This window comes from Salinispora oceanensis (assembly GCF_000383575.1).
GTDB classification, from domain to species: Bacteria; Actinomycetota; Actinomycetes; order Mycobacteriales; family Micromonosporaceae; genus Micromonospora; species Micromonospora oceanensis.
Map to the genome: position 1 here is coordinate 3263408 of NZ_KB911579.1, position 114580 is coordinate 3377987.

At 71.0% G+C, this 114580-nt stretch carries 99 protein-coding genes and 3 tRNA genes (2 of these 102 cut by a window edge); 66 read left to right on the top strand and 36 right to left on the bottom strand.

The window, feature by feature from the left end; genetic code table 11:
- The 4 genes from SALPAC4_RS0115295 to SALPAC4_RS0115310 all read left to right on the top strand — a co-directional run.
- A protein-coding gene (locus SALPAC4_RS0115295; protein WP_027644458.1) for an RCC1 domain-containing protein crosses the window boundary here: on the top strand, window positions 1-195 show its 3' portion. The gene continues 1506 nt to the left of window position 1, outside the view; the window shows 195 of its 1701 coding nt (coding positions 1507-1701); the start codon falls outside the window, past its left edge; the stop codon is at window positions 193-195.
- Window positions 196-455: 260 nt separating this feature from the next.
- On the top strand, window positions 456-3557 hold the full coding sequence (locus SALPAC4_RS0115300; protein WP_188116871.1) for an FAD-binding and (Fe-S)-binding domain-containing protein: 3102 nt from the start codon (window positions 456-458) through the stop codon (window positions 3555-3557).
- Window positions 3558-3588: 31 nt separating this feature from the next.
- Complete coding sequence (locus tag SALPAC4_RS0115305) at window positions 3589-3993, top strand: hypothetical protein (protein WP_019871070.1); 405 nt, start codon at window positions 3589-3591, stop codon at window positions 3991-3993.
- Window positions 3994-4092: 99 nt separating this feature from the next.
- Window positions 4093-4416: a nitroreductase/quinone reductase family protein gene (locus SALPAC4_RS0115310; protein WP_204149419.1), complete on the top strand. Its 324-nt coding sequence runs from the start codon at window positions 4093-4095 to the stop codon at window positions 4414-4416.
- 65 nt (window positions 4417-4481) lie between these two features.
- Here the strand turns inward: SALPAC4_RS0115310 and SALPAC4_RS0115315 are convergent, their stop codons facing one another.
- Window positions 4482-6269 (bottom strand): glycoside hydrolase family 15 protein, encoded by a 1788-nt coding sequence (locus SALPAC4_RS0115315; RefSeq protein ID WP_019871072.1) that lies wholly within the window; start codon window positions 6267-6269, stop codon window positions 4482-4484.
- Between the two features lie 152 nt (window positions 6270-6421).
- Here SALPAC4_RS0115315 and SALPAC4_RS0115320 point away from each other — a divergent pair, with 152 nt between their 5' ends.
- On the top strand, window positions 6422-7435 hold the full coding sequence (locus tag SALPAC4_RS0115320; RefSeq protein WP_027644457.1) for an SDR family oxidoreductase: 1014 nt from the start codon (window positions 6422-6424) through the stop codon (window positions 7433-7435).
- Between the two features lie 71 nt (window positions 7436-7506).
- On the opposite strand, the gene SALPAC4_RS0115325 is transcribed toward SALPAC4_RS0115320, so the two are convergent.
- Together SALPAC4_RS0115325 and SALPAC4_RS0115330 are read right to left on the bottom strand one after the other, a co-directional pair.
- Window positions 7507-8739: a glycoside hydrolase 5 family protein gene (locus SALPAC4_RS0115325; RefSeq protein ID WP_027644456.1), complete on the bottom strand. Its 1233-nt coding sequence runs from the start codon at window positions 8737-8739 to the stop codon at window positions 7507-7509.
- Between the two features lie 99 nt (window positions 8740-8838).
- Entirely contained in the window at window positions 8839-9858 is a 1020-nt protein-coding gene (locus SALPAC4_RS0115330; RefSeq protein ID WP_019871075.1) for a LacI family DNA-binding transcriptional regulator, read from the bottom strand.
- Window positions 9859-10051: 193 nt separating this feature from the next.
- Between SALPAC4_RS0115330 and SALPAC4_RS0115335 the strand changes: the two genes are divergently transcribed.
- From SALPAC4_RS0115335 to SALPAC4_RS0115360, 6 genes are all read left to right on the top strand, one after another.
- Window positions 10052-11332, top strand: a complete 1281-nt coding sequence (locus tag SALPAC4_RS0115335; protein ID WP_019871076.1) for an ABC transporter substrate-binding protein — start codon at window positions 10052-10054, stop codon at window positions 11330-11332.
- 171 nt (window positions 11333-11503) lie between these two features.
- A complete protein-coding gene (locus SALPAC4_RS0115340; protein WP_019871077.1) occupies window positions 11504-12376 on the top strand; it encodes a carbohydrate ABC transporter permease in 873 nt (290 codons plus the stop codon).
- Window positions 12377-12378: 2 nt separating this feature from the next.
- Complete coding sequence (locus SALPAC4_RS0115345; protein ID WP_027644455.1) at window positions 12379-13293, top strand: carbohydrate ABC transporter permease; 915 nt, start codon at window positions 12379-12381, stop codon at window positions 13291-13293.
- 47 nt (window positions 13294-13340) lie between these two features.
- Window positions 13341-15764: an endo-beta-N-acetylglucosaminidase gene (locus SALPAC4_RS0115350; protein WP_019871079.1), complete on the top strand. Its 2424-nt coding sequence runs from the start codon at window positions 13341-13343 to the stop codon at window positions 15762-15764.
- A gap of 69 nt (window positions 15765-15833) precedes the next feature.
- The gene (locus tag SALPAC4_RS0115355) at window positions 15834-20030 is read left to right on the top strand and encodes a glycoside hydrolase family 38 N-terminal domain-containing protein (protein ID WP_020113513.1); all 4197 of its coding nucleotides are present in this window, start codon (window positions 15834-15836) and stop codon (window positions 20028-20030) included.
- Window positions 20027-20752 carry a DUF7158 domain-containing protein gene (locus SALPAC4_RS0115360; RefSeq protein WP_018729814.1) on the top strand — a complete coding sequence of 242 codons (726 nt, stop codon included), beginning with the start codon at window positions 20027-20029 and terminating at the stop codon, window positions 20750-20752. The genes SALPAC4_RS0115355 and SALPAC4_RS0115360 overlap by 4 nt, the downstream gene beginning before the upstream one ends.
- Before the next feature lie 66 nt (window positions 20753-20818).
- Here SALPAC4_RS0115360 and SALPAC4_RS0115365 read toward each other — a convergent pair whose 3' ends face one another.
- From SALPAC4_RS0115365 to SALPAC4_RS0115390, 6 genes are all read right to left on the bottom strand, one after another.
- On the bottom strand, window positions 20819-22561 hold the full coding sequence (locus tag SALPAC4_RS0115365) for an RCC1 domain-containing protein (protein WP_019871081.1): 1743 nt from the start codon (window positions 22559-22561) through the stop codon (window positions 20819-20821).
- Window positions 22562-22745: 184 nt separating this feature from the next.
- On the bottom strand, window positions 22746-23573 hold the full coding sequence (locus SALPAC4_RS0115370) for a DUF72 domain-containing protein (RefSeq protein ID WP_019871082.1): 828 nt from the start codon (window positions 23571-23573) through the stop codon (window positions 22746-22748).
- A gap of 182 nt (window positions 23574-23755) precedes the next feature.
- Entirely contained in the window at window positions 23756-24274 is a 519-nt protein-coding gene (locus tag SALPAC4_RS0115375; RefSeq protein ID WP_018729817.1) for a hypothetical protein, read from the bottom strand.
- Between the two features lie 133 nt (window positions 24275-24407).
- Window positions 24408-24584 carry a hypothetical protein gene (locus SALPAC4_RS27980; protein ID WP_018729818.1) on the bottom strand — a complete coding sequence of 59 codons (177 nt, stop codon included), beginning with the start codon at window positions 24582-24584 and terminating at the stop codon, window positions 24408-24410.
- A 62-nt stretch (window positions 24585-24646) separates the two neighbouring features.
- Window positions 24647-25696: a sensor histidine kinase gene (locus SALPAC4_RS0115385; RefSeq protein ID WP_019871084.1), complete on the bottom strand. Its 1050-nt coding sequence runs from the start codon at window positions 25694-25696 to the stop codon at window positions 24647-24649.
- Complete coding sequence (locus tag SALPAC4_RS0115390) at window positions 25689-26381, bottom strand: response regulator transcription factor (RefSeq protein WP_019871085.1); 693 nt, start codon at window positions 26379-26381, stop codon at window positions 25689-25691. The genes SALPAC4_RS0115385 and SALPAC4_RS0115390 overlap by 8 nt, the downstream gene beginning before the upstream one ends.
- Window positions 26382-26535: 154 nt before the next feature.
- Here SALPAC4_RS0115390 and SALPAC4_RS0115395 point away from each other — a divergent pair, with 154 nt between their 5' ends.
- Complete coding sequence (locus SALPAC4_RS0115395) at window positions 26536-27198, top strand: GNAT family N-acetyltransferase (protein WP_019871086.1); 663 nt, start codon at window positions 26536-26538, stop codon at window positions 27196-27198.
- Between the two features lie 286 nt (window positions 27199-27484).
- Here the strand turns inward: SALPAC4_RS0115395 and SALPAC4_RS0115400 are convergent, their stop codons facing one another.
- A complete protein-coding gene (locus SALPAC4_RS0115400; protein WP_019871087.1) occupies window positions 27485-28945 on the bottom strand; it encodes a glycoside hydrolase family 3 N-terminal domain-containing protein in 1461 nt (486 codons plus the stop codon).
- 118 nt (window positions 28946-29063) lie between these two features.
- Here SALPAC4_RS0115400 and SALPAC4_RS0115405 point away from each other — a divergent pair, with 118 nt between their 5' ends.
- The 3 genes from SALPAC4_RS0115405 to SALPAC4_RS0115415 all read left to right on the top strand — a co-directional run bounded on the left by SALPAC4_RS0115405 (window position 29064) and on the right by SALPAC4_RS0115415 (window position 32159).
- Window positions 29064-30239 (top strand): ROK family transcriptional regulator, encoded by a 1176-nt coding sequence (locus SALPAC4_RS0115405; protein WP_027644454.1) that lies wholly within the window; start codon window positions 29064-29066, stop codon window positions 30237-30239.
- A gap of 71 nt (window positions 30240-30310) precedes the next feature.
- Window positions 30311-31186, top strand: coding sequence for an ABC transporter ATP-binding protein (locus SALPAC4_RS0115410; RefSeq protein ID WP_019871089.1), 876 nt, complete (start codon window positions 30311-30313; stop codon window positions 31184-31186).
- 76 nt (window positions 31187-31262) lie between these two features.
- Complete coding sequence (locus SALPAC4_RS0115415) at window positions 31263-32159, top strand: ribokinase (protein WP_018729825.1); 897 nt, start codon at window positions 31263-31265, stop codon at window positions 32157-32159.
- 62 nt (window positions 32160-32221) lie between these two features.
- Here the strand turns inward: SALPAC4_RS0115415 and SALPAC4_RS0115420 are convergent, their stop codons facing one another.
- Both SALPAC4_RS0115420 and SALPAC4_RS0115425 read right to left on the bottom strand, forming a co-directional pair.
- Window positions 32222-32701 carry a DUF6232 family protein gene (locus tag SALPAC4_RS0115420; RefSeq protein ID WP_027644453.1) on the bottom strand — a complete coding sequence of 160 codons (480 nt, stop codon included), beginning with the start codon at window positions 32699-32701 and terminating at the stop codon, window positions 32222-32224.
- Between the two features lie 78 nt (window positions 32702-32779).
- Window positions 32780-33295, bottom strand: a complete 516-nt coding sequence (locus tag SALPAC4_RS0115425; protein WP_027644452.1) for a DUF6232 family protein — start codon at window positions 33293-33295, stop codon at window positions 32780-32782.
- A 97-nt stretch (window positions 33296-33392) separates the two neighbouring features.
- Here SALPAC4_RS0115425 and SALPAC4_RS0115430 point away from each other — a divergent pair, with 97 nt between their 5' ends.
- Together SALPAC4_RS0115430 and SALPAC4_RS0115435 are read left to right on the top strand one after the other, a co-directional pair.
- The gene (locus tag SALPAC4_RS0115430; RefSeq protein ID WP_018729828.1) at window positions 33393-34166 is read left to right on the top strand and encodes an enoyl-CoA hydratase/isomerase family protein; all 774 of its coding nucleotides are present in this window, start codon (window positions 33393-33395) and stop codon (window positions 34164-34166) included.
- A gap of 72 nt (window positions 34167-34238) precedes the next feature.
- Window positions 34239-35861: an acetolactate synthase gene (locus SALPAC4_RS0115435; protein ID WP_019871093.1), complete on the top strand. Its 1623-nt coding sequence runs from the start codon at window positions 34239-34241 to the stop codon at window positions 35859-35861.
- 6 nt (window positions 35862-35867) lie between these two features.
- Here SALPAC4_RS0115435 and SALPAC4_RS0115440 read toward each other — a convergent pair whose 3' ends face one another.
- Window positions 35868-36275 carry a PLD nuclease N-terminal domain-containing protein gene (locus SALPAC4_RS0115440; RefSeq protein ID WP_019871094.1) on the bottom strand — a complete coding sequence of 136 codons (408 nt, stop codon included), beginning with the start codon at window positions 36273-36275 and terminating at the stop codon, window positions 35868-35870.
- Window positions 36276-36339: 64 nt separating this feature from the next.
- Between SALPAC4_RS0115440 and SALPAC4_RS0115445 the strand changes: the two genes are divergently transcribed.
- The 13 genes from SALPAC4_RS0115445 (at window position 36340) to SALPAC4_RS0115505 (ending at window position 55894) form a co-directional block, all read left to right on the top strand.
- Window positions 36340-36753, top strand: coding sequence for a hypothetical protein (locus SALPAC4_RS0115445; protein ID WP_019871095.1), 414 nt, complete (start codon window positions 36340-36342; stop codon window positions 36751-36753).
- Between the two features lie 181 nt (window positions 36754-36934).
- Complete coding sequence (locus SALPAC4_RS0115450; RefSeq protein WP_019871096.1) at window positions 36935-37714, top strand: electron transfer flavoprotein subunit beta/FixA family protein; 780 nt, start codon at window positions 36935-36937, stop codon at window positions 37712-37714.
- A 14-nt stretch (window positions 37715-37728) separates the two neighbouring features.
- Window positions 37729-38688 (top strand): electron transfer flavoprotein subunit alpha/FixB family protein, encoded by a 960-nt coding sequence (locus tag SALPAC4_RS0115455; protein WP_018729833.1) that lies wholly within the window; start codon window positions 37729-37731, stop codon window positions 38686-38688.
- A 158-nt stretch (window positions 38689-38846) separates the two neighbouring features.
- Entirely contained in the window at window positions 38847-41546 is a 2700-nt protein-coding gene (locus tag SALPAC4_RS0115460; RefSeq protein ID WP_027644451.1) for a cation-translocating P-type ATPase, read from the top strand.
- A 93-nt stretch (window positions 41547-41639) separates the two neighbouring features.
- A complete protein-coding gene (locus tag SALPAC4_RS0115465; protein WP_019871098.1) occupies window positions 41640-42815 on the top strand; it encodes a cysteine desulfurase family protein in 1176 nt (391 codons plus the stop codon).
- A 145-nt stretch (window positions 42816-42960) separates the two neighbouring features.
- Window positions 42961-44034, top strand: coding sequence for a tRNA 2-thiouridine(34) synthase MnmA (gene mnmA / locus SALPAC4_RS0115470; RefSeq protein ID WP_188116872.1), 1074 nt, complete (start codon window positions 42961-42963; stop codon window positions 44032-44034).
- A gap of 51 nt (window positions 44035-44085) precedes the next feature.
- Window positions 44086-45093 carry a uroporphyrinogen decarboxylase/cobalamine-independent methonine synthase family protein gene (locus tag SALPAC4_RS0115475; protein WP_019871100.1) on the top strand — a complete coding sequence of 336 codons (1008 nt, stop codon included), beginning with the start codon at window positions 44086-44088 and terminating at the stop codon, window positions 45091-45093.
- Window positions 45094-45276: 183 nt separating this feature from the next.
- Window positions 45277-47412 carry an NAD-dependent DNA ligase LigA gene (gene ligA / locus SALPAC4_RS0115480; protein ID WP_019871101.1) on the top strand — a complete coding sequence of 712 codons (2136 nt, stop codon included), beginning with the start codon at window positions 45277-45279 and terminating at the stop codon, window positions 47410-47412.
- 144 nt (window positions 47413-47556) lie between these two features.
- Window positions 47557-49974, top strand: a complete 2418-nt coding sequence (locus tag SALPAC4_RS0115485; RefSeq protein WP_019871102.1) for a putative bifunctional diguanylate cyclase/phosphodiesterase — start codon at window positions 47557-47559, stop codon at window positions 49972-49974.
- A gap of 154 nt (window positions 49975-50128) precedes the next feature.
- Window positions 50129-50434, top strand: a complete 306-nt coding sequence (gatC, locus tag SALPAC4_RS0115490) for an Asp-tRNA(Asn)/Glu-tRNA(Gln) amidotransferase subunit GatC (RefSeq protein ID WP_018220804.1) — start codon at window positions 50129-50131, stop codon at window positions 50432-50434.
- Window positions 50431-51906, top strand: coding sequence for an Asp-tRNA(Asn)/Glu-tRNA(Gln) amidotransferase subunit GatA (gene gatA, locus SALPAC4_RS0115495; protein ID WP_018743028.1), 1476 nt, complete (start codon window positions 50431-50433; stop codon window positions 51904-51906). Before gatC ends, gatA begins: the two co-directional genes overlap by 4 nt.
- Window positions 51907-51919: 13 nt before the next feature.
- Window positions 51920-53419 (top strand): Asp-tRNA(Asn)/Glu-tRNA(Gln) amidotransferase subunit GatB, encoded by a 1500-nt coding sequence (gene gatB, locus SALPAC4_RS0115500; RefSeq protein ID WP_019871103.1) that lies wholly within the window; start codon window positions 51920-51922, stop codon window positions 53417-53419.
- A gap of 117 nt (window positions 53420-53536) precedes the next feature.
- A complete protein-coding gene (locus tag SALPAC4_RS0115505; RefSeq protein ID WP_027644449.1) occupies window positions 53537-55894 on the top strand; it encodes a transketolase-like TK C-terminal-containing protein in 2358 nt (785 codons plus the stop codon).
- Between the two features lie 35 nt (window positions 55895-55929).
- Here SALPAC4_RS0115505 and SALPAC4_RS0115510 read toward each other — a convergent pair whose 3' ends face one another.
- Both SALPAC4_RS0115510 and SALPAC4_RS0115515 read right to left on the bottom strand, forming a co-directional pair.
- The gene (locus tag SALPAC4_RS0115510) at window positions 55930-57510 is read right to left on the bottom strand and encodes a metallophosphoesterase (RefSeq protein WP_019871105.1); all 1581 of its coding nucleotides are present in this window, start codon (window positions 57508-57510) and stop codon (window positions 55930-55932) included.
- 173 nt (window positions 57511-57683) lie between these two features.
- Window positions 57684-58853, bottom strand: a complete 1170-nt coding sequence (locus tag SALPAC4_RS0115515; RefSeq protein ID WP_019871106.1) for a PQQ-dependent sugar dehydrogenase — start codon at window positions 58851-58853, stop codon at window positions 57684-57686.
- 80 nt (window positions 58854-58933) lie between these two features.
- Here SALPAC4_RS0115515 and SALPAC4_RS0115520 point away from each other — a divergent pair, with 80 nt between their 5' ends.
- Window positions 58934-59851: a 2-hydroxyacid dehydrogenase gene (locus SALPAC4_RS0115520; RefSeq protein WP_019871107.1), complete on the top strand. Its 918-nt coding sequence runs from the start codon at window positions 58934-58936 to the stop codon at window positions 59849-59851.
- Here the strand turns inward: SALPAC4_RS0115520 and SALPAC4_RS0115525 are convergent.
- The 3 genes from SALPAC4_RS0115525 to ilvD all read right to left on the bottom strand — a co-directional run bounded on the left by SALPAC4_RS0115525 (window position 59845) and on the right by ilvD (window position 64505).
- Window positions 59845-60234, bottom strand: a complete 390-nt coding sequence (locus SALPAC4_RS0115525; RefSeq protein WP_018736002.1) for a PH domain-containing protein — start codon at window positions 60232-60234, stop codon at window positions 59845-59847. The genes SALPAC4_RS0115520 and SALPAC4_RS0115525 overlap by 7 nt on opposite strands.
- Window positions 60235-60380: 146 nt before the next feature.
- Window positions 60381-61781 (bottom strand): right-handed parallel beta-helix repeat-containing protein, encoded by a 1401-nt coding sequence (locus SALPAC4_RS0115530; protein ID WP_019871108.1) that lies wholly within the window; start codon window positions 61779-61781, stop codon window positions 60381-60383.
- Between the two features lie 876 nt (window positions 61782-62657).
- A complete protein-coding gene (gene ilvD / locus SALPAC4_RS0115535; RefSeq protein ID WP_027644448.1) occupies window positions 62658-64505 on the bottom strand; it encodes a dihydroxy-acid dehydratase in 1848 nt (615 codons plus the stop codon).
- Window positions 64506-64614: 109 nt separating this feature from the next.
- Between ilvD and SALPAC4_RS0115540 the strand changes: the two genes are divergently transcribed.
- The 5 genes from SALPAC4_RS0115540 (at window position 64615) to serA (ending at window position 72622) form a co-directional block, all read left to right on the top strand.
- Window positions 64615-66834 (top strand): putative bifunctional diguanylate cyclase/phosphodiesterase, encoded by a 2220-nt coding sequence (locus tag SALPAC4_RS0115540; RefSeq protein ID WP_020113515.1) that lies wholly within the window; start codon window positions 64615-64617, stop codon window positions 66832-66834.
- Between the two features lie 343 nt (window positions 66835-67177).
- The gene (locus SALPAC4_RS0115545; RefSeq protein WP_019871111.1) at window positions 67178-69061 is read left to right on the top strand and encodes an acetolactate synthase large subunit; all 1884 of its coding nucleotides are present in this window, start codon (window positions 67178-67180) and stop codon (window positions 69059-69061) included.
- Between the two features lie 61 nt (window positions 69062-69122).
- A complete protein-coding gene (gene ilvN, locus SALPAC4_RS0115550) occupies window positions 69123-69638 on the top strand; it encodes an acetolactate synthase small subunit (RefSeq protein WP_018218878.1) in 516 nt (171 codons plus the stop codon).
- Window positions 69639-69697: 59 nt separating this feature from the next.
- Window positions 69698-70711 carry a ketol-acid reductoisomerase gene (ilvC, locus tag SALPAC4_RS0115555; RefSeq protein ID WP_018729852.1) on the top strand — a complete coding sequence of 338 codons (1014 nt, stop codon included), beginning with the start codon at window positions 69698-69700 and terminating at the stop codon, window positions 70709-70711.
- Window positions 70712-71026: 315 nt separating this feature from the next.
- Window positions 71027-72622, top strand: a complete 1596-nt coding sequence (gene serA / locus SALPAC4_RS0115560; RefSeq protein WP_019871113.1) for a phosphoglycerate dehydrogenase — start codon at window positions 71027-71029, stop codon at window positions 72620-72622.
- 57 nt (window positions 72623-72679) lie between these two features.
- On the opposite strand, the gene SALPAC4_RS0115565 is transcribed toward serA, so the two are convergent.
- Together SALPAC4_RS0115565 and SALPAC4_RS0115570 are read right to left on the bottom strand one after the other, a co-directional pair.
- On the bottom strand, window positions 72680-73036 hold the full coding sequence (locus SALPAC4_RS0115565) for a hypothetical protein (protein ID WP_018736007.1): 357 nt from the start codon (window positions 73034-73036) through the stop codon (window positions 72680-72682).
- A gap of 320 nt (window positions 73037-73356) precedes the next feature.
- On the bottom strand, window positions 73357-74211 hold the full coding sequence (locus SALPAC4_RS0115570) for an FAD:protein FMN transferase (protein ID WP_027644447.1): 855 nt from the start codon (window positions 74209-74211) through the stop codon (window positions 73357-73359).
- 226 nt (window positions 74212-74437) lie between these two features.
- Here SALPAC4_RS0115570 and SALPAC4_RS0115575 point away from each other — a divergent pair, with 226 nt between their 5' ends.
- A complete protein-coding gene (locus SALPAC4_RS0115575) occupies window positions 74438-75469 on the top strand; it encodes a 3-isopropylmalate dehydrogenase (protein WP_027644446.1) in 1032 nt (343 codons plus the stop codon).
- A gap of 243 nt (window positions 75470-75712) precedes the next feature.
- Entirely contained in the window at window positions 75713-76810 is a 1098-nt protein-coding gene (locus tag SALPAC4_RS0115580) for a branched-chain amino acid aminotransferase (RefSeq protein ID WP_019871116.1), read from the top strand.
- A 9-nt stretch (window positions 76811-76819) separates the two neighbouring features.
- On the opposite strand, the gene SALPAC4_RS0115585 is transcribed toward SALPAC4_RS0115580, so the two are convergent.
- Both SALPAC4_RS0115585 and SALPAC4_RS0115590 read right to left on the bottom strand, forming a co-directional pair.
- Complete coding sequence (locus SALPAC4_RS0115585; protein WP_019871117.1) at window positions 76820-77596, bottom strand: tyrosine-protein phosphatase; 777 nt, start codon at window positions 77594-77596, stop codon at window positions 76820-76822.
- The gene (locus tag SALPAC4_RS0115590; RefSeq protein WP_019871118.1) at window positions 77593-78054 is read right to left on the bottom strand and encodes a hypothetical protein; all 462 of its coding nucleotides are present in this window, start codon (window positions 78052-78054) and stop codon (window positions 77593-77595) included. Before SALPAC4_RS0115590 ends, SALPAC4_RS0115585 begins: the two co-directional genes overlap by 4 nt.
- Window positions 78055-78434: 380 nt before the next feature.
- Between SALPAC4_RS0115590 and cimA the strand changes: the two genes are divergently transcribed.
- Entirely contained in the window at window positions 78435-80060 is a 1626-nt protein-coding gene (cimA, locus tag SALPAC4_RS0115595; RefSeq protein WP_019871119.1) for a citramalate synthase, read from the top strand.
- Here cimA and SALPAC4_RS0115600 read toward each other — a convergent pair.
- Entirely contained in the window at window positions 80029-80970 is a 942-nt protein-coding gene (locus SALPAC4_RS0115600; protein ID WP_019871120.1) for an endonuclease/exonuclease/phosphatase family protein, read from the bottom strand. The two genes, cimA and SALPAC4_RS0115600, sit on opposite strands and share 32 nt — an antisense overlap.
- Window positions 80971-81181: 211 nt before the next feature.
- On the opposite strand from SALPAC4_RS0115600, the gene SALPAC4_RS0115605 reads away from it, so the two are divergent.
- The 5 genes from SALPAC4_RS0115605 (at window position 81182) to arfB (ending at window position 85631) form a co-directional block, all read left to right on the top strand.
- The gene (locus SALPAC4_RS0115605; RefSeq protein WP_019871121.1) at window positions 81182-82228 is read left to right on the top strand and encodes an AAA family ATPase; all 1047 of its coding nucleotides are present in this window, start codon (window positions 81182-81184) and stop codon (window positions 82226-82228) included.
- 26 nt (window positions 82229-82254) lie between these two features.
- Window positions 82255-83241, top strand: a complete 987-nt coding sequence (locus SALPAC4_RS0115610; protein WP_019871122.1) for a DUF58 domain-containing protein — start codon at window positions 82255-82257, stop codon at window positions 83239-83241.
- The gene (locus tag SALPAC4_RS0115615; protein WP_018218894.1) at window positions 83238-84197 is read left to right on the top strand and encodes a VWA domain-containing protein; all 960 of its coding nucleotides are present in this window, start codon (window positions 83238-83240) and stop codon (window positions 84195-84197) included. The genes SALPAC4_RS0115610 and SALPAC4_RS0115615 overlap by 4 nt, the downstream gene beginning before the upstream one ends.
- Before the next feature lie 51 nt (window positions 84198-84248).
- Window positions 84249-85112 (top strand): S1C family serine protease, encoded by an 864-nt coding sequence (locus SALPAC4_RS0115620; RefSeq protein ID WP_018729866.1) that lies wholly within the window; start codon window positions 84249-84251, stop codon window positions 85110-85112.
- Between the two features lie 93 nt (window positions 85113-85205).
- Window positions 85206-85631 carry an alternative ribosome rescue aminoacyl-tRNA hydrolase ArfB gene (gene arfB, locus SALPAC4_RS0115625; RefSeq protein ID WP_018220777.1) on the top strand — a complete coding sequence of 142 codons (426 nt, stop codon included), beginning with the start codon at window positions 85206-85208 and terminating at the stop codon, window positions 85629-85631.
- 5 nt (window positions 85632-85636) lie between these two features.
- On the opposite strand, the gene SALPAC4_RS0115630 is transcribed toward arfB, so the two are convergent.
- Both SALPAC4_RS0115630 and SALPAC4_RS0115635 read right to left on the bottom strand, forming a co-directional pair.
- The gene (locus SALPAC4_RS0115630) at window positions 85637-86386 is read right to left on the bottom strand and encodes an alpha/beta hydrolase family protein (RefSeq protein WP_019871123.1); all 750 of its coding nucleotides are present in this window, start codon (window positions 86384-86386) and stop codon (window positions 85637-85639) included.
- A gap of 146 nt (window positions 86387-86532) precedes the next feature.
- Complete coding sequence (locus SALPAC4_RS0115635) at window positions 86533-87414, bottom strand: hypothetical protein (protein WP_019871124.1); 882 nt, start codon at window positions 87412-87414, stop codon at window positions 86533-86535.
- 191 nt (window positions 87415-87605) lie between these two features.
- Here SALPAC4_RS0115635 and SALPAC4_RS0115640 point away from each other — a divergent pair, with 191 nt between their 5' ends.
- The 5 genes from SALPAC4_RS0115640 (at window position 87606) to trpS (ending at window position 91374) form a co-directional block, all read left to right on the top strand.
- On the top strand, window positions 87606-88190 hold the full coding sequence (locus SALPAC4_RS0115640; protein ID WP_019871125.1) for a TetR/AcrR family transcriptional regulator: 585 nt from the start codon (window positions 87606-87608) through the stop codon (window positions 88188-88190).
- Window positions 88187-89353, top strand: a complete 1167-nt coding sequence (locus SALPAC4_RS0115645; protein ID WP_019871126.1) for an FAD-dependent monooxygenase — start codon at window positions 88187-88189, stop codon at window positions 89351-89353. Before SALPAC4_RS0115640 ends, SALPAC4_RS0115645 begins: the two co-directional genes overlap by 4 nt.
- A 95-nt stretch (window positions 89354-89448) precedes the next feature.
- On the top strand, window positions 89449-89952 hold the full coding sequence (locus tag SALPAC4_RS0115650) for a hypothetical protein (RefSeq protein ID WP_080640906.1): 504 nt from the start codon (window positions 89449-89451) through the stop codon (window positions 89950-89952).
- Window positions 89953-90029: 77 nt separating this feature from the next.
- The gene (locus SALPAC4_RS0115655) at window positions 90030-90266 is read left to right on the top strand and encodes a hypothetical protein (RefSeq protein WP_019871128.1); all 237 of its coding nucleotides are present in this window, start codon (window positions 90030-90032) and stop codon (window positions 90264-90266) included.
- A 49-nt stretch (window positions 90267-90315) separates the two neighbouring features.
- Window positions 90316-91374 (top strand): tryptophan--tRNA ligase, encoded by a 1059-nt coding sequence (trpS, locus tag SALPAC4_RS0115660; protein WP_019871129.1) that lies wholly within the window; start codon window positions 90316-90318, stop codon window positions 91372-91374.
- A gap of 4 nt (window positions 91375-91378) precedes the next feature.
- Here trpS and SALPAC4_RS0115665 read toward each other — a convergent pair whose 3' ends face one another.
- On the bottom strand, window positions 91379-92716 hold the full coding sequence (locus SALPAC4_RS0115665; RefSeq protein WP_027644443.1) for a hypothetical protein: 1338 nt from the start codon (window positions 92714-92716) through the stop codon (window positions 91379-91381).
- Between the two features lie 164 nt (window positions 92717-92880).
- Here SALPAC4_RS0115665 and SALPAC4_RS0115670 point away from each other — a divergent pair, with 164 nt between their 5' ends.
- From SALPAC4_RS0115670 to SALPAC4_RS0115685, 4 genes are all read left to right on the top strand, one after another.
- Window positions 92881-93684 carry a fumarylacetoacetate hydrolase family protein gene (locus SALPAC4_RS0115670; protein ID WP_080638620.1) on the top strand — a complete coding sequence of 268 codons (804 nt, stop codon included), beginning with the start codon at window positions 92881-92883 and terminating at the stop codon, window positions 93682-93684.
- A 102-nt stretch (window positions 93685-93786) separates the two neighbouring features.
- Window positions 93787-93858, top strand: a tRNA-Gln gene (locus SALPAC4_RS0115675).
- A gap of 100 nt (window positions 93859-93958) precedes the next feature.
- A tRNA-Glu gene (locus SALPAC4_RS0115680) sits at window positions 93959-94031 on the top strand.
- Between the two features lie 244 nt (window positions 94032-94275).
- A tRNA-Glu gene (locus SALPAC4_RS0115685) sits at window positions 94276-94348 on the top strand.
- Between the two features lie 69 nt (window positions 94349-94417).
- Here SALPAC4_RS0115685 and SALPAC4_RS0115690 read toward each other — a convergent pair.
- Window positions 94418-95104, bottom strand: coding sequence for an IclR family transcriptional regulator (locus SALPAC4_RS0115690; RefSeq protein ID WP_018729874.1), 687 nt, complete (start codon window positions 95102-95104; stop codon window positions 94418-94420).
- 49 nt (window positions 95105-95153) lie between these two features.
- Between SALPAC4_RS0115690 and leuC the strand changes: the two genes are divergently transcribed.
- The 3 genes from leuC (at window position 95154) to SALPAC4_RS26640 (ending at window position 98062) form a co-directional block, all read left to right on the top strand.
- Complete coding sequence (gene leuC / locus SALPAC4_RS0115695; protein ID WP_019871130.1) at window positions 95154-96599, top strand: 3-isopropylmalate dehydratase large subunit; 1446 nt, start codon at window positions 95154-95156, stop codon at window positions 96597-96599.
- A 15-nt stretch (window positions 96600-96614) separates the two neighbouring features.
- Window positions 96615-97202, top strand: coding sequence for a 3-isopropylmalate dehydratase small subunit (gene leuD, locus SALPAC4_RS0115700; protein ID WP_019871131.1), 588 nt, complete (start codon window positions 96615-96617; stop codon window positions 97200-97202).
- A gap of 173 nt (window positions 97203-97375) precedes the next feature.
- Window positions 97376-98062, top strand: a complete 687-nt coding sequence (locus tag SALPAC4_RS26640) for an HU family DNA-binding protein (RefSeq protein ID WP_019871132.1) — start codon at window positions 97376-97378, stop codon at window positions 98060-98062.
- Window positions 98063-98111: 49 nt separating this feature from the next.
- On the opposite strand, the gene SALPAC4_RS0115710 is transcribed toward SALPAC4_RS26640, so the two are convergent.
- From SALPAC4_RS0115710 to cofC, 4 genes are read right to left on the bottom strand one after another with little or no spacing between them, the layout of a single operon-like run.
- Window positions 98112-98981, bottom strand: coding sequence for an NUDIX hydrolase (locus SALPAC4_RS0115710; protein ID WP_019871133.1), 870 nt, complete (start codon window positions 98979-98981; stop codon window positions 98112-98114).
- 4 nt (window positions 98982-98985) lie between these two features.
- Window positions 98986-101319 carry an RNA degradosome polyphosphate kinase gene (locus SALPAC4_RS0115715; protein WP_019871134.1) on the bottom strand — a complete coding sequence of 778 codons (2334 nt, stop codon included), beginning with the start codon at window positions 101317-101319 and terminating at the stop codon, window positions 98986-98988.
- 53 nt (window positions 101320-101372) lie between these two features.
- Window positions 101373-101570 carry a hypothetical protein gene (locus tag SALPAC4_RS27985; RefSeq protein WP_018740399.1) on the bottom strand — a complete coding sequence of 66 codons (198 nt, stop codon included), beginning with the start codon at window positions 101568-101570 and terminating at the stop codon, window positions 101373-101375.
- 10 nt (window positions 101571-101580) lie between these two features.
- Window positions 101581-102216 carry a 2-phospho-L-lactate guanylyltransferase gene (gene cofC, locus SALPAC4_RS0115725; RefSeq protein WP_019871135.1) on the bottom strand — a complete coding sequence of 212 codons (636 nt, stop codon included), beginning with the start codon at window positions 102214-102216 and terminating at the stop codon, window positions 101581-101583.
- Between the two features lie 136 nt (window positions 102217-102352).
- Here cofC and SALPAC4_RS0115730 point away from each other — a divergent pair, with 136 nt between their 5' ends.
- The 4 genes from SALPAC4_RS0115730 to SALPAC4_RS0115745 all read left to right on the top strand — a co-directional run bounded on the left by SALPAC4_RS0115730 (window position 102353) and on the right by SALPAC4_RS0115745 (window position 106319).
- Window positions 102353-103078, top strand: a complete 726-nt coding sequence (locus tag SALPAC4_RS0115730; RefSeq protein ID WP_019871136.1) for a lysophospholipid acyltransferase family protein — start codon at window positions 102353-102355, stop codon at window positions 103076-103078.
- Window positions 103075-104073, top strand: coding sequence for an NAD(P)H-dependent glycerol-3-phosphate dehydrogenase (locus SALPAC4_RS0115735; protein WP_019871137.1), 999 nt, complete (start codon window positions 103075-103077; stop codon window positions 104071-104073). The genes SALPAC4_RS0115730 and SALPAC4_RS0115735 overlap by 4 nt, the downstream gene beginning before the upstream one ends.
- 4 nt (window positions 104074-104077) lie before the next feature.
- Window positions 104078-105193, top strand: a complete 1116-nt coding sequence (locus SALPAC4_RS0115740) for a cystathionine gamma-lyase (protein ID WP_019871138.1) — start codon at window positions 104078-104080, stop codon at window positions 105191-105193.
- A gap of 94 nt (window positions 105194-105287) precedes the next feature.
- A complete protein-coding gene (locus SALPAC4_RS0115745) occupies window positions 105288-106319 on the top strand; it encodes an ROK family protein (protein ID WP_033664197.1) in 1032 nt (343 codons plus the stop codon).
- Window positions 106320-106386: 67 nt separating this feature from the next.
- Here SALPAC4_RS0115745 and SALPAC4_RS0115750 read toward each other — a convergent pair whose 3' ends face one another.
- A complete protein-coding gene (locus SALPAC4_RS0115750; RefSeq protein WP_019871140.1) occupies window positions 106387-106587 on the bottom strand; it encodes a DUF397 domain-containing protein in 201 nt (66 codons plus the stop codon).
- Window positions 106588-106591: 4 nt separating this feature from the next.
- Window positions 106592-107437: a helix-turn-helix domain-containing protein gene (locus tag SALPAC4_RS0115755; RefSeq protein WP_019871141.1), complete on the bottom strand. Its 846-nt coding sequence runs from the start codon at window positions 107435-107437 to the stop codon at window positions 106592-106594.
- A gap of 229 nt (window positions 107438-107666) precedes the next feature.
- On the opposite strand from SALPAC4_RS0115755, the gene SALPAC4_RS0115760 reads away from it, so the two are divergent.
- Complete coding sequence (locus tag SALPAC4_RS0115760; protein WP_019871142.1) at window positions 107667-107942, top strand: hypothetical protein; 276 nt, start codon at window positions 107667-107669, stop codon at window positions 107940-107942.
- Window positions 107943-108166: 224 nt separating this feature from the next.
- Entirely contained in the window at window positions 108167-109273 is a 1107-nt protein-coding gene (locus SALPAC4_RS0115765; RefSeq protein WP_033664888.1) for a D-alanine--D-alanine ligase family protein, read from the top strand.
- A 74-nt stretch (window positions 109274-109347) separates the two neighbouring features.
- Here SALPAC4_RS0115765 and SALPAC4_RS0115770 read toward each other — a convergent pair whose 3' ends face one another.
- Entirely contained in the window at window positions 109348-110019 is a 672-nt protein-coding gene (locus tag SALPAC4_RS0115770; protein ID WP_020113517.1) for a DUF3515 family protein, read from the bottom strand.
- The gene (locus SALPAC4_RS0115775; protein ID WP_018218919.1) at window positions 110020-110253 is read right to left on the bottom strand and encodes an Lrp/AsnC ligand binding domain-containing protein; all 234 of its coding nucleotides are present in this window, start codon (window positions 110251-110253) and stop codon (window positions 110020-110022) included.
- Between the two features lie 96 nt (window positions 110254-110349).
- On the opposite strand from SALPAC4_RS0115775, the gene SALPAC4_RS0115780 reads away from it, so the two are divergent.
- Window positions 110350-111303, top strand: coding sequence for a thiamine-phosphate kinase (locus tag SALPAC4_RS0115780; protein ID WP_019871145.1), 954 nt, complete (start codon window positions 110350-110352; stop codon window positions 111301-111303).
- A gap of 28 nt (window positions 111304-111331) precedes the next feature.
- A complete protein-coding gene (locus tag SALPAC4_RS0115785; protein WP_019871146.1) occupies window positions 111332-111799 on the top strand; it encodes a GNAT family N-acetyltransferase in 468 nt (155 codons plus the stop codon).
- 135 nt (window positions 111800-111934) lie between these two features.
- On the opposite strand, the gene rpmB is transcribed toward SALPAC4_RS0115785, so the two are convergent.
- A complete protein-coding gene (gene rpmB, locus SALPAC4_RS0115790) occupies window positions 111935-112126 on the bottom strand; it encodes a 50S ribosomal protein L28 (protein ID WP_011905179.1) in 192 nt (63 codons plus the stop codon).
- Window positions 112127-112353: 227 nt separating this feature from the next.
- Between rpmB and SALPAC4_RS0115795 the strand changes: the two genes are divergently transcribed.
- Window positions 112354-113961 (top strand): DAK2 domain-containing protein, encoded by a 1608-nt coding sequence (locus SALPAC4_RS0115795; RefSeq protein WP_019871147.1) that lies wholly within the window; start codon window positions 112354-112356, stop codon window positions 113959-113961.
- On the top strand, window positions 113958-114580 hold the beginning of the coding sequence (gene recG / locus SALPAC4_RS0115800; RefSeq protein ID WP_019871148.1) for an ATP-dependent DNA helicase RecG. It continues 1582 nt past the right edge of the window; 623 of the gene's 2205 nt are visible here — the first part of the coding sequence; the start codon lies at window positions 113958-113960; its stop codon lies beyond the right edge, outside the window. Before SALPAC4_RS0115795 ends, recG begins: the two co-directional genes overlap by 4 nt.

Sequence of the window (114580 nt, forward strand, 5' to 3'; positions counted from 1 at the left end):
GCCTACACCAGCACCACCAGCGCCTGCCCCAACAGTCAGTCCGAGGCCACCACCATCACGGTCGCCGAGCCCTCCGAACTGCCCACCACCGGTCCCAACCTGCCCACCCTGCTCGCCGCGGCAGCCCTGCTGATCGTCGGTGGCGCCGCCCTCATCCACCTCACCCGTCAGCGCCGGCCAGGTCATCCGTACTGAGGCCCTGGCCCTTCGCTGTTGGCCGGACCAGCAGCGGCGCCCCAACTCCCGGTTGACCTTGGGTCCTCGCGGGGCTCCCCGGCTGATCGGAGAACGCCCGGGGAGGGGGTTTATCGGCGTGCGGCGCGGGTACCCGGCCCGAGATTTACGTCAAGTCGGTAGCACGGGGACTAGTGGGATGAAACGGGCGGGAGCGCGGCGTGGGGGGTAGGGGAGCGGCGAGTTCACGTGCGGCGGGAGCGGCGGCCGTGAGTGAGGTCATGCTGCCCCAACCGGTCGTGCGCGCACCCGGACCGGCGCTGGAGGTCGACCTGGCCGCCCTCGCCGCCGACCTCCGGGCGGAGGTGGACGGCGAGGTCCGGTTCGATGCCGGTTCCCGGGCCGCCTACTCCACCGACTCCTCCAACTACCGGCAGGTGCCGCTCGGGGTGGTGCTGCCCCGGACGATCGAGGCGGGGGTGGCGGCGGTCGCGGTGTGCCGTCGGCACCGGGCGCCGCTGGTCTCCCGAGGCGGTGGCACCAGCCTGGCCGGACAGTGCACCAACACCGCCGTCGTGCTGGACTGGTCGAAGTACTGCAACCTCCTGCTGGAGGTGGATCCGCAGGCGCGGACCTGCCTGGTGGAGCCCGGCATCGTCCTGGACTCACTCAACGCCCAACTCGCGTCGACCGGGCTGGAGTACGGCCCCCGCCCGTCCACCCACAGCCGCTGCACCCTGGGCGGCATGCTCGGCAACAACTCCTGCGGCGCCACCGCCCAGCGGACCGGCAAGGTGGTCGACAACATCGTCGAGTTGGAGGTACTGCTCTACGACGGCACCCGGCTCTGGGTCGGGGAGACCAGCGACGAGCAGTACGCCGAGATCCAGCTCCGGGGTGGCCGACCGGCCGAGATCTATCGGCAGTTGCGGGCGCTGCGCGAGGAGTACCTCGCCGACATCCGTACCCGCTACCCACACATTCCGCGCCGGGTCTCCGGGTACAACCTCGACAGCCTCCTGCCGGAGAAGGGCTTCCACGTCGCGCAGACCCTGGTCGGCTCCGAGGGCACGCTGGTCACCATTCTCCGGGCGCGGTTGCGGCTGGTGCCCGTGGTCAAGGCGTCCGCCCTCGTCTTTGTCAACTATCCGGACATCGCCGCGGCGGGTGACGACGTCATGCGGGTGCTGGCCCACAAACCGGTCACCCTGGAGGGGATCGACCATCGGCTGGTCGCGGACGAGCGGCGCAGACGCGAGCGGCCCGCCGGGCTTCGGGAGATCCCCGAGGGCGGCGCCTGGTTGATGATCCAGATGGGCGGGGACACGCCAGGGCAGGCCCGTGCCGCCGCCAGTCGACTGATCGCCGCCGTCCGTGGCGGCGGTGCGGGGACCGTGCACGAATTCAACGACCCGGCCCACGAGCGGCAGATGTGGCAGGTCCGGGAGTCATCCCTGGGAGCGACCGCACAGGTACGGGGCTCCGAGCGCACCTGGCCGGGCTGGGAGGACTCGGCCGTCGCCCCGGAGAAGCTCGGCGACTACCTGCGGGACCTGCGACAGCTCCTTGAGGAGTACGGCCTGGACCAGGCGTCGCTGTACGGCCACTTCGGGCAGGGGTGCGTGCACACGCGCATCCCGTTCGAGCTGAACACCCCCGACGGGGTGGGGCGGTTCCGCTCGTTCCTGGAACGGGCGGCTGACCTGGTCACCTCCTACGGCGGATCCTGCTCCGGTGAGCACGGGGACGGCCAGGCCCGGGGCGAGCTGCTGCCGAAGATGTACGGTGGCCGGCTGATGCGGGCGTTCGGCCAGCTTAAGGCGATCTTCGACCCGGACGACCGGATGAATCCGGGCAAGACCGTGTCGCCCTACCCGCTCGACAGCCACCTGCGGTTGGGCGTCGACTATGACCACGGCCCGGTGCGGACCACCTTCGCCTACCCCAACGACGAGGGTAGTTTCGCCAACGCCGTGCTTCGCTGCGTCGGGGTGGGCCAGTGCCGCCGGCACGACGGTGCGGTGATGTGCCCCTCCTACATGGTCACGCGGGAGGAGGAGCACTCCACGCGAGGCCGCTCCCGGTTGCTCTTCGAGATGCTCGACGGCGGCGCCCGGGGCGGCAGCATCGACGACGGGTGGCGCTCCACCGCTGTCCGGGACGCTCTCGATCTCTGCCTGGCGTGCAAGGGCTGCAAGGCCGACTGTCCGGTGAATGTGGACATGGCGACCTACAAGGCGGAGTTCCTGTCGCACCACTACGCCGGGCGCCTCCGTCCCCGCGCGCACTATTCGATGGGGTGGCTGCCGGCGCTGGCGGCGGTGGCCGGAATCGTGCCGAGCGTGGTGAACGCCCTCACCCACGCGCCCGGTCTGGGCCGGCTGGCGAAGGCGGCGGGCGGCATCGACCAGCGGCGCGACATCCCGACCTTCGCCGAGGAGAGTTTCCAGCGGTGGTTCGCCCACCGGACCCCGACCGGGGACGGCCACCGCGGCGAGGTGCTGCTCTGGCCGGACACCTTCACCAACCGGCTCCATCCCGGGGTGGCCCAGGCCGCGGTGGAGGTGCTGGAGTCCGCCGGATGGCGGGTCCGGGTACCGGAGGGGCCGGTGTGCTGCGGGCTGACCTGGCTCTCCACCGGTCAACTCGGCGTCGCCAAGCGGGTGTTGCGGCGTACGGTCGCGGCCCTTCGGCCCCACCTGCGGGCGGGTACCCGGGTGGTTGGTCTGGAACCGAGCTGTACGGCCGTCTTCCGTAGCGACGCCTACGAGCTCTTCCCGGACGACGAGGATGTCATCCGGCTCCGCCAGCAGACGGTCACCCTGGCGGAGCTCCTGCAGGAGCACAGCCCCGGCTGGCAGCCGCCGCGGCTGGCGGCACACGCGCTGATCCAGACCCACTGCCACCAGCACGCCGTCCTGGGGACCGCCGCTGACCAGGCGGTGCTCACCAACGCTGGGGTGCGAGCCGACTTTCTCGATTCGGGCTGCTGTGGCCTCGCCGGAAACTTCGGCTTCGAGCAGGGGCACTACGAGGTCTCTGAGGCCTGCGCCGAACGGGTGCTCCTGCCGGCCGTTCGGGACGCCAGCGACACCGATGTGATTCTCGCCGACGGGTTCAGCTGCCGCACCCAGGTCGAGCAGAGCGCCTCCGGCGGCCGCACGGCGATTCACCTGGCCGAGTTACTGCGGGCGGGGTTGCACGGTGAGTCGGTGGTGTCTCACCCGGAACGGCGCTGGGGAGGCCGGCCGCAACCGCCGTCCCGGCGGGCGCGGCTGGCCGCGGTCGGGCTGGTCGGCCTGGCCGTACTCGCGCCGGTGCTCGCCCTGGTCGAGTCGAAGGCGCGGCGGTGGGGGAGCTCGAGGCCGCGGCGGCTGTGGTGAGGCGGGTTGGCATCGGATGGGGGCGGTAGCGATGGTGGCGAAACAGGCGCCTGCCCGGATCATGGGCCGGGGGGAGCTGACCCCGACCGCGGCGGTGGGGGAGCTGACCCGGTTGGTCTGGGGCGGGCTGCTCCTGGCCGCGCCCGACCAGGTGTTGCGGGTGATGGGCGGCGATCCGGGTTCGACCCCGTCGACGATCCTGCGGGTGCTCGGAGTCCGGCACCTGGTGCAGGCCGCGGTGCTGCTCCGATGGCCGACGCCGGAGGCGTTCCGGCTCGGTGCGGTCGCCGACGGGCTGCACGCGCTGACCGCGGTGGCGCTCATCGCCGATCGGCGACGGCGTCGGGTCGCCTTGACTGACGCCGCCGTCGCCACCGGCTGGACCATCCACGACGGTGTCGCCGCGAGCCGGGCGGGCGCCCGCGGCCGACGGTGACGGGCGCCTGGTGGCGCCGAAGAGGGCCGTCCGGCGGGCGGCCCGGTTATGACCACGGAGGACAGTGCCGTCCACCTGCGGAGATCTATGGTTGGCCGGATGCGAATCAAACCAGCTGTGGACCGGTTTAACGCCTGGTTCGCGTCGTTCCAGTCCTCGCCCTGGTGGCGACGTCGCTTTACGGTCATCACCTACACCGGTCGGCGCTCCGGCCGGACGTTCAGCACGCCGGTGGCGTACCAGCGGGCCGGGAACACCGTAACGATCGGGGTGCGGATGGCCGACGCCAAGAACTGGTGGCGCAACTTCCTCAACGGCGGTCCGATCACCTTGCAGCTCGACGGCGTCCCCCGCACCGGTCACGCGGCTTCCACCCGCGACGATCGGGGCCGGGCCTGGGTCACCGTGCGGCTGGACAACTGAGCTCGTCCAGCGGTGCACTCCGGTGACCTCCGTGGGGCGCACCGCGAACGTCGGCGGTCACGGCATCAGTCGGCGCAGGGAGCGGCGTGGCCGAGGCGTACGGCGGTCTCGAGCATCAGCGCGTGCACGAAGGCCTGCGGGAGGTTGCCCCGTAGCTGCCGCTGCGCCACGTCGAGTTCCTCGGTGAAGAGTCCCGGTGGGCCGCACCCCGCCCGGTTGCGTTCGAACCACCGGTTCGCGGCGACGGCGTCGCCGGCCTGCCACTCGGCGATCGCCGCGGCGAAACCGCAGAGCAGGAAGGCCCCTTCGGCGTCTCCAAGCGGGCGGCGGTCGGGTCGAAACCGGTACAGGTAGCCGTCCTGCTGGAGTTCGTTCAGCACCGCTCGACGGGTCGCCTCGGTCCGGGGGTCGCCTTCGGGGAGCGCACCGCGGATTCCCGGCAGCAGCAACGCCGAGTCGACGCGGGGGTCGTCGTAGGCGCGCTGCCAGCGCCCGGAGGGGTGGAGGGCGTGCGCCGTGGTGTCGGCGAGAATCGTGTCGGCGAGGGAGGCCCATCGGCCGGCCAGGCCGCCCGGCGCGATTCGGGCCGCCGCGCGCAGCCCGGCCACACAGGTCAGCTTCGAGTGGGTCCACTGCCGGGCCGGGAGCTCCCAGATGCCCGAGTCGGGCGACCGCCAGCATTTCTCGATGGCCTTGGCGGCGACGGTCAGTGCATGCCAGGAGGTGGCCTCCAGCCGTCCCCGTTCGGCGGCGGCTGCCAGGACCAGCAGCACGTCACCGTAGGCGTCCAGTTGGAACTGCCCACCAACCCAGTTACCGGTCCGGGCCTTGGCCCCCGGATAGCCGGGTAGAAAGTCCAGCTCCTCTTCCGACGGTACGGGGCCACCATCGATGGTGTAGGCGGGAGCGAGCCGATCACCGTCGGCGAGGACCCGGTCGGTGAGGAACCGCACCGCGTCGTCGAGGAGGTCGTGCCGACCGATCAGGGCGGCGGCCTGTCCGGCGAACGACTGGTCGCGGATCCAGGCGTACCGGTAGTCGTAGTTGCGTCCGGCGAGCGCTCGCTCCGGCAGCCCCGTGGTTACCGCGGCGACCATGCCGCCGCCGGGCTGGGTCAGCCCGCGCAGCACCGTGTAGGCGAAGATCGCGTCCCGTCCCGCGGTGCCGCGGGACAGCGGGCGCAGCACGTCCTGCCAGGACTTCTCGGTGATCCGCCACAGCTCTGAGGCATTGGGTGGCTTCCCCTCCAGGGGCTGGGTGGCGATCTCCAGCACCAGGTCAACCTGCCCACCGGCGGGCACCCGCAGCTCGCCGTCGAGTGGCCCCTCGGCGGTGGGTTCGAGGGGGTGGCCGCAGGTGTGGCGGAGGTGCAGGTCACCGGAGCGAGCGTGCCACAGCCCCCCGTCCTGCCGTACCTGGCGGAGCGGCTCTCGACCGAAGTTCGCCCGGGGGGCGAGCCGGACCCGGACCTTCGCGTCCTGGTCCACCGCGCGTATCTGGCGGAGCAGGACCACCCGTTGGGCGTCGCCGGGGAAGGCCAGGGCCTCCCGGGTTTCGATGATTCCGTCGGTGGTCACCCATCTGTTGATCCAGATCAGCGAGTCGGGCTCATACTGGCCGCCCCAGACGAAGCGCCGGGCCGTCGGGCTCACCAGGTAGCTGCCCCGGCCACCGAGGAGGCCGCTGAACAGCGGCGGGTCGGCCCACCGGGGGGCGCAGAGCCACACGATGTTCCCGTCCGGGCCGACCAACGCCGCCCGCTGCCCGTCGGCGAGTAGCGCGTACTCCCGGAGCACGTTCGGTGAGTCCAGGTGGCGCGCTTTGGGGCTGTTCGTCCGTTCGTTGCGGGCCACGGCAGCACCTCCCCGCCCCCCGTACCCGATCGGTGGTCCCCGACACCCGTGGCGGCCGGCCAGCCGGCCCGACTAACTCGAAACGCCCCGGGTAGACAGCGTGCCGAGGCGTGGAACCGGAGCAAGTCAACCCGGTACGGGAGGTGGCGCGGATGGGGCACGGGCTACGGGATATCCAGGTGGCGGTGGTCACGGGTGCCAGTGGCGGGGTCGGGCGGGCCACCGTGCGGCAGCTGGCACGGCCGGGGGTCACGATCGCCCTGTTGGCCCGCGGCCGTGCCGGTCTCGACGCCGCGGCCGACGATGTCCGCGCCGCTGGCGGCCACGCCGTGCCGATCGAGGTCGACATGGCCGACTACCATCAGGTCGCCGCCGCCGGCCAGCGGGTTGAGGACGAGCTGGGGCCGATCGACGTGTGGATCAACGTGGCGTTCAGCTCGGTCTTCGCGCCCTTCCAACAGATCCGGCCCGAGGAGTTCCGCCGGACCACCGAGGTCGCCTACCTCGGCTACGTCTACGGCACCCGGGTGGCCCTGGATCACATGGTCCCGCGGGACCGGGGGGCCATCGTGCAGGTCGGATCGGCGCTGGCGTACCGGGGAATTCCCCTGCAGGCCGCCTACTGTGGGGCCAAGCACGCCATCGTCGGGTTCACCGAGTCGCTCCGTTGTGAGTTGCTGCACGACAAGAGCAACGTCAAGGTCACCATGGTGCACCTACCGGCGATGAACACCCCGCAGTTCTCGTGGCTGCTGTCCCGGCTGCCGCGGCACGCCCAGCCGGTGCCGCCGATCTACGAGCCGGAGGTCGCCGCCCGCACCATCGTCGCCGCTGCCGCCCGGCCGGGGCGGCGGGCGTACTGGGTGGGCACGCCCACCGTCCTGACCATCCTGGCTAACCGGCTGGTGCCGGGGCTGCTGGATCGCTACCTGGGCCGGACGGGCTACGACTCGCAGCAGACCGACCAGCCGGTCGGGCCGGACCAGCCGGTGAACCTGTGGCAGCCGGCCGATGGGCCCGGCGGCCACGACTTCGGTGCGCACGGCGCGTTCACCGATCGATCGCTGCGGCACAGCCCGCAGGCGTGGCTGTCCCGGCACCGCATGGTGTCGGTGGCGGGGGCGGCGGGGTTGCTCTTCGGCCTGCTTGCCTGGCGTCGTACCTGAGCGGCCGGCCGGGTCAGCGCCGAGCTGCGACAGCCCTGGCGCTGACCAGACCCTGCGGTGATCGGACCCGGTTAGCGGATCGCGCCGATGCCGCGGGCGGCGAGGTAGCCCTCGTCGGTCGCCCGGTCCGGGGTGACGATCGCGGTGGGCTCGCTCTGCCGGGCCTTCACCCAGTCCTGGTGGAACGTGCTTCCCGGGGCGACCTCCGCCCGCCGTGCGGGCTCCTGGAGCGGGTTGATCGGCGCCACCAGCGCTGGCCGAGCCGGGGCAGCCGCGTGGGCCGCGGTGTCGCGGGCGAACTCGGCCAGGGCGAGCGCGGCCGGCTTCGGTCGGTGGTCAACGGTGAACAGGCCCAGATCGTATTCCCGGTCCGGGAAGTCGGTGAGGCGACGATCGATGTCGTGCGAGGACCACCAGGTGACGCCCCACAGTGCCGGGTTGCCGCCCACCGTCGCCAGGGTGCGCGCGACGAACTCGCCGGCCTGCTCCGCCGGTACGTCCGGCCGGGGCACCCCGACCTCCTGCAGCCACACCGGGCGGGTCGGTTCCGGGGAGCTGGAGGCGGCGAGCTCCAGCAGGTAGTCGGCGTGTGAGGTGGTGGCCGGCCCGAGCGGTCCATCGATGCGCGAGGTCCCGTTGAACACCCAGGAGTGCACCGTGGTCAGGTCGCCCAGCTCGACCGCCTCGGCGGGGTGGAAGGGGTGATCAGGGGCGTACCACGCGTCGTCGAAGACGGAGTGCAGGCGAAGTACGTCGGGCGCCGCGGTGCGGACCACCTCGAGTAGCTCCGCCGCCCACTGGTGGGAGGCGTCCGGGGTGGTGGGGTTGGCCGGCCAGAGGTTGTTGACCTCGTTGCCGAGGGTGATGGCGAAGACGTTGGGGCGCGTCGCGACCTCGGTGCTGAGTCGACGGACGTACTCGTTGATGCCGTCGCGTGCCGCCCGGTCGGTGAAGATGCTGCTCTGGTGCCAGGTGAGCACCCAGGAGGGCAGGAAGTCGAAGCTGGACAGATGCCCCTGGAGCAGGTCGACCGAGACCCCGAGGTCGAACTCCGCCGCTACGTCGATCAACGAGAGCAGGTCGTCGATCGGCTGTTGGCGGAGGAGCGCGCGGTTGGGTTGGATCCACGGCCAGATCGGGAAGACGCGTACGTGGTCCAGGCCGATGCTCGCCAGGTCTTCGAGGTCGCGGCGGGCCGCGTCCGCCGAGAAGTCGAGCCAGCTGTAGAACCAGCCGTCGGACGGTACGTAGTTGGCGCCGAGGCGGAACCTTCGGGTGCTCTGCGTACGGGCATTGGTGTTCAAAAGGTCCTCCATGTGGATAGCCAGGCACAGATGGGGCGCTAAACCGATTTATTTCCCACCTAGAGTATTGCTCGACACGCGAGCATCGACCCGGGAGTGCTAGTTGCGGGTTGGTGAGGTGCTCTCCCGCGTGATCAGCCGGGGCGTCTCGGTCTTGTGGTTCTTCGTCTTCGTGGGGTTGGCCAGGACCGCCATCATGGTCTGGGCCGCCTGCACGCCGAAGCGGTAGGTGTCGCGGGACAGCGCGGTGAGGGAGGGGTGGGTGAGCTGGGCCAACACCGAGTCATCGAAGGAGACGATCGACAACTCGTGTGGGACGGCGACCCCCATCTCCAGCGCGACGCCCAAGCCGGCGACGGCCATCAGGTCACTGTCGTAGATGATCGCTGTTGGGCGGCCGGCCCCGGCGAGCAGCTTGCGGGTGGCTGCTGCGCCCTGGGCGTCGCTGAAGTCGGTGTGCAGTGACCGGGCGCGGGGGAGCGTCAGCCGGGTGGCGGCGTCCCGCAGTGCTCGGGAACGGCGCTGGGTGTGCTGAAACTCGGGTAGCCCCGACACGTGGGCGATCCGGGTGTGGCCGAGCACCGCGAGGTACTCCACCGCCGAGAGCATCGCCGCTCGGTCGTCGGCCCAGACCGAGGAGACGCGCCCGTGCCGGCCCGGCCCGCCGACCACGACGGCCGGGATCTCGAGCTGCTCCACCACGGCGATGCGTGGGTCGCGAACCTTCAGGTCGATCAATACCAGGCCGTCCACCCGGCGTTCGGAGACCCAGCTCCGGTAGATCTCGATCTCCGCTTGGGTGTCCTCGACGATCATCAGGTGCAGCGCGATCGACTGACTGGAGAACTCCGCCTGTAGGCCGGAGAGGAGGCGAGCGAAGAAGGGCTCCACCCCGAGGGTGCGCGCGGGGCGCGCGATCACCAGCCCGACGGCGTCGGCGCGGGCTCCGCCGAGGGCCCGCGCCGCACTGTGCGGGCGCCAGTTGATCTCTTCGGCCACGCGGAGGATGCGCGCCCGGGTGGCCTCGCTGACGCCGGGCCGGCCGTTGAGCGCGAACGAGACGGCACCCTTGGAGACCCCGGCCCGTAGGGCGATGTCGGCGATTGTCGGTCGCTGCATCTGGCGACGCTCTCCCTCCACGCGGCTACCGAAGAAGCGACGGTCGGTAGGCCGCTCTTGACACGTGATTCTAACCGGGGGGATAGTCCGTTCACTAGACCGGTTTATCATTGCCGGCGGATCGCCTGTGAGCACCGGACACGCCCGATCCGACGGGGGTAGCCGGCTGACTAATAGTTAGGGGCGGAGAGAGATGCGAACACGCTTGGCCGGGCTTGCCCTGTCGTCGGCCGTGCTGACGGCCGTCGCGGGATGCGGGCTGTCCGGCACGGACACCAGTGATGACCAGGTAGACATCACCGGTGAAGTCAAAGGCACGGTGACCCTGCAGACCTGGGCCCTGAAGCCCAAGTTCACCGACTACATGCAGGGTGTTATCGACGGGTTCGAGGAGAAGTACCCGGGAACGACCGTAAAGTGGCTGGACCAGCCCGGTGACGGCTACTCGGAGAAGGTGCTCAGCCAGGCGGCCAGCAATGAGCTGCCCGACGTGACGAATCTCCCACCGGACTTCGCCCTGCCGCTCGCCGAGCAGGGGTTGCTGCTCGACGTCGACCAGGCCGACGACAAGCTCCGCGAGGAGTACGTCGCGGGCGCCGTCGCCTCCTACGAGTACGCCGGCCAGACCGGGGTCTACGGCTACCCGTGGTACCTCAACACCGACGTGAACTACTGGAACACGGAGCTGCTGTCCCAGTACGGGTTGGACGCGACCAAGCTCCCGACCACGATCGAGGAACTGGTCGACCAGGCCCGGATCGTCAAGGAGAAGTCCGACGGCAAGGTCCACCTGCTGAGCCGGATGCCCAGCGTCGAGGATCTGACCCAGGCCGGAGTCGACATCCTTTCCTCGGACGGCAAGGAGTTCGTCTTCAACACCCCCGAGGCCGTGGCGGTCCTCGACACCTACCGGGACGCGTTCGCCGAAGGGCTCCTGCCCAGCAACGTGCTGACCGACGCCTACCTCGGCAACATGGAGCTGTTCAAGAAGCAGCAGGTCGCCTGGACCACCGGTGGCGGTAACTCGATCAACACCATCAAGGTCGACAACCCGTCGCTGGCCGAGAAGATCATCGCGTCACCGGCGATCGGCACCCCGCCGCTGTACACTCAGGGGCTGTCGGTGGCCAAGGGCAGCGACAACCTGCCCGCGGCCGTCGCCCTCGCCCGGTGGGTGACCAACGCGGAGAACCAGGCGGCCTTCGCTGAGGTCGTGCCCGGCATCTTCCCGAGCACGGTTGCCTCCGCTGAGGATCCCCAGTTCAGCGAGAGCGACGGCACCAACGCCGGGGACGCGAAGAAGATCGCCTTCACCTCGCTGGCTGAGGCGGAGCTGTTGAAGCCAGTCATCGTCGACCAGGCGATGGCCGACTTCATCAACCAGCAGTTCTCCCTCGCGATCAGCGGAGATATCACCTCGCAGCAGGCGCTGGACAAGGCAGTCGAAAAGTGCAACCAACTGCTCAACAACTGATCGGCCGAGCCGGGCCGGTCCCACGTTGACCAGCGGTGCTCGGCCGGACCGGAACCCGGCCGGCCGAGCACCGGCGCCGCCCGCGCCGCGGCGCCACCACTGCTATCACCTCTCGTTGCGCGACTTACCGCATTGCCGCGCCACCCAACCGGAAAAGCAGAGCGGGACGTAATGAAAACTCAGCGTTGGTTCACCCCCTGGCTGTTGCTCGGGCCTGCCCTCGTCTGGCTGCTGGTGTTCAACCTCTGGCCAGCGATCAACACCGTGGTCCTCGCGTTCACCAACGCCAAGCCACTCGGCGGTGGAAGCTTCACTGGAGTGGCCAACTTCGAGCGCATGCTCAATGACGATCAACTCGTCTATGCGCTGGTGAACAGCATTGTCTATATGCTGATCTGCTTACCCCTGTTGCTTTTCCTGCCGCTGCTGCTCGCGGTGCTGCTGGAGAAGAAGCTGCCGGGCATCACGTTCTTCCGCACGGCCTTCTACACCCCGGTGATCGCCTCCGCGGTGGTCGTGGCGCTGATCTGGACCTGGTTGCTGGAGGATCGCGGCCTGGTCAACGGGCTGGCCCAACAGCTCGGCTTCCTCACCGAACCGCTGCCCTTCCTCAGCGGGCGCTGGCTGCTGCTGTTCAGTGCGATCAGCCTCACCGTGTGGAAGGGGCTGGGTTACTACATGATCATCTACTTGTCGGCGTTGGGGAACGTCTCGCGCCAGCTACACGAGGCGGCCGCAGTTGACGGCGCCGGTCCGATCCGCCGGTTCTGGTCGGTCACGGTGCCCGGCGTGCGCACCACGATGTTGCTGGTCAGCGTCCTGGTCACCGTCTCCGCACTGCGGGTCTTCACCGAGCTGTTCGTCCTCACCAACGGCACCGGTGGGCCCGGCGGCCGGACTATGTCCCTGGTCATGCTCATCCAGATGTACAGCCGGGGCTTCACCGGGCACCTGGGCTACGCCTCGGCGCTCAGCCTGGTGTTGTTCGTGATCACTATTGGCCCCATGCTTCTCCTCCTGCGCCTGAACCGGAAGGCGGCCTAGCCATGACCCAGCTCAGCACCCCTCCCGCCGGCGCTCCGGCGAAGACGCCGGCCTCGTCGCCGAAGCGACGGCGTCGGGGCTCGGGTTTCGGCACCATGCGGCGGCGCGAGAAGCTGCTCCGGTACGTATTGCTGCTGTTTGCGCTGGTGGTGACCGTCGGGCCGTTCGTGTGGCAGCTGTCCACCTCCTTGAAGGGCGCCGGCGAGAACATCTACACCGCGACCCCGCAGTTCATTCCCTCCAATCCGACGTTCGACAACTACCTGCGGGTGGCCGAGACGATCCCCGTCCTGTCGTACGCGAAGAACTCGCTGATCGTGGCGGCGATGGCGGTCGTCGGTAACGCCGTGGGCGCCACCCTGGCCGGGTTCGCCCTCGCCAAGCTGCACTTCCGAGGCCGGACGCTGTTTCTCGCCCTGGTGCTCGGCACCCTGGTGCTGCCCGGCGAGGTGACGATCATCTCGCAGTACGTGACGGTTCGCAGCCTCGGTCTGGCCGACACGTTGGTCGGTGTGGCGCTGCCCACCGCTGTCGCCATGTTGAACGTGCTGTTGATGCGCGCGGCGTTCATGGCGATCCCCGACGAGATGGACGAGGCAGCGGTGATCGACGGCGCGTCGGCCTGGCAACGGCTGATCCATGTCGGGCTCCCCAACGTGCGGGGCATGCTCAGCGTCATCACGATCTTCGCCTTTATCGGTGCCTGGGATGACTTCCTGTGGCCGCTGATCGTGTTGACCGACCCGCAGAACTACACCCTCACCGTCGGCCTGCAATACCTCAGCGGGGCGTTCACCGCGAACCCGCGGGTCATCGCGGCCGGCACGATGATCGCGTTCATTCCGATCGTCATTGTCTTCGCGACGCTGCAGCGGTTCTTCTTCCGCGGCGTCGAGGAGGGGGCGATCAAGGGGTAACCCTCGCCCCACCCCCACCCCCCCACCCCCAATGGAGGTGATCCTGGATGCGACGCCTGCTCTTGTCCCTGCTGGTTGGTGCCACAGTCGTGGCTGGCAGCACCCTCAACGCGGCCCCCACCGCGGCAGCCAACACCAACCCGCAGGACGGCAGTCAGCCGTACGCCTCGTACTGGTTCCCGAACGAGATCCTCGACTGGGACCCGGAGACCGACCCCGACGCCCGCTTCAACCGAGCGACTGTTCCGCTCCAGAATCGGGTCTCCGACCCCGCGCTGAAGGCCAACCCGAACGCGCGGGCCGGCGAGGGCGGTGTGGCGTCACTGGTGTCGTTCGCCCCGACGTCGGACAACCCGTCCCAGGGCTCGCTCGACGAGGACTACTACGCGTTCGGTCATTGGCAGTACATCGACACCCTGGTCTTCTGGGGTGGATCGTCCGTCGAGGGCCTGATCCTGGCGCCGAACCCGACGGTGATCGACGCCGCGCACCGCAACGGCGTCAAGGTGTACGGCACCGTCTTCTTCCCGCCGGTCGCCTACGGCGGCAAGCTCGAATGGGTGCAGGACTTCGTGCGTAAGTCGGGCTCGACGTATCCCGTCGCCGACAAGCTCGCGGAGGTCGCCGAGTACTACGGCTTCGAGGGCTGGTTCATCAACCAGGAGACGACCGGTGGCGACGCCGCCCTCGCCACCGAACTTCGCAATCTGATGACCTACGGCCGGAACAAGGGCGTGGAGTTCATGTGGTACGACGCGATGACCGAATCCGGCGCCATCTCCTGGCAGAACGCGCTCACCACCGCCAACGACTCGTTCCTGGGCGGCCCGACGCCGGTGTCGGACTCGATGTTCCTCAACTTCTGGTGGTCCACCGCCGGCCTGGCCTCGTCCCGGGACCGCGCCGAGTCCCTCGGGCGGAGCGGGTACGACCTGTACACCGGCATCGACACCGAAGCCAACGGCTATCAGACCAACGTCAACTGGAACGCCCTGTTCCCCCCTGGTGAGTCGCACGTCACCTCCCTGGGCATCTACCGCCCAGAGTGGACCTGGACGTCGTCGAGTGGCCCGGCCGACTTCCGGGCGCGGGACTCCCGCTACTGGGTCGGTGCGAACGGCGACCCGTCGAACACCACGACCTCCTCGCCCTGGAAGGGGCTCGCCAACTACGTCGCCGAGTCCACGCCGGTGACCCAGAAGCCCTTCGTGACCAGCTTCAACACCGGAAACGGTGATGCTTACCACGTCCTGGGTGAGCGGGTACACACCGGCGGCTGGAACAACCTGTCGCTGCAGGACGTGCCGCCGACCTACCAGTGGCTGGTCTCCTCGACCGGCACGAAGCTGACGCCGTCGCTCGACTTCACCGATGCCTACGAGGGCGGCTCGACGCTGCGGCTCGACGGCAGGCTGGACGCCACGAACACCGTGCGCCTCTACCAGACCGACCTACCGGTCGCCGCGGACACCAAGCTGTCGACGGTCGTCAAGACCCCGGCCGCCGGTGCGACCCACCTGAGTGTGGCGGTGGCCTTCACCGACGCCCCGAACACCTTCACCACTCTCGACCTCGGGTCGACCGCCGGTACCGGTTGGGAGCGTCGCGTTCTCGACCTGTCCGCGTACGCCGGTAAGACCATCGCCCAGATCGGGCTGCAGGCGTCGGCGCCGGCCGTTGTCCCGTCCTACGACATCAAGGTCGGCCAGCTCGCCGTGTACGACGGGGCCGTGGACACCGCTGCCGCGCCGACCGATCTGACCGTGCTGGGCAGCACCGACGTCTCGGCGACCCGCAAGTCGCTGCGGCTGGGCTGGACCCCGTCGGACAGCGGATCGGTGCACCACTACGACGTGTTCCGCCGCAACCCGGACGGCAGCCGTACCCACCTGGGCGCGACGCCGAACGACGTGTACTTTGTGCCGCAGCTCGACCGGGTGGGCGCCGAGGACAGTGCGGTCATCGAGGTGGAGGCGGTGTCGACCGAGTACGGCCGTTCCACCGCGGCGACCACGACCGTCACCTGGTCCGGTACGGGGCCGATCACGACGAACCTGGCTCTCGACCGGCCGGCGACGGCGTCCGGGCAGTGCACCGCTGCCGAAGGACCGGCCAAAGCCGTCAACGGCAGTGTCTCCGGCGGGAACAGCGACAAGTGGTGCACGACGACCGCCGACCAGTGGCTCGAAGTTGACCTGGGCTCGGTCCGTTCCCTCGACCGGTTCGTCGTCGCACACGCCGCCGCGGGCGGTGAGTCGGCGTCGTGGAACACCCGCGACTTCACCATCGACGTACGGTCCACGGCTTCGGAGCCGTGGACCACGGCCGTCACCGTCACCGACAACACCGCCGAGCTGACGACACATCCGGTGGGTGTCAGCGCACGGTACGTGCGGTTGGTGGTCGACACCCCGACCCAGGGCGGCGACCCCGCCACCCGTATCTACGAGTTCGAGGCCTGGGGCGAGTAGCCTTCCCCTCCTGCCCCCAACGCGAGCCTGTTTGCGCTGGTGGGCGTACCAACAAGAAAGGATGACCCCGTGTCGGTCATGATTACCGCCGTCGAGTCCACCGACCTGTTCGTCGGTACCGAGGACAACCCGCGTCAGGTGCTCCGCGTGACACTTGACGGCCCGCCCGGTCCGGTTACCGTCACCGGGCCCGGTGTCTCCGGTAACGCGACCGGCACGGGCGTCGTCGAGGTCCCCCTGGACATTGACGACCGAACCCCCGGCACGCAGGTGCCGGTAACCGTCACGGCCGGCGACGCGACCGCGGAAGCAACGGTCGTGGTCGCCGAGCCGGGCTGGACGATGTTCCTCGTCTCACACTTCCACTACGACCCGGTGTGGTGGAACACCCAGGCCGCGTACACCTCGCCGTGGGAGCTGCTCTCCGGCGACGCCACCACCCGGCCGCTCTGGGAGCGCAATGGCTTCGCGCTGGTGGACGCGCACATGGACCTCGCCCTGCGCGACCCGGTGTACACCTTCGTCCTCGCCGAGATCGACTACCTGAAGCCGTACTTCGATCTGCACCCCGAGCGTCGGGCGGACCTGCGCCTGCTGATCGAGCGCGGCCAGGTCGAGCTGATCGGTGGCACCTACAACGAGCCCAACACCAACCTCACCGGCGCCGAGACCACCATCCGGAACATCATCTACGGTGTCGGCTACCAGCGGGACATCCTCGGCGGGGACCCGCAGACGGCCTGGCAGCTGGACGTGTTCGGGCACGACCCGCAGTTCCCCGGCTACCTCGCCGACGCCGGGCTGACCGGTTCGGCCTGGGCTCGCGGCCCGTTCCACCAGTGGGGGCCGATCCAGAAGAACTTCCGCGAGGCCAAGAACGACGCGACGGTGATGCAGTTCCCGAGCGAGTTCGAGTGGATCTCGCCGTCGGGGCTCGGTGTTCTCACCCACTTCATGCCGCACCACTACTCGGCCGGCTGGTGGATGGACTCCTCGCCGGACCTGGAGAGCGCCGAGAAGGCCGTCTACGAGCTGTACCAGCGCCTCAAGCCGGTCGGCGCGACGAAGAACCTGCTGCTGCCGGTGGGTACCGACTACACCCCGCCGAACAAGTGGGTCACCGAGATTCACCGCTCGTGGGCCGAGAAGTACGTCTGGCCCCGGTTCGTCTGCGGTAACCCCCGGGACTTCCTCGCGGCCGTCCGCGCGGAGCTGGCGGAAGCCGGACGTCGCCCCAGCCCACAGACGCGGGACATGAACCCGGTCTACACGGGCAAGGATGTCTCCTACATCGACACCAAGCAGGCCCAGCGGGCCGGCGAGGTCGCCGCCGTGGACGCGGAGAAGCTGGCGACGCTGGCCGCGCTGGAAGGGCTCGGTCGGTACCCCGACGCCGCGCTGGACAAGGTCTGGCGGCAGCTCGCCTACGGAGCCCACCACGACGCCATCACCGGATCGGAGTCCGACCAGGTCTACATCGACCTGCTCTCCGGCTGGCGGGAGGCGTACGACCTGGCGGCCGCCGTCCGGGACCGGTCGTTGGAGGCGCTCGTCGGGACGGTCGACACCACCGGTGACGGAACCCCGATCGTCGTCACGAACACCCTCTCCTTCGTCCGCTCCGACCTGGTGTCGGTCCGGCTTCCCGAGGGCCACGACGGTGGCCGGGTGATCGACGACACCGGCGTCGAGGTGCCGGCCGTCGTTGACCGGGGAACGCTGCGCTTCCACGCCGCCGACGTCCCCGCCCTGGGCTGGCGGACCTGGCGGTTGCTGCCGGGCGTCTCCAGCGCCGAGCCGGCCTGGACGCCCGCCGAGGGTGCCGCGATCGAAAACGCCTACTACCGGGTCACCGCCGACGCCGAGCGCGGTGGCGGGCTCGACAGCATCTACGACAAGATCTCGGACCGCGAACTGATCCGCACCGACCACCTCGGCAACGAGCTGCGGATCTATGAGGAGTACCCGACCCACCCCGACTTCGGCGAGGGCCCGTGGCACCTGCTCCCGAAGGGCCCGGTCGTGGGTAGCGCGGCGGCTGGGGCGACGGTCCGCGTAGAGACCAGCCCGATCGGCACCCGCCTGGTGGTCACCGGCGTCGTGGAGGAGATCGGCTACGAGCAGACGATCACGCTCTGGCACGGTGTGCGGCGGGTGGACTGCCGTACCCGCATCGTCGACTTCGCCGGCGCCGACCGGCTGGTTCGGGTGCGGTTCCCGGTCGACCTGCCCGGTGCCCTGCCCGTCTCCGAGGTTGCCGCCGCGGTGGTCGGCCGCGGGTTCGCGCTACCGGACGTGGACGCCGCAACGGCGCCCTGGACGCTGGACAACCCGGCCAACACCTGGTTCGGGCTCGGCTCCACCGCGCGGGTCTCGCTCTCCGACGCCGCCGGTGCCCCGCTGGGGGACCGTGCCCTCGGCGTCGCCGAGGTGGTCACGCCCACGCTCGACGAGGCGGCCGACGCCCGCGACCTGGTCGTCGCGCTTGCCGCAGTCGGTGTCACGGTGACGACCGCCAGCGCCGACTGGGCGCGGTACGGCTGGCTCGACGTCGACTCGAACCTGCCGGACTTCCGCATTCTCATCGGTGGGGCGCAGGAGAACGACGCCACCCGGGAGCTGTTGGAGCGGGCGGGCCCGGAGTACGTCGAGGCGCTGGAGCAGCACGGCCGGGTCTGGATTCCCGCGGAGAAGCCGCTGCACGAGGTGTGGCAGCCCAACGCCGACCTGCGGGACCTGCGGGCGCTGCCGGCGCTCGTGGTCACCGACGTCGCCGCGCTCACCGAGGATGTCGCGGACGCCCAGATCCAGGCGCCCTGCCCGGGTTCGGTGCCGGCCTCGGAGCTGCTGGTCAACCACACCGTCGCGATGCTCACCTACGGGCTGCCCGGCTTCGCCGTCGACCCGACCGGAGCGCTGCACCTGTCGCTGATGCGTTCCTGCACCGGCTGGCCGTCCGGGGTCTGGATCGACCCGCCGAAGCGGACCCTTCCCGACGGCGCTTCGTTCCAGCTGCAGCACTGGACCCACGAGTTCAACTACGCGGTGACCAGTGGCGACGGCGACTGGCGGGCGCTCACCCTGCCCGCACAGGGCCAGGAGTTCAACCACCCGCTCTACGGCCGGGTGGTGGAGAACCACTCGGGAACGAAGCCGGCGACGCACTCGTACCTGGGGGTGGAGCCCGCCCGGGAGGTGCTGATCGGCACGCTCAAGCCCACCGGTAACCCGATCGCGCACGGCGCTGCCGCGGCTTCGGACCCGGCGGACGCGGTCAGCCTGCGGCTGCTGGAGTCGACCGGGCTTGGTCGCTCCGCGACCCTGACCGGTGCGCTGGCCCTGTCCGACACGCATCAGGCCGACCTGTTGGAACGTCGTGGTGCGCCGCTCGCGGACTCGATCGAGTTGGCGGGTTCGCAGGTCACCACGGTCGTCGGTGTGCCGGCTGCGGCCCCGCGCAGCGAGGAGCCGCTCGGACCCGAGGTCGAGATCGCCCAGCCGGTGCACTCCCGGTACTGGTTGCACAACCGGGGTCCGGCGCCGATGGGCTACCTACCGGTCTCCGTGGGCGTTTCACCGGGGCTGCTGCGGACCGTCAGCGAGCCGGTCGAGGTCTCCGTGGTGCTCGCCTCGCACCTGCGGGACGCGGCCGTTGAGGGGACCGTCAGCGTCCTCGTACCGGAGGGGTGGACGGCTTCCCTGGGTAGCCGGCCGTACCGGCTCGACCCCGATGGGCAGCTTCGCTTCGACGTCACCGTGACGCCTCCGGCCGGGGTGGAGTCCGGGTTGTACTTCATCACCGCCCGGACCGAGCACCTCGGGCAGACGATCGAGGATGTCGCCACGGTCGCGGTCGGTGAGCTGCCCGCGCTGCTGCCGGTGCCCGGAGACATTCCGGAGGACGCGGACGCGATGCAGGGCACGACGGCCGAGACGGGACGCGACACCGGGCTCACGGTGGATGTCACCACCACCTCGGTCACCGTCGCTCCCGGTGGGCGGGCGACCATCGGGGTGTCGATGCACAACCGCACCCGGGGGGAGATCCGGGCTGAGCTCCAGCTCGTCTCGCCCTGGGGCACCTGGGACGCCATCGCCGAGCCGATCCGCGGCGTCGCGTTGGCCGCCGGCGAGTCCGACACGATCACCTTCGACGTCGTTCCCCCGCGGGACGCCGACCCGGGCCGCTTCTGGGCGCTGGTGAAGGTGATGTGGTTCGGTCGCTGCCAGTACGCCCCGACGGTTGAACTGGTGCTGGAGCCATGACCACCGCGCAGCTCGACGAGTCGGTGCTGGGCTGGCTCGACGGACGGCCACTGGACCGTACGGAACTCGACCGCCGGCTCGCCGCCCTGCGCGGCGGGCTGCGGTCCTCCGCACTGCCGGTGCCCGGTAGCGCGGAGGACCGGCAGCTGACCCGCTGGGTGGCGCAGGTGATCCTGACCGAACAGCTCTGCATCGCGGAGGCCGAGGCCCGTGGCCTCGACGTGACGGATGCGCCACTGGTTCGGTTGGACCAGCTGGCCGCCGTCGAGTTCGGATCCATCACCGCGGCGGCGTTCGAGGGCTGCGCCGCGGTCCGAGCCCTGTATGCGGAGCTGACCGCGGAGGTCACCGCGCCAGCGGAGCAGGTGGCTGCCTATCGTGCGGCGACGGCTGCGCGGTCGGCCGGAGTCGTGTGGCAGCTGTCCGCTGCGGATGGCGACTTCGAGGCGACCCCGGACTCGTTGCCGGCGGCGTTGGCGGCGGCCCTGCGCTCGGCCACACCGGGGGAGACGGTCACCGTCGACTCGTGGACGGTGGTGCTTCGGGGACGCCGGGAGTCGGTCGATCCAGCTCTTGATCCGACCGATCGGATCAACGACTCCGCGCGTCGGGTCGCCTTTGTCCGGTGGCTCGACCACGCTCGCGCGCACCGGCTTCGGCTGGTGCCGGGGTTGGAGCACCCGGGCGACCCGAACCAGCCCGACAACTACCACCGGCACTGACGCTCCGGCCGGGGTTGCTCGTCGCCGACGGCGACGAGCAACCCCGGCCGGGCTTTGTGCTACTCGCTACTTCTGGTGGTGGCTGGACCGGTGTCGGCGGGTGAGGTAGATGAAGCTGGCGCCGGCGAGGATGAGCAGGGTGGCGGTGGCGAGCAGGCTGGGCAGGCTGGCCCCGGTGATGGGTAGGCCGGGATCGGTCGGGTCCGTGGGGTCGGTCGGGTCCGTGGGGTCAGTGGGGTCGGTGACGGTGACGGTGACGGACTCGGACTGACTGTTGGGGCAGAGGCTGGTGGTGCTGGTGTAGTGGGCGGTGATGGTGTGGGTGCCGGCGGGGAGCCGGGTGGTGTAGGTGGCGGTGCTGTTGCTGTCCAGGCGGACGGTGGCGAGGTCGGTGTTGTTGTTGCGGAAGGTGATGCTGCCGGTCGCGGGCCCGGGGTCGCAGGTGACGGTGGCGGTGAGGGTGACGTCCTGATCCGTGGTCGGGTCCGGCGGCGAGACCCGTAGGCCCGTGGTAGAGGTCGCTTGGAGCGTGGGCAGGGCCAGGCTGTGGTTGCTGCCGACGGCGGCGGTGGTCAGGGTGGTACCGGTGGGCAGATTGACCGCGATGGGGGTGTTGCTGCTGCTGGCGATGGCGGGGTCGGGGGTGTCGTCGGTCTCGGCGCCGAGCTGACCGAAGGAGTTGTCGCCCCAGGCGAGGGCGGTTTCGGTGTTGGTTATCGCCACGGTGTGGTTGCTGTTGTTGGCGGCGATGGCGGTGAGTGTGGTGTCGGCGGGCAGGATGACCTCGACCGGGGTGCCGCTGCTGGTGTTGTTCCCGTTACCCAGCTGCCCCTGGGAGTTGTTACCCCAGGCGGCGGCGGTGCCGTTGCCGAGCAACGCCACACTGTGGCGGTTGCCGGCGGCGACGGCGGTGACCTCGGTGCCCGGTGCCAGGGCGACGTTGACCGGCGCCAGGGCGTCGTCGTTGGTCCCGTCACCGAGCTGGCCCTGGGAGTTGTCCCCCCAGGCGAGGGCGGCGTTTTCGGAGGTTAATGCAAGGCTGTGGGCGGCGCCGCCGGCGATCGCGATGAGCGTGGTGCCCGATGTAAGCGCGACGTTGCTCGGTTTGCTGGTGCTGTTGGTGCTCTCGTCACCGAGCTGGCCTTGGGAGTTGTCCCCCCAGGCGAAGGCGCTGCCAGTGGCCGTCAGCGACAGGCTGTGGCTGTCGCCGGCGGCGATGGCGGTGGCCGTGGTGTTCGTGGGCAGGCCGACGGTGACGGGTGTGCTGGTGCTGTCGGTGCTGCCGTCGCCGAGTTGGCCGGAGGAGTTGCCGCCCCAGGCGAAGACGGTGCCACTGGAGGTCAACGCCAGACTGTGGACGTTGCCGGCGGCGATGGCGGTAACCTCGGTTCCGGCGGGTAGGTCTACCGCGACGGGGGTGTTGCTGCTGTTCGTGCTGCCGTCGCCGAGTTGGCCGGAGGAGTTCTCGCCCCACGCGAGCAGGGTGCCGGTGTTGGTCAACGCCAGGCTGTGGGCGCCGCCGCCGGCGATGGCGGTGACCAGGGTGCCCGAGGGGAGGCTGACTTCGACCGGGACGTTGCTGTTGTCGTTGGTCCCGTTACCCAACTGTCCCTTGTCGCCCTCTCCCCAGGACAGGGCGGTGTCTGTCACGGCAGCGGCCGTCGGTGGCTTGTTCTGCGCGAACGCGGGTGACACGACGACCGCCTGGGTGACCGTCACGGCCAGCGCGAGGGAGAGCCAGCCGGCGGCGGTACGTCCCGTCTGTTGCCCTTCAACGCCTCGGGCGAGCCGTTGACCGATTCCTTGCATCGTGCATACCTCCAGCCGACGAATGACTGCTAATAGGGCAGAAGCTGCCATTAGCCACCCGTAGCCTGCGCGGGTAGAAATGCCTCTACCGCCAGGATCAACGCGTACCGGGCGTTAAGGGTGTCGGTCTGGGCAAAAGGACGATTGACGCGGCTTCCGCAACGTGGGTCAGCGCCGGCGGCGCTCAGAAGAGCGTCAGCGGCTGCGCCGGAGCCGGACGGGGTAGCGGCTCGAGCGCGGGGACGCGGGTGCGCACCTCGTCGTGGAAGCGGCGGGCGAGCACCGGGGCGTCGGCGTTGTCGGGAGTGTGGACGAAGAAGGTGGGCGAGCGGCCCTCGTGAAGCCAGTCGGCGACGGTGTCGACCCAGTGCTGCCAGCCCGCACCGGTCTGGTCGGGATCGTCCCGGCCGAGGTAACGGACGATCGGCCGGTCGGTCAGCGCCGCCGAGCGGAGTGGCATCCGTGGCTTCTTCGTCCAGGCATCCCGTTCCGCGTCGCTGGTCGGTGGGGAGGCGAAGAAAGTGGTGGTGTCGAAGGGGATCCACTCGGTGTCGGTGGTGGCCAGCGTTCGCACCAACCTCTGGGCCGCGTTGGAGTCGGCGAAGAACGCGGGATGGCGTACCTCGACCGCGTACCGGTGGGTCGGGGGAAGACGCTGCAGGAAACGGGCGAGGACAGCCACGTCGCCAGGGGCGAAAGAACCCGGCAGCTGGATCCAGAGGGCCTGCGCCCGGGGGCCCAGGGGTTCGATCGCGTCGAGGAAGGCATGCAGCGGTTCGTCGACATCATCGAGACGGCGCTCGTGCGTGACAACCCGGGGCAGCTTGAGCACGAACCCGAAACTCAGGTCGGTCTGCTGTGCCCAGGAGGACACCGTCTCCCGGGCGGGGGTCGCGTAGAAGGTGGTGTTCCCCTCCACCGCCGTGCACCATCCGGCGTAGTGCCGCAGGCGCTCGGGTGCGGGTAGGGGGTGGGCCACCAGGCGCCCCTGCCACGCCTTGTGCGTCCACATCGCGCATCCCACCTGGAGTCGCACGTGGTATCCCTTTCGCCGAAACGCCGACAGCTGAGCTCGGCCCGCTGGGCCCACGAGGTCGGCGTACCGGCACCGGTCGTTGCGTCAAGCGGGGCGGGCGGGGCGGTGGGGTCGGGCGACGCTCGCCGCCGCGACCCCACCGGCCGGAAGCCAGCTGGTCAGTCCGGGGTGGGGAAGCCGTACCGGGTGGCGTGCTCCGGATCGGCCGGGTCGATCTGACGTACGCCGGAGTCGGCGAGGCGTTTGTTGACCTCGTCCAGCCGTTCCCGCACGAGCCGGGCCTCCTCCTCGGTGACCCGACCCCGGTGCGGCCGGCCCGCGTGCTCGATCGTGCTGTAATCGATCTTCTCGGCGGTGCGGCGTGTCTTCGGCGGGCGAACCCGCTCGGCGGTCCGCAGTAGCTGCGCCATCGGTGTGTCGGTGGCCATCGCGTCGAACTCGCTGGCGGTCAGGACGACCCGGCGTGGCTCGCCCCCACCGTGGCTGTCGTGGATCTCAACGACCGCGACATCCAGGGCTGCGTCGTCAATGTTCTCCACCTCGGCGGGGGTGGCGTCCAACTGTACGGGCCCGGCAACCAGGTCCGGGTGCTCCAGGATGACCACCCGGGTGGCCTCGTCGTCGGGTTGGAGCACCCGGCCGCTGAAGTCAGAGACGCGGATCGTCTTCTTGCCCATGCGCGGAACTTCTCCTGTCGTAGGCCGTCTGGAGGACCAGCAGACGTTACCCGACAGGTGTGCGAATGCCCGCGTCGGCTCGCCGGTGGTGGCGTTGCTCCCCCGTGCCGCCCTGGGCGGACCCGAGGGCTGGTCAGTGGGGGTTGGAGTAGCGGGTGGGTCGGTGGTTGAGCTCAACCCAGGTGAGCAGCGGCGAGGCGCGGTTGCCGCGGTGCGGTGGCTGGGCCGGAAGATGCTCCGCGGCAACCCAGGCGGTCGGCCAGAGTGCGCTGGAGTCATGGCGGCGGCGGTTCTGCGGCTGGTTCGGCATGACCCCCACCATTTCAGGGAATGGTGTACGTCTATTGAATAAAGTGGTAACAATCGATGGGCTCAGGCGGTTCCCGGAAGGGGCAGCCGGACCTCGAACCGACACCCACCAGTGGTGTTGCGGACCTGCACCCGGCCGCCGTGCGCCTCGACCAATCCACGTACGATCGCCAGTCCCAGCCCCCCGGAGCTGGTTGGTTCCCCAGCGCTGGCCGGTCCCCCGGTGCTGGGGCAGGGGGTGCGGGCCCGCTCGCCGCGGAAGGCGACCTCGAAGACGCGGGGCAGGTCCTCCTCCGGGATGCCACCGCAGGTGTCCGCGACCGCCAGCCAGGCGCAGTCGGTATCCGCCCCGGCCTCGACCCGGACGGTCCCCTCCGACGGCGTGTAGCGGACGGCATTGAGCAGGAGGTTCCCCACCACCCGGGCCAGCTCGGGCTCACTGGCCAGTACGGTGGGCCAGCCCGAGTCGGGTGCCAGCAGGCGCACCCGGCAGGCGGCCGCCAGCGGTGCGGCGCTGGCGACGGCGTCCGATACGACATCGCCCAGGGGTACCGCCGACAGGGTTAGGCGCAGGGCACCGGCGTTGATCCGGGAGAGCTCGAAGAGATCGTCCACCAGCCGGGTCATCCGATCGGTCTCCACCCGGATCCGGCGGTGGTACTCGCTCACCGACGCGGGATCGTTGACCACCCGGTCCTCCAGCGCCTCCGCCATCGCCCGTAGCCCGGCCAGCGGGGTTCGCAGGTCGTGCGAAACCCAGGCGACGAGGTCCCGCCGACCCTGTTCGATCTGGCGTTCACGCTGCCGGGCCTGGTCCGCCCAGACCGCGGCGGCGGCCAGGCGGCGCCCGAAGAGCCAGCCGACCGTGAGGCTCACCAGAGCCGCCGCCGCCACCGTGATCAGCACCACGTTCCGGTCATGCGGGGAGAGGAACATCTGGTCGGCGACCATGGCCACCGCGGCCACCATCGCGGTCACCGTGACGACCAGCAGGGTGACGATGTGTACCGTCACCGAGCGTTCGCGCAGCAGGCGCAGGGTGAGCGCGCCGGCTGCGCCGACGCAGAGCGCCGGACCGAGCGCGAACGCGAAGATCAGCGCCAGGTCACCCATCGGTCCGCTCATATCGGTAGCCGACGCCCCAGACCGTTACGATTCGGCGGGGGTTGGCCGGGTCGGCCTCCACCTTCTCCCGTAGCCGGCGAACATGGACGGTCACCGTCGACTGGTCGCCGAAGTTCCAGCCCCACACCCGCTCCAGCAGCTCGGCCCGGCCCAACGCCCGGGCGGGGTGTCGCATCAGGTACGCCAGCAGGTCGAACTCGCGTACGGTGAGGGTGAGTTCGTGGCCGTGCAGCCGGGCCACGCGGGGGCCGGTCTCGACCACGAGCGCGTCGTCGCGGAGCACGGTGGCCGGTGCTGTCCGCGGCGCATCGCTGCGCCGCAGCACCGACCCGACGCGTAGCACCAACTCCCGGGGCGAGAACGGCTTGCCGAGGTAGTCATCCGCACCAAGCTGCAGGCCGAGGACGCGGTCAGCCTCGTCGCCGCGCGCGGTGAGCATGATGATCGGCACCCCGCCCGGCTTGGCCCGCAGCCGCCGGCACACCTCCAAGCCGTCGAGCCCGGGCAGCATCAGATCCAGCACAACCAGGTCCGGCGGTTCGGCGGCGACCGCGGCAAGCGCCGAGTCGCCGTCCCCGACGTGCCGCACCTGGTAGCCGGCGTGTACCAGGTAGCGACAGACCACGTCACTGACTGTTCGGTCGTCGTCAACGACCAGTACCCGTTGTGTCACCGGGCCTCCCTCGTCCTTGCCCAGCGTAGCCGCGACGATCAGCTTAAGATCTTGCGAGGCGGTTACAGTCGTCGCCAGCGGCGGTGGCCCGCGATCCCGTGGGCACCCTGGATGCTGCGTACGGCGGGCGACGCGCAGACCTCGGAGGAGGGTGATGGGCAGCCGGCGGCTTCACCTGCACCTGAGCACCTGGCTGGGGCAGTGGCCGGCTGGTCCGGGTCGGCATGTGGTCGCCGCCCGGCGTCGGGCCCAGCCCGCGTGGGACGGTCGGCTCCGGCCGGCGATCGCCGTCTCCGCCGGAGAGCACCAGGTGCTCTCCGTGGCGCCGGAGCGGGTCGCCGCCGTCCGGGAACTGGCCCGGGGCTCGTCCCGGCGGCTCCTTGCCGGCCTGCCGGCGGCTGTCGGTCACCCCGACTGGGTGGTGCACGACGACGTGTTTCGGTGGACCGAGGACCCCGCGCCGCTGCCGGAGGTCGGGGAGTGGATCCCGCCGACCTCGCCCGGCCTGCCGCCCTGGCTCCGACTGTTCGACCGGCGGGTGCTGGTGGTGCGCGACGACCGCGGCCGGTACCAGGCCGGGGTCGGCGTCAAGTGGCATGACGCGTACGGCGGGGAGCTGGCGGTGGGCACCGTCCCGGCAGCCCGGGGGCGGGGGCTGGCCCGTCGGCTCGTCGCCCAGGCGGCGCGGAGTGTCCTCGCCGAGGGGGCGGTACCGACGTACCTGCACAGCCGGCGGAACACGGCGTCGGCCCGGGTGGCCGAGGCGGCCGGGTTCCCCGACCGCGGCTGGCGGTCGTTTGGGGTCTACCCAGGCTGAATTTCGAGCGAGACCCGCACCAGGGCAGGGGCGAAGCGGCGGCCGGCTCGTGCCGCCGGGGAGTGGGTAGGGCGCGGACCGGAGCTCCCGGGCCGGAACCCCGGTCCGCGTCCTTCCCCCAGGCCCCCGCTGGCCGCCCGGGGGCGGATCGCCGGATGCAGCTGTGACGCTACGTATTCGGCGGCGGGTAGGCAAGGGTGATCCGAGGTGTTGGTGTGTCGAAAACTGGACTCTGACCTGCGGTAAGAGGTGTGCGACCAGCTGTAGCGAGCGGTGACGGAGCGTACTAGGTGTGTCCGGCCGTCAGCCCGAGGAGTTCGGCGGCGGCGCGGCCGTTGGCGTGGCTGGCGCCGTAGGTGGTGACGAAGGCGCGTACCCCCGGTGGTCGCCACGACCCGGGCCAGCCCATCTCGACCACCACCACCTGGTGCTGCGCGGCGAGCGCCGTCACCAGGTCGGCGGCGCCGGGCAGCAGGTGTAGCCGCCGGCCGACCAGGACGATCGTCCGCTCGCCGGCGATTCGGCGCAGCTCCCCCGGGTCCGTGCCGGTAGCGACGACCCGCAGCTGCTCGACGCCGCTGAGGTGCGGGCCGAGTCCCCACGGCACCCGTGCCTCGGCGACCGTCGAGCGGGAGTGCAGCTGCACCACCAGGGGACGGCCGAGCCCGGTCAGGGCGCCCTCCACCCGGACCGCCCGGCGGGCAGCGGCGTACCCGAGCTGGGCGGGCAGGGCATCGGCGGCGCCCGTGGTCCGGGTCCAGGCGGCGAGTTCGGCGGTACGGCCAGCCGCCTCCTCGACCCGTGCCCGCTCCAGCCGGCCGTCGGTGAGCGCCGTCCCGATCTCGTTGGCGACCTGCTCGACCAGGCCCGCATCGACCCGGGCGCCGATGCAGAGCAGGTCCGCCCCGGCGGCAAGCGCCGCGACGGCGGCCGGGCCCACCCCGCCCGCGACGCCCGCCGCGCCCCTCATCTCGAGGGCGTCGGTAACGACGGCCCCGGCGAAGCCGTACTCGTGGCGCAGTAGCCCAACCAGGGCTGCCCGGCTGAAGGTGGCCGGTCCCTCCCCAGTCAGCGTCGGGATCCGGATGTGCGCCGTCATCACCGCCCGGGCGCCGGCGGCGACCACCGCCGCGAACGGCGGTAGGTCCCGCTGCCGGAGGAGCGTCAGCGGGGCATCGATCGTGGGTAGTTCGTGGTGGGAGTCGACGACCGTGGCACCGTGGCCGGGGAAGTGCTTGGCGCAGGCGGCCACTCCGCCGTGTTGCAGGCCGGCCACCGCGGCGGCGGCGTGGGCGGCCACCCGGTCCGGGTCGCGACCGAAGGAGCGGGTGCCGATCACCGGGTTCTCGTCGGCGCTGTTGACATCAACGGCCGGGGCCAGGTTGACGGTGATGCCGAGGGTGGCCAACTCCGCCCCGATGGCCTCGTGGACCCGCCGGGTCAGCGCCACGTCGTCGATCGCCCCGAGTGCGGCGTTGCCGGGGTACGGGCTTCCGGTTGTGTGCGCGAGGCGGGTGATGTCTCCGCCCTCCTCGTCGATCGCAACCAGTACGTCGGACCGGGCGGCACGGAGAGCGGCGGTGCTGGCCGCCACCTGTTCGGGGCCGTGCACGTTGGTGCCGAAGAGCGTGTGTCCGGCGAGGCCCTCGCCAACGAGGTCAACGGCCCACTGTGGTGGGACCGGGCCCGGGTAGGCGGCGAGCAGGGTGCCCAGCGCGAGGCGGCGGACACCTGGATCCGACCCCATATGCTCTCCTGTCTCCCTGTCGATACGGTCGATTACCCGTTCCGTTGGTGGTCGTTACGCTACGGTTACCTCTTTCGTCGTTGCGTGTGTGGCTGGTTATGAAATCTCGAGGACTGGCATGACTATGACCCGGCTCCCCGGCACCCCCCGCCTGTTACGAGCGCTCAATGACCGCGCGGCGCTGGAGCTGCTGCTGGAGCAGGGCCCCCTGACCCGAGCGCGGCTGGGCGAACTGACCGGTCTGTCCAAGGTGACCGCATCCCAGTTGGTCGAGCGGCTCGAGGAGCGGGGGCTGGTCGCCCGGGTCGGTGAGCAGGCGGGCGGGCGGGGTCCGAACGCCCAGCTGTACGCCGTCCGGCCGGGCAGCGCCCACGTAGTGGGGGTGGACTTCGGGGCCGCGCGGGTGGTCGCCGCCTGTGCGGACATCACCGGGACGGTGGTCGGCCGCTCCGTGCAGTCGACCGTCGATACCGACGACCCGGTCGGCGTGGTGCACAACGCGGTCGTGACGGCCGCGAACAGCGCCGAGGCACCGCTGTCGACCGTACGCCGGGTCGTCCTGGGCGCCCCCGGTCTCGTCGACCCGACCAGTGGTGACATCACCTTCGCGTTCAACCTGCCGCGGTGGCACGCCGGCGTGCTCGGCGCGCTTCGGGACGACCTGCGCACCCCCGTGGTCTTCGAGAACGACGTCAACCTGGTGGCGATGGCCGAGGCGCGGTCGGGAGCGGCGCAGGGCGTGGCGGACTTCGTCCTGGCCTGGGTGGATGCCGGCATCGGTCTGGCGATCGTCATCGGTGGGCGGCTGCACCACGGCAGCACCGGTGCCGCCGGGGAGATCGGCTGGCTGCCGGTGCCCGGGGTGCCGATCCCGCGTGCCGCTGCCCTTCGTACGAAGCCCGCATTCCAGCAGCTCGTCGGCGGGGAGGCGGTTCGCGCGCTCGCCCGGCAGCACGGGTACCCCGACGATACGGCGGCGGGTGGGGTCTCCGCCGCGGTCGCTGCCGGCGCGCCCGGTGCCCCGATGCTGGACGAGCTGGCCCGCCGGCTCGCGCTCGGCGTAACGAGTACCTGTGTGGTGTTGGATCCACCGCTGGTGGTCCTGGCTGGTGCGGTCGGCCGGGCCGGCGGGGCGGCGTTGGCCGAAAGAGTGCAGCGAGAGGTGGCGGCGATCGCTCTGGTTCGGCCGCGGGTGGTGTCGACCGGGCTGACCGAGGAGCCGATTCTGCGCGGCGCGCTGCACACCGCCCTGAAGGCGGCCCGGGACGAGGTGTTCGGTTCCACGACGAGCTGAGCGGCGGGTTGGTTGGCCGACGCTTCGGCGGTTGACCGCGTTTCGCTCCGGTAGCTCCTTCGGGGGCCCGGGTGTGGCTCACCGGTGCGTGGTTGGATGGAGCCGTGACTGGTGCCCTGATCCCCGGCCCCTCCGGTGCCGCCGCCGCCCCCGCCTCCGTGGACGCGGATCTGGTGGTCAGCCTCGACGGCGTGACCGTGCGCCGCGCCGGTGCGGCCCTGCTGCACGACCTTGACTGGCAGGTCGAGTTGGACGAGCGCTGGGTGGTGCTCGGTCCCAACGGTGCCGGTAAGACCACGTTGCTCAACCTGGCCGGCGGTCGACTGCACCCGACCGCCGGGCTGGCTCATGTGTTGGGCGAGCAGCTCGGTCGCACCGACCTGACCGAGCTGCGGACGCGGATCGGGCTCTCCACCGCAGCCCTTGCTGAGCGGATCCCCACCGAGGAACGGGTCGTGGACGTGGTGGTGACCGCGTCCTGGTCCGTGGTGGGTCGCTGGCGGGAGGAGTACGACAGCGGCGACGAGATCCGGGCCCGGGCCCTGCTCGGCCAGCTCGGCGTCGGAGACCTCGCCGACCGCCGGTACGGCACCCTCTCCGAGGGGGAACGTAAGCGGGTACAGATCGCTCGGGCGCTGATGACCGACCCGGAGCTGTTGCTGCTCGACGAGCCCGCCGCCGGGCTTGACCTGGGGGGCCGCGAAGAGTTGGTGGCTCGGCTCGCGGAGCTGGCGTCGGACCCGGATGCCCCGGCGTTGGTGCTGGTCACCCACCATGTGGAGGAGATCCCGCCCGGCTTCACCCACGCGCTGCTGCTACGCGACGGGGACGTGGTGGCGCAGGGCCTGCTGACTGATGTCCTCACCGGGGACAATCTCAGCAAGACGTTCGGGCTGCCGCTGGTGGTGGAGCGACACGGCGACCGCTTCACCGCCCGGGCCGGTTGAGGCGCGGCGTGGCTCGCGTCAGGCCGTGACCGGGTAGGGAACCCGCAGCCCCAACCCGCCAAACCGGAGGTGCTCAATGCCACAGACCCGGGTGGTCGTCCTGGGTAGCGCCAACATGGACCTCGTGGCGACCGCTGCGGCGCTGCCTCGACCGGGGGAGACGCTGCTCGGCGCGGACTTCGTCATGGTTCCCGGTGGCAAGGGCGCCAACCAGGCCATCGCGGCAGCGCGGGCCGGCGCGGCCTGCACGTTCCTCGGTGCCATCGGCTCCGACGCTTTCGGCGTTACCCTGCGTGCCCGTATCACCGCGGCCGGAGTGGACACCAGTCAGCTACGGGTCATGTACGGCGCCTCCGGGGTCGCCCTGGTGATGGTGAACGCCGAGGGGGAGAACGCCATCGTGGTCAGTCCCGGCGCCAACGCCACGATGACCGGGCTGACCGAGCCGGAGCTGACCGCCGTACGGGAAGCGGATGTGCTGGTCGCCCAGTTGGAGATCCCGGTGGAGACCGTTACCGAGGCGGCGGTGGCGGCGCGTGCGGCCGGCACTCGGGTGGTGCTCAACGCCGCGCCCGCCCGGACCGTGCCGCCGGAGCTCTTCGCCGCCACCGACGTGTTGGTGGTCAACGAGAGCGAGGCGCAGACGTTCACCGGCCACGGTCGGGACAAGCCAGAGGCCCTGCTGGAGCTGACGCCCCGGGCGGTGCTCACCCTCGGCGTCTCCGGCGCCTGGTACGGCGACCGGGATGGCGGCCGGGCGTGCGTCCCGGCGGTGCCGGTCGAGACCGTTGACTCGACGGCGGCCGGGGACGCGTTCTCGGCCGCGCTCGCGGTTGGCTGGGGGGAGGGGCGCGACCTGGTGGACGCGGCGCGGTGGGCGACGGGCGCCGGCGCCGCGTGTGTTCGGCGGCTCGGCGCTTCGGTGGCGTTGCCTCGCCGGGACGAGATCGACGAGCTGTACCGGCCGGGCTGACTCTTCAGGCCCAGGGCGGGTGGTGGCCGTGGCACCCGGGGAGGGATGTTCTGGCCGCCAGGTCACCGGTCGTAGGTCTGCTGTTCGACCGCGCGCTGCACGGCGCGGTAGATCTGGCCGAACCGGAGGGCGTCCGGCGTGCGCAGGAGCAGTAGCTCGCGGCCCTGTGCCTGCACCCACAGCTCGTGTACGCGGTTTCCCCGCTCGTAGGAGCGGTCCAGCCAGCCGAGCGGGATCTCCAGGAAGGGCACCGCGGCCAGCGCGAGTAGCAGGCACCCGGCGAGGGTGAGCAGCACCGGCAGCCAGCCTCGCTCCGGCGCCGACCAGACCAGCGAGAGTGCGCAGACCACTGCCGCCAGGGGCGGCAACGACAACAGCAGCACCAGGACACCGCGGCTGAGTAGCCGCCCGCGGACGGCGAGGGTGGTTCGCCCCTTCGTGTGCCAGACGTACCTGATCTCGGCTATCGGCACCCGGAGCCCGCCCGACCGGATCGCCTCGGAGGTCACCTGCACCGCGTCGTCCCGGTAATAGAGGGTCATCATTAACCCTAACCGGGGTCGGTGGTGCGGGTCGGTCCGATCGGGCCGGCGTCCGGTGCTACTCCGGCACCGGGGCCGCTATGGGCTGGTGGCGCGGGAGCGGTCCGATCTCGCCGCTGGGTGCGGGGGTCGGGGAGCCGGCTGGCTGGCTTCGATGGCGCGCTGCAGGGCTCGGTAGATCTGCCCGAACCGCAGCGCGTCCGCGGTCGCCAGCAGCAGCATCGGCCGGCCCTGCCAGCGGATCCAGATCTCCAGCCGGCGGCTGCCCCGGGCGTACGAGCGGTCCAGGTGTTCGAAGAGGAAGTCGGCGACCGGCCCGGCCGCGAGCCCGACCAGGACCGAGGCGCCGATGATGGCGATGGTGATGGTGGGGGAGCTGCTGAGCCAGAGCGCCAGCACGATGCCCGCCACCGCCGCTACCAGCGGAACGGCCAGGGCCGCGCCGATCGCGCCGCGGCCGGCCAGCACGCGCCAGGAGCGGCTGCCGCGGTGGTGCCACGCGGCGCTGATCTCGGCCAGCGGGAAGGTCCGGTCCATCACCTGCACAGTTGTGGAGGTGATCCGGATCGATTTGTCGTCGTAATGCGTGACCATCTCGGAACTCCCGGTGCCAGGGCTGGCGCCAGACTACGGCCCCAACGGCGGGGTCGTAAGGTTGGCACGCTACTTCGACGAGGAAGTGAGGGACAGCGTGGGCGAGTTCGTGCGGCTGGAGATCAAGGACGGGATCGGCACCATTCGACTGGAGCGGCCGCCGATGAATGCGCTGAACACCCAGGTGCAGGAGGAGTTGCGCGCCGCGGCGACCGAGGCGGGTGGCGATCCGGCCGTCCGGGCGGTCATCGTGTACGGCGGGGATCGGGTCTTCGCCGCCGGCGCGGACATCAAGGAGATGGCCGATATGTCCTACGTGGACATGGCCGAGCGGGCGGTCGCGCTCTCCAGCGCACTGGGGGCGATCGCCCAGATCCCCAAGCCGGTGGTCGCCGCGATCACCGGGTACGCCCTCGGCGGCGGCTGCGAGCTGGCCCTCGCCTGTGACTGGCGGGTGGTGGCCGAGGACGCCAAGCTGGGCCAGCCGGAGATCAAGCTCGGCGTCATTCCCGGCGCCGGTGGCACCCAGCGGCTGGCCCGCCTGGTCGGCCCGGCCCGTGCCAAGGATCTGATCATGTCGGGCCGGATGGTGGACGCGGCGGAGGCGCTCCGGATCGGGCTGGCCGACCGGGTGGCCCCCGCCGCCGAGGTCTACGCCGCTGCGGTGGCCCTGGTGCAGCCGTACCTGACCGGGCCGGTGCAGGCCCTGCGCGCGGCGAAGCTGGCGGTCGACGGTGGCCTGGAGATGGATCTGACCTCCGGTCTGGCCTGGGAGAGCCAGCTCTTCGCGGCGCTGTTCGCCACCGACGACCGGCGGGAGGGCATGGCGGCCTTCGTGGCGAAGCGCAAGCCGGACTTCACCGGACGTTGATCCGGGGCGTTCCCATTCCGGCTACCGCTGGGTAGCGTAAGCCCGGACCTTCCGCGGGCAGGGGAGCTGGTCATGTCGGAGCGGATCGAGGGGCACGGCGGGGCACTCGCGCTGGCGGCGCTGCGGGCACACGGGGTGCGGGAGATGTTCACCCTCTCCGGTGGGCACGTCTTCCCGCTCTACGACGCCGCACACCAGCTCGGGTTTCCGATCTATGACGTCCGGCACGAGCAGTCGGCGGTCTTCGCCGCCGAGGCGGTGGCGAAGCTGCAGCGCCGCCCCGGCCTCGCGGTACTGACCGCCGGACCGGGCGTCACCAACGGCATCTCCGGGCTGACCAGCTCCCTCTTCAACGCATCACCGATCCTGGTGCTCGGTGGGCGAGCACCACAGTTTCGGTGGGGGGCGGGCAGTCTTCAGGAGCTGGATCACCTGCCGTTGGTCACCCCGGTGACGAAGCACGCCGAGACGGTGTTCCGCCCCGAGGACATCCCGCACGTGGTGAGCGGCGCGTTGACCACGGCGCTCACCCCGCATCGTGGCCCGGTCTTTGTGGACCTCCCCCTGGAGGTGGCCTTCGCGGTGGCCGACGCCGAGCTGCCCGCCATCGCTCCGATCGCCCCGGTCGAGGCGGACCCGGCGGAGGTGGCGAAGGCCGCTGACCTGATCGCCCACGGTCAGCGCCCCGTGCTGATCGCCGGCTCGGACGTCTACGCCGGCGCTGCTGTCGACGCCCTGCGCGCGGCGGCCGAGGCCCTCGCGGTGCCGGTCTTCGCCAACGGCATGGGCCGGGGTGCGCTGCCGCCGGAGCACCCGCTCGCCTTCGCCAAGTCTCGCCGGGTGGCGTTGCGGCAGGCCGACGTGGTGGTGGTCGTCGGCACGCCGCTGGACTTCCGGCTCAACTTCGGCGACTTCGGCGCCGCGGCGGTGGTGCACGTCGTGGACGCGCCGGGTCAGCGTGCCGGGCACCGCCAGCCGGCCGCCGCACCCGCCGGCGACCTGCGACTGATCCTGTCCGCCTTCGCCGACCACCCCGGCGACCGCACCGACCACACGGAGTGGGTCGCCGAGTTGCGCGCCGCCGAGGATGCTGCCCGTACCCGTGACGCCGCGGAGATGGCCGCGGAGACCGACCCGATCCGGCCCGCCCGGGTCTACGGCGAGCTGCGCCGGGTACTGGCCCGGGACGCGATCACCATTGGCGACGGCGGCGACTTCGTCTCGTACGCGGGTCGGTACCTGGAGCCCGCCCAGCCCGGTACCTGGCTCGACCCCGGTCCGTACGGCTGCCTCGGCACCGGGATGGGCTACGCCATGGGTGCTCGGGTTACCCACCCCGACCGGCAGATCTGCGTACTGATGGGGGACGGTGCGGCCGGTTTCTCCCTGCTGGACGTGGAGTCGTTGGTTCGGCAGCGGTTGCCGGTGGTGATAGTCGTCGGTAACAACGGCATCTGGGGGCTGGAGAAGCATCCGATGCGGGCACTGTACGGCTACGACGTGGCCGCCGACCTCCAGCCGGAGCTCCGTTACGACCGGGTGGTCCAGGCGTTGGGTGGTGCGGGCGAGACCGTGACGAAGGCCGCCGACCTGGGGGCGGCGCTGCGGCGGGCCTTCGCGGCCGGGGTGCCGTATCTGGTCAACGTGGTGACCGACCCGGGGGACGCGTATCCCCGGTCGTCGAGTCTCGCCTGAGGCGGGTCAGGCCTCGGGTCGCTTCTGCTCGCCGTCCCCGCGGCGCAGATCGTCCTCGCGACGGCGCAGGTCCTCCTCCCAACGGCGGAAGAGCTCCCGGTCGGCCTGGCTCTGGGTGCGTTCCTCGACCGAACGGAGAAACTCCGGGTCGTCGTCCGGGGCGATCGGGCGGTGCCGGCGCCCGGTGAGACCGAAGCCGGTCGGCCGGCCGCCCCCGGGCTGACCGGCTCTGGTCTCGCGGCCGGCGACGAACCAGGCGATCGAGCCGACCAACGGGAAGAAGAGGATGATCAGCACCCAGGCGATCCGGGGCAGGGCGCGGATGTCGCCCTCCTCGGCCGAGAGGCAGCTGATCAACGCGATGACGGCGAGGACGACCTGAGCGAGGAAGAGGAGAACGTACAGCCGAGCCATGACACCATCATGACGTACCCGTGGTTGTTGCCACACCCCACGGCGGGCGCGACATTTACACTCCGTGATCATGGAGCAGCGGTTGACGGCCGAGGAGCGGCTGACCCTCAAGACGGGCGCCTTCGGCGCGGTCGTCCTCGTATCAAATGTGGAGCCCGGTGTGCTGGCGCTGGTCCGGGAGAGCTTCGCCGCCTCCGCCGCGCTGGCTGACTCCAGTGGGGTGGTCAAGGCGGTGCTGACCAGTGGTCCCCTGCCCCGGCTGCCGCGTGATTCGGAGCTCGAGATCGAGTCTGTGGTGCTTCCGGCGTTGACCCGGGCGGTGGCGATCCTGCGGGAGAAGTCTCCGCAGGACGTGCCGACCTACCGGGAGGTGGTGTTGGCCGCCGCCGACCAGGCGGCCGGGGCGCACCGGGGGGTCACCCCGCAGGAGACAGCGATGATCGAGCGCATCCGGGGTGCGTTGGTGGAGCCGGCCTGAGCCGCGCTCGGTGAGCTGTGTCACCATACGGGCCCCGGAGCTGGAAGCTACTTGTGGGTAACATGGCGTCGTGGGCAACCGCACAGCGTCCGTGGTTGACCGCGCGTTGAGTTACGCGGGAGGCTGCGCCCCAGACCGGGCGAGCGAATCGCACCAAATACAGGAGGGTCGTCGAAGCGCGATGAATATCGTCGTACTCGTCAAGCAGGTGCCCGATTCGGGCGCGGACCGCAACCTGCGTACTGACGACAACACCGTCGACCGCGGTTCGGCGAACAACGTCATCAACGAGATGGACGAGTACGCCATCGAAGAGGCGTTGAAGATCAAGGAGGCGCACGGCGGCGAGGTCACCATCCTGACCATGGGGCCCGACCAGGCGACCGAGTCGATCCGTAAGGCGCTCTCCATGGGGCCGGACAAGGCCGTACACGTCCTGGACGACGCCCTGGCCGGGTCCTGCGCGGTGGCCACCTCCAAGGTGCTCAGCGCCGCGCTCGGGCAGTTGAACGCCGATCTGGTGCTCTGCGGTGCCGAGTCCACCGACGGTCGGGTCCAGGTCCTGCCGCACATGATCGCTGAGCGGCTCGGCATCGCCGCGCTGACCGGCGCTCGGAAGCTCACTGTTGACGGCGGCACGCTCACCATCGAGCGGCAGACCGAGGAGGGCTACGAGGTGGTCACCGCCGAGACCCCCGCGGTGGTCTCCGTCTGGGACACCATCAACGAGCCGCGCTACCCCTCCTTCAAGGGCATCATGGCCGCCAAGAAGAAGCCGGTGCAGACCCTGCCCCTGGTTGACCTCGGTGTCGCCCCGGCAGAGGTGGGTCACGCCGGCGCGACCAGCGCCGTGCTGGAGCACAGCAAGCGACCGCCGCGCTCCAGCGGCACGAAGGTCACCGACGAGGGCGCCGGCGGCACGCAGCTGGTCGAGTTCCTCGCCACCGAGAAGTTCGTGTGAGAGCAGGTCTGGACATGTCTGAGGTTCTCGTCGTCGTCGAAGCCACCCGGGAGTTCGGCGTCAAGAAGGTCACCCTGGAGATGCTCACCCTCGCCCGTGGCCTGGGTACGCCGAGCGCGGTCGTGCTCGGCGGCCCCGGCGCAGCCGAGGCCCTGAGCGCGAAGCTGGGTGAGTACGGGGCAGCGAAGATCTACGCCGCCGAGAGTGCGGAGATCGACGGCCACCTGGTCTCGCCCAAGGCCACCGTCCTGGCCGAGTTGGTTACGCGGGTACAGCCCGCCGCGGTGCTGCTCGCCTCCGCCCAGGAGGGCAAGGAGATCGCCGCTCGCCTCGCGGTGAAGCTCGACAACGGCATCCTGACCGACGTGGTCGGGCTGGACGCCGACGGTACCGCCACGCAGGTTGTCTTCGCCGGTTCCACCATTGTGAAGTCCAAGGTCACCCGTGGCCTGCCGCTGGTTACCGTTCGGCCGAACTCGATCACCCCGGAACCGGCCGCAGCCACCCCGGCCGTCGAGCAGCTCACCGTCTCGGTCTCGGCCGCCGACAAGCTGGCCCGGGTCGTCAACCGGGTCGCCGAGCAGAAGGGCAGCCGTCCGGAGCTGACCGAGGCGTCGGTCGTCGTCTCCGGTGGCCGTGGGGTCGGCACCGCCGACAACTTCAAGCTCGTTGAGGAGTTGGCGGACCTGCTCGGTGGCGCCGTCGGCGCGTCCCGCGCCGCCGTTGACTCGGGCTACTACCCGCACCAGTTCCAGGTGGGTCAGACCGGCAAGACGGTCTCCCCGCAGCTCTACATCGCGCTCGGAATCTCCGGCGCGATCCAGCACCGGGCCGGCATGCAGACCTCAAAGACGATTGTCGCGGTCAACAAGGACGGTGAGGCGCCGATCTTTGAGCTCGCCGACTTCGGCGTGGTGGGTGACCTGTTCAAGGTCGTACCGCAGACCGCCGAGGAGATCCGCAAGCGCCGGTGAGCTGACGCGCCAGACCTGACCAGCGCCGGGAACCCATCGGGTTCCCGGCGCTGGTCGTGTCGGTCTCTGCCCACAACCGTACGATCGCCGCGTCAACCTGCGAAGATGGCCTTCGTGCCCCGCACGCACCCCGCCGAGGCAGGGAACGAGGAGCGCGGATGTCGAGGACGCCCGACCGGGGCCACCACGCGTTGGCCCTGCACGAGGTCGTGCTGCTGCTCGAGACCGACACCGAGCGTGGCCTGGGGGACGCGGCAGCGGCCGACCGGCGGGAGCGCTTCGGGGCCAACGTCCTGCCGGCCGCCACCCGCGGCGGCCTGCTCCGCCGGCTGCTCCGCCAGTTCCAGAACCCCCTCGTGTACGTGTTGGTGGGCGCCGGCCTGGTCACCCTGCTGCTCGCCGAGTACGTCGACTCGGTCGTGATCTTCGGTGTGGTCCTGGTCAACGCCCTGGTCGGGTTCCTGCAAGAGTCCAAGGCCGAGGCCGCGCTGGACGCGTTGCGGTCGATGGTGCGGACCGAGACCCGGGTGGTCCGGGATGGTCAACCACGGCGGGTGCCGTCGGCGGAGGTCGTCCCCGGCGACCTGGTGCTGGTCGAGGCGGGGGAGAAGGTCCCCGCCGATCTACGCCTGGCCCGCGCCGACGAGGTCAGGGTCGACGAGTCGACCCTGACCGGTGAGTCGCAGCCCGTCCGCAAGGACGAGGTCGCTGTCCCGGACGAGACTCCGGTGGCCGACCGTCGGAACATGCTCTACTCCGGCACGCTCGTCACCGGCGGCTCGGCGGCCGGTCTGGTCATGGCCACCGGGGCCGAGACGGAGCTGGGTCGGATCCACCGCCTGGTCGGTAGCGCCCAGGTGCTGGACACCCCGCTGACGACCAAGCTGGCCCGCTTCAGCCGGCTGCTCACCGTCGTGATTCTCGTGCTCGCCGGGGTGGCCTTCGGAGTCGGCATCCTGCGGGGGGCGAGCGGCAGCGAGATGTTCACCGCTGCCGTGGCGTTGGCGGTCGGGGCCATCCCGGAGGGGCTGCCCGCGGCGGTGACGATCACACTGGCGATCGGGGTTGGGCGGATGGCCCGCCGGCAGGCGGTGATCCGGCGGCTGCCGGCGGTGGAGACGCTGGGCAGCACGACGGTGATCTGCACCGACAAGACCGGCACCCTGACCGAGAACCAGATGACGGTGCGGATGCTCTGGACGGTGGCCGGCCGGCACGAGGTTACCGGCAGCGGATACCAACCAGCCGGTGAGATCCGGGGTCCCGACGGCGAGCCAGTCCGGATCTCCGGTGAGGGGGCGCTGCGCTGGTCGCTGCTCGCCGGAGTGGCCTGCAACGACGCCCGGTTGGTGGAGCGGGACGAGGGGTACGTGGTGCTCGGCGACCCGACCGAGGGCGCGATGTTGGTGGTGGCGGCCAAGGCCGACCTGTGGGCCGCGGCGGTGGCCGACGAGCTACCCCGGGTCGCGTCGGTCCCGTTCACCTCGGAGCGGCAGTTCATGGCGACCCTGCACGACACCCGCGACGGCGGACGGGTGGTGCTGGTCAAGGGCGCGGTCGAGCGGCTGGTGGAGTGGAGCGTCGCGGCGCTGGACGAGCAGGGGCGATCGGTGCCGCTGGACCGGGACGAGGTGCTGGCCGCCGCCGGCGCGCTCGCCGGCGAGGGGCTACGGGTGCTGGCCACGGCGCAGGTGCGGATGGACGGTGACGCCGAGTTGGTAGCGCAGGAGTTGCCCGGCAGCCTGGTCTTCACCGGCCTGCACGCCATGTTTGATCCGCCCCGGGCCGCGGTCGCTGACGCGATCTCCGCCAGCCAGCGGGCCGGCATCGCGGTGAAGATGATCACTGGTGATCATCGGAGCACCGCGTGCGCCATCGCCGGTCGCCTCGGGCTACTGGCCGCGGAACCGGGGTCCGGCGCGGTGCTCTCCGGCGCTGACCTCGCGCGGCTCTCGCCCGCCGACGGCCCGGCGGCGGTGGACCGGGCGGCGGTCTTCGCCCGGGTGTCGCCGGAGCAGAAGCTGCGGCTGGTGGAGGCGTTGCAGGCCGATGGACAGGTGGTCGCCATGACCGGGGACGGCGTGAACGACGCGCCGGCCCTGCGGCAGGCCGACATCGGGGTGGCGATGGGACGCAGCGGCACCGAGGTGGCCAAGGAGGCGTCGGACATCATCCTCACCGATGACGACTTCACCACGATCGAGGCGGCCGTCGAGGAGGGGCGGGGCGTCTTCGCCAACCTCACCAAGTTCATCACCTGGACGTTGCCCACCAACGCGGCGGAGGGCATGCTGGTCCTCGTCGCCATCGTGCTCGGCACCGCGCTGCCCATCCTGCCCAGCCAGATCCTCTGGATCAACATGACCTCGGCGGTGCTGCTCGGCCTGACGCTCGCGTTCGAGCCGAAGGAAGAGGGGATCATGTCCCGGCCGCCCCGGGATCCGGCCCAGCCGCTGCTGACCAGCGCTCTGGTGATGCGGATTCTGCTCGTTTCCGCCCTGGTCGTGGCGGGCGCCTGGTGGGTGTTCGAGTGGGAGTTGAGCGGCGGCGCGGAGCTGGCGCAGGCCCGTACCGCGGCGGTGAACCTCGTCGTCGCCGTGCAGATCTTCTATCTGTTCAGCTGCCGGTCGTTGCGCCACTCGGCGTGGCGGTTGGGACTGTTCACCAATCGCTGGCTGATCGGTGGGGTCCTGCTCCAGGCGCTCGGCCAAGTGGCGCTCACCTACCTGCCGGTGCTGAACACACTGTTCCGGACGGCGCCCATCGGCCCCGGGACATGGCTGCGGATCCTGGGGGTCGCCCTCGTGGCCGGTGCCGTCGTGGCGCTCGACAAGCGGTTCGGCCGCCGGCTCGGTTGAGCTGCCACGGCTTGCCCACCCGGTGCGGCGCGGTTCTTCCCGGAAGCCCTCCGGCTTTCGGTTGACCCCGATCCGGTCGTTAGGCTGAACCTGATGGCTTACCTGGATCATGCGGCGACCACTCCAATGCTCGACGTGGCGTTGGAGGCGTACGTCGCCACCGCGCGCGAGGTCGGCAACGCCTCCGCCCTGCACGGGGCGGGCCGGCAGGCCCGCCGTCGGGTGGAGGAGTCGCGTGAGCGGGTGGCCGCCGCGCTGGGCGCCCGCCCCGCCGAAGTGATCTTCACGGGGGGTGGCACCGAGAGCGACAACCTCGCGGTCAAGGGCATCTTCTGGGCCCGCCGGTCCACCGAGCCCCGGCGGACGCGGGTGGTGTCCAGTGCGGTGGAGCACCACGCGGTGCTCGACGCCGTCGACTGGCTGGCCGCGCAGGAGGGCGCCGAGGTGAGCTGGCTTCCGGTCGACGCCCTCGGCCGGGTCACCCCGCAGCGGCTGCGCGCCGAGTTGGCCGCCGCCGCCGACCAGGTGGCGGTGATCACGACGATGTGGGCCAGCAACGAGGTGGGTACGGTCCAGCCGGTTGCCGAGTTGGCCGCGGTGGCCGCCGAGCACGGGGTGCCGCTGCACACCGACGCGATCCAGGCCGTTGGTCAGGTGGCGGTGGACTTCGCCGCCAGCGGCGTCTCGGCGCTCACCGTGACGGGGCACAAGCTCGGCGGGCCGGCCGGGGTGGGTGCCCTGGTGCTTGCCCGGGACGTCGCGGTGACCCCGCTGCTGCACGGCGGTGGCCAGGAGCGGGACGTCCGCTCGGGGACCTTGGACACGGCCGGAATCGTCGCGTTCGCGGTCGCCCTGGAGACGGCGGTCCGGCACCAGCGGGAGTACGCGGCCCGGGTCGCCGCCCTCCGGGACGACCTCGTGGCGCGGGTGCGGCAGGCGGTGCCGGAGGCGGTGCTCAACGGCGACCCGAACGATCGCCTGCCCGGCAACGCCCACTTCTCCTTCCCGGGCTGTGAGGGCGATGCGCTGCTGCTCCTGCTCGACGCGCGGGGTATCGCCTGCTCCACCGGCTCGGCGTGCTCGGCGGGAGTCGCCCAGCCGAGCCATGTGCTGCTTGCGATGGGCGCCGACAGCGCCCGTGCCCGCTCCTCGCTGCGCTTCACGCTCGGCCACACCAGTACGCCGGAGGAGGTTGACGCGTTGATCGCAGCTTTGCCGGAGGCGGTCGACCGGGCCCGGCGCGCCGGTAGCCTCCGCGCAACGCGCTGATCCCGTCGTCGCACGGCGGCAGCGGTTCGCTCGGTAGCGCCGCCCGGGAGCGCGGGGCGCGCTGGGTTTGGGGGCGGCGGCTGGGGTGGTTACGCTCGTCCGGGCACCACCGCGGTGCCCGACGGTTGTGAAGAAGGTGGTCGGGGTGCGGGTGCTGGCGGCGATGTCGGGCGGCGTGGACTCCGCGGTCGCGGCGGCGCGGGCCGCCGAGGCGGGTCATGACGTGACCGGGGTGCACCTGGCGCTGGCCCGTAACCCGCAGACCTATCGCACCGGCGCCCGGGGCTGCTGCACGCTGGAGGACTCCCGGGACGCCCGGCGGGCCGCCGATGTGCTCGGCATCCCGTTCTATGTGTGGGACATGGCCGAGCGGTTCCAGGCTGACGTGGTGGACGACTTCGTCGCCGAGTACGCGGCCGGCCGTACCCCGAATCCCTGCCTTCGCTGCAACGAGAAGATCAAGTTTGCCGCGGTGCTGGACCGGGCCGTGGCCCTGGGTTTCGACGCCGTGGTCACCGGCCACCACGCGCGGCTCGGCGCCGACGGTTTGCTACGCCGAAGCGTCGATCTCGCCAAGGACCAGTCATACGTGCTCGGCGTGCTCACCCGCGAGCAGCTGAGCCGGTCGATGTTCCCGCTGGGGGATTCGACGAAGACGCAGGTCCGAGCGGAGGCAACCCGGCGTGGCCTGGCGGTGGCCGACAAGCCGGACTCGCACGACATCTGCTTCGTCGCCGACGGGGACACCCGTGGCTTCCTCGCCCAGCGGCTCGGTGCGACGCCCGGCGATGTCGTTGACGCCGGCACCGGCGAGGTGGTGGGCCAGCACACCGGGGCGTACGCCTACACCGTCGGGCAGCGGCGTGGGCTGCACCTGGACCGCCCGGCCGTGGACGGTCGCCCCCGCTACGTCCTGTCGATCACCCCGAAGACCAACACGGTGACGGTGGGCCCGGCCGAGGCGTTGGCGGTGTCCCAGGTGCAGGCGGAGCGTCCGGTGTGGATCGGTGGGCCCCGGCCGGCCGCTCCGGTCGAGTGCGAGGTGCAGCTGCGCGCGCACGGCAATGTGGTGCCCGCGACCGTGGCGGTGACCGGCGACGGGCTGCGGGCCGAGCTGCATCAGCCGGTCCGCGGGGTGGCGGCCGGCCAGGCGATCGTGGCCTACCGTCCGGACCCGGCAGGCGACATCGTGCTCGGCTCCGCCACCATCGCGGCCTGACCGACCGGGTGGCCCGGCGGTGGTTGTCCGCGAATCGGATAGTCTTCGACCGTGAGTGATCAGCCGTGGCCGTGGCCCGCGGGTGCGGCGACCGGTGTCGGGTCGCTCCCCGGCACCGACATCGCGGAGGCCCAGCGGATCGCCCTCGGTGAGCTGCCCCTCCTTCCCCACCTGCCCGAGTTGCCCGCCCGCGGCCCGGGCGCGGAGCTGATCGGCCGGACCGCCGGGCTACTGGTGGAGCTACCGGTTGAGCTCTACGCCGCCCGGTGGCGCGTCGCCCCCCGCCCCGGTCGGGACCGGCGCCGGGCCCGGGACCTGATGGAGCGGGATCTGGACCAACTCGCCGCGCAGGCCGAGGCGTACGCCGGGCCGGTCAAGGTCCAGGTCGCCGGGCCGCTGACGCTCGCCGCGGCGGTGGAGCTGCCGATGGGCGGCCGGTTGGTGCGCGATCCCGGCGCGGTGCGGGACCTGGCCGGCTCCCTGGCCGAGGGGGTGCGGGAGCACGTCGCTGCCGTCGCGCGTCGGCTACCGCGGGCCTCGGTGCTGCTGCAGTTGGATGAGCCGTCGTTGCCGGCGGTGCTCGCCGGGCGGGTGCCGACCGAGAGCGGGTTCGGGACGTATCAGCCGGTGGAATCGGGCCGAGCCCGCGGCCTGCTGCGCGAGGTCATCGCCGCCGCCGGCGTACCGGTCGTGGTGCACTGCTGCGCCCCGGACGTGCCGCTGGAGCTGATTCGGGAGGCCGGCGCGGTCGGTGTGGCCCTCGATCTCGACCTGGTCACCGACCTGGATCCGCTGGGTGAGGCGATCGACGCCGGGCTGGGCCTCCTGGCCGGTGCCGTGCCCACCCGACCGTCCGCAGCCGGCGGCGCACCGACCTCGGCGCAGGTCGCCGAGCGGGTCCGCCGGCTCTGGGACCGCCTCGGATTCCCCCGTCGGCAGCTCGCCGCGCAAGTTGTCATCACGCCTGCCTGCGGGTTGGCGAACGCCACCGGAGGGCACACCCGAGCGGTCCTCGCCGCCTGCCAGGACGCGGGACGGCGGTTGAGCGAGCAGGGGTGAGCGCGCGGGTCGCGGTGCTGCCCGAATCGGGCAACCGCGCCCGCCGGTAGCTCGGCGGCCGTCGTGGCCGGGCTGGCGGCCAGCGCGCCCTCGCCGTTGCTGGCCCGGGCGGGGTGACCGGCGTAATGTCCCACCGCCCCGATACGGTTCCCGGGGTAGTGGGAAGAATGGGAGGTCAGGGCGATGTCCGAGGATGCCATCGGCCAGCAGGTTCCTGCGGAGCAGGAGGCGGCGGCCGGCGCGGAGCCGACCTCAGCGGCGCGCGAGCGGCATGCGACGCTCAGCCGGGAGCTGACCGAGCACCAATACCGCTACTACGTGCTCGACGCGCCGACCATCTCCGACGCGGCCTTTGACGAGCAGCTGCGGGAGCTGGCGGCGCTGGAGGCGGAGTTCCCGGCCCTGCGCACGCCGGACTCGCCGACGCAACGGGTGGGGGGCGCCTTCTCCACCGATTTCACCCCGGTGGCGCACGCCGAGCGGATGATGTCGCTCGACAACGCCTTCTCCGACGAGGAGCTGGCGGCCTGGGCCGAGCGGGTCGAGCGGGATGCCGGTGGTCCGGTTCCCTACCTCTGCGAGCTGAAGGTGGACGGCCTCGCGATCAATCTGACCTACGAGCAGGGGCGCCTGGTCCGGGCGGCCACCCGCGGGGATGGCCGCACCGGCGAGGACGTGACGGCGAATGTCCGCAGTATCAGGGATGTGCCGGGGGAGCTGACGCCGTCCGCCGAGTTTCCGGAGCTTCCCGCTCTCCTCGAGGTCCGCGGTGAGATCTACTTTCCGGTCGCCGGCTTCGCGGATCTGAACGCCGGGCTGGTCGAGCAGGGGCGGGCGCCCTTCGCCAACCCGCGTAACGCGGCCGCCGGCAGCCTGCGGCAGAAGGATCCACGGGTCACCGCGTCCCGGCCGCTGCGGCTGGTCGTGCACGGCTTCGGGGCCCGCCGGGGCTGGGCGCCGAGCACCCAGTCCGAGTCGTACGCGGCGTTGCGGGCCTGGGGCCTGCCCACCAGCGATCGGTGGCGGGTGGTGCCGGGGCTGGCCGGTGTCGCGGAGTACATCGCGTACTACGCCGCGCACCGGCACGACGTCGAGCACGAGATTGATGGCGTGGTGGTGAAGGTTGACCCGGTGGCGATTCAGGGCCGGTTGGGTTCGACCAGCCGGGCGCCGCGTTGGGCGATCGCCTTCAAGTACCCGCCGGAGGAGGTCAACACCCGGCTGCTCGACATCGACGTGAACGTCGGGCGCACCGGCCGGGTCACTCCCTTCGCGGTCCTGGAGCCGGTCCGGGTGGCCGGGTCGACGGTGGCGCTGGCCACCCTGCACAACGCCCGCGAGGTGGAGCGCAAGGGAGTGCTGATCGGCGACACGGTGGTGATCCGCAAGGCCGGGGACGTGATCCCCGAGGTGCTCGGCCCGGTGGTCGAGCTGCGCCCACCGCAGGCTCGGCCGTTCGTGATGCCGAGTAGGTGCCCGTGCTGCGACACTCCGCTGGCTCCGGCGAAGGAGGGCGACATCGACATCCGTTGCCCCAACACGCGTAGCTGTCCGGCCCAGCTTCGGGAGCGGGTCTTCCACCTCGCTGGGCGGGGGGCCTTCGACATCGAGGTCTTGGGCTACAAGGGGGCCGCCGCGTTGCTCGACGCCCAGATCATCACCGACGAGGGCGATCTGTTCACCCTCGACGCCGCGCAGTTGGCGCAGTCCCCGTTCTTCGTCAACAAGGACGGCAGCCTCGGCAGTAACGCGGTCAAGCTGCTGGAGAACCTGACCGTGGCCAAGGAGCGCGAGCTCTGGCGGGTGCTGGTGGCGCTCTCCATCCGGCACGTCGGTCCCACCGCGGCGCAGGCCCTGGCCCGGCACTTCCGCTCGGTCGAGGCGATTGACCAGGCCGGGGAGGAGGAGTTGTCGGCGGTTGACGGAGTCGGGCCGACCATCGCGGCGAGCGTTCGGGAGTGGTTCGCCGTGGGTTGGCACCGCGAGGTGGTGCGCAAGTGGGCCGAGGCCGGAGTGCGGATGGCGGAGGAGGCCGTCGAGCAGGGGCCGCGCCCGCTGGAGGGGGTGACCGTGGTGGTGACCGGGACCCTCGCCGGCTTTTCCCGGGATCAGGCGGCCGAGGCGATCAAGTCGCGCGGCGGCAAGGTCACCGGCTCGGTCTCGAAGAAGACGGCCTTCGTGGTGGTCGGTGACAACCCTGGGACAAAGGCGGAGAAGGCGGCGAGCCTGAAGGTGCCGGTGCTGGACGAGGAGGGCTTCCAGGCGTTGCTCGACGCCGGCCCCGAGGCTGCTCAGGCGGTGGCCCGGATCGAGGGCTGACCGGCAGGAGTGGGCGCGTATACCAACTTAATTACGACTACGACCGATTCGTGACTGTCGTACGGGGAATTCTGGCTCCTGGGGCGTTTCATGGGGGACACGGCGTACGCATGGGTGCGCCGACCCTGACCCGCGGGAGGTGTGATGGCGACGGCCGACCCGCGCAACTTCGTCCCACCGGGACGGAGCGCGCCGTTCTTCGCCTTCGTGGCGGTGGTCCTCGCCGTGGCCACGCTGACGTCGGCGGGTTCCTTGCTGGCCCTTCCCGACCAGGTGTTCCGGCTGCCCGCGGCGTTCTGGACCATGGCGGTGCTGGCGGTCGCCGGGGACGCCCGCCCGTTCGTCCCGCCGGGCCGGCGGCAGTCATCGGCGGTGTTCGCGTCCACCTGCTTCACCTTCGCCATCCTGCTCGGCTGGGGGCTGGGCCCGGCGGTCGCCGTGCAGGCGGTGGCGGTCGTGGTGTCCGGGGTCCGAATGGGGCACGCCAGCTGGCGAATCGCCTTCAACGCCGGCCAGTGCGCCTGTGCCCTCGCCGCCGCCCACGTTCTGATCGGCCTCGGCCCGGGCGACCTCTTCGGCGGCGGGCAGCTGAGCTGGACCGACGTGGCCGCGATCAGCGGCGCGATGCTCGCCTGGTTCGTGGTCAACCACGGGCTGGTCAACTCGGCGGTGTGGCTGCGCTTCGGGGCGCGTTGGCGGCAGGGGGTGGGTTTCGAGCTGCTCTCCACCGGGTCGCTGCTGCTGCTTGCGCCGGTGGTGGTCACCGCGGCCCAGGCGAGTGCGGCGCTGGTCCCGCTGGTGTTGGCGCCGCTGTTCGCGGTCTACCAGATGGCCCGGCTCAGCAGTGAGCAGCAGCAGCTGGCCGCCCTCGACCCGCTCACCGGCCTGGCCAACCGGAAGGCGCTGGTGGCCGAGGTCGGCGAGCAACTCCACCGGCACGCGGAGCGGGCGGCGGATGGTGCGGCGCCGGCCCGCCTGGCGCTGCTGCTGCTCGATCTGGACCGGTTCAAGCACGTCAACGACGCGCTTGGGCACGCTGTCGGCGATCGCCTGCTGGTCGAGGTGAGCGCCCGGCTGACCGAGGTCGCCGGCGGGGATCTGGTGGCCCGGCTCGGCGGGGACGAGTTCGCCATCGTGCTGACCGGGCTGACCGATGTCGCCGAGGCACGCGATCGGGCCGACCGGGTGGTGGCCGCGTTGGCCGAGCCGGTCACCCTGGACGGGCTGCCGCTGGATGTCGGCGGGTCGATCGGGGTCGCGCTCTTCCCCGACCACGGCGAGGACTTCACCACCCTGATGCGCCACGCCGACGTGGCGATGTACGACGCGAAGCAGCGCAACGACACGGTCGCCGTCTACGTGGCCGAGTCCGACCACAACACGGCCGAGCGACTTGGTCTCCTCGCCGACCTGCGTCGGGTTCTCGCCTCCGGTCTGCTCCCGGAGGCGGAAGGCGGCGGGGCGGACCCGGGGCGCAACGGTTCGGCGTTCCCGGTGCTCGGCGGTGACGGCGCGGTATTGCCCCGCACCGGCGGGCCGAACCCGGGCCGGTGGTCGTGGTGGGGCCGACGGCAGCGCGTACACCTGCTCCACTCCGACGAGCTGATCCAGCGGATCGTCACCGCGGCCGACCCGATTCGCCGCCGTACCACCGTTGGCCCGGCCGGTCCGCCCGCCCCCGCTGGGACTGTTGATCCGCTCGCCGCGGCCACCGACGGAGCCGGGGGGCCGCCGCCTCGGGTAGCGGTGGCGCGTGCCAGCGGGCTGGCTGACCCGGGCGGTGCGGGTGAGATCACCATGTACTACCAGCCGCAGGTCGCCATCGCGACCGGGGAGGTGGTCGGGGTCGAGGCGCTGCTGCGCTGGCGCCACCCCCGGCGCGGGATGGTCGACCCGGAGGAGTTGATCCGGGTGGCCGAGCAGAGCGCGGTGATGCGCCTGCTCACCTTCCGGGTCATTGACGACGTGGTGACACAGCTGGCGCGGTGGCAGGCGGCGGGGGTGGTCCTCCGGGCCGCCCTGAACGTCAGCGTCCGGGACCTGCACACCGGGGAGATCGCCGACCGGATCGCAGAGCGGCTCGCCCGACACGGTGTACCGCCGCAGCGCCTTCAGTTGGAGATCACCGAGGGGGCGCTGATGGCCGACCCGCGGCGGGTGCTCGCCACCATCACCCGGCTGCACCGGCTCGGCGTGGGGATCGCCCTGGACGACTTCGGCACCGGCTTCTCCTCCCTGCAACACCTGCGGCGGCTACCGCTGTCCGAGGTGAAGGTGGACCGCTCCTTCGTGCTCGGGATGACCGAGGACGCCGACGACGCGGCGATCGTTACCTCGGTGGTCGAGTTGGCCCGGGCGCTCGGGCTACGGGCGGTGGCCGAGGGGGTGGAGGACGAGCGGACCTGGCGGATGCTGCACGCGATTGGCTGCGACGCCGCACAGGGCTGGTTCTATGCCCGGCCGATGCCGGCGGAGGAGCTTGTCGCCTGGCTGGCCCGGCATCGTCCGGTCCGCCCAACGGCGGCCCCGGAGGCCGCCGTCCGGCAGCACCCGGCCCGTTGACCCCCAACCCACCTGCCGGCCTCGCGGCCGAGGGGGGAGTCGAGGCAGCGGCGCCGGGAGGGAGCAATAGACTCGCTGCGGTCACCGCGGGTAGCGCAGCACCGCCCGCGGTGGGCGCGGACAGATCAGCAGGACAGCCACGAAGGGGGCACCGATGGCCGCCATCTCCCGCGAGGAGGTCGCGCACCTGGCGCGACTGTCGCGGCTCGCCGTGACCGAGGAGGAGCTGGCTACCCTCGCCGGCCAACTCGACGTGATCCTCCAGGCAGTCGCCCAGGTCGGTGAGGTCACCGCGGCGGACATCCCGCCGACGTCGCACTCCGTGCCGCTGACCAACGTGCTGCGCGACGACGTGGTGGCGTCGTGCCTGACGCCCCAGGAGGCGCTGTCGGGCGCGCCCGACGCCGCTGAGCAGCGGTTCCGCGTACCGCGGATTCTGGACGAGGATGTGGCTTCATGACCGACCTGACCAGTTTCTCCGCCGCCGAACTCGCCGGCCTGGTGGCGCGGGGCGAGTCCTCGGCGGTCGAGGTCACCCAGGCGCACCTGGACCGGATCTCCGCCGTTGACGACCGGGTGCACGCCTTCCTGCACGTCGACACGGAGGGTGCCCTCGACGCGGCCCGCGACGTGGATTCGCGCCGCGCCGCCGGCGAGCCGCTCGGCCCGCTGGCCGGTGTGCCGGTGGCGGTCAAGGATGTGCTCACCACGAAGGGCGTACCGACCACGGCCGGGTCGAAGATCCTGGCCGACTGGCGCCCGCCCTACGACTCCACGATCGTGCGCCGGCTGCGGGCGGCCGGCACAGTGATGTTGGGCAAGACCAACATGGACGAGTTCGCGATGGGCTCCTCCACCGAGTACTCGGCCTTCGGGCCGACCCACAATCCGTGGGACCTGAGCCGGATCCCGGGCGGCTCCGGCGGCGGCAGCTCGGCCGCCCTGGCCGCGTACGAGACACCGCTGTCGATCGGGTCGGACACCGGCGGCTCGATCCGTCAGCCTGGGGCGGTCACCGGCACCGTCGGCGTCAAGCCCACCTACGGGGGGACCTCCCGGTACGGCCTGGTGGCCTTTTCGTCCTCGCTGGACACCCCCGGCCCCTGCGCCCGTACGGTGCTGGACGCCGCGCTACTGCACGAGGCGATCGGTGGCCACGACCCGCTCGACTCGACCTCGATCCCCGCGCCGGTGCCGGACGTGGTGGCCGCCGCCCGGCTCGGTGCCAGCGGCGACCTGACCGGGGTTCGGCTGGGCGTGGTCCGGGAGTTCGCCGGGGAGGGAGCCGAGCCGGGCGTGCTGGCGGCCTTCCGGGCTGCGGTGGAGACGCTCACCAAACTGGGTGCCGAGGTCGTGGAGGTCTCCTGCCCGCACTTCCAGTACGCGCTGCCGGCCTACTACCTGATCGCCCCGAGCGAGTGCTCGTCGAACCTGGCTCGCTTCGACGGTGTCCGGTTCGGTCTGCGGGTCGGTGACGACGGCACCCGGTCGCTCGAGGAGGTCATGTCGGCGACCCGGGAGGCCGGTTTCGGCCCGGAGGTCAAGCGCCGGGTCATGCTCGGCACGTATGCCCTCTCGTCGGGCTACTACGACGCGTACTACGGTCAGGCGCAGAAGGTGCGCACCCTGATCAGCCGGGACTTCACCACCGCCTTCGACCAGGTCGACGCCCTGATCTCGCCGACGACGCCGTTCGTCGCGTTCCCGGTCGGAGCGCGCACCGCCGACCCGTACCAGATGTACCTGGCCGACCTGTTCACCATTCCGAGCAACCTGTATGGCGGGCCGGGCATCTCGGTGCCCTGTGGCCTCGCCGACGGGCTCCCGGTCGGCCTGCAGGTCATGGCACCGACGATGGCTGACGATCGGATGTACCGGGTCGCGGCCGCGCTGGAGAGCGCCGTCGGCCCGTTCACCCCACCGGCACTGTGAGGCAGGAGCACCGATGACGACGACACTGCCCGCGTACGACGAGGTCGTCGCGCGCTACGAACCGGTGATCGGCCTGGAGACCCACGTCGAGCTGGGCACGAACACCAAGATGTTCTGTGGCTGCCCGACCGACTTCGGCGGGGCGCCGAACACCCGGGTCTGCCCGGTCTGCCTGGGGCTGCCCGGCTCGCTTCCGGTGGCCAACCGGGCGGCCGTGGAGGCGACCATCCGGATCGGGCTCGCGCTGAACTGCTCGATCGCGCAGTGGTGCCGGTTTGCCCGGAAGAACTACTACTACCCGGACATGCCGAAGAACTACCAGATCAGCCAGTACGACGAGCCGCTCTGCGTGGACGGCTACCTGGATGTCGAGGTGAACGGCGAGCCGGTGCGGATCAGCATCGAGCGGGTGCACATGGAGGAGGACACCGGCAAGACCCTGCACGTGGGCGGGGCCACCGGCCGCATCCACGGTGCGACCGAGTCGCTGGTCGACTACAACCGGGCCGGTATCCCGCTGGTCGAGATCGTCACCAAGCCGATCCCCGGCGCTGGCGCGATGGCGCCGGAGGTGGCCCGGGCGTACGTCACCGAGCTGCGCGACGTCCTCCGCTCGCTCGGCGTCTCCGACGTACGGATGGAGGAGGGGTCGCTGCGTTGCGACGTCAACACCTCCCTCAACCTTCCGGGTGAGCAGTGGGGCACCCGTACCGAGACGAAGAACGTCAACTCGCTGCGGTCGGTGGAGCGCGCGGTGCGCTCCGAGATCATCCGGCAGGCGTCGGTGCTTACCGCGGGCGGCCGGATCACCCAGGAGACCCGGCACTTCCACGAGGACACCGGGGACACCACCTCCGGCCGTTCCAAGGAGACCGCGACCGACTACCGGTACTTCCCGGAGCCGGACCTGGTGCCGGTCGCGCCGGACCCGACCTGGGTGGCCGAGTTGAAGGCCGCCCTGCCGGAGTTGCCGCGGGTACACCGGCGTCGGCTCCAGCAGGAGTGGGGCCTGTCCGACCTGGACATGCAGTCGATCCTGAACGCTGGTGCGGTCGAGCTGATCGAGGCGACCATCGCGGCGGGCGCCACCCCGACCGCCGCCCGCAAGTGGTGGCTGGGCGAGCTGTCCCGCCGGGCCAACGAGACCGGGGTGGAGCTGGCCGACATTGGTGCCACTCCGAAGCAGGTCGCCGAGTTGCAGGGCCTGGTCGACGCCGGCAAGCTCACCGACAAGCTGGCCCGTACGGTGCTGGAGCACGTGGTCGCGGGCGAGGGCTCGCCGGCCAAGATCATGGCTGACCGCAAGCTGGAGGTGGTCTCCGACACCGGCGCGCTGACCGCGGCGGTGGACGAGGCGATCAGCGCCAACCCCGCCATCGCCGACAAGGTCCGCGGCGGCAAGGTGGCCGCGGCCGGTGCCCTGGTCGGCGCGGTTATGAAGACCACCCGTGGCCAGGCTGACGCCAAGACCGTGCGTGAGCTGATCCTGGAGCGCCTCGGCGTCCAGGGCTGACGTGCGAGAAGGGCCCGCCGGCTGGTTGCCGGCGGGCCCTTTCTGCCCACCCCTCGGCGGGCCCTTCCTGCCCACCCCTCGGAGGGCGCCAACGGCGGCGCCCGGATGGAGTCCCCCGTGAACCAGCACGACCTTGCTGTCCTCGACGAGATCCAACGCCGGGTGCTGTGGCTCGCCACCCGGATCGTGGACGCGGCCAACCACGACCGGGACACCGGCGACGGCGTGAAGGTCGGCGGGCACCAGGCGTCCAGCGCATCGCTGGTCACCGCGATGACGGCGCTGTGGTTCGCGCACCTCGACGCCGAGGACCGGGTCGCGGTGAAGCCGCACGCCTCCCCGGTGTTCCACGCCATCCAGTACCTGCTCGGCAACCTGGACCGGTCGTACCTGACCCGGCTGCGTGCCCGCGGTGGTCTCCAGTCGTACCCGTCCCGGACGAAGGACCCGGACGAGGTCGACTTCTCCACCGGTTCGGTGGGCCTGGGCGCGGCGGCGCCGCTCTTCGCGGCGGTTACCCGCCGCTACGTGGACGCGCACTTCGGTGCCCGTCCCCGGTCCCGGTTCGTCGCCCTCATCGGCGACGCCGAGCTGGACGAGGGCAACATCTGGGAGGCGGTCGCCGACCCGGCCACCACCGGGCTGGGCAACGTGATGTGGCTGGTCGACTTCAACCGCCAGTCGCTGGATCGGGTCGTACCGGGCATCCGGATCGACCAGTGGCGGGGCCAGTTCGAGGCGGCGGGCTGGCACGTCGTGGAGGTCAAGTACGGTCGCCGGCTCGCTGCCGCGTACGCCCGTCCGGGTGGGACGGCGTTGCGGGACTGGATCGACCGGATGCCGAACGAGCAGTACCAGTCGCTCTTCGGCCTCGCCGGGCCGCTGCTGCGCAAGCAGTTCCTCGACGGCGCACCGGCGGGAGTCGCGGAGTTCATCGCCGACATCCCCGACGACGAGCTGGGCCCGCTCGTCACCGACCTCGGCGGGCACGACCTGGCGGCGATGCTGGAGGCCTACGCCCAGTGCGACGCGGTCATCGACCGGCCCAGCGTGGTCTTCGCGTACACGGTGAAGGGCTGGGGACTGCCGATCGCCGGCAACCCGCGGAACCACTCGGCGCTGCTCACCACGGCGCAGGTGGACGAGTTGCGGGCCGCGCACGGCCACACCCGGGACACCGAGTGGGACCGCCTCGACCCGGCGTCGCCGGCCGGTGTCCGGGCCGGGGAACGCCGGGAGACGCTGTCCCGGGCACCACGCACGCGGGCACTGGGCGTCAGCGTCCCGGAGACGACCCGGGTACGCGCGAACAAGCCGGTCTCCACCCAGGAGGTCTTCGGTCGGGTCCTGGTCGACCTGTCCCGTGACCCGCAGGTCGGGCGTTACCTCGTGACCACCGCCCCGGACGTGGCCACCTCGACGAACCTGGCCGGGTTCATCAACCGGGCCGGGGTGTTCGCGCCCACCTCGCAGCGCGCGTGGTCCGAGGACCGGATGCTGCGCTGGACGGAGAGCCCGGCCGGCCAGCACATCGAGCTGGGTATCTCGGAGATGAACCTGTTCCTGCTGCTCGGCCAGCTCGGCCTGGCCTGGGACCACTCCGGGCAGCCGCTGCTGCCGGTCGGGACCGTCTACGACCCGTTCGTACTGCGGGGCCTGGACGCCTTCCTCCACGGCACCTACTCCGGCGCCCGGTTCGTGGTCGCGGGCACCCCCTCGGGAGTCACCCTGGCGCCGGAGGGGGGCGCACACCAGTCGACGCTCACCGCCAGCGTCGGTTTGGAGCTGCCCGGGGTCACCTTCGTCGAGCCTGCCTACGCGACCACCCTGGACTGGCTGCTCTGTGACGCGTTGGGGCAGATCGCCGGGGGTACGGCGCCGGCCGCGACCGCCGCACCCGGGGAGGACGGCGGTTACTACTTCCGACTCAGTACCCGCCCGGTTGACCAGGCTCCGTTCGCGGCTGCCCGGAGCCGGATCGGCGACGCGGTGCTGCGTCGGCAGGTGCTCGCCGGCGCCTACCGGCTGGTTGACGCCCACCAGGCGTACCCGCAGCTCGCCGACGCCCCGGTCGTGCAGCTCGCCGCCTCCGGTGCGGTCCTGCCCGAGGTGCTCGCCGCCGCGGCCGAGCTGGCCGAGGAGGGGATCGCCGCGCACGTCGTGGATGTCACCAGCCTGGACCGCCTCTACCGGGCCTGGCAGCGCACCCTGCGCCAGGGGGTCCGCACCGCCACCGTGCCGAGCGTTCCGGGCGCGCTCCGGTCGGCCTTCGTCGACCGGGTGCCGGTGGTCACCGTGCACGACGCGGCGTCGCACGCGATGGCGTGGCTCGGCTCGGCGGTCGGCGCCCCGGCGGTGCCCCTTGGCGTGGACGAGTTCGGTCAGTCCGGCAGCGTCGCCGAGCTGTACGAGCTCCACGACCTGCTGCCGGGCAGCATCGTGAACGCCGCCCTCGCCGCGCTCTCCCTGCGCTGACCGATCGCTGACCGCCGGCCCCTCCGGCGGGCCGGTCAGCGGGTCGGAGTGGGGGTGACCGGGGCGGGGGCCCCGGCCTTCGGGTCCTCCACGATGTGCCGTTCGAGGTTCACCTGGGCTTGGCCGGTGCCGCCGACAGTGATGTCGTCGTACGCCTGGAGCAGCTTCTCCTCGTCGAAATAGAGGACGGTCATCGACAGCGGGGTGGGCTCCTCGCCCTCCAGACCGCGCAGGCCGGCGCCACCGGTCGAGCCCTGCACCATCAGCAGGGTGGGGGTTTGGTCCGGCTGTTGGGGCAGCCGGTACACCTCGCGGTTGTGGGTGTGTCCGGCGAGTACCAGCGGGGTGGTGCCGGAGAGGGGGCCCGCCGAGGCGGGGTCGTGCACCAGCGCCAGGTCCACCGGCCGTGGTGCGCTACGAGCGGTGGCCGCCAACTGGTCACCGACGCCGATGAGCTGGTCGGCTGTCTCCCCGGTCAGGTTGCTGCCCGCCGGTGAGGTGCTCTTGTCCGGCGTGAAGCGCGGGTCCCCGATGCCGGCGAAGGTCAGCCCGGCGACGACGGCGGTCGTGTTGTCCAACACGATGGCGTTGCGCTGCTGGGCGACCGCTGCGGTCGTACCCCCCGAGTCGTGGTTGCCGCGGATGTAGACGTAGGGCTTGCGGAGGAGGCCGATCGAGTCGACGTAGTTCGCCTCCGGTTCGCTGCCCCAGTCGGTGATGTCACCGGTGTCGACCACGACGTCGATCCCGAACTGCTCCACCACGGTCTGGATGACCTGCCAGGCGGCCGGGTTCAGGTGCAGGTCGGAGATGTGCAGCACCCGCGTGGTTCCGGGCTGCGGCTCGAAGACCGGCAGCTCCGAGACGGTGGTGTAGAGCTGGCTGACATTGCCGACCAGGCGCTGGAGTTGCTCGGCGTAGCGGGTGTAGTCGTTGGCGATCCGACGGGCGTCACCGACGAGTGCCGGCGCGTTGACCAGCAGCCCCTCGTAGCGGGGCTCTTCGATCGACTGCGGGCGCAGGGTGGCCGCCGCGGTGCCCAGGCTGCCGGTGACGATCACGAGCGCGAGCGCTCCCGCCCAGGCCGTACGGCGGGTGTCGCGGAACACCAGGAGGGCCAGCAGCAGGGTGACCAGCACCGTCGCGGCGACGGTACGGACACCGAGGCGCAGGATGCCCTCGCGGACGTCGTCCACGGCGGTCTGGCTGGCCCGGTCGAGGCTCTCCGGGTCGTGCAGCAGCGCCTCGGTGCGGTCCTGGTCGAGAGCGCCGAACTGTACGGTCAGCTTGGTCGGGCCGTCGTGGCTGTCGAGCAGCAGCGCGCCGAGCGGCGGTATGTCGATGGTGGTGCCGCCGTGCAGCGTCGGGGTTACCGTCAGATCCGCCTGAAACGGCCCGACCTCGGTGCTGACCCGGCCGCCGGCCAGGGTGCCGATCAACACCCCGGCCACGGTTATGGCGAGCACGGCCAGGGTCATCCCGACGGCGCGCAGCACCCGCCGGTGGGTCGAACGGCCGTCGGTTGGCCGGTGCCGCAGCCGGAACCGTCGGCTCCAGCCCGTCCCTGGCGGCTGGCCGCCTCGGCTGTCCTGCTGCTCGTTCTCCTGACCGTCCATGCTGAAATTCTGACTCGCCCAGTCGAAAGGCTCGGGAAATCTGGGCCGGGTGTTGCCCGTTGCCGGATTTATCTGACCTAGCGACCAGCGTTATCTGACCTCGCTGTCGGATTTGTCCGGCTTCGTCGTCGGCTCAACGCGACGGAGCGGTGAACTTTGTCCCGCTCTCGCGGTCAGCTTCGTCCGGCTTCGCCGTCCGCGAACACCAGGCGCAGGAGGCGATCGTCCTCCGCCACCGGAGCTCCGCGCCCGTCGTGGTTCGAGGTGCTCACCCAGAGCGAGCCGTCCGGTGCCGCGGCCACTGCCCGCAACCGGCCGTACCGGTTGGTGAGCAGGTCACGCGGTTGGCCGAGGAGCGTTCCGGTGGCGGTCAACTCGATTAGCCAGACTCGCTGTCCGCGGAGGCAGGCCGTCGCGAGGAACTGCTCGGTCCGAGCCAGCCCAGAACAGGAGGCGTCCGCTGGCGGCCACCAGACGATCGGGTCGACGTATCGGCTGTCGTCGGAGCGACCCTCGACCTCCGGCCAGCCGTAGTTGCCTCCCCGCTCGATCTCGTTGATCTCATCCCAGGTGTTCTGGCCGAACTCGACGGCGTACATCCGACCATCGGCGGCCCAGGTGAAGCCCTGCACGTTGCGGTGGCCCAGCGACCAGACGGGCGAGTCGGGGAAGGGGTTGTCCGGTGCGGGCTCGCCCTCGGTGGTGATCCGCAAGATCTTTCCACCGATCCGGTTGCCATCCTGCGCCTGCTCCCGGTCGCCGGCGTCGCCGGTGCTGGCGTAGAGCTGCCCGTCCGGGCCGAAGGCGAGGCCACCGCCGTTGTGGGTGCGCGCCTTCGGGATGCCGGTCAGGATCGGGTGCGGCGGCTCCCCGAGGGTGAGCCGGGCGATGCGGTTGTCCTGTTCGGCGGTGTAGTAGACGAAGACCGTCTGGTCCCGCTGGTAGTCCGGGGAGACGGCGATCCCCATCAGCCCGCCCTCACCACCCGCCGTCACCTCGGGGAGGGTCTGGACCACGGTCACCCGCAGTCCGTCGGCGTCGGACTCGGGCCCGACCTGGAGGATTCGGCCGGAGTCCCGCTCGGTCACCAGCGCGCCCCCGTCGGGGAGGAAGGCGATGCCCCACGGGACCCGTAGGCCCTTCGCCAACACGGTGGCAACCACCTCCGGCCCGGTGCTCCCCAGGCCGGTGCTGGTCGGGGTGGGGAAAGTGGGGGGTTCGCCGGCCGGGTCGGGCCCGGGCTCGCCAAAGCTGCAGCCGGTGGTGATCAGTAGCGCCACGCACGACGCCGCGAGGGTAGCCCGAAAGCGGCGGGTGCGCAGGTGCGCGGGACGGGCGCTCACCGGGACCAGGGTAGCGGCCGGTGGGCCGGTGTGGGCCCCGGAAAAGGACGGGCCGGCCCGAGGCTCTATCGTCGGCGGGTGTGAAGGTGTGGATCCCCCATGAGCACGGCACGTCCCTCCTCGGTGACCTGCCGGCGGGTGTCACGGTGGAGGTGGCGGAGCCGGGCCGGCTCCCGTCCCCGGTGACCGACGTCCGGTTCTGGGTCCCACCGTTCCTGGCCGAGGCGGAGACCGCCGGCCTGTTGCGGGAGCTGCCAGATCTGGAAGTGGTGCAGCTGTTGACCGCCGGTGCGGACGCGTGGGCCGGCCGGATGCCGCCGGGCGTGACGCTCTGTGATGCGCGGGGAGTGCACGACCAAGCCACCTCGGAGTGGGTCGTCGCCGCGATCCTGGCGCACCTGCGCTCCTTTCCCGCGCTGGTCCGGGCGCAGAGCCGTCGGGAGTGGGCATACCGCGAGGTGGCACCAACCAACGAACTGGCCGGCAAGCGGGTGCTGATCGTCGGCGCCGGCTCGATCGGCACGGCGCTCCAGGCACGCCTCGCCCCATTCGAGGTGGGCCTCACCCTGGTGGCCCGAACCGCGCGGTCCGGCGTGCACGCCGTCGCGGAACTGCCCCGGCTGCTGCCGGAGGCGGATGTGGTGGTGCTGCTGGTGCCGTTGACCGAGCAGACCCGCGGGCTGGTTGACGAGGGCTTTCTCGCGGCGATGCGCGGCGGTGCCCTGTTGGTCAACGCGGCGCGGGGGCCGGTGGCGCAGACCGAGGCGCTCGTCGCCGAGCTGGGCACCGGCCGGATATCGGCCGTACTGGACGTCACCGACCCGGAGCCGCTGCCCGCCGACAATCCGTTGTGGGCGATGCCGAACGTGCTGCTCACCCCGCATGTCGCGGGCTCGGTTCAGGGCCTGCTCCCGCGGGCGTACGAGCTGGTGGGCGAGCAGGTTCGCCGCTTCGCCGCGGGCGAGTCGCCGACCAACGTGGTGGCGGAGGGCTACTGAGTCGACAGGCCGGCCGGGTCGGGTGCGGGCCGCTCGGTGACCGCGACGAGCCGGGGCAGGTCGTCCCGGCGGACGGCGGGCAGCGTGACCGCCCGGCCGTCGGTGAGCCGAGCGACCGCCCGGCCAGCTGGGTCCGCGCCCAACTCGACGATCTGGTCCCAGCGGATGCGGTACTGGCCGGCGAGCGCCCGTAGGCACAGCCCCTGTGCGGTGACGTCGGTGCCGGCTCGCCAGGCCCATCCGCCGAGGAGGAGCGGCACGAGGAGCACCGGCAACAGGTACCACCGGGCGGCGGCCAGGGGGAGGGCGCCGAGGAAGGCGACCACCGCGGCTACCAGCAGGGCCTGGTTGTGCCGGAATCGGAGGGTGTCGGAGCTGCTCACCCTGTGATGATCCCACCTGTTCCCCAGCGGTGTCAGGACGGGGCGGTCCCGTGCGCCGCGGTGGTGGCACGGTTGCGCACCGCCCAGAGTGCGGGGCTCCGACCCGCCGCAGAGGCGACGGGTCGGAGCCCCGTGTGGGTGCCGGTTCAGGCTGGGCAGTCGGGAACGTTGCCGACGCAGTTGTTGGGCCGGTTCTTGATGACGACGGTGCCGGTGGCGGTGTTCAGGTCAACCGTCCCACCGTCGTTGACGATGCCGCCGCCGTCGACCGTGGCGATGTTCTTCACCACCTGCGTGTTGAACAGCGTCACCATGCCCCCGGAGTTGTAGATGCCGCCGCCCTCCTCGGCCTGGTTGCCGATGACCTTCGTGTTGCGCATCACCAGCACGCTGAAGTTGTACACGCCGCCGCCGAAGCTCGAGAGGGCGGTGTTGTCTTGGATAAGGCCATCCTCGACCACAGCGGTGGAGTCGGGGCCGACGAAGAGGCCACCGGCAAACCCGGAGGAAGCGGTGTTGTTGGTGATCTTCACCCGCTTCAGGGTGAGCTGTCCGTCAACCTGGATCCCGGCAAAATTGCTCGAGCGGTTACCGGTGATCGTGCTGTCGACGACTGTGCCGATCCCGTCGTTGAGGATCAGCAGGCCGCCGGCTCCCCCGGAGTTGTTGTCGGCGATCAGGCTGTGCCGGATCGTCACGACGGCGGAGGAACCGATGCTCAACACACCGCCCACGGCGCCTGCGGTATTTGCCTTCACCGCTGCTTTCTCCAGAGTCACCCGCCCCCCGGAGTTGGCGATACCGCCCCCGGTGGCGATGGCGGTATTACGACTCACGGTGGTGTGTCGCACGGTGGTGACGCCGGCGCTGTAAATGCCGCCGCCGTCTCCGTTGGCGATATTGCGGGTGATGGTGCTGTGGTTGGTGGTGAGCGCCCCGCCGGTGTTGACGAGGATTGCGCCGCCGTCGGTATCGGCGTATCCGCCGGTGATGGTGAGGTGGTTGAGGGTGAGGTCGCCGCCGACGTCGACGGTGAGGATTCTGAACTGTTCGACGGCGGCGGCGCGTTCGATGATGGTGTGCTTGCCGCCGTTGAGGGTGATGGGGGTGGTGATGGCGGGGAGGCCACTACCGTCGAGGTTGGCGGTGAGTAGGTAGGTGCACTTGCTGGCGAGGTCGAGGGTGGCGCCGCCGCGGGCGTTGGCGAGGGTGATCGCGGCGATTAGCTTGTCCGTGTCGCAGGGGACCGGGATGCCCTTCGATTCCTTGCCCCTGCCGTCGTGGGCGCTTCTGTCGCCCTTGGCTCGCTCGTCGTGGTAGTCACCTCCGGTGGAGGGGGTGCCCCGATGTCCCCCGGGCCGGTCGTCGCTACTGCTGATGGCGCGTCCGACCGCATCCCCGATCGGGGTGACGGTGATGCCGGCGGCGGTGAGGGCCAAGCCGGTCACCCCGGCCAGCCCGGCGGCCCACCAGCGCCGCCGTGACCTCGCCCGGTGCCCGCCTGGGCGGTCCGGTTCGGGTGTCTGGATGTGTTCCTGCTGGTTCATCGCGGTGTCGGTGTCCTTCCCCCGTGAACGACGAGGAGCCATCACCCCGGTGGTAGCTGACCCGGGTGGGTTCCTCGGCTACCGAGCGGGCGGTAGCAGCCACCCCGGACGCTAAACCGACAAACAGGGCAATAGAACATGAACCCGAAAAACATGCCCAAAACAGACAAAGCTCCACAACGTTGGGAAGGGTGGCTGATGCCGGCGGTGCGCCGGGGTGGTCGCTGTCGTCCCCCGGGGCAGTCGACCGCCCCGGTCGGTCCGGTCGGTCTCGTCCTGGGTTGGTCGACGCGGCGGGCGCGACCCGCCCGGCGCGGGCCTTGAAGGAGGCCTCGGACTGTTGGCATCGAACGCGGCACGGGGTGTGACTTTAAGTTTGCGGCCGCGTGCGGTGCGAAACCATTCGAGAAAGGGGCGTTACGTAAAGTGTTCGATCGACTGCCGAGTGGTTCAGCTTAAGGTTAATTAAGGTAATTCTAGGACGTTTCTATAGGTAGATTTATGTGAATGTCGGCCAGTGGGCGGTAGAGTTAACTATCGGTGCGGCGGATGCGATTTCCGGCCTTTCCGCCGCGGCATTGCCGACCGGCAGACGAGGAGGACGACGTGACGATTCAGAAGGTCGTAAGACTGGTCGCTGTTGTTGTAATCGCCGTGACGGGGTTCGCGAATCCAACCGATCCAGGGGCTGAGCGGCAAGACAAGACCTCCGCCACCAACGGTGAAGCGCGGGTCCCGCTCGCCGAACCGTGCCCATGTCCGTAAGGGTGTCCGGGCCGACAACCAGGTCCGCCCCGTCCGCCCGGTAGGCGGAGGGTCGGCTGACGTTCCCGGGCCCTCGGGGGGCGGTCCGCGAGGCCGCGCCCCGAATTCCGGCTACTCGGGGACGCGGCGGTAGGCGCCGTCGCTGGCGGAGGTCGCCATGACGGCGTACGCGCGCAGCGCCGCCGAGACGGGGCGCTGCCGCTCCGCCGGCGTGTACGGCCGGTCTCGTTTCTCCTGCGCGACCCGGCGGGCGTCCAACACCTCGGCCGGTACGGTGAGCTCGATTGTTCGGTTCGGGATGTCGATGACGACCTCGTCGCCCGATTCGACCAGGGCGATCAGCCCGCCGGCGGCCGCCTCCGGGGAGACGTGGCCGACCGACAACCCGGAGGTGCCGCCGGAGAACCGGCCGTCGGTGAGCAGCGCGCAGGCCCGCCCCAGCCCCCGCCCCTTGAGGAACGAGGTGGGGTAGAGCATCTCCTGCATGCCGGGCCCGCCCCGGGGGCCCTCGTAGCGGATGACCACCACGTCCCCCGCGGTGACCTCCTTGGCCAGGATGGCGGTGACCGCGTCGTCCTGGGACTCGTAGACCTTGGCCGGGCCGCGGAAGGTCAGGCACTCCTCGGGCACCCCGGCGGTCTTCACCACGCAGCCCTCCGGTGCCAGGTTGCCGTGCAGGATCGCCAGTCCCCCGTCCGCGGTGTACGCGTGGGCCCGGTCCCGGATGCACCCGTTGATCGCATCGGTATCCAACGTGGACCAGCGGTTGGTGGTGGAGAACGGCTCGGTGGTGCGTACCCCGCCCGGCGCGGCGTGGAACAGCTCGATCGCCTTCGGTGTCGCGGCGCCGCCGCGAATGTCCCAGTCGGCGAGCCAGTGCTCAAGCGAGGGGGAGTGCACCGCGTGGACCTCCCGGTTGAGGAGACCGGCCCGGTCCAGCTCGCCGAGGATGGCCGGGATTCCGCCCGCCCGGTGAACGTCCTCCATGTGGTAGTTGGGGGAGTTCGGTGCGACCTTGGCCAGGCAGGGCACCCGCCGGGAGATGGCGTCGATGTCCAGCACCCCAAACTCCAGCTCGGCCTCGCGGGCGGCGGCGAGCAGGTGCAGGATGGTGTTCGTCGAACCACCCATCGCGACGTCGAGGGCGACCGCGTTGTCGAAGGCGGCACGGTTGGCGACCGCGCGGGGCAGCACCGTGGCGTCGTCCCCGTCGTACCAGCGCTTGGCGATCTCGACGACGGTACGGCCGGCCTCGACGAAGAGTGACCGGCGGGCGGCGTGGGTCGCGAGCGTCGACCCGTTGCCGGGCAGCGCCAGGCCGATCGCCTCGGTGAGGCAGTTCATCGAGTTGGCGGTGAACATCCCGGAGCAGGAGCCACAGGTGGGGCAGGCCGAGCGTTCGATCTCGTCGAGCTGGTCGTCGGTGACTGCCTCGTTCGATGCGGCGATCATCGCGTCGATCAGGTCGATCTTGGAGTGCACGACTCCTTCGATCGCGACTGTCTTCCCGGCCTCCATCGGACCACCAGAGACGAAGACGGTCGGGATGTTCAGCCGCAGGGCGGCCAGCAGCATCCCGGGAGTGATCTTGTCGCAGTTGGAGATGCAGACCAGGGCGTCGGCGCAGTGCGCGTTGACCATGTACTCCACGGCGTCGGCGATCAACTCCCGGCTGGGCAGCGAGTAGAGCATGCCGCCGTGGCCCATCGCGATGCCGTCGTCCACGGCGATGGTGTTGAACTCCCGGCCCACCCCGCCCGCCTCGGCTACCGCGTCGGCCACCAGGCCACCGAGCTCCTTGAGGTGGACATGACCCGGTACGAACTGGGTGAAGCTGTTGGCGATGGCGACGATCGGTTTGCCGAAGTCGTCGTCGGTCATCCCGGTGGCCCGCCACAGGGCTCGGGCGCCGGCCATCGTCCGACCGTGGGTGGAGGTCCTCGACCGCAGCTCAGGCATGCGTACCAGTCTTGCACCGTCTCGGTTCGGTCGGCACCCGCGCGGGACGTGTCCCAACAGATGCACACCCGGCCCCCCGCTCCGGGCGTGGATCCGGCAGAGTTGGGCTGTGCTGACACCCCCGGGCCAGCTTCGCACCGCCGTGCTGAGTGGGCTCATCCACAAGCCGGCCGTCACCCGGGTGGTGGGCGCTGCCCGTCGGTTATCGGCTGGGCAGCCCGAGCCGAACCCCTCGGCCGGCTGGGCCGAGCTGGTCGCCCTGGCCACGGTGACCAGCGGGCTGCTCTTCGGGGCCGGGCTGCTCCGGCTGCCGGGCATGGCCCCCAGCATCGGGGTCGCCACCCGGCTGTCGTTGGATGGGTTGATCATCGCCACCGCGCTCTGGTTCGTGGGCTGGGTGCTCCTCGCTGAGCCGACCCGCCTGCTCGGATCGGCCCCGGTGGTCGGTGTGCCGATCCTGCTCGCCACAGTCAGCGCGGCGCTGATCGTGGGCCTCGCCACCGTCGTGGTGTTCCGGGTCTCGTCTCCACGACGGCGGCTCGCCGCGCTCGCCAGCGGTTCCGCCGCGACGACCCTCGGTGGGCTCGGTATCGCCACCGGGCTGTCCCGGGCGGAGTTGGGGTTGGCGCTCGGTGGCGCGACGGTGGCCGTGGCCGGCCTGCTGACCGTGGCGCTGGTGCTTCGCGGGTTCGATCGCCCCTGCGAGTCGGACATCGACCCGACCCGGCGCGAGGGTGAGCATGCGGTCCTGCCGATCTTGGTGATGGCGGGTGCGGCGACGTACCACTTCCTCCAGGACGGCCGCTTCGACCCGAGCGGCGTGGCCGCCATCAGCGTCGCGGGCTTCGTGCTGGTTGCCCGGCAGTCCCTGACCCTGCATGATGTCCGCCGGTACGCCCGCCGGCTGGTCGAGAGGGAGGCGCACTTCCGGGAGTTGGCCCACACCGACGCCCTGACCGGCCTGGCGAACCGGCGGGGACTGCTGCGGGCCCTGCACCGCTGCGCGGAGCGGGGCACCCAGTGCGACCTGCTCCTGCTCGACCTGGATGGGTTCAAGAACGTCAACGATGTGCGCGGTCACGACGCGGGGGACGCCGTCCTGGCCGAGGTGGGCCGGCGGCTACGCGGCCCCCTGCGCCCCGGCGATCTGGCGGCCCGGCTCGGCGGGGACGAGTTCGCTGTCCTGCTGCCCGGCCCGCCGGCCGCCACCGACCCGATCGGGGAGCGGCTGCTCGGGGCGTTGGCGGCCGCGTACGAGCTGCCCGAGGGGCCGGTCTTCCTCTCGGCGAGTATCGGCATCGCCGGTTGGGCCCGCCGACCCGATGTCGAGCTGCTGCTGCGCCACGCCGACCTGGCCCTGCGCTACGCCAAGCAGCGCGGCAAGAATCGGATCGAGCGGTACGACGTCGCCTACGACCGGCTGCTGAGCCGGCGGACCACGCTGGAGCACGAGCTGCGGGGCGCAATCGAACGCGACGAGCTACGGCTGGTGTTCCAGCCGGTGGCGTCGCTGCCGTCGGTACGTCCGGTCGGCGCCGAGGCCCTGCTCCGGTGGCGCCATCCGGAGTTGGGTGCGGTCCGGCCGGACGAGTTCATTCCGCTCGCCGAGGAGTGCGGCATGATTGCCAAGCTGGGGGCGTGGGTGCTGGACCAGGCCTGCTACCAGCTCTCCCGTTGGCTCGCCGACGGGCACGACGTCTGGGTGTCGGTCAACGTCTCGCCTCGAGAGCTACACGCCCCGGCCTACGTCGGTCAGGTCGCCGAGGCGCTGCGCGTACACCGGGTTCCGCCGCAGCGCCTGGTGCTGGAGGTCACCGAGCATGCCGTCGCCACGGACCTGGATGAGCTGATTCGGCGGTTGACCGCGTTGCGTCGTACCGGGGTTCGGATCGCGTTGGACGATTTCGGCGCCGGCTACTCCTCCCTCGGCCAGCTTCGTCGGCTGCCGCTCGACATCCTCAAGATCGACCACAGTCTTGTCGCCGGGCATGAGCCGGTTCGTCCGGTTGACGCCGACGGCCCGGCGTTCGCCCCGATGGTCGACATCGTCATGCGCCTGGGGCATCAGTTGGGCCTCGGGGTTATCGCCGAGGGTGTGACGACGCCGGCGGAGTTGGCCGAAGTGGTCGCCGCAGGCTGCCACTTTGGTCAGGGCGCCCTCCTCGGCTGGGGGGTGCCGGCCGAGCACCTGGAGGCGATGTTGGAGGCCGCCACCTCGTCGCACGCCCCGCCGATCGCCAGTTCGGTGCCGCCCGTGCCGGCTTCCGGTCCACCGCCGCCCCGGCGGCTGCCGCCCCTGCCCGTGCCCGGGCAGCCGGTGCCGGAGTAGCCCGGGCCGGAGCGGGACCGGCTGCCCGGGCACGGGTCGGAGCTGGATGGGTCGGAGCGGGACTGCGTTGGGGGTGTCAGAGTGTCTCGGGCGAAAGATTCGGCAGATCCGTTAACCAAAATGTGGGACTGGTTGACTCATTGCTTGAGAGGCGTCATGCTGGTCCGCATGTCGTCGTACCGGTCGCTGCGAGTACTTACCTGAGCGCACTCTCCCACTGAGAGTGCGCTGGCCCCGTGCATCCCGCACGTGGGCTTTTTTGTTGCCGTCAGATCCGCCGGGCGCTCCGCCGGCGTTCCACCGCAGAACCCACCGCACCCTCCAGCCGAAGGCCTGAACCGCCATGACGAGACCCACACCCGAGACCCTCGCCAACTCCGCCCGGCGGGCCCGCGCGGCCGTTGAGGCGCCCCGCGACGTTGACCGGCCCCGCCCGGCGGCCACGCCGACCGTCCCGGCGGTACGCACCCCCGTCCCCGCCCCCGCCCAGGTCTCCGGTGCCGGCTCCCTCGTGCGATCCCTCGAAGCGCTTGGCGTCGAGGTCATCTTCGGTATTCCCGGTGGCGCGATCCTGCCCGCGTACGACCCCTTGTACGACTCCACGGTCCGGCACATCCTGGTCCGGCACGAGCAGGGCGCCGGGCACGCGGCCACCGGGTACGCGCAGGCGACCGGGCGGGTCGGCGTCTGCGTCGCCACCTCCGGGCCCGGTGCGACCAACCTGGTGACGCCGATCGCCGACGCCTACATGGATTCGGTGCCGCTGGTGGCGATCACCGGCCAGGTCGCCCGGCCGTCGATCGGGACGGATGCCTTCCAGGAGGCGGACATCCAGGGCATCACGCTACCGATCACCAAGCACAACTTCCTGGTCCAGAGCGCCGAGGAGTTGCCCCGGGTGCTCGCTGAGGCGTTCCACCTCGCCGCGACCGGCCGCCCGGGCCCGGTTCTGGTCGACATCCCCAAGGATGTCCTCCAGGCATCGACCGTTTTCGCCTGGCCGCCGACACTCGACCTGCCCGGCTATCGGCCGACGCTGCATCCGCATGGAAAGCAGATTCGGGAGGCGGCGCGGCTGATGGCCATCGCCCGCCGCCCGGTGCTCTACGTCGGTGGCGGGGTGCTCAAGGCCGGCGCGACCGACGGGCTGCGCCAGCTCGCCGAGCTGACCGGGATTCCGGTGGTCACCACTCTGATGGCGCTCGGGGCGTTCCCCGACTCACACCCGCAGCACCTGGGCATGCCCGGTATGCATGGGACGGTCGCCGCGGTCTACGGGCTGCAGAAGGCGGATCTGATCATCGCGCTGGGGGCGAGATTCGACGACCGGGTGACCGGCCAGCTGGACTCGTTCGCTCCCGACGCGGCCGTGGTGCACGCCGACATCGACCCGGCCGAGATCGGCAAGAATCGGCACGCGGACGTGCCGATCGTGGGGGATGCCCGGCACGTCATCGACGAACTGGTCGGCGCGGTCACCGTCGAGCAGTCGGCCGGTCACCGGCCTGACCTCGACGACTGGTGGTCCCAGCTGCAGGAGCTGCGCAAGCGCTACCCGCTGGGGTACGACGATCCGGCCGACGGCACGCTCTCTCCGCAGTACGTGCTCCGCCGGCTCGGCGAGATTGTCGGCCCGGAGGCGGTGTACGTGGCGGGCGTGGGCCAGCACCAGATGTGGGCTTCCCAGTTCATTTCGTATGAGAAGCCACGTACCTGGTTGAATTCTGGCGGCCTCGGCACCATGGGGTACGCGGTGCCGGCCGCGATGGGGGCCAAGGTTGGTCGGCCGGAGACGGTGGTCTGGGGGATTGACGGCGACGGCTGCTTCCAGATGACCAGCCAGGAGCTGGCGACCTGTGCGCTGGAGGGTATTCCGGTCAAGATAGCTGTGATCAACAACGGCAATCTCGGCATGGTGCGGCAGTGGCAGGCCCTCTTCTACGGGGAGCGCTACTCCAACACCGAACTCGGTACCCACAAGCATCGCATTCCGGACTTCGTCAAGCTCGCCGAGGCGCTCGGCTGCGTCGGGCTGCGCTGTGAGACAGCGGAGGACGTCGACCGGACGATCGCGACCGCGATGTCCATCAACGACGCCCCCGTGGTCATCGACTTCGTGGTCGGCAAGGACGCCATGGTGTGGCCGATGGTCGCCGCCGGCACCAGCAACGACGAGATCATGTTCGCCCGCGGTGTCCGGCCGGTCTTCGACGAGGACGAGGTGTAGTCATGGCCCACCACACCGGGCGCCGTGGGGGTCGGGAGAACCAGACGAGGAAGGCACCACTGTGACCATGCATACGCTCTCCGTACTCGTGGAGAACAAGCCCGGCGTCCTGGCCCGGGTCTCCGGGCTCTTCTCCCGGCGCGGCTTCAACATCGGCAGTCTGGCCGTCGGGGAGACCGAGAATCCGGACGTCTCCCGGATCACCATCGTGGTCAACGCCGACTCCTCTCCGCTGGAGCAGGTCACCAAGCAGCTCAACAAGCTGGTGAACATAATCAAGATCGTTGAGCTGGACCCCCAGGTGTCGGTGGCCCGGGAGCTGCTGCTGGTGAAGGTCCGCGCGGACCGCAGCGCCCGCGGGCAAGTGCTGGAGACGGTGAACCTGTTCCGCGCCCGGGTCGTTGACGTCGCCCCGGAAACGCTGACCGTCGAAGCGACCGGCACCCCGGACAAGCTGGCCGCCCTGCTCCGGGACCTCGAGGCCTTCGGCATCAAGGAGATGGTGCAGTCCGGCACGGTCGCCATCGGCCGCGGGTCCCGCTCCATCACCGCCGGCCCGGCGCTTCGGGCCGCCTGATCCGTACCCACCAGATCTCCGATCGGCCGCCGGGTGCGGCCGTACGAAAGGGAAAATCCATGAGCGTTGAGGTGTTCTACGACGACGACGCCGACCTGGGTCTGATTCAGGGCCGTACGGTCGCCGTGATCGGGTACGGCAGCCAGGGCCACGCCCACGCGCTGTCGCTGCGCGACTCCGGTGTTGCGGTGGTGATCGGTCTGCCCGCCGATTCGAAGAGCCGGCCGAAGGCGGAGGAACAGGGACTGCGGGTGCAGACCCCGGCCGAGGCGGCGGCCGAGGCCGACATCATCATGATCCTCGCGCCGGACACCGCCCAGCGTGCCCTCTACACCGAGTCGATCGCGCCGCACCTCACCGCCGGCAAGGCGCTCCTGTTCGGGCACGGATTCAACATCCGGTACGGGCTGATCACGCCGCCGGCCGATGTGGACGTGGCGATGATCGCTCCGAAGGGCCCCGGCCACCTGGTCCGCCGGCAGTACGTCGACGGCAAGGGCGTGCCCTGCCTGGTCGCCGTCGAGCAGGACGCCAGCGGCAGCGCGTTCGGTCTGGCCCTGGCGTACGCCAAGGCCATTGGTGGCACCCGGGCCGGCGCGATCAAGACCACCTTCACCGAGGAGACCGAGACCGACCTCTTCGGCGAGCAGGCGGTGCTCTGCGGCGGTGCGGCGGCGCTGGTGCAGACCGGCTTCGAGGTGCTCACCGAGGCCGGCTACGCCCCCGAGGTGGCCTACTTCGAGTGCCTGCACGAGCTGAAGCTCATCGTGGACCTCATGTACGAGGGCGGCATCGCTCGGATGCGGTACAGCATTTCGGACACTGCCGAGTACGGCGACCTCTCCCGTGGCCCCCGCGTCATCGACTCCCGGGTCAAGGAGCGGATGCGCGCGATCCTGGGTGAGATTCAGTCCGGTGAGTTCGCCCGGGAGTGGGTTGCCGAGGACGAGGCCGGCCGCCCCAACTTCGCCAAGTGGCGGGCGGAGGGCGCGGCACATCCGATCGAGGAGACCGGCGGCAAGCTGCGCGCCATGATGAGCTGGGTTGACCGGCCCATCACCGAGACCGCCTGATCCAGCGGCTCCCGGGCGCCCTGGTGCGAGGGCTTTCCGGGGACCGCGGACGCCCGTGACCTGACGCTCTCCCTCCCCGGCGTTGGGTCACGGGCGTCCGACGGTTGCGCTCCGGCGCCGCCGGTGGATGCGTACCTCGGCCGTGCCGGGCGGTCGCTGTGAGGGCACTCACCCTGATCGCCGGAGCGCCGATTGGCCCCCTACGATCCCTGTTAGGTGCGCAGCCGCACCTGACGGCCATGGCCGGACTGCCGGCGGGGTGCAGTGCTGCCCCCGCCGCCCGGCCGACCGCTATAGACGACATTTAGAGGACCAATGAATCCTGTCGTACTGATCGCCGAAGAACTCGCCCCCGCCGCCATCGAGGTGCTCGCCCACGACTTCGATGTCCGGCACGTGGATGGCACCGACCGCCCGGCCCTACTCTCGGCGCTCTCCGAGGCTGACGCGGTCCTTGTCCGCAGTGCGACCCGTATCGACGCCGAGGCGATCGCCGCGGCACCACGACTCAAGGTGATCGCCCGGGCGGGTGTCGGCTTGGACAACGTCGAGGTGCCGGCGGCCACCAGCCGCGGCGTCATGGTCGTCAACGCCCCGACCTCCAACATCGTCTCCGCGGCGGAGCAGGCGGTCGCCCTCCTGCTCGCGGTCGCGCGGAACACCGCCAGCGCCAGCACGGCGTTGAAGGTGGGGGAGTGGAAGCGGTCGAAGTACACCGGGGTGGAGGTACAGGGCAAGACCGTCGGGGTGGTCGGTCTCGGACGCATTGGTGTCCTCTTCGCGCAGCGGATCGCCGCGTTCGGCACCCGGCTGATCGCCTACGACCCCTACATCCAGCCGGCGCGGGCGGCGCAGCTCGGCGTCCGCCTCGTCGGCCTGGATGAGCTGCTGCGCCAGAGCGACTTCATCTCCATCCACCTGCCGAAGACGTCGGAGACAGTGGGTTTGATCGGGGAGAAGGAGCTGGCGATCGTCAAGCCCGGGGTGCGGATCGTCAACGCCGCCCGGGGTGGCCTCGTGGACGAGCAGGCTCTCGCGGACGCCATCGCGGAGGGGCGGGTGGCTGGGGCCGGCGTCGACGTGTACGCCAAGGAGCCCTGCACCTCGTCACCACTGTTCGCCTTCGACAACGTGGTGGCGACCCCGCACCTGGGCGCCTCCACGCACGAGGCGCAGGACAAGGCGGGCCTCGCCGTGGCCCGCAGCGTGAAGCTGGCGTTGCAGGGTGAGTTCGTGCCGGACGCGGTGAACGTGCAGACCGGCGGCGTGGTCGCCGAGGATGTCCGGCCGCTGCTGCCGCTGGCCGAGAAGCTCGGCCGGGCCTTCACGGCGGTGGCCGGCGGGATCGCCGCGAGCGTGACCGTTGACGTGCGGGGCGAGGTGGTCAGCCACGACGTCTCGGTGCTCAAGCTCGCGGCGACCAAGGGGCTCTTCAGCTCGGTGGTGGAGGAGCAGGTCACCTACGTCAACGCCCCGCACCTGGCGGCCGAGCGAGGGGTCGAGGTGTCGCTGGTGACCAGGCCCGAGACGGCCGAGGAGGCGCTGTTGGTCACCATCCGTGGCGCCCTGCCGGACGGCCGGACGGTGAGTGTCTCCGGCACCAGCGTCGCCGGCGTCCGGGACGTCAACAAGCTGACCGAGGTGGACGGTTTCGACGTGGAGATCGGGGCGGAGGGCATTCTTGTCTTCCTCCGTTACGCTGACCGGCCCGGGGTGGTCGGTGCGGTCGGCACCCTCCTCGGCGAGGCCGGCGTCAACATCGCCGCGATGCAGGTGGCCCGTCGGGAGGCCGGCGGGGAGACGCTGATGACCCTCACCGTTGACCAGGCGCTCGGCGCCGATCTACTCACCTCGGTCGCCGAGTCGGTCGGTGCGACCGCGGCCAGCGCTGCCGACCTGCGGGAGGAGTGACCGCGAGCCACGGAGGGCTCGGCCCGCCCCGGTGCGGGCCCTTCGTGGCGTAGGCGGTCAGCCGTCGGTGTGGTGGGGCGGTGGATAGACCGAGCCGTCCTGGACATCAAAGAGCATCAGCTGATGTTCGCCGGCTAGCCGTTCGATGTCCAGCAGTACCTGGTCCGCGCAGGTGGGATGTAGGTTCAGCTCGACGTGGTCGCCGGCGGTGTGTAGGGGCGTCCTCGCCCAGGGGGTGTCCGCCCGACCTGCCTGCTCCGGGTACGCGGCGGTGATCGCCCGATAGAATCTGACGACCCGGGGGTCGGGCTGGCGATCGGTGTGCTGGCCTGCTCGGCACCGCCGGACGGCGGTACGTACGTCCTCGGGCGTCGCCCCGGGGGCCAGAGCCCACACGCTTAGATCGAAACTCACGGCGGACAGCGTGCCAGTTGTCGCTCGCCGTGTCGAAGTCGCCCTACCCAACCAGCTCACCCTCCGGTCAGGAGGGTCTGCAGTAGATCCTCTTGCGTGGAGTTATGTCAATTCGCTAGCGTACCGATGCGGTTACTGGCTGAGTCCGTGATGTGGGCCCGTCTTCGGGTGACGAGGTTGACGTCCGGCCCCGGCTGGTCCGCACCCCTCGGATGCGCGAGCCACGCGCAATCGTCGCTGACCGGCCCTCACGGTAGTTGCCGAGACCGTGGGGGCCGATCGTGAGCCCCAGCGGGGGCGGGTGTCGCGACGGGCGCCGATCAGCGGCGGTGGGCGTGTAGGACTCGGTAGTCCGTCTCACTGTGGAACCAGGACAACCCGGCCGGCCCCGCCGCGTAGAGCGCGGTGGCGTAGGCGTCGGCGATGGCGAGGTCCGGCCCGACGACGGTGGCGGCGATGAACTGGTCGGCAGGTTCCCCGGTGTGCGGATCCACCACGTGCCCCCGTCGTCCGGTTACCCCGGAGGTACCGATCCCCCCGGCGGTCATCTCCAACACCAGCGGTGCCTGGCGTCGATTGGTGGGGTGGTGTACGGCGACCCGCCACGGTCCCCCGTGCGCGGCGTGCCCACGTACGACGAGGTCAGCGCCGGTGAGTACGGCGTAGTCGTGGACGCCCGCGGCCCGTAGCCGGGCGGCGGCCTGTTCTACCGCCCACCCGCCGAGGAGCCCTCCCGGGTCGAAGCCGCCGGGCACTGCCCAGGCGTCGAACCAACCGTCGGTCGCGGCCCGCATTGCGGTGCAACGGTTGACCAGGTCGGTCAGCGGCGGGTAGGACTCGGGGCTGATCTCCCCTCGCCGTAGCCGTGATACCAGGCTCTCCGGTCGGTTTGGTCCGTAGGCCAGGTCGATTGCGCGTAGCTCCGCGACCGCGTCCCGGAGCGCCGCGCCGACGCCCCGGCGGCCAAGCCAGTCGGGTGCGTTGAACAGCAACGTGTACTCGGCGGTGGTGGTCCGGACGGTGTGCGTGACGGCGATTCGTTCCCCGGTCGCCGGACCCGCTCCGCCGACCCGTCGTTGCTGCCCGCCGAGGCGAAGGTCCGGACGCGGCTGCGGGCGGCGTCGCGACGAGCCGCTCCAGCGGCTGCGTTGCTGTTCATCGATCCTCATTCTCATCCCGCCTCCCGGCCGACGGCTTCGTTGCGTCGCGGCGTTGGTTTGGGCCCCTGGCCTGTGGCCCGTGCCCCCGCTGCTGATCAGGATAGGCAGCGGAGATCACCGCTGAATGAATGCCACCTGGAAGCCTCCTGTACATCCGATTTCCCGAATGGTGGAAGGTGCGTACCGGTTTTCGGGACTGGGCGTACCCTCGGAGCCGAGCGAGCGAGGCAAGGGAGTCGACGTGGCACGAATCGCGGTGGTCGCTGGGGACGGAATCGGTCCCGAGGTGGTCGCGCAGGCCCGCAAGGTCATCGATGCGGTGGTCCCGAACGTGCAGGCCACCGAGTACGACCTGGGTGCCGCGCGTTATCACCGCACCGGCGAGGTGCTGCCCGACTCGGTCCTCGCGGAGCTGGCTGGGCACGACGCCATCCTGTTGGGTGCGGTCGGTGACCCGAGCGTCCCGCCCGGCGTCCTGGAGCGGGGTCTGCTGCTGCGGCTGCGGTTCGCCTTCGACCAGTACGTCAACCTGCGCCCGGCCCGGCTCTGGGCCGGCGCGAGCGGTCCCCTCAGTGGCGTCAAGCCCGGCGAGGTCGACCTGGTGGTGGTCCGCGAAGGCACCGAAGGGCTGTACGCCGGCGCGGGCGGCGCGCTGCACCGCGGTACCGCGGCCGAGATCGCCACCGAGGAGAGCCTGAACACCCGGCACGGGGTCGAGCGGGTGATCCGAGACGCGTTCCACCGGGCGGAACGGCGGGAGCGGCGCAAGGTCACCCTTGTGCACAAGACCAACGTGCTCACCCACGCCGGCTCGCTCTGGGCCCGTGCCTTCGCGGACGTCGCCGCCGAGCACCCGGACGTGACCACCGAATACCAGCATGTTGACGCCGCCGCGATGTTCCTGGTGACCCAGCCCCAGCGGTACGACGTGCTGGTCACCGACAACCTCTTCGGTGACATCCTCACCGACATCGCCGCCGCCGTCACCGGCGGAATCGGGCTCGCGGCCAGCGGCAGTATCAATCCGGATCGCGCGTACCCGTCGATGTTCGAGCCGGTGCACGGCTCCGCGCCGGACATCGCCGGTCGCGGTCTGGCCGACCCGGTGGCAGCGGTACTCTCCGCCGCGCTCCTGCTCGACCAGCTCGGTCACGCCGAGCCGGCGTCCCGGATCACCGCTGCCGTGGCGGCAGAGCTGGCCGGGCGGGTGCCGGGCGCGCCGATCCGCACCGCGGAGGTCGGCGACCGGCTGGCAGGTCACGCGGCCGGCTGACCGTGAGCCGCTGGGGCGGCCCGTATTCAGTCACGCTGGGTAGGCGGTCGACAACCCGGTCAACGTCCGTGGGCAGCCGGGGCGAGCCATCCGTACGGCGGTCCCTGCGGCCCGGGTGCCGGTCGGAGCGGGCCGCGCCGGATGCCGCTACCCGCTGAACGACCGTTCGGGGTAAGTTTGCTCGCACCAGCTCGGCACGCGGGTCCGCATGCCGTCGTCATCCATTCCAGGGAGGTCAGTGCGATGAGCGGTGGTGACAAGCTCGAGTTCGAGATCCGTCCGAATTCCGCGCCGGTATCCGCGGCGGACCGGGGCGCGCTGCTGGCCAACCCCGGCTTCGGGCGGGTTTTCACCGACCACATGGTTACTATCCGCTACGCCGCCGGGAAGGGCTGGTACGACGCCCGGGTCGAGGCACGGGCGCCGATCCCGATGGACCCGGCCGCCGCGGTCCTGCACTACGCCCAGGAAATCTTCGAGGGCATGAAGGCGTACCGCACCGCCAGCGGCGGCGTGACGATGTTCCGGCCGTACGCCAACGCCGCCCGGTTCGCCGCGTCCGCCCGGCGGATGGCGATGCCCGCCCTCCCCGAGCAGGCCTTCGTCGACTCGCTGCACCGGCTGATCGAGGTGGACCGGGACTGGATTCCCGAGGGGGAGGACGGCAGCCTCTACCTGCGGCCGTTCATGTTCGCCAGCGAGGTCTTCCTCGGTGTGCGGCCCGCCAACGAATACCTCTACGCGGTGATCGCGTCCCCGGTCGGTGCGTACTTCTCCGGTGGGGTGAAGCCGGTGACCGTCTGGGCCTCGCCGGACTACACCCGGGCCGCGCCCGGGGGCACCGGCGCGGCCAAGTGTGGCGGCAACTACGCCAGCTCGCTGGTGGCCCAGGCAGAGGCGATCGAGCACGGCTGCGACCAGGTCGTCTTCCTGGACGCGGTGGAACGCCGCTTCGTTGAGGAACTGGGCGGGATGAACCTCTTCTTCGTCTACGACGACGGCTCTCTGGTCACCCCGCCGCTGACCGGGACCATCCTGCCCGGCATCACCCGGGAGTCGGTGCTCGCGCTCGCTGCCGCGGCCGGTCACCGGGTGGCGGAGCAGCCGATCGCTTTCGCCGACTGGCAGGCCGACGCGGCGAGCGGTCGACTGCGCGAGGTCTTCGCCTGCGGCACGGCTGCGGTGATCAATCCGGTCGGCACGGTCCGCTCTCCCGATGGTGAGTTCCGGATCGGTGGCGGTGAACCCGGACCGGTCACCATGGCCCTGCGCCAGCAACTCGTCGACATCCAGCGGGGCAAGGCCACGGATCCGCAGAACTGGGTCCACCACGTGCTCTGAGGGCTGCGGTTACGCCAGCAGGTGGTCGCGGAGCGCGGCCACCTGGGCGTCGGTGACGCCCGCGTGGCGCAGGTAGCCCTCGACCGTGCCGTAGCGGTCGCGCAGCTCGGTGAGGAACAGCAACATCGCCTCCTCGGGGCAGCGCAGCGGCGGCAGCGACGGGTGCAACGTCTTGCCCGTCGTGGCGAACCAGGCCCGGAAACGCTCGCCGCCCGCGGTGCTCAACGCGTAGTCGGCGGCGATGTCAGCGTCGGAGACGCCCAGTACGGCCAGGGTGAGACCACAGACGATGCCGGTTCGGTCCTTGCCGGCGACGCAATGCACCAAAAGTGGGGCGTTGGTCTCGTCCGCGATCAGCCCGATCGCGGCGGCCAGGCCGGCGGTGCCGGTCGCGGCCAGGTCGGCGTACCGGTCGGCGAGGTAGCGGGCGAGGTCGGCACCGGGCTGGTAAGGGTTTTCGGCCCAATCGGCGTGCTCCGGGTGGATGTGCCGCCAGGTCAGCCCCGCGAAGTCCGGGATCCGGCCATCCCGGTCCACCTCGTACGGCCGGCGTAGGTCGAGCACGGTGCGGACGCCGAACGCGGCGAACGCCGTCCGGTCGGCGCCAGCCAGCCGGTGCGGGGTGTCCGAGCGGAACAGCCGGCCACTTCGGACGATGCGTCCGTCGTGGCCGGTGGGCCCACCGACGTCGCGAAAGTTGAACAGACTGTCAAATTGAGTTACGTCAAGGGGATCCACGCTGACACGGTAGCGGTATGACCCGGCGTCGGTGGTCCTACCGATCATCGCTCGCGCGCGGTGCCCGGTGGGATGGCGGCGTACGTGTCGCCGTAGTAGCCACCGAGCCGGTCCCGGTACGCCGGATCGGTGTCCGCGGTCTCGTCGTACTCCGGCGCGGCCCTGATCTGGTCTTTGCTCCGGTCAATATGGACCTTCCGGGTGTTGTGGTCAACGTGGCTGATGGTGCCGGCGGGGAGCATGACCCGGCGACCGAATAGCCACGGGCCGGTGTCCACCACGAGGTAGCTGGAGTTGACCACGTAGCTGGCCTGGTCCACCTTCCCGATTCCACCGTCGCTCGCCTCGACGTGGTAGCCAGCCAGGTCGATGTCGGTGGGGGTTTCGGCGCGGTAGCGCCACGGTTCGAAGGCGCTGCCGGGCGAGCCGTCGGGGGTGCTGCTCGGGCCGCCGGTGCCAAGCGGACTCGGCGTCGGGCGGGCCGGATGCGGGTCGCGCTGTGCCATGGCGTCTCCTTCCATCCCTGGGCACTCCGGTCGGCGTCGGGCCTCCGCGGGGGGTGGTACCCGGTGTCGAGCTGGGTACACCGTCACCACCACCGCCGCGCTGACCACGGGGAGAATGCTGCAGTGCTGCCACCCCGGAAGCAGCGGGGAAGGCCGTTCGTGCGCGGCGCGTAGTTTGGGTGGGTCGACGCCGACGATCTCCGAAAGTCGTCCCGGAATGCGGATTCGGCCGGCCCGACGGGCCCAGGGCTGGCAGAGTGAAGTTCGTGAACCGCACCGTCCGCATTATTGGCAGCTAGCGCGCCGGCCTCCCGTCCGCCGAGCGCGCAGACCTCCCACGTTCGTGGGGGGTCTTTTTGTTGCCGCAGAGAGGATTCCTAATGACCTTCCAGGTCTACGACACGACCTTGCGCGACGGCGCCCAGCGCGAGGGGCTCAGCTATTCGGTGGCCGACAAACTCGCGGTGGCCCGGCTCCTTGACGAGTTCGGGGTGGGCTTCATCGAGGGTGGGTGGCCGGGCGCGGTACCGAAGGACACCGAGTTCTTCCGCCGGGCTCGTACCGAACTCGAGCTGCGTCACGCGGTGCTGGTGGCCTTCGGCGCCACCCGGCGTGCCGGCCGGCAGGTTGACGACGACCCGCAGGTGCGCAGCCTGCTCGCCGCCGAGACCCCCGCCGTCACGCTCGTCGCCAAGGCCGACCTGCGGCACGTGCAGCGGGCGCTGCGTACCTCTGCCGACGAGAACCTGGCGATGGTCCACGACACCGTGACGCACCTGGTGGCGCAGGGGCGGCGGGTCTTCGTTGACGGGGAGCACTTCTTCGACGGCTACCGCGACGACCCCGGGTTCACCTCGTCGGTGGTGGAGGCCGCACTCGCCGCCGGCGCCGAGCGGTTCGTGCTCTGTGACACCAACGGTGGCATGCTCCCCTCCCAGGTCACCGCCGTGATCGTCGACCTCACCGCCCGGCTCGGGGTTTCGGCCGAGCAGCTCGGCATCCACACCCAGGACGACACCGCCTGCGCGGTCGCCAACACCATCGCCGCGGTGGAGGCGGGCGTGCGGCACGTGCAGGGCACCGCCAACGGGTACGGCGAGCGACCCGGCAACGCCGACCTCTTCGCCGTGGTGGCGAACCTGCAACTCAAGCTCGGGCTGCCGGTCCTACCCGAGGGCTGTCTGGAGCAGATGGTGCGGGTGTCCCGCGGCATCGCCGAACTCGCCACCATCGTCCCCGACGACCATCAGGCGTACGTCGGGGCGGCGGCCTTCGCCCACAAGGCGGGGCTGCACGCGAGTGCGATCAAGGTGGATCCGTTGTTCTACAACCACATCGACCCGCAGCTGGTGGGGAACCGGATGCGCATCCTCGTCACCGAGATGGCCGGTCGGGCCAGCATCGAACTCAAGAGCCGGGAGTTGGGCCTCGAGCTGGCCGACCACCCGGAGACGCTGGACCGGGTCGCCAAGCGGGTCAAGGAACTGGAGGCCGAGGGCTGGTCGTTCGAGGCCGCCGACGCCTCGTTCGAGCTGCTGGTCCGCTCCGAGCTGCCGGACGCGGCGCCGCCCCGACCATTCACGCTTGAGTCCTACCGGATCCTGGTCGAGCACCGTGAGGACGGCGCGGTGGTCTCCGAGGCGACCGTCAAGGTCCGGGTACGCGGCGAGCGGGTGATCGCCACCGCGGAGGGGAACGGCCCGGTCAACGCGCTCGACGAGGCGCTGCGTACTGGTCTGGTCATGCACTACCCCGAGCTGCGCGACTTCGAGTTGGCCGACTACAAGGTGGGGATTCTGGCGGGCAGCCACGGCACCGGGGCGGTGACCCGGGTGCTGGTGGAGACGTCGGACCGCGCCGGTCGGGACTGGACCACGGTGGGCGTGCACCCCAACGTGGTGGAGGCGAGCTGGGACGCGCTGGTTGACGCCCTGACCTACGGGCTGGACCAGGCGCGGGGCGGACGATCCGGGTTCAACCGGCCGGCGGGAGACGAAGCTCGGTGAAGACCGCGCGGTGGTCGCTGCCCGGGATCCCGTACACCGTGGTGGACCGGACCGCGATCCGCCGGTCCACCAGTACGTGGTCGATGGTGACCGGTGGAATCAGGTCCCCGTCGTACGGCCCCCAGGTGCCGGTGAGCCCGGTCCCGGCAGCATCCGCCGCGTCCACGTACCCGGTGTCCAGCAGGGCGCGCAGCGGGGCGTGGTCGAGGGTGGCGTTGAAGTCCCCGGCGAGGATGCGGAGCTGTCCGTCCGGGGTGGCGGGGGGTTGGGCGGCGAGGTCCCGGCGCCAGTTTCCGACCTGGTCGAGCGCGTACGGGGCGGAGGGGTGTACCGACTCGACCTGGACCGGCGGTGCCGCCGGGACGAGGATGGTTCCGTAGGCCTGGCGGAAGCCCCAGCCGTTGCTGTTCTGCCGGACGCCGCCCGCGCTGATCGGGTAGCGCGCGTACAGCCCGGAGCCGGGGGTCCCCTCAACGGGGTGTAGCTCCCGGTACGGCAGGAGCTGGTCGAGCCCCAACCGGTCCAACTCGGCCGCGGTGGCCGGGGTGAACTCCTGTACGGCCAAGACCTCCACCGAGTGCCGGCGGACGAGGTCAACCAGTGCCTCGGCGTCGGCGGCGCCGGCCAGCAGGTTGGCGGTCAGCAGCCGTACCGGCGGGCCGGTGACGGCCGGCGGGGTGGATGCGAATGTCCGCGGTGCCACCACGGCGACCAGCGCCACCGTCGTCACCGCCGCCACCACCGCCGGCCGCCAGCGGCGCAACGCGAGGAGCAGGATCAGGGGCAGCAGGCTGGCCGCGGCGGCGTACGGGGTGAAGGCCAGCAGCTGGACGAGGGGCCCGTGGTCGAGGCCGAGCAGGCGGACGGCCGCCCAGGCGGCCCCCGGTGTTACGGCCAGCCAACCGGCCACAGTTGTTGCTGTCGGTCGCCGACGGGGGGTACCTGTTTCCGCCACGACAGCAGCCTAGGGCACGCCGCTCTGCCTCCGCCCTGCCCCGAAGCTGCCGAAGGCCTTCAGCGTTCCATTGGTTTTGTCCAGTATCGAGGGGAATCGTCGCTAGTGGGACATCCAGTGCGGTAAGTCCGACGTTTGCTGACGATTGGCGCGGGAAGCAAGCACCGTGACGGACATCTCGGACACCCTGGCCCCCGAGCCCAGCTCGGTCGATCCCGACACAGCTGGCACCGAGCTACGACAGACTCTCGCCGAGGTCCGGCGCGTGATCGTTGGGCAGGACCAGCTCGTGGAACGCCTACTCACCGCGCTTATCGCCGACGGACACTGCCTCCTGGAAGGGGTACCCGGCGTCGCGAAAACACTCGCCGCGCAGACCCTCGCCACCGTCGTCGGCGGCAGCTTCTCCCGCATTCAGTTCACTCCCGACCTGGTTCCCTCCGACATCGTCGGCACCCGCGTCTATCGGGCATCCCGGGAGACGTTCGATGTCGAGCTGGGTCCGGTCATGGCCAACCTGGTCCTCGCCGACGAGATCAATCGCGCTCCGGCGAAGGTGCAGTCCGCGCTGCTGGAGGCGATGGCCGAACGTCAGGTCTCGATCGGCGGGCGGAGCTGGGAGGTCCCGGCGCCGTTCCTGGTGTTGGCCACCCAGAACCCGATCGAGTCCGAGGGGGTGTACCAGCTCCCGGAGGCGCAGCGAGACCGGTTCCTGATGAAGGTGACGGTGGACTACCCGAGCGACGCCGACGAACTCGCCATCCTCTACCGGATGAGCAGCGACCGGCCGACGCCCCAGCCGGTACTCGACCCGCAACGGCTGCTCGACCTCCAGGCCCGGGCGAGCCGGGTCTTCGTGCACCACGCGCTCGCCGAGTACGTGGTCCGACTGATCCTGGCCACCCGGGACCCGGTCCGGTTCGGCCTGCCCGACGTCGCCCCGCTGCTCGCCTACGGGGCGAGCCCCCGCGCCACCCTTGGCCTGGTCGCCGCCGCCCGAGCCCAGGCCCTGCTGCGTGGCCGGGAGTACGTGCTGCCCGAAGACGTCCGCGAGTTGGCGCCCGACGTGCTCGCCCACCGGCTGGTCCTCTCCTTCGACGCGGTCGCCGACGGGGTGTCGGCCGAATCGGTCATCCGCCGGCTGGTCAACGCGGTACCGCCGCCCCGGGTCGCCGGGGTGACCGAGGCCGCGCCCCACCTGGCGGCGGCGTGAGGTGGCGCGGTCGGCCCGCGGGCCCGGTGCCGCCGGACCCCGGCCTGGCCGACCTGGCCGGGGACCGGCGGCTCCGCCGGCTCGAGCTGGCCGTGACCCGGCGGCTCGACGGCCTGCTGCACGGCCAGTACCAGGGACTGCTCCCCGGGCCGGGCAGCGAACCGGCCGGCAGTCGGGAGTACCGGCCCGGTGAGGACGAGGTCCGCCGGATGGACTGGGCGGTGACCGCGCGGACCACCGTGCCGCACGTGCGTCAGCTCGACGCCGACCGGGAACTCACCACCTGGCTCCTGGTAGACGCCAGCGTCAGCATGGAGTACGGCACGGCCGAGCTGGACAAGCGGGAACTCGCGGTAGCCGCCGTCGCGGCGGTGGGCTTCCTCACCGCCGGGGTGGGCAACCGGCTCGGCGCGTCGGTGCTCACCCCGACCGGGCTCCGCCGCCACGCCCCCGGTAGCGGCCGTACCCATCTCTTCGGGCTGCTTCGCACGTTGTTGGCCGCTCCCCGGCACGGCGGGTACGACCAGGACACCGCGCCGCTCGCGCCCCCCGACCTGGCCGCCGCGCTGGACGGTGTCCGCCGGGTGGCCACCCGCCGCGGGCTCGTGGTGGTGATCTCGGACTTCCTGGATGGCCTGCCCGAATCGCCCGGGCAGCCCGCTCCCTGGGAACAGCTCCTGCGGCGGCTCGCCGTTCGGCACCAGGTGCTCGCGGTGGAGGTGACCGACCCGCGGGAGTGGGAGCTGCCCGACGTTGGCCTGGTCACCCTGGTGGACCCGGAGAGCGGCCGGCGGCGGGAGGTCTGGACCGGCGACCCCCGGCTGCGCCAGCGGTACGCCGCGGCGGCGGCCGCCCAGCGGGACCAGGTACGCCAGGCGCTACGCCGGGGCGGGGCGGCGCACCTGCCGCTGCGGACCGACCGGGACTGGGTCGCCGACATCGTGCGGCACGTGCACCAACAACGCCGGCTGGCGACCGTCCCGGTCCCGGCCGGGAGGGGAGGTGGCGGGTGATCTGGCTGTCGCCGACCCGGCTGTGGCTGCTGCTCGCCGTGCTCGGACTGGTCGCCGGCTACGTTCTGCTGCAGCGCCGCCGGAGCCAGTACGCGGTGCGGTTCACGAACCTGCGGCTGCTGGACCGGGTGGCACCACAGCGACCGGCCTGGCGCCGGCACGTGCCGGCCGGGCTCTTCCTGGCGATGCTGGCGTTGCTGGTGGTCGGCTTCGCTCGACCCACCGCCGAGGTGCGGGTTCCCCGGGAACGGGCGACCGTGATGGTGGCGGTGGACGTCTCCACCTCGATGCTCGCCGGGGACGTGGAGCCGGACCGGCTCAGCGCCGCCAAGGAGTCGGCCCGTCGCTTCGTGGACGGCCTCCCCGACGAGTTCAACGTGGGCCTGGTCGCCTTCGCCGGCAGCGCCGCTGTCCTGGTGCCGCCGGACACCGACCGGGAGGCGCTCGACGAGGGGATCGATCGGCTGCTCGAGGGGGCGACCGGGGTGCAGGGCACCGCGATCGGAGAGGCGATCAACACCTCGCTCGGAGCGGTGAAGGCGCTGGACGGGGAGGCGGCGACGGACCCGCCGCCGGCCCGGATCGTGCTGCTCTCCGACGGGGCCAACACCTCCGGTATGGACCCGATGGAGGCGGCGGCCGACGCGGTGGAGATGGAGGTCCCCGTGCACACCATCGCCTTCGGCACCGCCTCCGGCTACGTGGACCGGGGCGGCCGGCCGATCCAGGTGCCGGTTGACGGGCAGACCCTCGACGCGGTCGCCCGGGAGACCGGCGGACAGTTCCACGAGGCGGTCAGCGTCGAGGAGTTGCGCGCGGTTTACGACGACATCGGCAGTTCGGTGGGGTACCGCACCAAGCGGCAGGACGTCTCGGCCCGGTTCATCGGCCTCAGCCTGGTCTTCGCGCTGGGAGCGGCGGCCGGCTCAATGCGTTGGTTCTCCCGCCTGCCCTGAGCCCGCCGGGTGGCTGGGTGCAGGCGGCCGATCGACACGAGGAGCGTGGGTATGGCAGTGCAGAGCGGGCTGGGCGAACCGCGTGGCCCCTGGTTCATCTCGCCTGAATTAGGCCCGGACGGGCGGCCGTGGCCAGGCGAGTCCGGCTCGGCCCGGGCGGGCGGGGCACGCCGTTGGCAGCACCGACTGCTGCTCGGGTTGGCGCTGGTGGCGATCTCCAGTGTCTCCGGCGCCGCGGCCGGTGGCCTGGTGGCGAGCCAGGACGGGTCGCCCGGTGCGGAAGCCGCCTCGGCCGCGCCGGTGCCGGCGGAGCTGGTGACCGCCGCCGAGCAGACCGTCCCGGGGGTGGTCTCGGTGCTGGCCGATGGCGCCGATGGCGCCTCCGCGACCGGCTCCGGTTTCGCGGTTGACGACCAGCAGCACATCATCACCAACGATCACATCCTGGCGAAGGGGGGAAGCGGTTCGGTGACGGTGGAGTTGCCGGACGGGCGACGGTTCGCCGCCGAGGTGGCGGGCCGGGAGCCCCGCAGTGACCTCGCGGTGCTGCGGATTCCGTCGTCCGCGGGGCTGACGGCGTTGCCGCTGGCCAAGCCGGGGACGACCCGGGTCGGTGAGCCGGTGCTGGCGGTGGGCTCGCCCCTCGGCCTCGCCGGCACGGTGACCGCCGGCATCGTGAGCGCCGTAGACCGGCAGGTGCGCCTCGGTGACAACCGGCACACGGCGGTGCAGACCGATGCCTCGATCAACCCGGGGAACTCCGGCGGGCCGCTGGTGAACGCGCGCGGTGAGGTGGTCGGAGTGAACACGGCGATCGCCACGATCGACGGCAACGGCTCGATCGGGATCGGCTTCGCCATCCCCATCGATCAGGTTCAGCAGACCGCCGACACGATCATCGGTAAGGGGGGCTGAGGGCGGCGGGGCCGGAACCCCGGAACGCCCCCGCCGGCCCGGTGTACCGGCCTGCCCGGTGCGCACCGGGGCCCAGGCGCTAGCCTCGGAAGCGTGGACAGTGGGCTGCGGGTGCACGATCGGTGGGTGGTGCCCGAGGCCGAGCTGCGGGAACGCTTCTCCCGGTCGTCTGGGCCCGGTGGTCAGGGGGTCAACACGACCGACTCGCGGGTGGAGCTGAGCTTCGATCTGGCCGCCTCACCGGGGCTACCGGAGCCGCTGCGCGCCCGGGCCCTCGACCGCCTCGCCGGGCGACTCGTCAACGGCGTCCTCACTGTGACCGCCAGCGAGCACCGTGCCCAACTCGCCAACCGGGAGGCCGCCCGGGAACGGATGGCCGCGCTGCTCCGCGCGGCGATCGCACCGCCGCCGAAGCGTCGTCGCCCGACCCGGCCCTCCCGCGCCGCCAAGGAGCGTCGTTTGGCCGAGAAGAAGCGGCGGTCCCAACGCAAGCGGGACCGCCGCGTTGACGGCGACTGATCGGATCAGCCGGGTCGGCCAGTGGGCGGCGACGCTTCGGCGACGCCGGTCACCGGCGCCGTAAGGTGCCGGGTGAAGAACCGGACCGCGCTGTCCAACTCGTGTTCGGGGAGCCGGTCGCCGTGCCGACCCGGATTGGCGTGCAGGGTTTTGTCGGCGGAGCCGAACGCGTCGAAGAGGGTCACACTCTGCTCGCGGGGCACTCGCTCGTCGTCCCACTGGACCAGAAACTCGATCGGTACGGTGATCTGTGCGGCGGCTTCGCGGAGCGCCGGGGCCGCGGCTCCACCCAGGCCGAGGACCGCCGCGCGGACCCGGGGCTCGGCGGCGACGAACGGTACGCCGAGCCCGCAGCCCAGCGAGATGCCCCAGTAGCCGACGGGTCCGCATTCGAGGTGGTCCAGCACGGCCTGCCACTCCCCGACGGTCTGCTTGGCGACCCGGGCATGGAAGGCGGTGAGCAGTGGGGCCAGCTCTGCCCCGGACTCGGCGCGGGTCCGGATCTCGGTGGCCATGCGCTGGTAGTGGTCGTCGGTCGGGCGGTCGCCGTGGTTCGGGACATCAACCGAGACGACCGCGAAGCCGGCGCGTACGAAGTGGTGGGCACGGTGGAGAACGGCGGGGTGGGCTTTGTGGTGACCACCGCCGTGGCCAATGAGGATCAGGGGACGAGCGGTGGTGGTGGGGTCAGTCTCCGCGGTCCACCGGACCGCGGGAACGCCGTTGACGGCGAAGAATTCCTCGCGAATGGACATGCCGATATGGGCCTTTCGAGGGTGCCTTGTGCGGGCGCTCCCTAGGCCATGCGGGGGAGGGAGTCCCGACCTGTTCCAGCGTTGATCGGACTCACCTCCTCAGGCAGTGGTCATGCACGGCGGCGGTCAAGTTAACACATCTGTCACTACGTGTCGCACCGGTCAATCGAGTCCAGTAGCCGGGTGCGCAGCCGGGCGGCCCGTTCGGCGAAACCGCGCTGGGCGGCCGCGTACTCCACCCGTCCCGGTGCGGTCTCGACCGCAACCGGGGGGTAGCCCAGGGCGGCCAGGTCGTACGGCGAGGCGCGCATGTCGAGGGTGCGGATCTGCGCCGCCAGCTCGAAGCACTCCGCGACCAGCTCGGACGGCACCAGCGGGGAGAGCTTGTACGCCCACTTGTAGAGATCCATGTTGGCGTGCAGGCAGCCGGGCTGCTCCAGGTCGTGCTGGCTGTCCCGGGTCGGCTGGAGGAGGTTCAGCGGCCGGGCCGGCGCGGTGAAGAAGCGGTACGCGTCGAAGTGGCTGCAGCGCACTCCCCGCTCCTCAACGACGGTGGCGACCTGCGCCGGGCTCATCCGCAGCGGCCAGGCGTTGTGCCGGACCTCGTCCTGGGTCTGCCGGTAGACCATCGCCCACTCGTGCATGCCGAAGCAGCCGAACTGCGCCGGTCGGCCGGCCGTGGCCGCCAACAGGGTCCGGATCCAGGTGATCGAGTCGGCCCGCCGGGCGCGTACCGCCGGGGTGTCGAGGGTGGCGCCGGCGGCGCTGGCGCGGTAGTCCGGCCCGAAGTCGGCCGGGTCCGCGTCGCGCAGCACCACCCCCGCGCCGGGATGCCAGCGGCGGAGCCGGGCCGGCCGGTACGAGTAGTAGGTGAAGAGGAAGTCCTGCACCGGATGCTTCTCGCCCCGGCGGCGGCGGGCCAGGTGGGGGGCCAGCCACCCGTCGATCCGCTCCTGGTGCGCCCGGCGTCGGGCCTGCCAGGTCGCCGGGTCGAGCACGGTGCCGAGTGCGGGGAGGGTGGCTGTCACCTGCCCAGGGTACGACCGTCCCCGCTGTTAGGCCCGGGTGTGCCTCCCGCGGTGCGGCCGCGCCGCACGCTGCCGCTACCGGACCAGGCTGCGCTACGAAGCCGGCTGCTGGGGCGGCGAGGGTTGCTGCCCCAGCGCGCCACGGATAGTATTTGGTCAAACGTCCAAGGCGATCGCCCAAGGAGGGCTTCGTGGGTGAGACCAGCATCGAACGGGGCCGGCACGCGCGAGCGCGCCTGTTGGTGGCCGCCCGGGAGCTGATCGGTGAGCTCGGTTGGAATGCCGTCAGTACCCGGACGCTGGCCGAGCGGGCTGGCGTCCGTTCCGGGCTGGTGCACTACCACTTTGACTCGCTCCAGGCGCTGCTGCGTCACGCCGCACTGGCTGAGGTCCAACGGATGCTCGACGACACCAGGGCGCTCCTTGCCGAAGCCACGAGCCCGAGCGACGGCGTCGAGCAGATGCTGCTCGACCTCGACCAGTACAACGGTGCCGATTCGGCCTCGCTGCTCTTCGTCGAGACCTACCTCGCCGCCACCCGGGACCACGAACTGCGCCAGGGGATGAGTGCGCTGGTCGCCGACTTTCGCGACTCGCTGACCGAAGCGCTCACCCGCTCGGGACATCCCAGCCCACAAGCTGCCGCCAGTGCGGTAATGGCGCTCTTCGACGGCTTCGTCCTACACAAGGGCCTCGACCCGGGCCTGTCCGCGGAGCAGGTCGCCCCGCTACTGCGCCGAGTCACCAACACCGAAGAGGATGGAGAGCGGCGATGAAAGCCCTCATCTGCGGTGCCGGTATCGCCGGGCTGGCCCTCGCCCACCGGCTGCACCACCACGGCTGGGAGGTTCAGGTCGTCGACCACGCTCCAGGGCCGCGCGAACAGGGTTACATGATCGACTTCTTTGGCCCGGGGTACGAGGCGCTGACGGCGATGGGTTTGCGGTCGAACCTTCGACGGTTCGCCAGTTCGGTCGAATCCTTTCGCTACATCGACTCCCGTGGCCGGACGACTGTCAGCGTCGACTACACGTTCTTCGCCCGGGCTCTGGACGGCGAATTCGCCAGTATCATGCGGCCTGCCCTCGAACGCATGCTCCGTGAATCGCTCAACGACCAGGTCGACATCCGCTATGCCGTCACGATCGACAGGATCAGCGGTGACCGGGCAGAGCTCTCCGACGGCACTGCTGTGGAGGCGGACGTGATCGTGGGCGCCGACGGCATCCACTCCCATGTCCGCTCGCTCGTCTCCGGCCCCGAGCGCAACCACCTTCGTTACCTTGGCATGCATACTGCGGCGTACGTCTTCGAGGACCCCGTGGTGTTCGAACAGGTTCGGGGTCAGTTCGTGCTCACCGAGACGCTCCACCGTCAGCTGGGCCTCTACGGGCTCGATGACGGGCGGGTCGCGGTGTTCACCGTGCACCGCACGGACGACGCCCGCCTACCCGAGGACCCGCGTGCGACGCTCCGTCGTACCTACACCGGCATGGGCGACCTGGTGGAGCGGGCCGTGGCCAACTGTCCTCCGCCGGAAGCGGTCTACTACGACCAGGTCGCCCAGATCGACACCGCGCGCTGGATCGATGGGCGGGTCGCGCTGGTCGGTGACGCCGCCTACGCGGTGTCCCTGATCGCCGGGCAGGGTGCCTCACTGGGAATCGCTGGCGCCTACCTGCTGGCCGAGCGGCTGCAGGCCGCCGGGTCCGTCCAGGAGGGACTGGCCGACTACGAGCGTCGCTGGCGGCCGGTCATCCGCGCCACGCAGCAGGCGGCCCGAGAACGGGTCACCGAGTGGTTCCTGCCGACGTCGTCGGCCAAGCTGCTGGCCCGGCGCTGGGGATTCAGGGCGATGCGCGTGCCGGGCCTCGATCGGCTCCTGGCCGGCAGGCTGTTCCCGAAAGACCACCGGAACATCGCTGAACTCGCGAGGTAGGAACTGTGGCCTTCTGAAGTGAGGCGGACATCGGTCCGGCGGGTGTCAACCTTCTATGCTCGGTCGGTGGTGCGGAACGAGGGGGCCGATGCGAAATGGTAGCGCCAGCAGACTACGTGGAGATAGTTCGGCAACGGCTGGTGGCCGACGGGTGTGCGGTGACTGATGAGCGCCTTGGTGCTGACTCCGTGATGGTTGGCTACCGGGCCCAGTTTCGGGCCTTGACCAGGATTCACTTTTTCACGGTCGTCACGAGGAAGGATCAGGTTAACGAGGGAGATCTGCGGTTCTTCGTCAACAACGCGGTAGGGCTGGGAGTGGAACGAAAAGGCCGATGGCTCGGTGTGCAGACAGGCATCATTGTGCTGCCCGTGCTCGTGACCGAGGCGGCGGATCCCGCCGCGACAGCGTTGACCCAGAAGGCCTACCGGCTCAAGCGGTCCGGCTTCGCGGTCCTGAGCCAGCCCACCATCGTGGACGTCAAGGCGGGCAGGGTCTGGACCTTCCGCGGTACCCGGGTCTGGGGTTTCGTCTACAACTCGTTGATCCAAAAGAAGTACGAGGCGTACCTGCCGGAGCCGTCGGCCGCGGCCAACTGAGTCGACCCCGGAGAGTCGATGGAAGTCACCCTCACGATAGGTCGAAGTTGATCAGCGGAAACGTCTACGGTGGTTCCATGGCACATCCCCGCACGCCGACGACGAGCCTCGATGAGGGTCGGGGCGAGACGAAGGCGTGCCGACCGCGGTCTGGGAGGTCGGAGGCGACCTTTCTCCGGACCGGTCTCGGGGACCGGCAGGACCAGATCCTCGCTCTGCTGCGTGCCCGCGGGCTGCGGTTCCGTGACGGCTCGCGATGGCGGGAGGCGACGACGTCCCAGGTCCATCGCATCGGCGAGGCGACCGTCGCCTGACTGGCGAGACGCCTCGACGATCCGTCACTCCCGCGAAAGGCCCATCGTCATGACCGCTGCCCGGATGCTCACCGGCGACCGCCCCACCGGAAAACTGCACCTCGGCCACTACGTCGGCAGCATCGCCAACCGGGTGCAGCTGCACCGGCGCTACGAGAGCTTTTTCATCATCGCCGATCTGCACATGCTGACCACCAAGAACACCCGGGACGACATCGCGCGGGCCACCCAGAACGCCCGCGACATGGTCCTCGACTCCCTCGCCGCCGGGATCGACCCCGACTTCGCCACGTTCTACCTCCAGTCGGCGATCCAGGAGGTCGGAGATCTCAACACCCTTTTCCAGAACCTGGTCAGCGTGCCGCGCCTGGAACGAGTCCCCTCCCTCAAGGAGATGGCCCGGGACGCCGGGAAGGACGAGATGCCGTACGGCCTGCTCGGCTACCCGGTGCTGCAGGCCGCCGACATCCTTTGCGTCAAGGCCAACGTGGTGCCCGTCGGCAAGGACAACGCCGCGCACGTCGAGGTCACCAGGGAGATCGCCCGCCGCTTCAACCATCTCTACGGCGAGGTTTTCCCCGTCCCGGACCTGGTCAGCGCCGAGACGCCCACCCTGGTCGGCACCGACGGCCGGGCCAAGATGAGCAAGAGCCGCGGCAACGCCATCGCCCTCTCCGACGAGCCGGCCGAGGTTCGCCGCAAGGTCATGGGCATGTACACCGACCCGAATCGGGTACGCGCCGACGTGCCGGGCACGGTTGAGGGGAACCCGGTGTTCCAGTACCACGACGTCTTCAATCCGAACCGGGCGGAGGTCGATGACCTCAAGGGCCGGTATCGCGGCGGCAAGGTCGGCGATGTCGAGGTCAAGGAGAAGCTGGCGACCGCGTTGAACGCCTTCCTTGACCCCATGCGCGAGCGGCGCGCCCGCTACGAGGCGGACCGGGGTCGAGTCGACGAACTGATCGTGGAGGGCACGGAACGCGCCCGGCGGGCGGTGCGGCAGACCGTCTTCGAGGCGCGGAAGGCGATGGGCCTCACCGGCGTCTACACCCAGCTGCGCCGTAAGGCCGAGCGGTCCCGTAAACCTGCGGCCACAGTCGCGTAGCAGGTCAGGGCACGTCCACCCGAACCCCGGCGGAGAACACCCCACTGCGTAGCTCGAGTTGGGTCGGCGGCTGCTGGCCGTGCACGCTGAAGATCAGCGGGAGGACCATTCGGCTGCCGCCGGCCAGTGGCTTGGCGAACACGTCGCGGCCCTGGTTCGCCCGGCGGGTCGCCTGCTCGTCGGTACCGACAAAGTTGCCGTCGGCGAGGTACGCCCGCTGGAGGGGGCCGTACCAGGTCTGCTGTTCCGGGGTGCGGTTCTGGACCCCGACCGTCGCCGCGCAGGTGTGCCTTGTCGAGGTTGGTTGGCAGCTGATCCGGTAGACGGTGAACTCGAACGCCGCCTCGCGGAGCGGCTCCCCGATCGCCCCGGCGGCTCCGGTGCCGAGCCAGGCGCCGCTGGTGGGATGGGAGTCGGTGTCCACGGCAGTAGCCTTCCGGGTGGCCGTCCAGGTCGCCGCGCCCACGGTGGAAGCCAGTAACACCGCGGCGACCGGGACGAGCAGCCAGGTCGAGGGCCGGCGGCGGCGTGCCGGAGCGGTCGGTGCCGCCGGTCGCGGATAGATGGTCCCGCGTCCCCCGTGGTGGGGCGGCGGGAGCTGGGTTCGGTGTCGCCGTCGCTGTCGCTGTCGCTGTCGCTGCCAGGTCCACCAGCCGCCGACGGCGAACGCGGCGAGTCCACCGAGGCCGGTGAGGAGGGCCGCTGGCCGTTGCCACACCGGTGGTTCCGGCTCGGCCGCCGCCGGCGTTGATGCGGACCGCCAGGTCGCCGTCGCACAGTCGTACGGGCGCTCGCCGCCAGCGGCGAACGCGCAGGCGGGCGCGGTCAGGGGCGTATCCGGTGGCGCGGAGAGCTTGGTGTTGAGCGTGGTGGTGCTCCGGGCGGGCAGCCGCAGGTCCCAGGTGACCTCTGTTCCGGCTGTGCCGTCGTGGTGGCTGGGTCGGCCGCCGTCGGTGATCGAGGTTGCCGAGGTACCCGGCGGAAGCTCCTGACGGACGGTGGTGGCGATCGGCCGGTTTCCGTCGTTGCGGACCTGGATCCGGTAGCTCGGCGCGGCGGTATTCTCCGATGCCACCGCTACGGTGACCGGCGGTTTCGGTGGTGGGGCCGCCGCCTGGGTCGGGCTCGGCAGCGCCGGCGGCGCAGACGGTCGGTCCGGCTCTGCGGAGGCCTCGGCGGATGGCTGGCCGGCGGGTGCCGTGGCTGCCGCGGGCGGGGCCGGTGGTCGGGCGGCCGGCGGCTGTGCGGCGGCCGGGCCGGGTAGAACCGGCACGGCGGCGAGGACGCCGAGGCAGTAGACGAACACTGCGAGGGCCCTGTGGTGTCGTGTCGATGCAGGCATACGAACGAACCTCCGGAGCCGACGTTAGGGCGGTGTCACGCCGGGCGGTAGGAAGTGGCGAAGCCGGTCCCTGTCGGGCGGTGATGCCGTAGGCTGCGCGGCGCGCCACGCGGCATCCGACCTGCGGCTGCACCCGCGCACCTGGTCGGGGATAGATTGGCCCGGTGCGTATCGCTCGTTTCGCTCATACCAAGGGAATGTCGTTCGGAGTCGTTGAGGGGGAGCCGGAGGCGGGTCCGCAGGGGCTGACCATCGCTGAGGTCGAGGGGCATCCGTTCGGACGGATCACCTTCTCCGGTGCCCGGTGGGCCCTCTCCGACGTCCGTCTGCTCTCGCCGATCCTGCCGAGCAAGGTGGTCTGCGTCGGCCGTAACTACGCCGAGCACGCGGCGGAGCACGGCGCGGAGGTGCCCCAGGAGCCGTTGCTCTTTCTCAAGCCGTCCACCTCGGTGATCGGGCCGCGGGACGCGATCCGGCTGCCGGCGCTGTCGAAGCAGGTCGAGCATGAGGCCGAGTTGGCCGTGGTGATCGGGGCGCCCGGAGCCCGGCGGGCCGACCGGGCCGCCGCTGCCCGTGCGGTCTTCGGCTACACCTGCGCCAACGATGTCACGGCGCGGGACCTGCAGCGGGCGGACGGACAGTGGACCCGGGCCAAGGGCTTCGACTCGTTCTGCCCGATCGGTCCCTGGATCACCACCGGCCTCGACGTCGCCGATCTGGAGATCCGGTGTGAGGTGGGTCGCGATCCGGAGGAGATGGAGGTCCGCCAGCTGGGCCGGACCCGGGACATGGTCTTCGACGTGCCGGCCCTGGTGTCGTACGTCTCACATGTGATGACGTTGCTTCCCGGTGATGTGATCCTGACCGGCACCCCGGCCGGGGTTAGCCCGCTCGTGGATGGGGATACGGTCACCGTGCGGATCGAGGGGGTCGGTGAGCTGACCAACCCGGTGCTGCCGGCCAGCTGATCCGATGCGAGGTTTCCGCTGCTCAAGGGCGTTCTGTCGGGGGCGATTTGGCCCTGCGGCGGGAGGAGGGTAATGTTTGTGCCCGGCGCTGCAAGGCGCCGATGGGGTATGGGGTAATTGGCAGCCCGACTGATTCTGGTTCAGTTAGTCTAGGTTCGAGTCCTGGTACCCCAGCGCTGTCTCGGCTCGGTTGAGTCGTGACCGCTGGATTCCAGCGGAGGTTCCGCCTCCGGTGGAATGCTTCCCACCCGTTGGGTGGGAAGTATTAGGTTCTGGCCCCGTCGTCTAGCGGCCCAGGACGCCGCCCTCTCAAGGCGGTAGCGCCGGTTCGAATCCGGTCGGGGCTACAGAAGCGGTGTGAGCCCGTCCCGTTGTCGGGGCGGGCTTTTCCGTTCTCCGGACCAGTTTCACCGTGCACTTCCAGACTGGGTGTGCCCCGCACCCGGGGCCGGGTCTGCCTCGCATCGCGGTGTGGCCGCCGTGGGTGGGCTGTCCCGCCCCGAAGTGACTGCCCCCGGCGAGAGTGGTTCGGCCGGTGCGGGTAGACTATCTCCATACCGCTCAGCTGAGTGGTCGTTTGGGAAATTTCCTGGCCCCGTCGTCTAGCGGCCCAGGACGCCGCCCTCTCAAGGCGGTAGCGCCGGTTCGAATCCGGTCGGGGCTACTCATCTGCGACAGGCCCGTCTCGTCATGGCGAGACGGGCCTGTTGGGTTCGGTCACCAGGGCGGTGGGCTACAGGCCGGAGAGCCGCTGGCCGGCTCGGACGACCGCCATCGCGTGGCGTTCGCCGGGACGGCGGCCGAGCCGTTCGATGGGACCGCTGACGCTGACGGCGGCGATGACCCGTCCGGTGCGATCCCGGATCGGAGCGGAGACGCTCGCCACCCCCGCTTCCCGTTCCGCCACGCTCTGCGCCCAGCCGCGGCGCCGGACCTCGGCGAGCGCTCGGCCGGTGAACTTCGATCGGGGCAGGAGCGGCATGACCGCCTCCGGTGGCTCCCAGGCCAGCAGGATCTGCGCCGCGGAGCCGGCGATCATGGGTAGCACCGAGCCGACCGGCACGGTGTCCCGTAGGCCGCTGGCCCGCTCGGCGGCGGCCACACAGACCCGCTCGTCGGCCCGGCGCAGGTAGAGCTGCGCGCTCTCCCCGGTGGCGTCCCGGAGCGCGCAGAGCAGGGGCTCGGCCGCGGTCAGCAGCACGTCGGGCGCGGCGTTGGCCAGCTCCCCCAGACGGGGACCGGGGCGCCACCGTCCCTGTGTGTCGCGTACCAGCATTCGGTGGATCTCCAATGCCTGCGCCAACCGGTGGGCTGTTGCCCGGGGCAGCTTCGTACGTTCAACGAGTTCGGCCAGGCTGGCGCCGTCCACGCAGGCGGCCAGGATGACCACCGCCTTGTCGAGAACGCCGACACCGCTCATACTGTGTCCCACAAACCGAAACCTACCTCCCAGAATTTAGGATGTCCAGATGGTGGGAGTCACTCCTGAGCCGAGGACCCTGGCCGAGAAGGTCTGGGCCTCGCACGTCGTCCGATCCGCCGAGGGCGAGCCCGACCTGCTCTTCATCGACCTGCACCTGCTCCACGAGGTGACCAGCCCGCAAGCCTTCGACGGGCTGCGCCTCGCCGGCCGCCGGGTCCGCCGCACTGACCTGACGATCGCGACCGAGGATCACAACACCCCCACCGGGTACGCGGACCCGTCGTACCGGTCCCGGCGCGGTGACCTGTTGACGATCGCCGACGCCACCTCTCGGACGCAGATCGAGACGCTGCGCCGGAATTGTGCCGAGTTCGGTGTGCGGCTGCATCCGTTGGGCGATCAGAACCAGGGGATCGTCCACGTCATCGGCCCGCAGCTGGGCCTGACCCAACCCGGGATGACGATCGTCTGCGGTGACTCGCACACCGCCACCCACGGCGCCTTCGGCGCGTTGGCCTTCGGTATCGGCACCAGCGAGGTCGAGCACGTGCTCGCCACCCAGACGCTGCCGCAGGCCCGACCGAAGACGATGGCGGTGAACGTCGTCGGTGAACTCGGGCCGGGTGTTACCGCGAAGGACCTGGTGCTCGCGCTGATCGCCCAGGTCGGTACGGGTGGTGGCCGCGGGCATGTCGTGGAGTACCGGGGCGAGGCGATCCGGAAGCTGTCCATGGAGGGGCGGATGACCGTCGCCAACATGTCGATCGAGTGGGGTGCCAAGGCCGGGCTGATCGCGCCGGACGAGACGACGTTCGACTACCTCAGGGGGCGGCCGAACGCCCCCGCCGGGGCTGACTGGGAGGCGGCGGTCGCGTACTGGCGGACGCTACCCACCGACGCGGGCGCGACGTTCGACTCCGAGGTAACCCTGGACGCGAGCCGGGTCACGCCGTTCGTGACCTGGGGCACCAACCCGGGTCAGGGCGCGGCACTGGACGCGCGGGTGCCGAATCCGGAGGAGTTCGCCACCGAGCCGGAGCGGGCCGCCGCCCGTCGAGCCCTGGAGTACATGGACCTCGCCGTGGGCACTCCGCTGCGGGACCTCACCGTTGACGTGGTCTTCGTCGGCTCCTGCACCAACGGCCGGATTGAGGACCTGCGGGTGGCCGCCGACGTGCTGCGCGGGCGCCGGGTGGCCCCGGGTGTGCGGATGCTCGTCGTGCCGGGCTCCGCCGCGGTGCGGGCGGGCGCCGAGGCGGAAGGGCTGGACAAGGTCTTCACCGAGGCAGGTGCTGAGTGGCGCTTCGCGGGCTGCTCGATGTGTCTGGGGATGAACCCGGACACGCTTCGCCCGGGCCAGCGCGCCGCCTCCACCTCGAACCGTAACTTCGAGGGCCGCCAGGGCCGGGGTGGACGTACCCACCTGGTCTCCCCGCCGGTCGCCGCCGCCACCGCGGTGGTGGGCCGGCTGGCGGCTCCCGCCGATCTGTAGCAAGGGATACCGCTGATGGAGAAGTTCACCATCCACACCGGCACCGCTGTGCCACTGCGTTTTTCTAATGTGGATACCGATCAGATTATCCCCGCCGTGCATCTGAAGCGGGTAACGCGAACGGGTTTCGCGGATGCGTTGTTCAGTGCCTGGCGGGAGGATCAGGCGTTTGTCCTCAATAATGAATCATATTCTGGTGCCTCGATTCTCGTTGCTGGCCCCGAGTTCGGCACCGGTTCTTCCCGCGAGCATGCCGTCTGGGCCTTGCGGGACTGGGGGTTCCGGGCTGTGCTGGCCCCGCGCTTCGGGGACATCTTCCGGGGTAACGCGCTCAAGGGAGGGCTGCTGCCCGTTGAGCTGGAATTGGAAGTGGTCGAAGAGATCTGGGGTCGCGTCGAGGCCGATCCCAGCACGCAGATCACCGTCGACCTCGCCGCCCGCCAGGTCCAGGTCGCGGATGCGACCTGGGCGTTCCCGCTGGACGAGTTCAGCCGCTGGCGGCTGATGGAGGGCTTGGACGACATTGGACTCACGCTTCGGCACGAACCCCTGATCGGTGCCTTCGAGGCAGCGCGGCGGCCGTTCCTACCGACCATCACATAGCTGCCTGCCCCGCCCCGCGAGGGAAAATCGCCCCCACCGGCGTCGCTGGTGGGGGCGAATCTGTTGCGACACAAGGGTCTTTTTCTGTCGAATGTTTGTGTAGCGCCAGCGCAGGGCATAACGTGCGCGCAGAATGGCTCGCGTCGAGTCAGTTGCACAATCGGGAGGAAGTCGTGAACAAGGCCGAGCTTATCGAGTCGCTCGCCGTTCGCCTGGGGGACCGGAAGACGGCGACGGCCGCGCTCGACGCGGTCCTCACTGAGGTCCAGGCGGCGGTTACCAAGGGTGAGAAGGTATCGATCACCGGCTTCGGAGCGTTCGAGAAGCGTGTCCGGGGAGCCCGAACAGCGCGCAATCCACGGACCGGCGAGGCGGTGAAGGTCAAGAAGACCTCCGTCCCGACGTTCCGCCCGGGTACCGGGTTCAAGGAGATGGTGGCCAGCGGCAAGGCGCCGAAGGCCACAGCGGCGAAGAAGAGCACCGCCGCCAAGGCGGCCGGGGCCAGGACCACTGGCACCGCGGCCAAGAAGACGACCGCGGCGAAGGCCACCGCCGCCAAGAAGACGACCGCCGCGAAGGCCACCGCGGCCAAGAAGACCACCGCGGCCAAGAAGGCCACCGCGGCCAAGAAGACGACCGCGGCCAAGGCCACCGGGGCGAAGAAGACCGCGGCGAAGAAGACCACCGCGGCGAAGACCGCTCCGCCGAAGCGCACCACCGCGACGAAGGCCACCACGGCGCGGAAGTCCGCGACGAAGAAGGCGGTACCGGCCACGAAGGCGACGGCGGTCCGGAAGAGTGCGGCGGCCACGAAGGTCACCGCGCGGAAGGCACCGGCGAAGCGGGCGACCAAGCGCTGAGCCGGCACCGTCGGGGGCGGCCACCAGCACGGTGGGCGCCCCCGACGCGCTACAAGGGGTCGGGGGCGAGGAGGGTCGCGCCGGAGAAGGCGAGCAGCCAACCGGCCCCGTTCTGGGTGGTGAAGTCCGCACCGCGGCCGGAGAGGCGCTCCAGCGCCCCCGAAACTATCGAGCCCGGGCAACACACCACGGCCGGCGTACCGGCCGTGCCGAAGGCGGCCAGGCAGGCGGCAGCGGCCAACGCGCACTCGTCCTGGCTCTGGCCCGCCCGCGGCTCGTCCAGATCTCTGGTTACCGCAATGGGCAGGTCCAAGAATTCCGCCACCGGGCTGAGGGTCTGGACGTAGCGCCGGGCCGACGCGGCGAGCAGGCGTACCGGCGCGACCACGGCCACCAGCGGCACCAGCCGTCGTGCCTGGGCCCAGCCGGCGACAGAGAGCGGTCGGCCGCTCTGGGACCCGGCCCAACTGCTCCACCCACCCGCGTCCGCGTGCCGCACCAGCATGACCGTCGCGGTCACCGGTGGCAGGGCCGCGAATGCGCGGACCACCGCCGCGTCGTGCGGGTGACTGACCAACCGCACCGCCCGGTCCACCGCGAGCCAGCGCACCTCGTCAACCTCTTTGTCGGGCGGAGAGACATCGGTCCCGACCGCCCGCATCGACCAATAGTCGACCACCTTCGGCCGGTTCTGGCTGCGGTAACGCACGCTCGGCAGCCGGGCCTGCGGCACCGCCCGCACGCCGGTCTCCTCGGCGACCTCCCGGAGGGCGGCGCGGAGCGGGTGCTCGCCCGGCTCGAGCTTTCCCTTCGGCAGCGACCAGTCGCCGTAGCGGGGGCGGTGCACCAGGCAGACCTCGACATCGCCCTTGCCTGGCCGCCAGAGGACACCGCCGGCCGACCGGATCCCGCTCGCCATCTGGTCAGCGTACGGCGGTGCCGCCGACTCGGCGTAGCAGCAACTCCTGTAGGTGTGCCCGGGGGTCGTCCCCGGTGCCGGAGCGCCGGTGCCAGCTGCCCTCCGCGTCCAGCTCGAACGCCTCCACGTCGGGGCTGAACGCGGCGATCAGCACGTGATCCAGCTCGGCTCGGGCTACCGGGTCGGTGACCCGTACCAGCGCCTCGACCCGCCGGTCCAGGTTGCGGTGCATCAGATCGGCCGAGCCCATCCAGAACTCGGCGTCACCGTCGTTGCCGAACCGGAAGATCCGCGAATGTTCCAGGAACCGCCCGAGGACCGAGCGGACCCGGATGTTCTCCGACAGGCCCGGAACCCCGGGACGGAGCGTGCACATCCCCCGAATCAGCAGGTCCACATGGACGCCGGCCCGGGAGGCCCGGTAGAGCGCATCGGTGATCTCCTCGTCAACCAGCGAGTTCACCTTGAACTGGACCAGCCCCGACCGGCCGAGCCGGACATTCGAGATCTCCCGCTCGATCCGCTCGATCAGGCCGCTGCGGATTCCCTGTGGCGCCACGAGCAGCTGCCGGTACGCCGTCTGCCGGCTGTAGCCGGTCAGCACGTTGAACAGGTCGGTCAGGTCGGCGCCGATCTCCGGATCGGCGGTGAGGAGGCCGAAGTCCTCGTAGAGCCGGGCGGTCTTGGGGTGGTAGTTGCCGGTGCCGATATGGCAGTAGCGGCGGATCTGACTGCCTTCCTGCCGGACCACCAGCGCCGTCTTGCAGTGCGTCTTGAGCCCCACCAGGCCGTAGACGACGTGGCACCCGGCGCGTTCGAGCGTCCGCGCCCAGCCGATGTTGGCGATCTCGTCGAACCGGGCCTTCAACTCGACCAGCACCACCACCTGCTTGCCGGCCTCCGCCGCGTCTACCAGGGCGTCCACGATGGGGGAGTCGCCGCTGGTGCGGTAGAGGGTCTGCTTGATGGCCAGCACGTTCGGGTCCGCGGCGGCCTGCTCGATGAAGCGCTGCACGCTGGTGGCGAAGGAGCGATACGGGTGGTGCACCAGCACGTCACCGTCGCGCAGGGTGGCGAAGACGCTGCGCGGCACCTCGCCCTCGGCGAGCCGTGGGTGGGTGGCCGGCACGAACGGCGGATCCTTCAGGTCCGGCCGATCCGCCTCGCCGTAGAGCTGCCAGAGCGCCGACAGGTCGAGCAGGCCATTGACCCGCTGGACATCCTGGGGGTCCATGTCCAGTTCGCGGACGAGGAGCTCCAGCATGTGTTCGGAGATCGAGGCGGCCACCTCCAGCCGTACCGACGGGCCGAATCGACGGCGGGCGAGTTCCCGTTCGAGGGCCTGCAGCAGGTCCTCGTCCCGGTCCTCGTCAACCTCCACCTCGGCGTTGCGGGTGACCCGGAAGAGGTGGCACTCCACCACCCGCATCCCGGAGAAGAGCTGGCCCAGGTGCACCGAAATCAGATCCTCCACCGGCAGTACCTGGACGCCGGGCTGGTCACGGTGGACGCGGACGAACCGGGGCACGTTGTTGGGCACCTTGACCCGGGCGAACAGCTCCGATCCGCTGTCCGGGGCGCAGACGGAGACCGCCAGGTTGAGGGAGCGCCCGGAGATGTACGGGAACGGGTGTGCCGGGTCAACCGCGAGGGGGGTGAGCACGGGGAAGATGTGCTCGCCGAAGTAGGTGCGTAACCGGGTGTGCTCGGCGTCGGTCAGGTCACCCCAGCGGAGGATGCGCAGACCCGTGGCGGCCAGCTTCGGCAGGAGGTCGTCAACGAAGCAGGCGGCCTGCCGGGAAACCAGGGTGGCGGTCTTCTCCGCGATCAGCTCCAGCTGGGTGCGCAGCGGCATCCGGTCGCCACCGCGGACCGGCAGCCCGGCGGAGAGCCGTCGCTTCAGCCCGGCGACCCGCACCATGTAGAACTCGTCGAGGTTGCTCGCGAAGATGGCGAGAAACTTCGCCCGTTCCAGTAGCGGGGTGCGCGGGTCCTCGGCGAGTGCGAGGACGCGGGCGTTGAAGTCCAGCCAGGAGAGCTCCCGATTGAGGAACCGGTCGTCCGGCAGCGGTTGCGTGGCGGGCGGTTCGTCGGGCGGCGCCGGCTGGTCCGGCACCGGGTCGAGTACCTCCGCCAAGCCGGCGGCGTCGTCGGCTGGGTTAACGCTGGTTGGGTCGCTCGGGTCAACACTGGTCGGGTCGGCCGGGGAGGCGGCGGTGTCGGTGCCCCGGGCGGACAGGAAGCGACCGTTGGCCCCACGGGGGCGGGAGCCGTTGTGGGGTGGAACCGCCGGTCGGCCGGCGACGGAGTCAGCGGGGTGCTCGCCAGGGGTGCTCACCCGCCCATCTTGACCGGAGCCCGGTTAACGCCAAATGAACTTGGCCGGGTTGCTTAGCTCATCGTCGGCAACGTCACGCGAATTACCGTTCCCGCCCCGTCGGTCTCCACCCGCAGCCGTTGGCCGAGGCGGAGCAGCCGTAGGCCGGAGGCGTCGAAGGCCGGAGCCGGAAACGCCAGTTCGGTGCCGTCGTCGAGGAGGAGTACGCCGCTGCGGGTCGTCGCGTCGTAGGTGGCCACCGTGCCCTGCATGACCGGCACGCTACACCGGCCGGCTGCCGGCGGGGGTGGCCGCGCCACACAGCGATGCGGTGCGCGCCCCCAGCCCGAGTTGGGCGGCCGCGGCCAGATCGGCGGCGGTGTCGACATCCCGCCGCAGGCTCGGCCAGTCACCGAGCAGGGGGAGCGCACCACTGGCCGCATGGGCGGCCGCGGAGCTGCCACCGAAGCGGGGATCCAGGGGCACGCCGGGCGGTGCGGCCAGCAGCACGGTGCCGGTGCCGGGGTCATCGGGCACATATCGACGGGTCGGGGGACCGGACTGCGCCGCCGACAGGGCGGCCGCCAGCTCGACCGGGCGTAGCGCGGGCAGGTCCGCGGTGAGGCCCGCCACCCAGCCGGGGCCGGCGGCGGACGCGCCGTACCGGAAGGCGGGGTTGAGCCCGGCGGCGGGGCGGTCCGGCACCACCCGCGCACCGATCGCCGCCGTCACGACCGGGTCGTCCGTCACCACCAGCACCTCGGCAACCACCGGACAGGCCCGTACCGCCTCGACCGTATCGACCGCCAACGCCAGCGCCAACGCCGCGTGGGGCTGGCCGGGCAGCGCGCCGCGGAGCCGGCTCTTCGCCGCGTCCAGCCGCTTCACCGGCACCACTACGGTCCACACCTGGGTCACCCCGCCATCCTGCCAGCCCGGTGCCGGTACCCTCACTGGCCGGACCCGGGGGGAGCAGGCATGATTTCACCTCGCGGGCGTTGAACTGGGTGGGGCGTACCGGCGGTCCGGTCGGTGGCGGTAGAAGGAGGCGCGGGTGGCGCGGCGCAGGATCGGGTTCTGGCCACGGTTCGCCGTGGTGCTGATCAAGTCCCTGATGACGATCTGGACACGGCGGCGTTGGCAGGGCATGGAACACCTCCGTAACTCCGGCGGGGTGATCATCGTGCCGAACCACATCTCGCACGCCGATCCGCTGGTCGCCGCGCACTTCGTCTACGACTCCGGGCGTTGGCCGCGGTTTCTCGGCAAGGCCAGCTTGTTTCGAATTCCGCTGATCGGCCTGATCCTGCGCCGCTGCTGGCAGATTCCGGTCGAGCGCGGCACCGCGGCCGCGGTCCAGTCGTTGGACCGCCTGGTCGAGGTGGTGAACAGCGGCGGTGCGGTGGTGATCTACCCGGAGGGGACCACGACCCGGGAACCCGAGCTGTGGCCGATGAAGGCCAAGACCGGTGCCGCACGGCTCGCCCTGGCCACCGGCGCCCCGGTAATCCCGGTGGCGATGTGGGGGCCCGAGCGGATGTTCGATCCCCGGACCTCCCGGCTGAACCCGCGTCCCCGAATTCCGGTGACCGTCGTCGCCGGGCCTCCGGTCGACCTGGACCGGTGGGCCGGCGTCCCTCCGACGAAGGCGGTGCTTGAGGAGATGACCGAGGTCATCATGCTGCGTCTGCGCGATCTGCTGGCCGAGATCCGGCAGGCCGAACCGCCGGCGCTCTGGGAACGCCCCCGCCGCACCGAACGCCCGGGAGCGGCGGCATGAGCGGGCACGTGGCCGTGTTGGGGGCCGGCTCATGGGGGACGGCCTTCGCCAAGATCCTCGGCGACGCGGGTCGGGAGGTCCGGCTCTGGGCCCGGCGACAGTCGGTCGTGGCGGCGCTACAGGCCGAGCGGAGCAACCCGGAGTACCTGCCGGGCCTGGTCCTGCCGGAGCGGGTGACAGCCACCGGTGACGCCGGGGAGGCGATCACGGGTGCCGAGCTGGTGGTGCTGGCGGTCCCGTCGCAGACCCTGCGGGGCAATCTCGCCGAGTGGCTCCCGTACCTGCACCGCGACGCCACGCTGGTCTCCCTGATGAAGGGGATCGAACTCGGCACCACCAAGCGGATGAGCGAGGTGGTCATGGAGACCGCCCGCGTCCCCGCCGACCGGGTGGTCGTGGTCTCCGGGCCGAACCTGGCCCCCGAGATCGTCGCCGAGCAGCCCGCCGCCACCGTGGTCGCCTGCACCGACGTTGACCGGGCCACCCTCGTGCAGCGGTCGATCACCACCCCGTACTTTCGCCCATATACCAACGACGACGTGATCGGCTGCGAACTGGGGGGCGCGGTCAAGAACGTCATCGCCCTGGCGTACGGCATCGCCACCGCGATGGGCTTCGGCCACAACACCCGCGCGATGCTGGTCACCCGCGGGCTGGCCGAGACCGCCCGGCTCGGGGTAGCGCTCGGCGCCGACCCGCTCACCTTCGCCGGCCTCGCCGGCTTGGGGGACCTGGTGGCGTCCTGCTCCTCCCCGTCGGCCCGCAACCGCACCTTCGGCGAGCACCTCGGCCGGGGGGCGACCCTGGAGGAGGCCCGGATCGCCACCCGGCAGACCGCCGAGGGGGTCAAGAGCGCGCTGGCCATCCGGGATCTGGCCCGGGCACACGAGATCGAGATGCCGATCACCGAGCAGGTCGAGCTGGTCTGCCACGAGGGCGGGGACCCGCGACGTGCGGTCGCGGCGTTGATGAGCCGTACGACGAAGCCGGAGTGAGGCGGTGCTGGCCGACCGCGACGGGACCCGCTGTGTCCGCGCCGGGCTGCCGGAGCCCGTACCCGGGGAGCCCTTCCTACCCGGCCCGGTCTTCGCCGCGCCGTACCACCTCGATCCGTGGGCCGGGCCGGCGGGCACGCCGAACGGCTACGGTCGGCCGGACAACCCGACCCGGCGGCGGTTGGAGGCGGCGATCGGCGAGCTGGAGGGGGGCGACTGTCGGGTTTTTGCCAGTGGCCAGGCGGCGATCACCGGGCTGCTGTTGAGTGTGCTGCGCTCCGGCGACACGGTGCTGCTCCCCGCCGACGGCTACTTTCCGGTGCGGGCGTTCGCCACCGAGACCCTGGCCGGGATCGGGGTACGGGTCCTCCTCGCACCGACCGCCGGTCCCTATCCGGACCTCGCCGGCGTACGTCTGGTGTTGGTGGAGACCCCGGCGAACCCGGGCCTCGACGTCGTTGACCTGACCGGGTTGGCGGCGCGGGCGCGGGCGGCGGGGGCCTTGCTGGTGGTGGACAACACCACCGCGACCCCGCTCGGGCAGCGTCCGCTGGAACTCGGCGCCGACCTGGTGGTGGCCTCCGGCACGAAGGCGCTCACCGGCCACTCGGACCTGCTGCTCGGCTATGTCGGCACCCGGTCAGCCGAGTTGCTCGCGGCAGTGACCCGGTGGCGGGACCAGACCGGGGCGGTCCCGGGCGCCTTTGACGCCTGGCTGGCGCACCGATCCCTGGCCACCCTCGACCTGCGGCTGGCCCGGCAGACCGCGAACGCCGCGGCCCTCGCCGGGTTGCTGGCGGAGCACCCGGGAGTGACCGGGCTGCGCTGGCCGGGCCGGCCGGAGGACCCGGCCTACCCGGTGGCCGTGGCGCAGCTGCGCCGGATGCCGGGGGTGCTCTCGTTTGATCTCGGCGACGCCGACCGCGTCGCCCGCTTCGTCGCCGCCGCCCGGCTGGTGTCGGCGGCCACCTCGTTCGGTGGGCTGCACACCACGGCTGACCGGCGCGCCCAATGGGGTGACGACACGCCGCCCGGCTTTGTCCGGCTGTCCTGCGGGGTCGAGGACCCGGCCGACCTGGTCGCCGACGTGGCTGCCGCGCTGCGGGCCGTTGCCGGCTGACTGCTGTCGGGCGTCGGCTGCCGGTTTGCCGATGGCGGGTCACCGGTGCGGGAACTAGCCTCACGTCATCGTCTCCGGAGTGGGAGGGTCGAACGTGGGCAGCGCGGCAACGCCGGTGGTCGTTGGTCTGGACAACGGCGGCACCAGCAACAACGCCACTGTGCTGACGGTGGATGGGCGCTTCCTCGTGGACGGGTTGCTCGAGAGCCCGAGCGAGGTCCAGGCCGGTCCGCAGGCAGCGATTGAGGCCCTCGCGGGTGCCTTTACCGGGGCATTGGCGTCGGTCGGTGTAACTCGGGATCTGGTCCGGGCGGTGGGGCTGGACACCCCCGGTCCGGCCAGCGCCGCCGGGGTGATCTCCTCGCGTGGTTCGACCAACTTCTCCCAGCCGCAGTGGCGGGGTTACGACGTGCGGGGTGCGCTTGCGCGGCGGCTCGACCTGCCGGTGGTGTATCTCAACGATGGCAACGCCGCCGCCCTGTACGCGCACCAATCGCACTTCGGCGCGGATGCGGCGCGTCGCTCGTCGGTCTCCGTGGTGGTGGGTACCGGTCTCGGGGGCGGGCTGGTCGAAGGCGGACGGGTGATCGCCGGTGCGGCCGGTATGGCGGGGGAGTTGGGGCACGTGCAGCTACCGCTGACCGGCCTGCTTGGCCCCAGCCAACCGGAGCCGGTCTGTGGCTGTGGCTTCGTCGGGGACGCGGAGAGCGTCGCGTCGCTGACCGGGATCGCCCGTAACCTGCTGCCGTACTGGCTGACCCGGTTTCCCGGGCATCCGCTGGCCGCCGAGCCGTTGGTGCGGGCGGCGAAGTTGGTCCGTGGGCTTGGCGAGCGGGGTGACCCGCTGGCCCGGGAGATCTTCACCCAGCAGGCGAAGGCGATCGGCCGGCTGTTCACCCTCGTGGCGAATCTCGCTGATCCGCATGCCTACTTTGTCGGTGGGGGCGTGGTGGAGGCGGCTCCGGAGTTCCGCGACTGGTTCCTGGACATCGTCCGCGAGCACACGGTGCTGCGGAAGGAACAGGCGGCGGTGGCGACGTTCGCGCTGGTGCCGGAGCGGGACATGGCCGGGGCGCGCGGGGTGGCCCTCGCGGCGCTGCGGGTTTCGTCGCCACCGGGGCGATGAGGGGTGGCCGGAGCTGGCATCTGGTTGTGGTCGGGCGACGGTGGGACCGGTACCGCCGCCCGACCGGTCACCGGCGTGGTGGCGCGGCGGCGAAGGTCGTCCAGGCCGCAGGGGTGAAGAGCAGCGTCGGGCCGCTTCGGTCCTTCGAGTCGCGCACGCCCACCGCCTGTGGGAGCGTCGCGATCTCGACGCACGCCCCCTCGTCTCCGCTGTGGCTGCTGGTACGCCAGTGGGCCCGGGGCAGCTGCGGGCCGATCGTCGGTGTCATCGTCCTACCGTCCCTCCATGAGGTGTCGAAGCTGGTCCCGGCTGTCTGCCGGGCTGAGGGCCACGCTCCGCAGGTTCTCCATGATCTTGGTGCAGGTGCGGAGGTCGCCGGGGCGGTCGAGAACCATCTGGCCGGCGACGGTCTCCACCGAGGCGATGAAGGGGTCTTCGGGGTCCGCGAACTCCAGGATGTGCAGCGAGCCGCGGGTGCCGCGGTGGTAGCCGGCGGCCAGTGGGATCACCTGGACGGTGACGTTGGGCAGGTCACTTGCCTTCAGGAGATGGCTCAGCTGCGCCGCCATCACTGTCCGGTCGCCCACCGGTCGGAGTAGGGCGCCTTCGTCGATGATGGCATCGAGGATCGGCGGGTGCGGCGCGGTGAGCCGCTGTTGCCGGTCGAGCCGGAGCTGGACCCGCTGCTCGACCTCGTCGTCTGTCAGGGTGTGCGGGCCTCCTCGCATCACGCCGCGGATGTAGTCGGCGGTCTGGAGCAGGCCGGGCACCACGGAGGGCTCGAAGTTGGCGATCGCGGTGGCCTCGGCCTCCAGCGCGATGAAGTCGATGGTGCGCCGGTCGAGCAGGTATGAGTAGGAGACCCACCAGCCGGGCTTGCGTGCGTCCTTGGCGAGCTGTGTCGCTGCCGCGATCTCGTCTGGTGCGACACCGTAGAGGGTCAGGAGCGCACGGACGACCGCCGGGCTCACCAGCGTCTGCGCGTTCTCGTAGCGGGACAGGGTGCTGCGGGTGCTGCTGATTTCGTCCGCCGCGGATTCCAGGGTGAGGCCGGCGGCCTCCCGGTGCGTGCGCAGGGCGATGCCCAGCCGACGGGCGCGGGCGGTTTTCGGGGCCATGTATCGATCCTTGCACATCTTTGGGAGGCGGTAAATGAGAGAACGCGGGTGAGAGTTGCATTCACGGCTGTCGCGGTGTCACCCTGTTGTCAGGTCCTCGCTGACGGTTGTCGTGGCGACGGCGGCGGCGAGCGACTCGGAGGGATGAGGCGCGCGGCGGTCGGGTTACCTCCCCCGGGCCCGGTTGTCGCGTGCCGCCCCCATGGCTCGCCGTCCGGAGGGACTCGACATGCGAACTGCCCAGCTGCCCCGACAGTGCCGTGGCTCCACCGAGCCGGGCCAGGTGGCGCTGACCCGGTTCCTGGTGGTGCTCACCGATGTGCGCGCCCAGGACTGTGGTCGGGACGAGCGGGCCAGCCCGGAGCGGCGTCGGCAGGTGGTGGGCGCGAGTAGCCGTGTGGCGGCCGAGCGGATCGCCGGAGCGTTCATGGCGCTGGGCATGGTGCGGGCGGGTCGGCAGCGGGTCAAGCTGATCGCGATCGGCCGGCGGCGTAGTCGCCGATAGTCGACGGCCCGGCGGGCTGCCGGGAGCCGGCGGGCCGTCTCCTTCCTACCGAGCTAAACCGATACATCCATAAAATCCGGTTACCCACCGTATTGTAGGCCGCTTAGTGGTTAGGCCCTCGCGCTCTCAACGGGGTATCGCACGCCGACGTTCACCACGCACAGTAAGGTCACCAAGGTGAGTGCCCCGGCAGATGTGACGAGCCGACGAAGAGGTGAGGGCCAGTGACCACCCCAGGCAGGACCCGCGTGGCGGTCGTGTTCGGCGGACGTAGCCCGGAGCACGGCATTTCCTGTGTCAGCGCCGGCAGCGTGCTGGCGGCGCTCGACCCCGACGAATATGAGGTCGTGCCGGTGGGGATCAGCCGCGCCGGCCAGTGGGTGTTGACCGGGGGCGATCCGGACCAGCTCGCGATCAATGCCCGGCGGTTGCCGGAGATCACCGCGGAGTCCGGGGACGCCGTCATGCTGAACGCTGATCCGAGCAGCGGTGGGCTGCTGGTACTCGACGCGACCGCGGGGCCTCGGGCCCTCGCCGACGTGGACGTGGTGTTTCCGGTACTGCACGGAGAGTACGGGGAGGACGGCACTATCCAGGGGATGCTGGAGATGGCCGGCATCCCGTACGTCGGGGCGAACGTCTTCGCCTCCGCCGCCGCCATGGACAAGGAGTTCACCAAGAAGCTCTGCGCCGCCGAGGGGATTCCGGTTGGCCCGTACACGGTGCTGCGCAGCGGCATGACCTTGACCGAGCAGGACAAGCGACGCCTCGGCCTGCCGGTCTTCGTCAAGCCCTCCCGGGCCGGCTCCTCCTTCGGGATCACCAAGATTAGCGACTGGGCGGACCTGGATGACGCGGTCGCCACCGCCCGGGAAATCGACTCCAAGGTCCTCGTCGAGAGCGCGGTCGTTGGCCGTGAGATCGAATGCGGGGTGCTGGAGGGCGAGGCCGGTGGGGCGCCGGAAGCGTCCTCGCTCGCCGAGATCCGGGTGATCGGGGAGCATGACTTCTATGACTTCGAGGCGAAGTATATCGATGCTGATCTCGCCTCTGAGTACGACATCCCCGCGGAGCTGCCGGAGCGGGTGACCCGTCAGGTCCGGGAGTACGCGGTCCGCGCCTTCACCGCGCTCGACTGCTCCGGGCTGGCTCGGGCCGACTTCTTCGTCACCCCCGAGCTGGATGTTTACCTCAACGAGGTGAACACGATGCCCGGCTTCACCCCGTCGTCGATGTTCCCGCGGATGTGGGCGGCCGCCGGTCTGGAGTACCCGAAGTTGATCAACCGTCTCATCCGGACCGCCCTGCACCGTAGGAGCGGCTCGCGTTGAGCCACCTCGCCGCCGTGCTCCGGATTGCCGGTGCGGCAGGTCCGGTCGCAGCGGCGGCGGCCCGTTGGCGGGGTCTACTCGGGGCGACAGCCGGTCGGGGCGTCGTCAACGGAGGGAACCGTGGCGATGATCGTTTCTGAGATGGGGGAGACCCACTGGAGCGGCTGGTCGTAACCGTCGGGCACCCGGACCGTGACCGTCGTCTCCCGGTCAACGGTGCTCAGCACGGTGCTGTCCGCCGCTTCGCTGCCGTACCAGCAGACCCGGTTGACCAACCAGAGCTTGTCGGTGTCGGCGAAGGTTGGCGCCGGGCCGCCGCAGGCCACGGTGAGGGCGGGATCACCATACGCGGCGTTCTGCTCGGAGCCGGCGGTGACCGGACGCTGCGGCAGCTCCCGGATCGCCGGCGGAAGCTGGGAGAGCAGGGCGCGGCAGACGGTGGCGGGACGTTCGGCCAGGGCCGGAGCGGCCATCTCCACGGGGGCGGTCGACAGCGGCGTGGGGGTCGTCATCGAATTCGGTTCGGTTTCCGGCTGGTCCGGGGCGAACTGGTTGAACGCCAGGACACCGGCCAGCACGGTCGCCGGGAGCGCGACCGCCGTCGCGATCAGGGCCGCGCCGCGGTTGGAGCGGTCCCGGCCGCCCGCCGGGGCCCCGCCGGCGCCGTCGGTAGCGGTGTCGTTCCCGGGGCCGGGTACGTCGTGGCGGGCAGTGGTGGTTTCGGGTGAGTCGGGCAGCCTGCTCACTTAGAGACGCACCACCGAACAGGTGAGGGTGCGGGTGATTCCGGGCACCATCTGCACCTTGCTGACGATGAGGTCGCCGAGTTCATCCACGGTCGGCGCTTCGCAGAGCAGCACCACGTCGTAGGGCCCGGTGACGGCGTCAACGCGGACAACGCCGGTAATCTTCGCGATCTGACCGGCCACGTCACGCGCCTGGCCGACCTCTGTCTGGATGAGTATGTACGCCTGTACCACGTTCGACCTCCCTCCGTCGCCGCTGGATGAGCGGCCCGAAGTGAGAAAATACCCTACCGACCAGGCCGGATTCCGATCGGCGGAGAAGGAGAAGCGGTGAGCGAACGCGGCAACGGCGTCGTGGGGCCGGGCGAGTTCGGTCTGATCGACCGGGTTACCGCTCGGTTGTCGTACGGCCCGACCGTCCTGCTCGGCCCCGGGGACGACGCGGCGGTGGTGGCCGCCACGGACGCCCGGGTTGTCGCCTCCACCGACGTACTGGTGGAGGGGCGGCACTTCCGCCGGGACTGGTCCGCAGCGCAGGAGATCGGCCATCGGGCGGCCGCGGCGAATCTCGCCGACATCGCGGCGATGGGCGCGCGCAGCACCGCCCTGCTGGTCGCCCTCTGCATGCCACCGGAGCTGCCGCCCGAGTGGGCGGAGGAGCTGGCCGATGGCCTGGCGGCGGAGGCCGCCCTCGTGGGGGCAAGCGTGGTGGGCGGGGACATGTCGACGAGTCCCACCCTGACCATCGCGGTGACCGCACTCGGTGATCTCGGTGGCCGGACGCCGGTGACCCGGGCCGGGGCCCAGCCCGGTGACGTCGTGGCTCTCGCCGGTCGGACCGGGTACGCGGCGGCCGGCCTCACCATCCTGTCCCGAGGCTTCCGGACCCCGCGGCTGCTGGTCGAGGCGTATCGACGGCCCGAGGTGCCGTACCAGGCCGGACCGGCGGCGGCCGGAGCCGGGGCGACCGCGATGATCGATGTTTCGGATGGGCTCCTCGCCGACCTGGGGCATGTGGCCCAAGCGAGCGGGGTGGCGGTGGATGTGCGGCGGGACGCCTTCGCGGTGCCCCGGCAGATGCGCGACGCGGCCCAGGCGCTCGGCGTTGACCCGTACACCTGGCTGTTGACCGGCGGGGACGACCACGCCCTCGCGGCGACCTTCCCCCCGACGGCGGTGTTGCCGACAGGCTGGCAGCCGATCGGTGCGGTCACCGCAGGTTCCGGGGTGACCGTTGACCGCCGGCAGTGGGAGGGCCCCGGCGGCTGGGACCACTTCCGGTAGGCGCACCGGGCGGTCGTACCCTGCATTGGTGCAGAACCTGCAGATTCACCCCACCCGATTCGACTCGCCGGCGGCGCAGCGGTTGATCAAGGCGGCCCTCGCCGACCTGGGCGTGCGATACGGCGGCAGCGGCGACGAGACCCCGGTGGATGCGACCGAGTTCGAGCCGCCCGCCGGGACCTTCCTCATCGCCGAGCTCGACGGCGAATCCGTGGCCTGTGGCGGCTGGCGCAGCCACGGTGGGTCGGTCGAGACCGCCGAGCTGAAGCGGATGTACGTGGCACCGCACGTCCGGGGGCGGGGCGTGGCCCGAGCCGTCCTGGCGGCGGTGGAACGGTCCGCACGCGAGCGGGGCCGACAGCGGATCGTACTGGAGTGCGGCGACCGGCAACCCGAGGCGCTCGCGCTGTACCGTTCATCCGGATACGCGCAGATCCCGAACTTCGGCTTCTACAAGGATGCCCCGGGCTGCGTCTCGTTCGGCCGCATGCTCTGAATCCGCGCCCGCTCGGGAGACGTCCGGGCCAGGCCGAGTTCGGGAGGGCTCGGCCTGGCATACGCAACCGGCCCGGCATACGCGAAACCGGCGGACCGTCGGGTCCGCCGGCGCGATCTGGCTGGGTTTGCCGCGTCAGGCGCGGGTGACCTTGCCAGCCTTGATGCAGGACGTGCAGACCTTCAGCTTCTTGGTGTTGCCACCACCGGCCGGGGTGCGCACGGACTGGATGTTCGGGTTCCAGCGGCGGTTGGTCCGCCGGTGCGAGTGGGACACGTTGTGGCCGAAGCCCGGCCCCTTGCCACAGACGTCGCACACGCTAGCCACGGGATACTCCTGGGATTGATCCGTTCATGAGGTCGTCACCAGGCGCTGCCCGGGCAACCTGGTCAGGTTACCCGATGCCTGCTCGCGATGCCCAACCCCCCTCCGACCCGCCCGGCCCCGTGCGGACCGCCCCGGCCCCGCGCGGACCCGTTCGGCCTTGGGTGGACACGCCCGGCGCGCGTCGCCGGGCCCGACGACGGTCGGAGCGCGCCAGTAGGCTACCTACCGTGCTGGACACCCTCGATGCCGCCGCGGTCCGCCGTTGGTGCGCGGGTGGACTGGTCGCGTTGAAACGCCACCAGGGCGAGATCGACCACCTCAATGTCTACCCGGTGCCCGACGGTGATACCGGCACCAACCTGGTCCTCACCCTCACCTCGGCGCAGCAGGCGTTGGCGATGGAGCGGGACAAGCTGCCCGACGACGGGCCCACCCCGCACGGGCAGGCGCTCCGGCTGATGGCCCGGGGCGCGCTGCTCGGTGCCCGCGGCAACTCGGGAGTGATCCTGGCGCAGATCCTGCGCGGCTTTGCGGACACACTGGCCGCGGTCCCGGTCGTGCGGGGCCGGGCGCTAGCCGCCGCCCTGCGTGCCGCCGCCACCGCCGCCTACGCCGCCGTCGCCGCTCCGGTCGAGGGGACGCTGCTCAGCGTGGCCGCCGCCGCGGCACGTGCCGCCGAGCGGGCCGGCCGGGACGAGCTGGGCACCGTGGCCCGGGCCGCGGCCGACGAGGCCGCGCAAGCCCTCGGCCGGACGCCCCAGCAGCTACCGGCCCTGGCCCGCGCCAGTGTGGTCGACGCTGGTGGGCGGGGTCTCTGTCTACTACTCGACGCCCTGGTCGAGGTGGTCACCGGGGAGCGTCCGGCGCGTCCGGAGCTCATCGGCAGGTCGTCCCACCTGCCGGTCGACGAATCCCGCGAGAACAACCAGTCAACGTACGCCTACGAGGTGCAGTACCTGCTCGACGCCGAACCGGCGGCGGTGGCGCGGCTGCGCGAGGAGCTCGGCGCCCTGGGCGACTCGCTGGCGGTCGTCGGCGACGGCGCCGCCGGCACCTGGAACGTGCACGTGCACGTTGACGATGTCGGAGCGGCAATCGAGGCGGGAGTGGTCGCCGGCCGCCCGCATCGGATCGGGGTGACCCGCTTCGCCGACCTGCCCCGGCCGCCCGTGTCGCCGGGGCCGGACCGCCGGGCGGCGGTGGTGGTGGCCACCGGGGTCGGCATCGTCGAGCTCTGCACCGCGGCGGGGGCGACGGTGCTGGAGGGCGTCTTCTCCGCCAGTGAGCTGTTGACCGCCGTTCGCGCCACTCGCGCTGCCCACGTCGTGGTGCTGCCCGACGATCCGGACACCCGGGCGATGGCGAACGACGCGGCCCGGGCGGCGTCGCAGCTCGGCCTCCAGGTCAGCGTGGTCCCGACCCGGTCGCCGGTGCAGGCGCTCGCCGCGCTCGCCGTCCGGGACCCGGGGCGGCGCTTCGAGGATGACGTGATCGCGATGGCGGAGGCCGCCGGCGCCTGCCGGTACGCGGAGGTCTGCTACGCCAGCCGGGCGGCCCTGACCGTCGCCGGCCCCTGCCGGCCCGGGGACGTGCTCGCCCTGGTTGACGGCGAGGTGCACCTCATCGGAGCGGACCTGCTCGACACCTGCACCGCCGTGGTCGACCGGATGCTCGGCGGCGGCGGCGAGCTGGTGACCCTGCTGGTCGGGGCGGACGCCCCCGCCGGTCTGACGGAGGCGGTCCGCGAGCACGTGGTCCGCTCCTGGCCGTTCGTTGAGGTGCAGGTGTACCTGGGTGGGCAACCGCACCACCCGCTCCTGGTGGGGGTCGAATGACCTCCGACCAGGCCACCGTCGACACTCCGCTGGGCAAGCTGGTCGGAGCGAAAACGGCCAAGGCGCTCGCCACCCACCTCGACCTGCACACCGCGGGCGACCTGCTCTACCACGTTCCCCGCCGGTACGACGAGCGCGGTGAGCACACCGACATTCGGTCGCTTGATGTCGGTGAGCAAGTCACCGTCCTGGCCCAGGTGCAGCGCACCGCCGTACGTCCGATGCGCCAACGCCGCGGAAATCTGCTGGAGGTGACGGTCGGCGACGGCTCGGGGGGCGCATTGACCCTGACCTTCTTCGGGAACCAGGTCTGGCGTGAGCGGGACCTGCGCCCCGGCCGGTGGGGGCTGTTCGCCGGCAAGGTCACCGAGTTTCGGGGCCGTCGGCAGCTCAACGGCCCGGAGTACGTGCTCCTCGGCGCCGGTGATGAGGGTGAGGTGGCGGCCAGCGAGGAGGTCGAGGAGTTCGCGGGTGCGTTGATCCCGGTCTACCCGGCCGCCGCGGCGGTGCCGACCTGGGTGATCGCCCGGTGTGTGCGGGTCGTCCTGGACACTGTCGACCCCCCGGCGGATCCGGTACCGGCTACCGTGCGGAGCAGCCGCAACCTGGTCGGCCTCGG

Excerpts from the sequence above, each read along its gene's own strand:
- SALPAC4_RS0115340 (WP_019871077.1), top strand. The coding sequence starts at position 11,504 with ATGAAAACTCAGCGTTGGTTCACCCCCTGGCTGTTGCTCGGGCCTGCC.
- SALPAC4_RS0115735 (WP_019871137.1), top strand. The coding sequence starts at position 103,075 with ATGAGCGGGCACGTGGCCGTGTTGGGGGCCGGCTCATGGGGGACGGCC.
- SALPAC4_RS0115655 (WP_019871128.1), top strand. The coding sequence starts at position 90,030 with ATGGCACATCCCCGCACGCCGACGACGAGCCTCGATGAGGGTCGGGGC.
- SALPAC4_RS0115435 (WP_019871093.1), top strand. The coding sequence starts at position 34,239 with ATGTCGGAGCGGATCGAGGGGCACGGCGGGGCACTCGCGCTGGCGGCG.
- serA (WP_019871113.1), top strand. The coding sequence starts at position 71,027 with ATGAATCCTGTCGTACTGATCGCCGAAGAACTCGCCCCCGCCGCCATC.
- SALPAC4_RS0115300 (WP_188116871.1), top strand. The coding sequence starts at position 456 with ATGCTGCCCCAACCGGTCGTGCGCGCACCCGGACCGGCGCTGGAGGTC.
- SALPAC4_RS0115690 (WP_018729874.1), bottom strand. The coding sequence starts at position 95,104 with ATGAGCGGTGTCGGCGTTCTCGACAAGGCGGTGGTCATCCTGGCCGCC.
- SALPAC4_RS0115440 (WP_019871094.1), bottom strand. The coding sequence starts at position 36,275 with ATGGCTCGGCTGTACGTTCTCCTCTTCCTCGCTCAGGTCGTCCTCGCC.
- ilvC (WP_018729852.1), top strand. The coding sequence starts at position 69,698 with ATGAGCGTTGAGGTGTTCTACGACGACGACGCCGACCTGGGTCTGATT.
- SALPAC4_RS0115545 (WP_019871111.1), top strand. The coding sequence starts at position 67,178 with ATGACGAGACCCACACCCGAGACCCTCGCCAACTCCGCCCGGCGGGCC.
- SALPAC4_RS0115310 (WP_204149419.1), top strand. The coding sequence starts at position 4,093 with ATGCGAATCAAACCAGCTGTGGACCGGTTTAACGCCTGGTTCGCGTCG.
- SALPAC4_RS0115370 (WP_019871082.1), bottom strand. The coding sequence starts at position 23,573 with ATGTGGACGCACAAGGCGTGGCAGGGGCGCCTGGTGGCCCACCCCCTA.
- SALPAC4_RS0115620 (WP_018729866.1), top strand. The coding sequence starts at position 84,249 with ATGGCAGTGCAGAGCGGGCTGGGCGAACCGCGTGGCCCCTGGTTCATC.
- SALPAC4_RS0115360 (WP_018729814.1), top strand. The coding sequence starts at position 20,027 with ATGACCACCGCGCAGCTCGACGAGTCGGTGCTGGGCTGGCTCGACGGA.
- SALPAC4_RS0115450 (WP_019871096.1), top strand. The coding sequence starts at position 36,935 with ATGAATATCGTCGTACTCGTCAAGCAGGTGCCCGATTCGGGCGCGGAC.
- SALPAC4_RS0115375 (WP_018729817.1), bottom strand. The coding sequence starts at position 24,274 with ATGGGCAAGAAGACGATCCGCGTCTCTGACTTCAGCGGCCGGGTGCTC.
- gatA (WP_018743028.1), top strand. The coding sequence starts at position 50,431 with ATGACCGACCTGACCAGTTTCTCCGCCGCCGAACTCGCCGGCCTGGTG.
- SALPAC4_RS0115335 (WP_019871076.1), top strand. The coding sequence starts at position 10,052 with ATGCGAACACGCTTGGCCGGGCTTGCCCTGTCGTCGGCCGTGCTGACG.
- SALPAC4_RS0115400 (WP_019871087.1), bottom strand. The coding sequence starts at position 28,945 with ATGGGGTCGGATCCAGGTGTCCGCCGCCTCGCGCTGGGCACCCTGCTC.
- SALPAC4_RS0115405 (WP_027644454.1), top strand. The coding sequence starts at position 29,064 with ATGACTATGACCCGGCTCCCCGGCACCCCCCGCCTGTTACGAGCGCTC.
- SALPAC4_RS0115485 (WP_019871102.1), top strand. The coding sequence starts at position 47,557 with ATGGCGACGGCCGACCCGCGCAACTTCGTCCCACCGGGACGGAGCGCG.
- SALPAC4_RS0115590 (WP_019871118.1), bottom strand. The coding sequence starts at position 78,054 with ATGGCACAGCGCGACCCGCATCCGGCCCGCCCGACGCCGAGTCCGCTT.
- SALPAC4_RS0115385 (WP_019871084.1), bottom strand. The coding sequence starts at position 25,696 with ATGGGTGACCTGGCGCTGATCTTCGCGTTCGCGCTCGGTCCGGCGCTC.
- SALPAC4_RS0115365 (WP_019871081.1), bottom strand. The coding sequence starts at position 22,561 with ATGCAAGGAATCGGTCAACGGCTCGCCCGAGGCGTTGAAGGGCAACAG.
- SALPAC4_RS0115650 (WP_080640906.1), top strand. The coding sequence starts at position 89,449 with ATGGTAGCGCCAGCAGACTACGTGGAGATAGTTCGGCAACGGCTGGTG.
- cimA (WP_019871119.1), top strand. The coding sequence starts at position 78,435 with ATGACCTTCCAGGTCTACGACACGACCTTGCGCGACGGCGCCCAGCGC.
- ligA (WP_019871101.1), top strand. The coding sequence starts at position 45,277 with ATGTCCGAGGATGCCATCGGCCAGCAGGTTCCTGCGGAGCAGGAGGCG.
- SALPAC4_RS0115580 (WP_019871116.1), top strand. The coding sequence starts at position 75,713 with ATGAGCGGTGGTGACAAGCTCGAGTTCGAGATCCGTCCGAATTCCGCG.
- SALPAC4_RS0115420 (WP_027644453.1), bottom strand. The coding sequence starts at position 32,701 with ATGACCCTCTATTACCGGGACGACGCGGTGCAGGTGACCTCCGAGGCG.
- SALPAC4_RS27985 (WP_018740399.1), bottom strand. The coding sequence starts at position 101,570 with ATGCAGGGCACGGTGGCCACCTACGACGCGACGACCCGCAGCGGCGTA.
- SALPAC4_RS0115630 (WP_019871123.1), bottom strand. The coding sequence starts at position 86,386 with ATGTCCATTCGCGAGGAATTCTTCGCCGTCAACGGCGTTCCCGCGGTC.
- SALPAC4_RS0115460 (WP_027644451.1), top strand. The coding sequence starts at position 38,847 with ATGTCGAGGACGCCCGACCGGGGCCACCACGCGTTGGCCCTGCACGAG.
- leuD (WP_019871131.1), top strand. The coding sequence starts at position 96,615 with ATGGAGAAGTTCACCATCCACACCGGCACCGCTGTGCCACTGCGTTTT.
- trpS (WP_019871129.1), top strand. The coding sequence starts at position 90,316 with ATGACCGCTGCCCGGATGCTCACCGGCGACCGCCCCACCGGAAAACTG.
- SALPAC4_RS0115750 (WP_019871140.1), bottom strand. The coding sequence starts at position 106,587 with ATGACACCGACGATCGGCCCGCAGCTGCCCCGGGCCCACTGGCGTACC.
- SALPAC4_RS0115585 (WP_019871117.1), bottom strand. The coding sequence starts at position 77,596 with ATGATCGGTAGGACCACCGACGCCGGGTCATACCGCTACCGTGTCAGC.
- SALPAC4_RS0115415 (WP_018729825.1), top strand. The coding sequence starts at position 31,263 with ATGCCACAGACCCGGGTGGTCGTCCTGGGTAGCGCCAACATGGACCTC.
- SALPAC4_RS0115710 (WP_019871133.1), bottom strand. The coding sequence starts at position 98,981 with ATGGCGAGCGGGATCCGGTCGGCCGGCGGTGTCCTCTGGCGGCCAGGC.
- SALPAC4_RS0115465 (WP_019871098.1), top strand. The coding sequence starts at position 41,640 with ATGGCTTACCTGGATCATGCGGCGACCACTCCAATGCTCGACGTGGCG.
- leuC (WP_019871130.1), top strand. The coding sequence starts at position 95,154 with ATGGTGGGAGTCACTCCTGAGCCGAGGACCCTGGCCGAGAAGGTCTGG.
- SALPAC4_RS0115665 (WP_027644443.1), bottom strand. The coding sequence starts at position 92,716 with ATGCCTGCATCGACACGACACCACAGGGCCCTCGCAGTGTTCGTCTAC.
- SALPAC4_RS0115345 (WP_027644455.1), top strand. The coding sequence starts at position 12,379 with ATGACCCAGCTCAGCACCCCTCCCGCCGGCGCTCCGGCGAAGACGCCG.
- SALPAC4_RS0115510 (WP_019871105.1), bottom strand. The coding sequence starts at position 57,510 with ATGGACGGTCAGGAGAACGAGCAGCAGGACAGCCGAGGCGGCCAGCCG.
- SALPAC4_RS0115570 (WP_027644447.1), bottom strand. The coding sequence starts at position 74,211 with ATGAGAATGAGGATCGATGAACAGCAACGCAGCCGCTGGAGCGGCTCG.
- SALPAC4_RS0115305 (WP_019871070.1), top strand. The coding sequence starts at position 3,589 with ATGGTGGCGAAACAGGCGCCTGCCCGGATCATGGGCCGGGGGGAGCTG.
- SALPAC4_RS0115755 (WP_019871141.1), bottom strand. The coding sequence starts at position 107,437 with ATGGCCCCGAAAACCGCCCGCGCCCGTCGGCTGGGCATCGCCCTGCGC.
- ilvD (WP_027644448.1), bottom strand. The coding sequence starts at position 64,505 with ATGCCTGAGCTGCGGTCGAGGACCTCCACCCACGGTCGGACGATGGCC.
- SALPAC4_RS0115350 (WP_019871079.1), top strand. The coding sequence starts at position 13,341 with ATGCGACGCCTGCTCTTGTCCCTGCTGGTTGGTGCCACAGTCGTGGCT.
- gatC (WP_018220804.1), top strand. The coding sequence starts at position 50,129 with ATGGCCGCCATCTCCCGCGAGGAGGTCGCGCACCTGGCGCGACTGTCG.
- SALPAC4_RS0115530 (WP_019871108.1), bottom strand. The coding sequence starts at position 61,781 with ATGAACCAGCAGGAACACATCCAGACACCCGAACCGGACCGCCCAGGC.
- SALPAC4_RS0115455 (WP_018729833.1), top strand. The coding sequence starts at position 37,729 with ATGTCTGAGGTTCTCGTCGTCGTCGAAGCCACCCGGGAGTTCGGCGTC.
- SALPAC4_RS27980 (WP_018729818.1), bottom strand. The coding sequence starts at position 24,584 with ATGCCGAACCAGCCGCAGAACCGCCGCCGCCATGACTCCAGCGCACTC.
- gatB (WP_019871103.1), top strand. The coding sequence starts at position 51,920 with ATGACGACGACACTGCCCGCGTACGACGAGGTCGTCGCGCGCTACGAA.
- SALPAC4_RS0115395 (WP_019871086.1), top strand. The coding sequence starts at position 26,536 with ATGGGCAGCCGGCGGCTTCACCTGCACCTGAGCACCTGGCTGGGGCAG.
- SALPAC4_RS0115425 (WP_027644452.1), bottom strand. The coding sequence starts at position 33,295 with ATGGTCACGCATTACGACGACAAATCGATCCGGATCACCTCCACAACT.
- SALPAC4_RS0115760 (WP_019871142.1), top strand. The coding sequence starts at position 107,667 with ATGCGAACTGCCCAGCTGCCCCGACAGTGCCGTGGCTCCACCGAGCCG.
- SALPAC4_RS0115645 (WP_019871126.1), top strand. The coding sequence starts at position 88,187 with ATGAAAGCCCTCATCTGCGGTGCCGGTATCGCCGGGCTGGCCCTCGCC.
- SALPAC4_RS0115330 (WP_019871075.1), bottom strand. The coding sequence starts at position 9,858 with ATGCAGCGACCGACAATCGCCGACATCGCCCTACGGGCCGGGGTCTCC.
- SALPAC4_RS0115320 (WP_027644457.1), top strand. The coding sequence starts at position 6,422 with ATGGGGCACGGGCTACGGGATATCCAGGTGGCGGTGGTCACGGGTGCC.